We start from the raw sequence: 115343 nt of genomic DNA, 5'->3' as shown, positions 1-115343 counted from the left end.
TAAAGGCGCACAGCAGAGATCAAGCAGATGCGGACTGAAGCTCCGCTTCCTTTTCTTCACGGAGGGCCTTGCTGAGCTTCTCGCCCTCGATGTCGACGTTCGGCAGAATCTTGTCCAGCCACTTCGGCAACCACCACGCCTTGTCGCCGAGCAGTGCCATGACGGACGGGATGATCACCATGCGCACGATGAAGGCGTCGAAGAACACCGCCGCGGCAAGCGCGAAGCCGATCGACTTGATGAACGAGTTCGGTTCCGCGATGAAGGCACCGAACACGGAGATCATGATGACCGCGGCCGCACTGACGACCCGGGCGCCATGGTTGAAGCCGATGGTCACGGCCTCCTTCGCGCTCGCGCCGTGGACGTACTCCTCACGCATACGCGTCACGAGGAACACCTGGTAGTCCATCGCGAGTCCGAACACCACACCGATCAGGAAGATCGGCATGAAACTCACGAGTGGTTGCGGGTTCGAGATGATGCCCAACCAACCGTGCTGGAAGATCGCCACCGTCGCACCGAATGTCGCGAGCACGCTGAGCAGGAAGCCGAGCGTCGCCGTCAGCGGAACCAGGATCGAACGGAACACCAAGAGCAACAAGATGAATGCAAGGCCGACGACGACGGCCAGGTAGGGCACCAATGCATCCTTCAGCGTGTCCGAGACGTCGCCTTCGAGTGCGGTCTGACCGGTGATGCCGTAGCTGACGCCGATCGAATCGTTGAGTCCGCCTTCGGCTCCACGAAGGCTGGACACCAGATCCATCGTGGCGGGGTCGGTCGGACCACTCTTCGGAGTGATCAGTACCTGCGCGGTGTCGCCGGCCTCGTTGACCCCGACGACCTGTGCGTTCTGGACGTCATCGAAGCCCGAGATGGTCGAGACGACCTCCGCAAAGGCCTCCCCGGCGGGAACGCTGGCATCCTTGGCGTCGACAACGGCGATGAGCGGTCCGTTGCGACCGTCACCGAAGCCCTCGTCGATCAGGTCGTATGCCTGACGCGCACTGGTCGCCGGGTCACCGGTGGCCTCCGACGGCAGTGCCAGGCTCAATCCCGTTGCGGGCAGAGCCAATGCGCCCAGAAGCACTACTCCACCGATCAGCGGCACGAGCGGACGACGGACGACGGCACTGATGAAGCGCAGAGCCAACTTCGGCTTGCCCGAATCTTCGTCTTCGGACTCCTCAGCGCGCTTGCTGAGGAAGGGAATCTTGCCGGCAAAAGCCTTGCGTCCGAACATACCCAGGATCGCAGGCAGCAAGGTCAAGGCGATCAGAACCGCGATCAGCACGGTAAAGGCCGCTGCCGCACCCATATCGGAGAGGAACGGGATGCCGACGACTCGCAAGGCAACCAGCGCGATGATGACCGTCAAACCAGCGAATACCACTGCGGAACCGGCAGTTCCGACGGCGCGACCTGCTGCTTCGGCACGGTTGTCAGTGAGGGTGAGCTCATGCCTGAACCTGGACATGATGAACAGCGAGTAGTCGATCGCCACGGCCAGACCGATCATGATCGCCAGCGTCGGAGTCATCGAACTGAGATCCATGAATCCGGTGGCAACCGTGATTCCGAGGCTGCCGATAGCGATACCGATGATCGCGGTGAGGAGCGGAAGCCCCGCGGCCACAAGCGAACCGAACGTGATGGCCAGAACGACTGCGGCAACGGCGATACCGATCAGCTCGGTGACACCACCGGGCATCTCCGCTTCCTGAGCAGCAGAACCACTGACCTGGACGTTGAGTCCCTCGGCCCGACCGACATCGGCTGCGGAGTTGATCGAATCACGCAACGCCTGATCGAGATCGGCGAAGTCACCGCTGAACGGAACCTCGACGTACCCGACTGTGCCGTCGGCACTGAGCGGCGACAACGCACGCGCGTCGTCCACGGCCTGTGTCTCGGAAGTTCCAGCCGCAGCAGCCTTTTCCTTGAACATCGCAACCATGGAGTCGTTGCCGGTAACCGGATTGACCAACGCCTTCGCGGCCTGTTCCGGAGTGGCAGTCGCCGGGTCCACCTTGGCAGAGTCGGCGACCTTGTCGATGCCACGAATACTCGCGAGCATGTCGTCCATGGCCTTGACGTTCGCCGGATCGGCCAGCGTCGTGTCTGCCGGAGCTTGCACTACGTATCGCGCGCTCAGCGAATCCATAGGATTGGGCGCGTCGGGAAAACGCTCCGCCATCAGGTCTTGCGCCTGCTGCGCCGGGGTTCCCGGAATGGAGAACGAGTCCTTGGTGGGGCCGGACAGAGTCGCTGCCCCGACGCCCATCAGGACCAGGATTATCAGCCAAACGCTGAGGACCGCGCCTTTTCGCCGGTAGGCGAACTTGCCGATCCGATAAAGATAGGTGGCCACGACGGGCTCCTTGCTGTTTCGGTGCGTGTACGTGGACAGGTATTACGTGTGGGGCTCAGAGACGAGACATCTCAGGGACGCGACATCTCAGGGGCAGGCGGCGGCGCGGGCAACCCGGCACGAATCTGCCTAAAAGCGTCGTGAACCAACTCTTCCGGACTGGAAGCCTCCGACTTTCCGCCAGTCCAGACGTCGATCACCGATTTAGCGGCTCCGCCCACCGCTCCCAGGAGGAGCGTCGGGTACAGGTCCTTCTCGGCGTCGGTACCGGTGCGTTCCGCCAATGCCTGAACTACTGCACGGTTGATCCGCTGATGCATGTCTGCGGCATCCCGGTAGAGCGCGGGACTCGAATCCGACAGCAGCCAGATACTTGCCTTCTCACTCCCACTCGGACCTGAGTCGTTCACGATTTCGACCACAAGTTCTTCGAGGACGTCGAGAATAGGTTCGTCCGCGGGCCGCGACGCAAGCGCCTCGATCCACAGGTTCACCGATTCCTCGAAACTGGCGAGCACTGCCTCCTCCTTGCTGGAGAAGTAGTTGTGGAACGTCCTCGTCGACACTCCGGCCTCGGAGGCGATTGCGTCAGCGGTGACGCATTCGATCCCCAGCGCACGAGCGAGCCGTGCTGCCGCGCCGCTGAGTGCGGCACGGGTTGCTGCCTTCTTGCGGTCACGAAGGCCTTGTTCGATGATCACCCCAACACGGTACCGAACTTGCAGAGCTCTGCAACTTTGCAGAGGTCTGCAATATTGTGCGATCGAACACAGGGCACGGAAACTCGAGGCGTACCTCACACTCACGCACGGCAAATGCCTGAACAGCGCGACAGAGAGAGTTGCGAGCAACTCCACCGCCTGACGCCCCCTGCCAAGTTGACGCGTGAATCAACATGGCCTGACATACTTTGCGGTGAATTAACCGTAATTTGCTCGGCGAAGGAATCTGATGGACCCGCTCCTGCACACCTGGCCGGTTTCGTCCACGGTGATGCTGTGGGGATCGAAGTCCGGACGAGGCTCCGTACTACGTCTCGTCCGTCTCACCATCGGGTTCTGCTCACTCAATTTCTCGATCGTGGCGTTCCTGTTTCTCCTCAGCGGAGAGGGCCCGGACGGACCGTTTGCGCGCAGTTGGCTCGTCGGCATTGCGACCGTCAACCTGATCCCTACGATTCTCTGGTTTGTCGGCCGAATCAGAGGTTCACGCATGCTCAAGCTCTACGGACTGTGGGCAGATCTCGGAACTGCCTCGATTCTCATCACCTTCACCAGCCATAACGCCGCCCTCTTCGGCGCGGCACTCTTTGTCGCCACCGGCGCCTACTTCACCTATTTTCTCGATTACCGCTGGTTGGCCTTCCATCTCGCCTTTGCCACGACATTTGTCATCGCCCTGACGGTGCTCGGCCTGACGAACGGCGACTACTCGACAACCAGCGTGATCGCACGCACGGACGTCGTCCTGTGTGCCGTGATCTTCATTCCGGCCACGATTCAGTTCACCTGGCGGCAATTACTCGCGCGCGCAACGGGATCCAAAGTGGATGCGCTTACCGGCCTGTTGAACCGACGAGGACTGTGGGACATGTCGGAGCGCATCTGGTCGGTCGCGTCGGCAAATCGTGCCGACATTGCTGTTGCCGTCGTCGACATCGACAAGTTCAAGGCGGTGAACGACACGTTCGGCCACGAAGTCGGTGACGCCGTCATCATCCGGACCGGAACGCGCCTGCAGGCGCATGTGAACGGTTTCGGTTACGCCGCGCGCACCGGCGGCGAGGAGTTCACCGTTGTGATGATCGGTACTCCGTACGGACTTCGCAAACGAATCGCGACGCTCCCCAAAGCCGTGGTGAACGCCTCCGACGACCCCCTGGCCACGGTCAGCGTCGGCGCAGCGACGCTACCTTTCATCCCACATCAGGAAGAGTTCGACTACAACGAGTTCTCCCGAGCAATCGTTGCGGCCGATCATCTGATGTACGACGCAAAATCCGCGGGAGGCAACACCGCGAACACTGCTCCTATGGCAGTTCCGCGTCGACGGGCACACTGAAACCGGGCTGTATCAGCGCCGATTCCACGCCTCGGGATCTGCCGTCAGTTCGTGAATGAACTCGGGCAACTCTCCACCTGCAACATCGGTGAGTGTGACATTTTCGAGCACAGCACGGAGGTTGACTCGCACTGCAATCCACACCTCCTTGAGGGGCGTTGCCGGTCCCCCGTAGTCGACGTCTTCCGGTCGCTGACCCCGAATCGAAGCCAGCGGTCCCTCGACAGCTCGTATGACGTCGGCAATCGTGATCTCGTCCGCGGACCGAGCGAGCCAGTATCCCCCGTCCGGGCCTCGACGGCTGTTGACCAAGCCGCCGCGCCGCAGGTCCGAGAGCACCGCTTCCAGGAACTTGTGGGGTATTACCTGGGATTTGGCGAGAAACTCGGCCTTGGCCGGGTCAGGACCAACTGCCGCGAGCTCGACCAGAGTCCGCACGGCGTAGTCCACCTTCGCGGTGATATGCACCGGCAATTCCTACCATCGTTCTATGAATAGTCGCAACAAACCTGCGAGTTCTTCGCCGCAAAGGGTTCCCTGACGTTACATTTTGATGCATGATGTAACGATCAGAGCTAGAGAACAGGACAAATCGCGTGTGGGAAACCCTTCTCGAATCATGGAAGTCACTGCTCGAACCGCTCCATGATCCCGTTACGCTCGCAATCCCCGCGTTTGTCATCTTCCTCGCAATCGAATGGTTCGCGGCCCGTGCGCTCGAAGATCATCCCGACGACGCCGACGGACGCGCACGGCCGGCACAGGGCGGCTACCGAAGCGTCGACGCCAGAACCAGCGTTCTACTCGGACTCGTGTCGATCGCAACGAGCACCTTCTGGAAAGTGCTGGCGCTGATCGGCTATTCCGCAATCTGGGTGTATCTCGCTCCGTGGCACCTCTCGCCGACTGCCTGGTACACCTGGGTGATCCTGCTGCTCGGAATCGACGTCCTCTATTACGCGTATCACCGCATCGCACACCGAGTTCGAGTCATCTGGGCCACACACCAGGCTCACCATTCGAGCGAGTACTTCAATTTCAGCACCGCACTGCGGCAGAAGTGGAACAACAGCGGTGAGATCATCATGTGGTTGCCGTTGCCGTTCCTCGGGATCCCGCCGTGGATGGTGTTCGTCGGCTTCTCCGTCAGCCTCGTCTACCAGTTCTTCGTCCACACCGAACGTGTCGGAAAACTCTGGCGGCCCATCGAATTCATCTTCAACACGCCGTCACACCATCGCGTCCACCACGGCTCCGACGCCGAGTACCTCGACCGCAACTACGCCGGAATCCTCATCATCTGGGACCGGATGTTCGGAACCTTCGCAGCCGAAACCCACCGCCCCACCTACGGACTCACGACGCCGGTCGGAACGTACAACATCTGGAAGCTCCAAACGCGCGAATATGCTGCCATTGCTCGCGATTGGAAGGCGTCGACATCGTGGCGGCAGCGAGCCGGCTACGTGTTCGGCCCGCCCGGCTGGGCGCCGAAAGCCGAGGTCACTTCAGCAGAATCCACAGCCCCGTCGCACTGAGCAGGAGCAGAGCGACCGCGAGAGTTGCTCCCATACCCAAAGCGGGCGTTGCCTTTTCGGCCGAAAACTGGGCCAACCGCCTGGGCCGCGACCGACGTTCGTAGACCGTCACCGCGACGACGAGCACGGCAGCGACGGACGGGCCGATCAGGGCCGCCGACCCGAACGGCGGCAACCATCTCAGACAGGCGGCAGACAAGCCGAGGATCGACAGACTCGTACGTACGAACGAGAGCGATGTGCGCTCGGACTGCAAGCCCTTGTCCGGAGGCTTGACACCTTCCGACGGTTCCAGCGCGGTCAATCAGTTCACGACCTCGACCACCAGGACGGTCGCGCAGATCACCAGCACGATGCCGACGACCGGCGCCATGAGCGGCACCGGCAACGAGCGCTCAGTTCGCAGTGCACGCTCGGCGCTGATCCAGTGGACAAAGGAAGTGATGGCGATCAGAGCACCGCCGACGAGCAACAACGCGGCCAAGCCGGATCGAACCGTCGGATTGAGAATGTCGCCGCCGAACGCTTCGAGTCCGACGCCCGACGCGACGAAGGCCGTTGCAGTGCGGATCCAAGCCAGATATGTCCGCTCATTGGCGAGCGTGAACCGTGGATCGGGGTCTTCGCCCGTCCGGAACGGTCTCCACCGGGGCATCACCTGTTCATTCCGTCCGGGCAGAGATCGCACACTGCCTTCGGAGCGGACAAGAAGAAAGGAAGGTCATGTCCTTAATCTTCCCTGCCCGCCCCGAAGCAGTGCGAATCGGGTGGACGTAATTCAGCTCGCGGCGAGTGAGACCAGGAAGTCCACCGAGCCGCTGCCGTCGACGGTGACGAAACCGAGGGACGGAGGCTCGACTCCGAAATCGGTCCAGGAGACCGGAATCGAGCCCGATGCGATCAGCGAATCACCCGAATGCAGCACGGTCATGTCGACCGACACCGGCTTGGACTGACCCTTGAGCGACAGCGTTCCTGACACCGTGACCGTCGCCGTTGTTCCGTCCGTCGGTACAGCAGACAAGTCCACCGGCGAGTCGATCGTGAACGTCGCCGTCGGATACGTGCTGGTATCCATCACATTGCCCGTGAACTGGCCGTCGCGCCGATCCGAGTCGGTCTTGATGCTTGCCACCTGCACCGTTACCTCGCCGGAAGTGAGCTTTTCACCCTCGACAACCGCGTTTCCGCTCACCTCGCCAGTGGTTCCGACGACGGTCACACTCGATCCGTTGAGAATCTCGTGCACGGTGTACCCAGCTGCCGTCTGGTTGTCCCCCTGCCCGGCGACGACGGTCCATTGCCCGTCGATCGATCCGGACGCCGCCTCCGCGCCCTCAGTGGACACCACGGCCGCCGGTGCATCGTCTTCAGCGATGAACTTCCCGTACGCCCACGGCCCCACGAGCAGGGCGAGTACGACCACAACTACTGCTCCGCCGATCCACCAGATCTTTTTCATGGGCTCGACGATAGTTGCAGCTTCAACAGTTGTCAGGACTTACGACCTGGGAGAACCCTGTGAAAGTGCTCCACGAACACCGAAGGGTGAGCCGCGTCTACAGCCATTAGTAATCATTTGGTAAAATCGACTGTGCATTCCGGCCCCCAGCCTGGAATGCCTGGGCCGTGCGCATCGAATCATGCATCGATCCCGATGCGCACGGTCTGCCCGAAACACGAATCACACCGATCGAGGGAGCTCGCGATGGCGGACCTGACGCTCCTGACCGACGACGAGTTACGCGAGCGTCGGATCGCCCTCAGTCGATCCCTCACTACCGCAGCAGATTTGATCCCCACCCCGCCACCTTCGTTCTTCGAGAAGCTGAAGCAGGACATCGATGCCGCCGCTGCAGAGTGGATCGCTCGCCGCTCCTGAACGTTCGAATTGCGTACACAGAACCGGTTTTCGATTTCCTCACCGGTTCACCCCGCAAGGGTGATGATGCAGCGGACGGTCACCGGCACCATGACTTCATGGACTCCCCGACCGACTCAATCGCACAAGGTTTCACGCCGGCACACGCTCAACTGGCGAGATCGGCCGGAGTTCCAGCAACGCTCGCCGCTGAGAGTTACGTGGAAGCCCTCGCCCGGATCGTCTATTACTGGGGCTATCCAGCTGTGGACACCTTCGGCCGTACAAACATGTGGGAGATCATGGATGGCAAGACCGGACTCCAACTCGGCCTTCTGCCAGGCGCCGCCAAAAATTACACAGGTGCCCTCACCGACTACATGAGCCCGGCGCAGCGGTGGGTCGTCTCACCCAACAACGACACGATCTACGGCGCAGGATTCGCCGATCTCACCGACGAAACCGCAGTTATACAGACCCCGACCGAGGTACCCGACGGCCATTACTGGACTATCCAGATCGTCGACGTGCTGACAAATGTGACTCACCAACTTGGTTCGGCGACAGGCACTCCCGGCGGAAAGTTCCTTCTGGTCGGACCTGATTGGGATGGCGAGTTGCCGGAAGACTTCCTCGATGTGCTTCGAGCACCGACGAACGTGGCTGGTGTCTTCCCTCGCAGTTTCGCAGCACGTTCCGAGGCGTCCAAGCAGCAGGCGCGGTCGGTGCTCGACCAGATCGGCATGTACCCGTTCAGCGAGGATCGACCCGGCCCGCGGTCCTTCGGCTACGAGGCCCACGCCGCGAACTCGATCTACCCTCAGGGCGTCACCGCCGAAATGTTGGCGGTCGATCCCGACGCCAGTCGACCTCAATGGGTGAAGCCGGAATCTTTCTGGACCGATCTTGCAGCAATGCTCGATTTCAACCCGACCATGGGCGCAGCAGACACCCCGATGGCTGATCAAGCCAAGACGCTTGTCGCACTGTATCGTTCGGACAAGTCGTACCGAGCGCTGCTCGACCGCGCCGCGCTCCGCGCCGACGTCGCCCTCCATCAATCGGCGAGCTACGTCCAAACCGGGGTCGACGCAGGCAACGGATGGCAACGGCAACGCAACAGTGGCCTGTGGGGCACCGACTGGTTCGGACGGGCGCTCGCGGCCGTCATCTACATTTACGTCAACGACTTTCACGAGGCTGTCTACCTCATCCGGGGTACCGACCACGACGGAGCGTTGCTCCACGGCCGCGAGCGGTACACCATGACCTTCACAGAAGACGCACTCCCACCCGTCGACCGCAGTCGCGGCGGCTTCTGGTCTCTGACCATGTACGACAAGGACGCATTTATGCTCGCCGACGCACCGGGTAACCGCGTCAACCTCGGCACCGTCAATCTCGACGCGGGCGATCTCGTCTTTCGTGACGGGAAGCTCACCTTGCACCTGTCTCACGACGAGCCGACCGATCCGGATGCTCGTGCCAACTGGCTACCCGCTCCGCACGACGAATTTCGACTGATCATTCGCAGCTATGTCCCCGACAAATCAGTCCTCGATGAAACCTACCGATTCCCTGACGTCGTCCGAGCAACGGGACTATAGGCGCCACCAAGCACAAAAAAGCTCCCCACCTGCGTGAACAGGTGGGGAGCTTTGGCGGTGGCGGAGGGATTTGAACCCTCGGACGGGGGTTACCCGTCACACGCTTTCGAGGCGTGCTCCTTAGGCCGCTCGGACACGCCACCGTTGGTGACTTTACCGGATGGAGTGCCCGTGGCTGAAATCGCCAGGTGGAGCGGTATTACGTGAGCTTGTCCTTGATGCTGGAAGCGGCGTCCTTGACCTTCTCGCCTGCATCCTTGACGGCCGATTTCACCTGGTCGCCCTTGCCTTCGTTTTCGAGGTCCCGGTCACCGGTAGCGCTGCCAGCAGCTTCCTTGGCCTTGCCCCCGAGGTCTTCGGCCTTGTTCTGAGCCTTGTCTGCGATTCCCATGAGTACTCCTCTGTGAACGCGAACGAATCGCCTTCCGACGATCCGCCGATGCCCTGACGGCATCTGCCTCCACCATGCCCTCGATTGATGGATCCGGCTACCCGAGTGTGCGATCACTCTCGATGGGGAATACCGAATTCAGGCCCGCTGCTCGCGGAAGAAATCTTCCAAAAGCCCAGCGCATTCGTCCTCGAGGACGCCGCCGCGCACCTGCGGCCGATAGGTCAATCTTTTATCTCGAACTACGTCCCATAATGATCCGACGGCTCCGGTTTTCGGCTCCCACGCCCCGAAAACGACCCGAGAAACCCGGGCGAGGACCAGAGCGCCCGCACACATCGTGCATGGCTCGAGGGTCACGGCAAGCGTCGCACCTTCCAGGCGCCAGCCGTCACCGTAGGTTTTCGCGGCAGCACGCAACGCGAGGATTTCGGCGTGCGCGGTCGGATCGGACGACGCTTCCCTGGCATTGGAGGCCCGAGCAACTTCGACGCCGTCTGCGTCGAACACCACTGCCCCGACCGGGACGTCTGCGTCGGAGGCGGAACGTGCGGCCACGATGGCCGCACGGATCATGCGCTGATCGTCAGCGAGAGTCATCTAGCGCGGGAGCTTGTCGAGCGCTGCGCCGAACTCGGATGCGAACCCGAGTCGCTGCGCGATCATCCCCAACTGCTCGTCCGGATAGAGATCGGTCTCGGCCGCGATGACGGCGAGCACGGGTTCCGGCAGGCCCAGATCGGCCAGCACGGACAGATCGCCCTCTTCCCAGGGTTCGACATCGTCGAGGTCGTCCGGGTCGATGTCGGGGATCTCGATGTGCAAAGCGTCGAGGACGTCGGCTGCGATGTCGTAGTCGATGGCGGCGGTCGCGTCGGAAATCAGCAACTGCGTGCCCGACGGCGCCGGACGCAACACGATGAAGAACTCGTCGTCGACGTCGAGAAGACCGAAGACGGCACCCGAACTTCGCAGCTCACGCAGCTGCGTTTCGGCGGCCGAGAGCGAGGTCAACGCGTCGGGCGTCAGTGCCTTGACCGTCCAACGCCCCTCTTCACGGACCACCGCGACACCGAAGCCTTCAAGCTCCTCCGACTGGTTCGAAGAGGCGCTCTTGTTACCCGCGCGCTGTGCACCCATGGCGCAACGGTAGCCCGCCTGGTGCCAGTGAGTGAAGTCCGAGCATCGATGTGCCAACCTGAACTCGTGTCTGCGATCGATTCCGCCCCACCAGTCTGCGTTCTCGGCCTCGGATTGATCGGCGGTTCGCTACTTCGCGCCGCCGTCCGATCCGGCCGCCGGGCGTGGGGTTACAACCGTTCCAGCGAGTCCGCCGACGCGGCCCGAGCCGACGGTTTCGACGCCGACACCGATCTGGTTTCAGTGCTGCAGAGAGCAAACGAAAGCGGCGCGATCATCGTGGTCGCCGTGCCGATGCCTGCCGTCGACGCCACCTTGGAGGCAATCGCCGCGCATGCGCCCGACAATCCGATCACGGACGTCGTCAGCGTCAAGGGTGAAGTGAAGGCCGCGGTCGAACGAGCGGGCTTGAGCGCCAAGTTCGTGGGCGGTCATCCGATGGCGGGGACGTCAGCTTCGGGTTGGGCGGTCGGGGATGCCGATCTGTTCGTCGACGCGGTGTGGGTCGTTGCCACCGACGAGGGCGTCGACGCAGACGTGTGGTCGCAGGTCGCCGACCTTGCACTCGACTGCGGCTCGGTCGTCGTGCCGGCCGAATCTCTCGAGCACGATCGAGCAGTCGCGCGAATCTCGCATCTGCCTCACCTGCTCGCGGAAACGCTTGCGATCACCGGAGCTGCCGGAGGCGAACTGGCTCTCGGGCTGGCTGCCGGATCATTTCGCGACGGCACTCGCGTGGCCGGGAGCGCTCCTGGCCTGGTGCGGGCGATGTGCGAGGGCAACCGCGACGCCCTGCTGGTCGCGCTGGACGAGGCGCTCGACCTTTTGCAGGGCGCACGTACCGATCTGCTCGACAACGGCTCGACGGCACGATTGGTGGACGCAGGGTTCGCGGCGCGCGGCGCCTACGAGTCGCACGAGCGGTGGGACATCGAAGACGTTCAGGCCGGAGAACCCGACTGGATCAACCGGATGCGAGACGCCGGTCGACGCGGCGGCGTCATCCGGCGATCCGCAACCTAGAACTACGCAACCTAGAGATACGAAACCTAGATACGAGTTGCCAGACCCGGGTAGTCGAGGACAAAACCTTCGGTGTCGACGGACAGCGTCGAGCTGGACACCGGGGACAGCACACTGATTCCGTCGGCGCCGGAGCTGTAGGTGATGGTCGCACCCTCGACGCGCAGGTCGAGGAGATTGACGTAGACGACCGGGACCTCGGCGTCTTCGATGTCGTTCTGCAAGCCGACGCGGCGGATGGGCAGCGTGTTGAAGAACGGGCTGAGGATCACGTCGACATCGAGTGCGCCATCGAACGCAGAGCGCTGGTGACTGGCGCCGTTCTCGACCATCCAGGTGCCTTCTTCGTCCCGGCTGATCGACATCTGACGCTCACCGGCGGCCAGGGCGGTCCGCACGGACAACCGGCGGGTGATGCCGGCCTCGTCGGTGACCAGGTCGTACGACGCGCTGAATGCCGGGTGCTCACTGCAGGCTCCACCGATGATCCGGCCGGAAGCCTTGATGCGATTTCCGTTCAGCTGCACACGAACAGACTCCATACGAGGAGCGTTGTGGGCCTGCCAGGTCAATACCGCGGGCCAGGACGCGTCACCGGAAGGTTGGATGCTCACCCGACCACGGTAATGGACGAACGGGCACGGAGCACCGCTGGTTCGGGTTATTGCTTCGATCAGGGACCTTTTAGGGACTTCGATCGGCCCCGAAGATCTCGATGTAAGGCGTTTCACAACGGTTCTTCCGTAAGGAGCACGCCGCGGACTGAATAGTTGGCAAACGGTGTCGGAGTTCTCGAGTACCGTGCTTCTAGGTCGGTTCGTGAGGAAGGGTGCTGTGACGTCGTCGCGGAGCATGGTGGGTTTGTTTGCCGGTATCGGTGGTCTCGAGTTGGGGCTCTCGGAACATGGGTGGAACACCGAACTGCTGTGTGAAATCGATCCGGGCGCGCAGGCAGTTCTCCGTTCGCGTTTCGCCGACGTGCCGTTGCACGGTGACGTCACCAAACTTCGCGCGCTGCCCAGTGACATCGAATTGGTGGCCGCCGGTTTCCCCTGCCAGGACCTCTCTCAGGCCGGCAAAACGGCAGGCATCACCGGCGCACGCTCAGGACTGGTGGACGAGGTGTTCCGTCTGGTCAAGCGTAAGAAGGGCCCGCGCTGGCTGTTGATCGAGAACGTTCCGTTCATGCTTCAGCTCGGCAAGGGCGCCGCCATGCGGCACATCACCGACGCCCTCGAAGACCTCGGATACACCTGGGCGTACCGGGTGGTCGACGCCCGCGCCTTCGGACTCCCCCAGCGTCGCCAGCGGGTCATCATGCTTGCCTCGCGCACAGACGATCCTCGCGAAATCCTGTTCGGCCAGGACGCCGGCGAGCGCCTGGGTGGCGATCCCGCGGACTACCCGTGCGGCTTCTACTGGACCGAAGGCACTCGCGGTCTCGGATGGGCCGTCAATGCCGTGCCGACGCTCAAGGGCGGCTCGTCCGTCGGCATCCCCAGTCAGCCGGCAGTCCGGTTGCCGTCAGGTGAGATCGTCACTCCCGGTCTAGTCGATGCCGAGCGACTGCAGGGTTTCGATCCCGACTGGACGCTGCCGTCCGTCGAGGTTCCCGGCCTACGCCACAGCCATCGCTGGAAGCTCGTCGGCAATGCCGTGAGCGTGCGGATGGCGTCGTGGGTCGGTGGCCGGTTGAGCGATCCCATCGAATACGACGCGGCTGGCGAGACGCCACTCGAACCGGGCGACGCCTGGCCGAGTGCGGCCTGGGGCCGTAATCGTCAGGCCTTCCGCGTACACACGTCGACGTGGCCGGTGCAGTACGAGTATGAAGATCTGAGCGGCTTCCTCGAAGACACGCGGTTGCTGTCGGCTCGGGCGACGGCCGGCTTCCTCAAGCGCGCACGCATGGGTAATCTTCGGTTCATCCCCGGTTTCATCGAGGACGTCGAAAGCCATCTCGAGCGGATGGGCGGATATCCCGAGGCCGCGGCATGACGGACTCACTGTTTCCCGAACCCCTGTTTCCGGAGACACTGTTTTCCGAGCCGGAACACGAACCACTCTGGAGCGCACTGCAACTCGCGGGCGACAAGCCCCCGGCCGACGCCGATCGCGGCGAGAAGAAGAACTACGCCCAGCGACTGTCCAATCAACTGGCACAGACGGTGGCCGACGCTCTGCGTCCGCTGTATCCCAACATCACCCCGACGGCGTCCGGAGAAGGCCAGGAGGCAACAGTCGATGTCGCCAAGGGCCGAAAGCGCTTGGACGTCAAGGCACTCGACCCCACTCTCGGCCTGATCCTCTGCGTCTCCATCAAGACGTACAACTTCCAGGACTACAGTCCCCGCAGCGGCAAGCTGGGACGGTGGACCAAGAACATCGTCCGCAACGACCACGAATTGCGTGGCGAGGCAATGGTTCTGCATCAGCGTCAGCCGTACAGCGTGTTGGTCGCCGTCATGTTCGAGCCGTACGCCACGTGCGACGACGGCGACCCGACCAAGACCAGCGACACCGGCAAATCCTCTTTTGCACACCACGTCACGACGCTCTCGAAGCGCTCGGGCCGGGGCAAGCGCGCGGTGGTCGGCGTTCCGGGAAAGGCCTGGGTGGATCTCGGCGCCGAGGACACCCGCTACGACCTCTTCGAAAAGGTCTACATCGGACTCTACGAACCCGATGGCGCAGTTCGGTTCTTCGACGTCGACGAACCGCCGCCGCGCAACGGCCGCCCCACCGAAGCTCAGACGCTCTCGTTCACCGACTTCGTGACCGTCGTGCACGGTGAAGTGGAGCGTCGCAACAGGTTTGCGCCTACCTGGTCCGATCCCGAAGACAGCGACGATTCCGACGGCTGAGAGAACCACGGTGCCTGCGACGGATCCTGCCACCAGCGCTCGGATGAGCGCTCAGCGTCGGCGCGACACCAAACCCGAAATCGCACTTCGACGCGAGCTGCATCGACGCGGACTCCGGTACTTCGTGGATCGGGCGCCTGTCAAAGGTGTTCGCCGACGGGCCGATCTGGTATTCCCACGCCGCAAAGTCGCGGTGTTCGTGGACGGATGCTTCTGGCACAGCTGCCCGCAGCATGCGACGTTTCCCAAGAACAACGCGCAGTGGTGGACGGACAAGTTGGCCGCCAACGTGGTTCGAGACCGCGACACCGATGCACGTCTGGCAGAGCAGGGTTGGACCGTCATCCGCGTCTGGGAGCACGAAGATCCGCTGGTAGCGGCCGAACGCGTCCAGAAAGCCCTGCTCGGTCCGTAAGCTCGATTTCGTGAAAGAACGCAACGTTGCGCGGTGGGGTTTGGTGGCTGCGCTGGCTCTGGGCGGAATCGTCTACTCGTCGTGGATTCTCGAATTCTTCCTGGACACCGGCCTCGACCCGGTGACATCGTTCCTCAGCGAACTCGATGCCGAGAACCAGAAATACCGCGATGTCTTCGGTAACGCCGATGTCCTGTCCGCAATCTTGATGTTGATCTCCGGAGCGCTGGGTCTGCTGATCACGCCCCGGCGAAGGCTCTACGTCACGGGCTGGATTGCGCTGGCGGTGTTCGGCATCGCGACCATCGCCGACGCGTCGTTCCCCCTCGAATGCTCGGGCGAGGGTTGCCCGTCGAGCGCACCCGACGGTCTACTTCCGCAGCTCCACCATGTTCACGCGTTGACGAGCAGCGTGGCGGTCTTCGCGATCTTCACCGCGATGATCGCATTCACCGTGGGAGCGTTCAGGTATCGCGAGCACCCTTCTTTGCGGACGACGGGTCTGACCATTCTGATCCTGACTTCCCTTGCGACGGTGTGGATGTTGACGACCAACAGCATCGAAGTCTCCGGCGGCGGTAATCTCGGACTGGGTATCGCTCAACGTGCGCAGGTGCTGGGAATGTCGTTGTGGTTGTGCACCCTGGCATTTGCGATGTCGAGGCCGCCATCCACCGGGCTCCCGGCGTCGCCGCGCTGACAGGTTTTCCGGCAAGCGATTCGGGCGATCCTGGAACTACAACTGAAAATGGCTGCCCCGAACTAGCGAAGGTGTGCCCATGTCTCTCGCGTCGTCGTTCTTCGCCCATCCGCACCAGGCGTTCACTGCTGGTTTCTATCGCAACGAGTCCTTCGACTTCGAGCTACGAGTCGTTCTCGGGCAAGCCACCTTCGGCGCGGCAGATACCGGCGAAGTGCTCTCGGCCATCGCTCACGTCGGCGAGAAGGACCTCGAAGGCTGGTACGAGGCCTGGTTCGACCTCGGCACACGGGTATTCGGGCAGGCAGTAGAGGCAGCCGAGGCCGGGCATTCGCGAAGCGCGTCCAACGCGTACCTGCGGGCGGCGTCGTACTTCGGTGTGGCGATCAACGCAGTCGACGGTCTCAGCGACGATTCGGTTCTGGTCCCCACTTTCAAACGTCACCGACAGGCGTGGGACCGCTTCGTCGACACCACCTCCCAGCCCGTCGAACGCGTCCGGATCCCTTACGAGGACACCTACCTGCCCGGGTACTTCTTCCGGCCGCCCGGGGACGTGCGACGGCCGACTTTGATCATGGTGAACGGTAGCGACGGCCCGATCAGCGGGCTGTGGGGCAGCGGCGGTGCCGGGGCGCTCGAGCGGGGCTACAACGTGTTGATGTTCGACGGTCCCGGTCAGCAGTCGATGCTCTTCGAGCGCAACATCCCGTTCCGTCACGACTGGGAAGCCGTCATCACGCCCGTCGTCGACTATCTCGTGGACCGGCCGGACGTCGATGCGTCGAAGCTGGCGATGTACGGGATCAGTCAGGGCGGGTACTGGGTGCCCCAGTCGTTGGCGTTCGAGCATCGGATCGCGGCAGCGATCGCCGATCCGGGGGTCGTGGACGTGGCCGCGTCGTGGCTCGCCCACATCCCCAAGAACATGCAGAAGCTACTCGACGAGGGGAAGTCGGAGGCCTTCGACCGCGACATGGCGATAGGGCTGGGAATGAAATTCTCCAAGGACAGCGCCCGAATCTGGCGTTTCCGAGCGCGTCCGTACCTCGCCGACGGTTACTACAACACTCTCGCCGAGGTTCGGAAGTACCACCTCGAACACGTCGCCGGCTCGATCTCCACTCCCCTGCTCATCACCGATCCGGAAGGCGAGCAATTCTGGCCCGGTCAATCCAAGCGGCTTGCCGCCCTCGCCGGCGGACCGACGACGGTGGTTCCCTTCACCGCTGCCGAGGGCGCGAACTTCCACTGCCAGCCCATGGCGAGGCGTCTGACTGATCAGCGGATGTTCGACTGGCTCGACGAGCAGTTGGATCTCTGAATCAGGACACTTTCTCCTTTTTCGTCAAGAGAGTGGCGAGCATCGGCAGCAATAGAACCGTGATCGCCCCGGCCGCGACAAGAATCGACGCGTTGTCCGAGGACATCTGATGCGCGTCGACGGCAGCGCCAGTGACCGCCACGATCATGGGCAGGCCGGTAGCCCCGTACAACGCGACTTGCGCACTTTCGCGCGTGGTGAAGGGTGGTTCGACCTTCTCGAACTTGGTCACGAAGAACACCGGCGCGCCGCGGACGACAACGATCAGGATCAAAAAAGCAATCAGTATGCCGGGACTGGCGGCGACCGCCGAGACGTCGATCGCCATGCCTGAAGTGATGAAGAAAATCGGGATGAGGAACCCGAAGGCGATCCCGTCGAGCTTGATCTCGAGGCGCTCGTCGCCCTCTGGCATCAGTCGCCGCAGGATGAAGCCGGCGGCAAATGCACCGAGAATGACGTCGAGTGAGAACACGGCCGACAGCACTCCGAGGCTGACCAACAACAGAACGGTGAGGCGGACCGTCGTCTGCGCCGTCGTGTCCGCCCCTGCCCGCACCAGGCGATGTGTCCACGAGCCTTCGTGAATCAGCTTGCCGGGCAGCACCGCAACGATGACAGCGATCAAGGCGAAGACGGCAAGAACGATCAGCGACAGTACGGCACCACGGGCACTCAGCAGCACCGCCATCGCGACGACCGGCCCGAGCTCGCCGACGGCCCCGTGGTTGAGGACGGTCTTACCCAAGCGTGTGTCGAGGAGTTTGTTGTCCTTGAGGATCGGCAGCAGCGTGCCCAGAGCGGTCGACGTCATCGCGATGGCAACAGCGGCTTCGGCGGAGATCACGTTCCTCATGCCAAGCAGCGCGACCACCGTGAACGCCAGCGCGAGGCAGAACAGCCACGTGTAGAGCGCTCGACGTCCGCCGCGCCCACTGAGTTCCTGTCGGTCGATCTCGTAGCCGGCGAGCAGGAACAGCATGCCGAGGCCGAGTTCGCGCAGGATGCCGATCGCTTCGCTGTCAGCTGCGATGTTGAGGGCGAACGGCCCGACCACTGCGCCCGCGACCAGTAGCAACACCACTTCGGGAACCAGTCGACGCGGGATCAGGCCCGCGACTATCGGCGCGATGGCCGCGATCAGCGCGATCCAGAACAGCGATGAGGCAATTGAAGGCACGGATCATTATCGGACATAGGTGACGGATCTGCGCTCAGTACAGGTACTTGCGGTACGCCTCTTGTCTGGCGGGTTCGAGGTCCTCGACGCGCAGGCTGTGTTGCTCCGCCATCATGTCGCGCAGACTCGGCACCTCATCGGATGCGGGCCACGTCGACGGATCCCACAGCTTCGCCCGCAGAATTGCTCTCGCGCAATGCAGATACGCCTCGTCGATCTGCACGATCACCGCAAGCTGTGCAGGCTTGCCATTCATCGCCATCGAATCCAACAGATCAGGATCGGTGGACAGAGTCGCCGTGCCGTTGACGCGCACGATCTCGTCGTGCCCGGGCGCGAGAAAGAGGATCCCCACGTGAGGATTCTCGATCATGTTCCGGTACGAGTCAGCGCGCCGGTTGCCCGGACGATCCGGGAGCACCAGTGTCTTCTCGTCGGGGAAGAGAACCTGACTGACCAAGTCTCCGCGCGGCGAGCAATCGCAATTTCCGGCCGCATCGGATGTCGCGAGCACAAAAAACCGTGCCTGCTCGATGAATTCACGGATCAACGGAGTCGTGTGAGCGGTCTGCTTCTCCATGATCGTCGGATGGGGCTGTCCGAGAATCGCATTGAGTTGTTCCACGGATTCGATCCACCCGCCCGGGGCGTTCGACGCCGTCACGTCGACACGTCGTCGAGCACGTGGTGGCGCCCGAGCGGCAACACCAACGGCTTACCCGACATGGGGTCGGGGATGATTCGGCTCTCGAGACCGAACACGGTGCGGACGTTGTCGCTCGTGAGCACCTCGGCAGGATCACCCGCCGCGTAGACCCGGCGATCGGCCATGGCGACGAGGTAGTCGGCGTAGCGGGCGGCGAGATTGAGATCGTGCAGAACCATGACAATCGTTGTACCCCGAGTCCGGTTCAGGTCGGTGAGCAGGTCCAAGACCTCAACCTGGTGGCTCACGTCCAAGAAGGTGGTCGGCTCGTCGAGTAGAAGCAGATCGGTTTGTTGGGCGAGCGCCATCGCAATCCACACACGTTGGCGCTGACCACCGGAAAGCTCGTCCACCGATCGTTCGGCCAATCCGGTTGTGTCCGTGGCCGCAAGCGCCTCGGCGACAGCTGCGTCATCCTCGCGGCTCCACCTCGACAGCACCCGCTGATGTGGATGACGACCACGGCCGACGAGATCGGCGACAACTATCCCTTCCGGTGCGATCGGTGACTGCGGCAGCAGACCGAGCGTGCGAGCGAGCTTCTTCGCAGGCAGGCGATGAACATCCTTGCCGTCCAACAGAACATGACCGCTTCGGGGACTGAGTAGCCGCGACATCGACCGCAGCAGTGTCGATTTGCCACACGCGTTGGCGCCCACGATGGTCGTGATCTTTCCCGGCGGCACCGCGAGGTCGAGCGATTCGACGACGGTCCGTCCTCCGTAACCGAGTTCGAGGTTTTCGGCAGTCAGAGTATGGGATTCGGTCACAGCGAACCTCCCGTTCGGTTGGAGCGAATGATGAGGTAGACGAGATACGGCGCTCCCAGCGCGCCAGTCACCACGCCAACGGGGTAGCGGGTGCCGAAGGCGAACTGTCCGCAGAAATCGGCAACTAGCACCAGCAGCGCTCCGACCAGCGCCGACGGAATCAAAAGTGATGTTCCCGGACCGACGATGCGGGCGGCGATGGGCCCTGACAGAAATGCGACGAAGGCGATGGGCCCCGCAGCGGCAGTGGCAAAGGCGATGAGTCCGACGGCCGCAATGATCGTCAGAATGCGCGTTCGTTCCACTCTGACGCCGAGCGCTTGTGCTGCGTCGTCACCGAGCTGGATGGTCGAAAGGTTGCGCGATTGGCTCAGCAGCACCGGCCCGAGCAAGACCAGCGCCAGGAGTACGGGAACCGTCGAACCCCAGTTGGCACCGTTGAGACTGCCGGTGAGCCAACGCATCGTCTCCTGCAGATCCCACGCGGCGGCGGTACTGAGCAGGTAGGCGGTGACGCTGTCGAGCATCGCGGCGATGCCGATACCGATCAGTATGAGCCGAGTGCCCGCCACACCGTCCCGGAAAGACAGAACGTAGATCAAGACTGCGACGCCCAGACCGACAGCGATAGCAAAAACCGATACCTGTGAACCGCCGAGTGAAAGCGAGATGATCGCGAAAGCCGCTGCAGCGCTTGCGCCGGAGCTGATTCCGATGATGTCGGGGCTCGCGAGCGGGTTGCGCAGCATCGTCTGGAACGTGATGCCACCCAAGCCGAAACAGATTCCGGCGACCACAGCGAGGACAGCGCGAGGCAGCCGGAGGCGGCCGACGGTGAACGAGGCACCAGGCACGTTCTCCCCCAGCACGACCCGAAGCACATCTGACGGCGAGTAGAAGGTTTTTCCCACCATCAGAGTGACCGCGAAGGAGGCGACGACGAGGACCATCAGCACGGCAATCACGATGCGGCGGCGTCTACCTCGTCGGATACGGCTTGCTCCGACTGCGTCGACCTCGACTTCGGGAGTAACGAATGTAGTGGTCACAGCTCACGTATTTTCTGACGGCGGACTATGTAAATGAAGAAGGGCGCTCCGATGAGCGCGGTGATGATGCCGACGTCGATTTCGCTCGGCCGGGCGACAATTCGTCCGAGAATGTCGGCGGCGACGAGAAGGCCGGCACCTGTCAGCGCAGAAAACGGTAGTAGCCAACGGTTGTCAATCCCGATCAGCAACCGGCACAGATGCGGGACAACCAAACCGACGAAGCCGATCGGTCCCGCGATGGCAGTGGCTGCACCGCAGAGCAGCACTGCACCGAGCGCTGCCACTGCACGAACCACCGCGACGCGTTCGCCGAGACCTGATGCAACCTCGTCGCCGAGCGCAAGAGAGTTGAGACTGCGCGCTGACAGCAGACAGATCACGAAGCCGACAATGAGGAAAGGCAGACCCTGCCGGATCACCTCGAAACTCGCGCCACCGACGCCGCCGATCTGCCACGAACGAATGTTGCCCGCAATATCGTTTCGCGGCAGCATGATCGCAGTGATGAACGAAGCAAACGCAGCCGATGTTGCGGCCCCGGCGAGAGCCAACTTGAGTGGGGTGGCTCCACCTCGCCCGAGTGACCCGACCACGTAGACGAACAACGCCGCCCCGGCTGCACCGAGTACGGCCACCCAGATCATGCTGGTCTGGGTCCACAGTCCGAACCACGCCATTCCGATCACCACGGCGAGCGAAGCGCCCATGTTGACGCCCAGGATTCCGGGATCCGCCAAAGGGTTTCGGGTAATCCCCTGCATCACAGCGCCGGCAAGACCGAGCGCAGCTCCCACGATTATCGCGAGCACCGTCCGCGGAATGCGCTTGGCAATCGCACCCTGACCGATGTTGTCCGTTGAACCGCCTAGTGCGGCAACGATATCGGACCAGTCGACCTCACGAGAGCCGATGACGATCGAAGCGCACATGAGCACCGCGAGGACAACGAGAAGGGCGATCAACCACAGCGAATTGCCGAACGTCGGGCGCCGCGTATCGCGAGCGCCCGACGTCGAATCCTGCGAGGTTACAGTCACTCCGACTTTCCAGCGGCCCCGGCGAGCAGATCGACGTAGTCGCCGAGTACCCACGAAATCGCGAGTGGAGTCGGGTTGGCCGCCGTTCCCATCGGCCCGGTTCCATTGAGGAACACGATCGCGTTGTTGGCGACGGCAGGCATCTGCGAGAGCAGCGGGTCAGCCTTGAGTGCGTCGACAAGTGCCTGGTCACCGTAAGTGACGATCAGTTCGACGTCGTCGAAGACGTCCACACGCTCGGCACTGACCTTCTTCGAGAACTCACCACCCGTCGAGGCGTCGGCAACGCTCTTCGGCGTCGAAAGTCCGAGGTCCTCGAAGAACGCGGCGCGCGTGTCGTTCGCCGTGTAGAAGCTGACCTGGCTCAGATCAGCGGTGTCGACGTGCGTCAGGAACATGGTTGCCTTGCCGGCAAGCTGCGGATGCGAGGCAACCTCGTCGGCGATCTCCTTTTCGATGGTGGAGATCAGTTCCTGCCCTTCGGATTCCATACCCAAGCCCATGCTGTTGAACTTGATGACGTCGCGCCACGACGTCGCCCACGGCCCCTCGGGGTATGCCACGACCGGAGCAATCTCGCTGAGGGTGTCGTAATCCTCCTGCGTCAACCCGGAGTACGCGGCAAGAATGACGTCAGGGTTCGTATCGGAGACGGCTTCGAAGTCGATGCCGTCGGTCTCGTCGAAGAGCACCGGCGGCTTCGCGCCGAGTTCGTCGAGCTTTTCCTCGACCCACGGCAGCATTCCGTTGCCGTTGTCGTCACCGAAAGTCGCCGCTGCCATTCCGACGGGAACCACGCCGAGAGCAAGGGGCACTTCGTGATTGGCCCAGGCAACGGTGGCAACTCGCTCCGGCTTGGCGTCGATCGTCGTAGTTCCGAAAGCGTGCTCGATCGTGACAGGGAAGGAGCTGGATCCGCTTCCGGCGCTGCCGCCGTCGGCGGTCTCCGAGGAGTCGGAACTGCAAGCTGTCATGCCGAGGGCGACTGCGACCGCTGCTGCGGCCACCGCCAAGAAGCGTTTTGAACGCATGAAAACAGAACTCTCTCGAGAAGGGGTACGGCCCTCAACCCGGCTCAATCAGGCACTTAGGTGAGGTTTGCCTAAACCGTATACGGGAGGGCAATGTGGCGCAATCGCGTGTTTGGGACACCCCGTGTAGCGATCGAGACAAGGTGTGATGGCCGATCAGCTAGCCCGGAACATCCCTGGTGTAGCGCCGGTAGTGCGCCGGAATGCCGCCCCGAATGCGCTGGTCGAGTGGTAGCCCACACGCTCGGCAACCTCTTGTAGATCCAAGCCGTGGGCTAGAAGGGTCACCGCTCGTTGGGCGCGCACAGCCGAGACCCACTGCCCGAAACTCATCCCGGTCTCCGACCGAAATACCCGGGTGATGGTTCGCGGGCTGACACCGAGGAGCCTTGCCCAGTCGGACAGCGTTCGCATGTCACTCGGATCGTCACCGATCGCATCGACGATGGGTTGCAGAAGTGGCGAGTCCGGCACCAGCACCAGCAACTCGTTCGGCGACGGTGCCAGCACGTCGATCACCATCTGCTCCGTGAGCGAGCGTGAAGAGGTTCCGAGTGAATCGTCTGCCAGTCGCTCGAGGAGGTTCCGCAGCAGCGGAGTGACCTCGATCGCCACCGGCACGTCGGACAGAGAAGGAACTGACGCGATGTCGAGCTGAGCGGCCCGATACCAGGTGCCGGCCGGCGCGATCGCCGAGTGCAGGACGCCGGCGGGCATCCACAGACCGACGGTCGGCGTAATGGTCCACGTGCGCGATCCCACCGTGGCGCTCGACGCTCCCCGCTCGTTCCACAACAATTCGTGAGTCGGGTGCGAGTGCGCATCCCACCGGGTCTCGCGGGAGACAAGTTCGTCCATGCCCGCAATGACAAAGGGCACCTCGACCGCCCCCGCCGAGTAGACCGGGAGCGTCCGACTGTCGACGGTCTCCAACGGGTTCTCCTCGGTTCGCGTGGCTGCTCCGCAGAAAGCATAGGTCGCGGGGATCGGTTGTCGGTTCCCACGATCGCGAGGATCACCGCCCGAAATCGCCGAGGTGACCTCACACACATTCAAGAATTGCGTATGCACCACAACAAAAAGAAGGTCACAGACCTGAAGTCTGTGACCTTCTTTCTTGTGCGCCCGAAGGGATTCGAACCCCTAACCTCTTGATCCGTAGTCAAGTGCTCTATCCGTTGAGCTACGGGCGCATGTTCTGTTGTCTTGCTGGTCTTGCGTGTCTTACCGTCGTAATTTCTATCATTTCTAACCCGCCGGTCAAAATCACCGGCTTGGCGGAGGCGAGAGGATTTGAACCTCCGGTCCCTCGTAAAAGGGACAACTCATTAGCAGTGAGTCCCATTCGGCCGCTCTGGCACGCCTCCCTGGGGGTTCCGATCCTTTCGGACCGCCGGATCGAAAGATTACACACCCTTCGCCACCAAAGGCAAAACGTGTGGTCAGCGGGCTGTTTTGTGGACTTACCGCAGGTGGCTGTCGAACCAGTCGAAGATCCGGGTCTGAGCTTCGATGATCGAGGCCGAATCAGGGTCGTCGAGGTCAGCGTCCTCGGACAGCTGTGGCGGCTCGTCCGCCCGGTGAGCCAGTCCGGCGTAGCTGACCACCAGTGTCGCGACGTCGGCCTTCGCGGTCGCTTCCCGGAGCAGAGTCACGTGTTCGCGAGGCGTGCTGGGATCGTCCTCGCCGTACAGCGCCAGCCACGGCGCCTGCAGGGAAGTGGCCGCGTCGACAAGCGCCTGAGCATCCACCGACAAGGCTTCGACGATTCCCCGGGCGGCGACGCTCACCGCGGCGCCGACGGGACGGCTGGTGGCCACGAGCATCGCGGCGGTACCGGCGTCGTCGAATCCGAGCACCCCGATGGTGTCTGCGAGAACTTCGCGTCCGACGAGCCAATCGAGGGTCGCGTCGAAGTCGGCGAAGAGGTTGTCACCGAACACCTCACCCTGCATGTGTTCGGGTTCGCGGTGAAACAGGTGAGGTGCGACGCTCACCCACCCTTCGCCGGCAAGCGCGCACATCAGATTCAGCAGAGCCGGGCTGAACTTCCGGGCTTCATGCAGGACGACGATCCCGCCCCGCGTCGGGCCGTCCGGCTCCACCACGGTCAGCGGAACAGCCGTGGCGACCTCCCCTTCGGCTCCGCGCAGATACGCGGTGGCTCGGAAGATTTCCGACATCTTCTAACTCTGACACGCAGACGGCCGCTACGCACCAAATCGGTGCGCGCATAATCGACTCGTGACCGCACACATTCGCCCTGACCTCGCCTCCATCCCCGCCTACGTTCCCGGACGCAATTTTCCGGGTGCGATCAAGCTGGCGAGCAACGAAACGACAGTAGGGCCGTTGCCCGGTGTGCGTGACGCCGTCGCCGACGCGGTCGCCAATGCCAACCGCTACCCGGACAATGCCGCGGTCGCACTCATCGAGGCGCTGGCCAGCTTCCTGAAAGTCGAGCCGGCCAACGTCGCCGCTGGTTGTGGCTCCGTGACGCTGTGCCAGGAACTCGTGCAGATCACCTGCGATCAGGGTGACGAGGTCATCTACGCGTGGCGTTCGTTCGAGGCGTACCCCGTGGTCACCCAGGTCGGCCATGCCGTCTCGGTCAAGGTTCCGCTGACCGAGGACTTCGGCCACGACCTCGACGCGATGCTGGCCGCGATCACGGATCGCACGCGGTTGATCTTCGTATGCAACCCCAACAACCCGACCGGCAATGCACTGTCGAAGGCAGAGCTCGAGAGCTTTCTCGACGCGGTCCCGGCGCACGTCGTCGTCGCACTCGACGAGGCGTACTTCGAATACTCACGCTCGGACGCCGACGGCATCGAGCTGTTCCGCAGCCGCCCCAACGTGGTTGTTCTGCGCACCTTCTCGAAGGCGTACGGCCTCGCGGGAATCCGCGTGGGTTACGCGGTCGCGGATCCGGAGATCATCGTGGCCCTCGGCAAGGTGCACACCCCGTTCACCGTGAGCGCTGTCGCGCAGGCCGCCGCAATCGCTTCCCTGGCTGCAGCAGACGAACTGCTTGCCCGCACCGAAGGTGTCATCGCCGAGCGGACGCGAGTTCGAACCGCTCTGATCGAAGCCGGGTACACCGTCCCCGAGTCGTCGGCGAACTTCGTCTATCTCCCCCTCGGAGAGCTCTCTCCCGCTTTTGCCGAGGCGAGTACCGAAGCGGGCATTCTGATCCGCCAGTACGGCGTCGAGGGCGTCCGGATGACCATCGGCGATCCACACGAGAACGACGCATTCCTCGCTTTCGCGAACACCGACGTCGCGAAGCAGGCCGCGGGCATCGGCGTCACCGCGTGACACTCGATACATAACTGTTACGCCGGGGACTGGAATTCGTTTCGGCAGACGGGCACACTCAGGGAGGTTCGAGGCCGGTCCGAGTGAGGGAGCACGACGCATGACGCGACGCATGACACGAACGTGTGCCGTGCTCGCAACGACCCTTCTCGCCACCACCGCGACCTCCCTGAGTGGCGTCGCCAACGCAGAGTCCCAGGACACGGTGTCGGTTCGTCTGTTGGCGTTCAACGATCTGCACGGCAGTCTCCGCCCGCCGGAAGGTGTTCGCAGCGAGATCAGGCAGGCCGACGGCTCGCTCACTCCCGCAGGTGGCGCGGCGTATCTCGCTGCTTACGTGACGCAACTTCGCAGCCAAGCCACCAACTCGCTGCTGTATTCGGTCGGTGACAACTGGGGATCGTCGGCGCTCGAGTCGGCGATGTTCAACGACGAACCGACGGTCGAACTCCTGAACCGGATGAAGATCGACGCTTCCGCGATCGGCAACCACGAACTGGACAAGGGACTCGCCGAGTTCCGTCGCATGCAGTCCGGCGGTTGCTCCGCCGTCGATGCGTGCACGTTCAGTCCGTCCTTCGGCGGCGCCAACTTCCCGCTGATGGCCGCGAACATGACGTACACCAACGGCACCCCGGCCACGCTGCCCTTCACCGTGAACATGGTCGACGGCATTCCGCTCGGAGTCATCGCGATATCCCCCGCCAACACGTCGCAGATCGTGACACCAGGCGGAATCGCCGATCTGCAGTTCGGCGACGAGGTCGAAGCGATCAACCGCACCGCCGACGTCCTCGACTTCTTCGGCGTCAAAGCCATCACCGTCCTCCTGCACCGTGGGGACGAACCGGCCGTCGAAGGTGGGCCCAACGACTGCAACGTCGAGTCCGGGCCGGCCCGCGACATCGCCCTCCGTGCGTCACCGAAGGTGGACGTCATCTTCACCGCCGACAGCCACCAGCAGTACAACTGCGAATTCCCTGATCCCGCAGGCAATCCCAGAGTCGTGATGCAGGGCGCTTCGCACGGCCGGATCGTGTCCGTCGCAGACGTCACCATCGATCGCAACACACGCGAGGTCGTTCGCGATCAGACGTCCGCGTTCAATCAGATAGTGACACACGATATTTCGCCGGATCCCGATATTCAGGCTCTCGCCGACCGGGCCTGGTCGGAGGCGTCGGACAGCGCTCAGCGGCCGGTGGGGACCATTACCGCCGATCTGACACGCGACCGCGTCCCCAGCGGCGAATCGACACTCGGCAACCTGGTCGCCGACGCTCAACTCGCCGCCGGATCGACACGAGGCGCCCAACTAGCGTTGACGAACCCCGGCGGCATGCGCGAGGACTTGGACTTCGGCACTTCCGGCCAGGTCACCTACCGCCAGGCCTACGGTGTTCAGCCATTCGGTAACAGCCTCGAGGTGCTCTCCGTCACAGGAGCGGTGTTGAAGGACGCTCTCGAACAGCAATTCCAGATCGACCTCGACGGCACCGCTACCGAGCGCATCCTCTCCCCGTCCGCGGGCTTCACCTACGCCATGGACCGGCGAGCAGCGCCGGGTAAGCGGATCTCGGAAATGCGCCTGAACGGGCAGGACATCGCGCCCGACGCCGTCTACAGCGTCGTGGTGAACAAGTTCCTCGCCGAGGGCGGGGACGGTTTCACCGCACTGAAGAACTCCACCCAGATGACCGGTGCGGGCAACGACCTCGACGCCTTGACCGCCCTGTTCGCAGCCGGGTCGCCGGTCTCGCCACCTGCCACCGACCGCATCCGCACCATCGGCTGACTAGGCATCCCCGCGCTCGATTGCCTAGTCTCGACGGGTGATCATCGCGACCCATAACGGCAAGTTCCATGCAGACGACGTCTTCGGCGTATCGCTGCTCAAGCAGCTGTACCCCGACGCCACCGTCGTTCGCAGCCGTGACGAGTCCGTCCTCGACAGCGCGGACATCGTGCTCGACGTCGGCGGTCGCTACAACCCGGCTGAGGGGCGCTTCGACCATCACCAGCGTGATGCCGGCGAGCGCAGCAACGGCATCCTGTACTCCGCCTTCGGTCTGCTCTGGCAGGAATACGGCCTGCAGTTCTGTGAAGGCGACGCCTCCGTGTTCCGCCGTATCGACAGCCGACTGGTCGAGGGCATCGACGCCGTCGACAACGGCCAAGAGATCTACACCCTCAACGACTACGGCACCAAGCCTTTTGATCTGTCGTCCGTGCTGGACCTTTTCAATCCGATCTCGTCCACCGACGAGGAGTTCGACACCCAGTTCGAGCTGGCCGTCGTTCTCGCAACCCAGGTCTTGATTCGCCTGCGCGCCAAGTACGCCGGCGACGCGGCCGCCGAGCGCGAGTTCACCGAGACCTACGAAAAAGCAACGGATCCGCGCTTCGTCGTCCTGGAACGCTTCGTTCCCCACGGCCGCGCCGCGTCGGCCCAGCCGGAGCTGCTGTTCACCATCTTCCCGAACACCAACGGCGGCTGGTCGATTCAGACGGTCAAGCCTGCTGACTCCAAGTTCGGTTCACGAAAGCTGTTGCCGGAGCCGTGGCGCGGCCTGAACGGCTCGGATCTTGCCGCCCAGACGGGCGTCGACAGTTCGGTCTTCTGCCACAAGGCCGGGTTCATCGCGGCTGCGCAGACCCGTGACGGCGCCCTCCAATTGCTCGAACTGGCACTGGCCGAGTAGTTCTCAGCTCACATTCCCAGCGCCGTCTTCACCGTCGGCCAGGAATCGTGAAGCGCGTCTTGCCAGTACGGCCACGAATGGGTGCCGTCGTTCCGATACGCGAATACTGCGGGAATCGACAACTCGCCCAACCTCGCTTCGAACAGTTGTGTGCACGTATTAGCGAGCGCCTCGAGCGGTCCGCCTTCGATGGCAGTCTGCAGTCCACTCGGGGTGAAGACGTTGTCGTATTCTCCGGGCGCACCTGTACCGGAGGACACGTAGATCGTCTTCCCTCGCAGCGTTTCCGCGTTGGTGGACGGGTCGTGCTTTTGCCAGTCGGGGTCCGACGCCGGACCCCACATGTTGGTGGCGTCGCCCGCCTTGCTGGCCACGGTGAGCCGCACGGAATCCTGCGAGGACGATTCGGAGTTGTCGAGACAGCCACTGTACGAGGCCAATCCGGTGTAGAGCTTCGGGTGATGTGTGATGAGGTTGGCCGCGCCGAGCGCACCCATGGACACCCCGCCGACCACGTTCGTCCCATTTCCGGAAAACGCAGAATCGATCAACGTCGGAAGTTCTTCTGCGAGAAACGATTCCCACTTGTTCACACCGAGGTTCGGATCGTCGTTCTTCCAGTTGGTGTAGAAACTGCCGGTGCCGCCCACGGGGAGAACGACGTTGACGTTCTTGTCAGCGAAAAACGTTTCGATGTCGGTCTTCTGGGTCCAGGTGCTCTCGGAGTATCCGGATTCCGAACCGGCACTGACTCCGTCGAGTAGGTAGAAGGACGGACGTGAACCGGCGCTCGACGCTGGATGCAGAACCTGCACTTGTACCTCGCGTCGCATGGCCGGCGACTCGACGAACACGGCACTGCGTGTGGGCGACAACTGCTCTATGCGATTGATGTGAGCCCCGGCCTGACCGGCCGAATCTCCTGGTGGGTTTTCAGGTGCCGGTTCGGCATACGCCACTCCGCCCACGACAAGCGCGAGCACGACCAACACAATCCCGACAAACCCAAATCTCCGCATCCGTCAAGCGCCCCCTGAGCATCGCACGACTACCGCTGACCCTCGATTGGACAGGACGAACGTCCCGGGGTCAACCCACTGGTTGGGATTTATTACTCGCGGGTATCCAATGGAGTTGGACAGTTCTCCACCGATGCACACACAGGTGTGGATAACTTCATTCACATCCACTTCCCAGTTGTGCATAACCTGTGGACAAAAGGATGAATTACAACAGAGTTATTCCTCCTACCTGCAACGATTCGTTTCCCCACAGTGTGCATAACTTTGTCGAACAGGGCTCGCGAGACGCCGGTTTCCGGGCGTGTCCATGCAGTTCACACCGCCGCGCCACTCTTTGTTCACAGGCCCGACACCACCGGCCGACAATGCTCCCACCCCGACTTCATACTTGTTGCATGCTGACCGCTCTGCTCGCCGCCACAGCTGTGCTCGCCCTACTGACTCTGGTCCCCGGGCCCGACATGGCCGTCGTGACGCAGGCTGCTCTCGGCGCGGGCAGATCCGCCGGTTTCCGGGTAGCGGCCGGCATCGTCTCGGGCCTTCTGGTGTGGGGTCTGTTGACCGTCCTCGGGCTTTCGGCGATCCTCGCCGCGTCGGCCGAGGCGTACACGGTGGTCAAGCTCGCCGGCGCGGCTTACCTGATCTATCTCGGTGTGCGAGCACTGTGGGAGAGCCGGACGTCGCGGATGCAACACAATGCCGACGCTCCACGATCGCAGAAGGCCGGGACATGGAAGACGGGCTTCACCACCAACCTGCTCAACCCCAAGATCGCCGTCTTCTACACCGGACTGTTGCCGCAGTTGGTTCCGGCCGGGTGGCCGACGGGACCGTCGCTTGCATTGCTGGTGCTCATCCACGCAGCCATCACCATCGTGTGGCTCAGTGGCTACGTGGTCCTTCTCTCGCGAGCGCGTAGCACCTTCGAAAAGCCCCGAGTGCGACAGGCACTCGAGCGCATAACCGGAACAGTTCTTCTAGGATTCGGAGCGAAGATCGCGCTCGAAGCGCGCTGAGACGGCAATCGGAAAAGAGTAGACAGTGGGCGCGTGGGGATCGGGACCGTTCGATAACGACGGTGCAGGGGATTTGATCGCGTCCATCGGACACGGTGACTTCACCTTCGAATCGGTGGAGTGGGCATTCGAGGACGACTACCTCGAGGTGGACGGCGGCCAAATCGCCGTCGCCTTGCTCGAATTGGTGTTGATCGTGCGCGCCGATCGCAAACGCGACCCCGCCGCCCAGGACCTCGATCTCGATTCCTTCACCTCGGCCCTGACCAGCGAACGGCTCACCTGGCTGATCGAGATGGTGGAGCGCACCATCTCCTCGACCGATTCGGAACTGTTCGAACTGTGGGACGAGCAGGGACCGGAAGAGCTTGCCTCGTGGCGCGTTCCCGTCGTGGACGGTCTCGAGGATCTGCGCGTTCTGTCGGTTCAGTAACCTGCCGACGGATCGATTACCGCAGCGAGGTCCTCACCCGCAGCGAATCGAGCGACGTTGGCGGCCACGTGATCTGCCAGCACACGCGTGAGCGTCGTAGCCGGGTTGGCGACGTGCGGCGTGATGATCGCATTGGGCAGCTTCCACAACCGGTGCCCGTCCGGCAGCGGCTCGGGATCCGTGACGTCCAGTGCCGCACCGCCGATCGAACCAGCTTCGAGGGCATCGACCAGCGCGTCCGTGTCGACCAGGTTGCCGCGTGCGATGTTCACGATCCAGCTCGACTCCGACATCTGGTCCAATTCAGCCTTGCCGACCAGATGCCGCGTCGCGGACGTCGACGGTGCTGCGATCACGAAGTGATCCGCCCGGGACCAGATTTCACCGGTTCGATCGGCCGAGAGCGTTTCGGAAGCACCTTCGACGGGGGTTCCCGAGCGGGTGACGGCGATGACTCTGACCTTGGACGCGGCGAGGTACGGGATCAGCGCACGGCCGATTCCGCCGCAACCGATGATCGCCACTGTCGAGCCTTGCAAGGTGCCAACCCGTGGATCGAACTCTTCTTTTCGCCACGACTGCGCCGCCAATTGTTCGGGGAGAGAACGCACTCCGGCGAGCAGGAGCATCATCGTATGTTCGGCAACATTGCCCGCGTACGCCCCGGCAGCGGACGTCCAGACCCGCTTGTCGTCGATCACGTCGGCATCGAACCATGGCTCGATCCCGGCGAAGGGCAACTGCACCCAGCGAACCGAGTCAGGTAGCGACGACGGGAACGTGTCCGGACCATGTACCCAGACCACGCCTTCTGCCTCGGCGAGTGGAACGAGAACCCCACCGACTCCGCGAATTCCGTCGGCAATGTTCGGATCCTCGACGGGGCCGAGATGGATGCGAGGGGCGCTGGAGTCTGTCATGTAGGTGCGTTCCTTCGAGAGTGGCGGGGCGATCGGATCAACTCATCGGTGTGCCCAAGCGTACGGGCGCCTCGCCAATTCGGCCCGTCTAGCCGTTCGCCTTTGCGATCGAATCCTTGCCCTCGGCCGCTCCACCCTCGATGGTGTCGTGCTGGATGGGAACGAACTTCTTCTTCGGCAGCAGGAACAGCCACGTCGCGAAGACGAACGGGCCCGTTCCGGCCGGCAGGCTGATCGGAGCAAAGGCAGACACCAGCGTGCCGTGGATGACAACAGTCACCAGTACTCCGAAGACGGTGTAGACGAACACACGCCACGACGGGTTGTAGAACACCGATCCGAGAGCAATTGCCGTCAGCACCGAACTGAGCCCGTAGAGACCATTGCCGATGTCGACGGTGTTTGCGCCCAGCGCCAGTACCGAACCCATCGCTATCGCGGAACCGATGAGCGCGAACAACGCCGCCCAACGCGACGCGACCAGCAGCGCGATCACGAAGATAATGCCGGTGACGGTGTTGTTGATCAGAAAGATCTGGGAGACGTTGCGGAACAGCGTGTCCCACAGGAAGCTGAAAGTAATTTCGGCATGAACTGACGCGTCCCCGATGTGCTGGGGAAACTGGCCCGCGCTGAGGTCTGACGTTTCGATCCGCAGGAACTGGAACGCCGCGAGGAGGAAGAACCAGTTGACGAGGTTGAACGGAAAGGTCAGCGCCGGTACGCCCCACGTCTTGAAGACATTGGCAACGGCCAGGAACGCGATCGTCGACGCGGCAGCTCCCACCACGAGGTAGATCCACAGCATCACACCGCCGGCAAGGAACGTCGGAAAGGCAGCTCCCACAAGAACTCCGTTGTATCCGTACAGGCCGATACGCATCGAATCGTCGTCGGAGTGCAGCATCATGCCGGTGACGGTGGATACCACCAGACCCACCACGGCACCAATTGCGACGGTGATCGTGTCCGCGGCTATCGCTCCCCAGAAGATACCGACCAGAAACAGCAGGCCCGTCAGCGCATTGCCCTGGAACATCACCTGCCCGGAGCCTTTGAGATTGGTGTCGATGAATCTGAGCACGACGTTCTTGTCCGCGACGTCGTCCCAGGGTTTGGTGATGGTGGTCATCGCACGTCCCTCGATCCTTCTCCGACGATCCGCGTCATCCCCACAGCGGGACGGGCGGAATGGTGGTGTCCAGAACTGCCTTTCGCACCAGAGCCCAGAAATCACGAACCTTCGCCTTGACGGGTTCGCTCTCCGGACCGAGGACTTTGAAGATGAGACCGGCGTCGTTCGGTAGCCGACTCGCTCCGGAAACGACCTTGCCGTCACGGCCCGGAACTACCTCTTCGAGAATCGCGTCGGCGTGCTCCTTCGGTGTCAGCAGGATGACATTGCCGAACACGTCGTGGTCGCCCATGATTCCGCCGTATCGCACGGGGAAGCGTGCCGGTTCGATCACCAATTTCTCGGTGAAGAGGTTCTTCCCGTCCGGACGCTCCGCCTTGATCATTGTGGAGTACAGGTCGTAGACGAACATCTCTCCGCCGTCGTGGTACTTGCGACCCGACATCACGATCTCCGAGAACAACAGCGTTGCAGTCGGATCCACCGTGATGTCGGTGCGCGCGTAGTACCTCGCGTTGCGGTGTGGGATCGTCACCCCGGGCATCAGTTCGAGATACGAATTCTCCGCGAGCACCACTTTCTGGAGTTGCGACGCGTGATTGGCATCCATCCGGTGGACTTTGGTAGCCGACTGGGTGGTCACGTGTGCAAGGGAACCTGGCTCCATTTCGATGGTCAGGAACAGTCGATCGCCTTGCAACACACTGCCGGACGTCGAGATCATGTAGACGCACGGCATGGTCGGCAACGCTTCGTCCCAGTACAGCGCCTGCTGAACGAGCAGCGGTGTTTTGCGGTACATGTCCCGCAGAATCGTCTTGTCGCCACGGTCGACAAATCGCATCTCGAGAACGCCGGTCTTCCCGACCTTGCCGGCCGGGGCCTGCTTCGGCTGGTCCTGGTACTGGTCGAGTTCCGGGATGGTCGGGATCGGCCCCGGGAGCGACCGCGATGCTCCCGGGACGGACGTTGCGCTCACGGTGCGCTCGCTCCCACTTCCTCTTCGTCGAAGAGGACTCCGTGCACGATGAGGTCCACCACTTCCTTGATGCCTTCCCCGGTCATGCAATTGGTGAAGACGAACGGCTTGTCGCCGCGCATCCCCTTGGAGTCGCGATCCATGACTCCGAGATCGGCGTTGACGTACGGTGCGAGATCGGTCTTGTTGATGACCAGGATGTCGGACTGCGAGATTCCCGGACCGTTCTTGCGCGGAATCTTGTCGCCTGCGGCTACGTCGATGACGTAGATGAAGAAGTCGACCAGAGCTGGACTGAACGTCAGTGTGAGGTTGTCGCCACCACTTTCGATGAACACCACGTCGGTGTCCGGGAACGTCTTCTCCATGTCCTCGACCGCCGCGAGATTCATACTCGGGTCTTCGCGGACGGCGGTGTGTGGGCAGGCTCCCGTCTCCACGCCGACGATACGTTCCTCCACGAGAACACCTTTGAGAGCCTTGCGCACATGCTTGGCATCTTCGGTGGTGACCACGTCATTGGTGATGATCAGAACGCTGGTGCCCCGCTTGATGAACTCCGGCGTGATCGCCTCGATGAGTGCGGTCTTACCCGAACCCACGGGTCCGCCGATTCCGATGCGCGTTGTCTTCTTCATCGTTCTCCTTCTAGTTCATGAACATTCGGACGTGCGCCTTGACGTGAACCGCAGCCAGAATGTCGATCATCGGGGCGAAATTGGACATGTCGTCGAGTCCGTAGTCACGCACTGCGGCGTACTCACGGCCGGCGCTCTGATTGACCTCGAACAGAATCTCTTGCGTCGTGAGGTGATCGACTCGGACGATACGAAGGGCAGCGCCGAGCAACGTCATCGCGACACCGTACTGATTGACCGTGAAAGCGTCCTCTTCCGGAGAACCCATCTCCGCGAAAGCAATTCCGAGGCCGACGGGGTAGGTACCCGGCGTCTCCCCCGATGCGATCGCGGCCAACCACTTGTTGAACAGGGTCTCACCGGCCAAGCGCCCGCCGAGTTCGGCCAACTTCTTACCCATGCGGGTACTCATCGTGCGTGCTTCTTCGTTGAGTTTGCGTTCGATCACTGCATGATCAGCGGCGAGGATCGCCGAGAAATCACCGGCTGCCGCACCCCGGTGCGCCGCGAGTACGGCGATACCGTCGCACGTCGCGCCCTGATGGGCGGCCGAGAGCACAAACTCCCGCAGCGACGGACCACCCGTGACAATTCCCTGCGCCACGGCCGATTCCAAACCGTTGGAGAACGAGAAGGAACCGACCGGGAACATGGAATCGGAAAACTGCATCATCCGCATCGCGCGGTTGATGCTGAGCCCGGATCCCTCAGACGAGAGGGTCATGGGTATGCCCCTCGCCCTCACGCGCGGCCGCACCGAACAAACGGCGTGCCTCGTGTGGAGCGATGTAGGGAATTACCTCGGCGCCCGGGATGAAGGTGTACTCGATGCCCTCGAAAGCATGTGTCCGCATCACCGAGCCCATGACCGCCTTGTCGACCGTCAACGGAACGTAGACCTTCATTCCCTTCACCACCGCAGGCCAGTGCTGGTTACCCACGGCATGTCCCAACTCCAAGCACGTCTGAATCATCTTCTCGGGCGTCACCTCGACCAGTGCGCTCAGGTCGATCTCCAACACGTCCTTGAGGTTGATCCTCGCCACGACGACGGTGTTCGCCTGCTCGTCCCACAGCAGAATGTCGCCGTCCTGCAACTGAATACCCCGATCGAGCGAGACGGCCAATTCACGGCCACCGATCGTGGTGCGTCGTAACCGACTCTTCTGCGCTTCCCACTGATCGAGCGACAAGACGTCGACTACCGCATTGTCGAGTCGACCGGCCCACTCCTCGTCGGTCTCCTTCCCGAGCAGCGCGTCGACTCGCGTCGGCTTTCCGCTCGGCGCGGTCATCTCGCCGTGCGTGTGTGGCGTCGCATCGGCGCCGTGCGTGTGTGTGATTGTTCCCGACACTGGAGACCCCTAACTGAAGAAGTAAAGTTGGTTCAAGCGAATGGATTCGGCAGGTTCGACGTATGCGTGGACGCCGTCCGCAGTCACCGCGAAGGTCTCCGGGTCCACCTTGATTTCCGGAGTGGCCGAGTTGCGAACCAGATCACGCTTGGTGACTGTTCTGGTCCCCTCGACAGCAACAACCTGACGTTCGAGACCGAGCCGGTCCTTGATGCCGTCGTCGAGTGCCGCTCGCGAGACGAACGAGACCGAACTCTGCGGCAACGCCTTGCCGAATCCACCGAACATCGGCCGGTAGATCACCGGTTGTGGTGTCGGGAGTGAAGCATTCGGATCTCCCATGGCATGCCAACTGATCAGACCGTTCTTGATGATCGTCTTCGGCTTCGCACCGAAAAATGCGGGCTCCCAGAGAACAAGATCCGCCATCTTCCCGACACCGATCGACCCGACCACATGCGAAAGACCAAACGTCAACGCGGGATTGATCGTGACCTTCGCGACGTAGCGCAACACGCGGAAGTTGTCGTGCGTCGGTGAATCCTCGGGCAGCTTTCCGCGGGACCGCTTCATGCAGTCCGCTGTTTGGATCGCGCGTAGCCAGTTTTCTCCAACCCGGCCCATCGCCTGTGAGTCACTCGAGAACATCGAGATGACGCCCATGTCCTGCAGTACGTTCTCGGCACCGATCGTCTCGGCGCGAACGCGGGACTCGGCAAACGAAACATCCGAGGGCACTTTGGGATTGAGGTTGTGACAGACCATGATCATGTCGAAGAGCTCGGCCTGAGTGTTGATGCCGTACGGCAACGTCGGATTGGTCGACGCCGGAAGTACGTTGTCCTCGCCCGTCACTCGCAGGATGTCGGGTGCGTGACCGCCGCCCGCACCCTCGCTGTGATAGGTGTGAATCGTACGGCCTTCGAAGGCCGCGATGGTGTCCTCGACGTATCCGGCCTCGTTGAGGGTATCCGTGTGAATGGCGACCTGAACGTCCATTTCGTCTGCCACCCGCAGAGACTCACGAATTGTGGCCGGTGTCGCGCCCCAGTCCTCGTGGACCTTCAGACCGGCCGCACCGGCCTTGATCTGTTCGACCAGCGACTGATGCCCGGACGAGTTCCCCTTGCCCAACATGCAGACGTTGACCGGCAAACCCTCGTTGGCCTTGAGCATCATCTCCATGTTCCAGATACCGGAAGTGATGGTGGTGCCGTTGGTTCCGTCGGTCGGGCCGATACCACCACCGATCAGCGTCGTCACTCCCCCACTGAGTGCGTGGTACGCCTGCTGTGGTGACACGAGGTGAACGTGTGGATCGATGCCGGCGGCAGTGAGGATCATCTGCTCACCGGAAATCGCGTCGGTCGCCGGACCGGTGGTCAGCCCCGGGGTGACGCCTTCCATCGTGCTGGAGTTTCCCGCCTTGCCCCAGCCAACGATCTTGCCGTCCTTGATTCCCACGTCTGCCTTGACGACGCCGATGGTTGCATCGACGATGACCACGTTGGTGATCACGAGGTCGAGGGCACCGTCGATGCTGCATGACTCCGGATCCTGGCCCATGCCGTCGCGCAGCGTCTTGCCGCCGCCGTAGATCGACTCGTCGCCGATCGTTCGAAGATCTTCCTCGACCTCGATGTACAGGTCGGTATTGCCCAGTCTGATCTGGTCACCCGTGGTGACCCCGAACAGACCCGAATACTCTTGTCTCGAAATGCTTGTCATGGGTGTTGCTCTCCTTCGTCCGCCGTGAACGAGAATCAGTCGGTTTGAGGTTCGGACAGAAAGCCGAGTTCTTCGGCACGCTGGACGGCTCCGGGAAGCCGAGGCCGGTAGGCGGCGTGGGTCGGCGCCCAACCGTCGACAAGTCCGTTGAAGCCTTGCACTCGTTGCTTGCCGCCGAACGGCACCAACGTCACTTCCTTCTCGTCGCCCGGCTCGAACCTGACCGCCGTGCCCGCGGGAATGTCGAGGCGCCAGCCGAAGGACTGTTCACGATCGAAGGACAACGCGCGATTGACTTCCATGAAGTGGTAGTGCGAACCCACCTGGATGGGACGGTCACCGGTGTTTCGGACTCGCAACTTCAAACGTGGACGGCCCTCGTTGAGTTCGATCGGCTCGTCCCGCAACACGTATCCGCCGACCGGCACTTTCTTCTCGCCGCCGGAATCCTTCTTCGTCGATTTGCTTGCCATCTTGGAGTGCTCCTGACATCTCGGTCGGGCTACTGGATCGGAGAGTGCACGGTGACGAGCCGGCTACCGTCGAGGAACACCGCCTCGACCTGCACACGTGGAATCATCTCCGCGACACCGTCCATCACGTCGTCGACCGTCAAGGCGTGCGATGCGTCGGCCATGACCTCCTCGAGAGTCTTGCCCTCCCGAGCTCCCTCCAGGGCGGCTGCAGTGATAACTGCGACGGACTCCGGGTGATTGAGTTTGAGCCCCTTTGCCTTTCGCCTCAGTGCGACATCCGCCAACATGAGGATTGTCAGCTTGTCGAGTTCTCGCGGTGTCAGATGCATTCTGAACGCTCCTTGTCGATCATGCGGTAACTCCCTGTCGTCGAATACATGTCAGCTCCCCTGTTCCGTCGCTTCGGTGAGAGGTTCGGCCGCTTGCTGGACGAAACCGCTCCTCCTGCCGCCCGAGTACTCGTTGATCGCGTCCAGAACCGCCTGTGCATGTTCCGAGGCGACCAGCACCTCGACACGCAACCGCTCGGTGAACACGACGTCGTTGCGTTGTCCGCGGAACTTGAGCGAGGCCGAGTCACTCGCGGAGACATGCGCTTCCGATACGACTATCGACTCCGCTCCGGCGGCCAGCAGCGCCTCCCGTAGCTTCTCGGACTCGATGGTCTGCAATACCGCGGTGATGAGTTCGTGCTTCGGGGCGCCGAGGTTCGGAACAAGTTTTGCCCCCTCGACCAGGACCCCCGAGTCGAACCCGCTGGTCTGCGGCGCACCACCTGCGTCGACGAATGCGGCGTTGTAGCGGTATGCGTCCATGCCTTGCTGACGACGGTCGATGTCCACCTGGTCTTTTGGGGCCAGCTTGAGACCGATGGTCTTCTCGATGCCCGTGGCGATCAGCCAGGTCACCACGAACGAGAAAGCGATGACGACGATCAACGCCAGCGCCTGCTCGCCGAGTAGTCCTGCCCCGCCGCCGAAGAAGAGTCCGTCGCGGCCGATCGAATTGATGGCTTTTTCGCCGAACAAACCGAGAAGGAGTGAACCGAGGATGCCGCCGATGAAGTGGACCGCGATGACGTCGAGCGCGTCGTCGAACTTGAAGATCGACTTGAGCGCGAGCGCGAAGTGGCAGACCAGTCCGGCAAGCGCGCCGATCGCCAACGCGGAGAAGGTGCTGACGAAGCCGGCGCAAGGGGTGACGGTCGCGAGACCGGCTACCGCGCCGGTGATTCCGCCGATCGCCGTGGCCTTGCCCTCGGTGTACCTTTCGATGACGAGCCAGACGACCATACCGCCCGCTGCGGCGATGTGAGTGTTCATCAAGGCCTGTGCCGCAACACCATCGGCAGCCAATCCGTCGCCCGCGTTGAATCCGAACCAGCCGAACCACAGGATGCCTGCGCCGATCAACGCCAGAGGCACCGAGTGCGGGACTGCCTCGGCGTTGGGCCATCCCGGACGTTTACCTACCACCAGCAAGATTGCCAGGGCGGCGGCGCCGGCGGATGCGTGGACGACAATTCCGCCGGCCCAGTCCTGAGCTCCGCGGAGCGCCAACCAGCCTTCGGGATTGAAGAGCCAGTGCGCAATCGGGGGGTAGACGATGATCGACCACAGCACGAGCAGAACGGCCCAGCCCAAGGGCTTGAGCCGGTTTGCGGTCGCACCGGTGATCAGCGCAGGCGTGATGATCGCGAACATCATCTGATAGACCACGAACGCCAGAGTCGGTACCGCGACTGCACCTTCGATCAGGTGGAAGCCCGGGGCGGCGGCAGTGTGTATGTCCTGCAAGCCGAACAATTTGAGGTCACCGAGGAAGCCGGAACCCCAGTCTCCACTGAACGCGAAGCTGTATCCGAACACGACCCAGGTAATCGAGACGAGTCCGAGTGGGACGAGGTTCTGCTGCAACATGACGAGCGCACTGCTACCACGCACCAGACCGGCGTAGAAGAAGGCGAGTCCGGGAACCATGAAGAGAACCAGACCCGCGGAGATCAGCACCCACGCCGTGTCCCCACTGTCTATCACTGCTTCGGCTAACACCATTTCCATCGACATCGACGACCTCCGAGCATTATTCGGACCTGAACAAAGTCATTGGTTAGAGCAGCAATTCGCGATGTTCCGGTTCGCTGCGACAGTTACGCTACGTCCCATAGTTGCACCTTCTCAGCAAAATCGGGGGAACATCCGGTTTTCACGTTTAGTAGAGCATTGTTCTGGGAAAAGATGGGACTTTGCCTAAACATTGCGGACGCTCCACAACCTACAATTGCGGGACTAATTCTCGCCGAAAGTGGTTTAAATCTTGCAAAATGGGGAACGTAGCCGCAGGTGAGCGCCACTTTCGGAGCAGAAATGCCGTTTCCAGCTCGGGACTTAGCTCCCTAACCAAGACAGCTGCGAGCGCCTTATTTGATTACCAACGTCGGTGACCCGCCTATCCAATCGGGTAGGTAATTTCACCGAACATCTTCTCACCTGTTCAGATGATTAACCTTCACCGCACTGAGGGCAATCCTGTCGTTAATATGTTATTCATCCGTACTGGATATTTCGACCGGAAAGTCGAAGATCACCTTTCGATAACCTTTAAAGGTGAAATAATTTTCGCTGTAACTATTTTGTTATGCAGAACCTAGAGGGGAGGATTGATCCCACCAGGCGAGCACTCGGATGCCGGACAAAGTCAGCCACTTCGACGGCTCCCCCGCCTTTGTGTCGACCTCGAACCACACCCGCCCCGGTTGGCGACCGGCCTGGAGCCACGTCCCATCCGAGGCTCGAGCGGCCCGGATCATCTCGATCGCGTCCGCCATTCGCGGATCAGGCTCATTTCCATACGACAACGACGCTTCACGGAAGTAGTCGGCCGCATTGAGCACGTTGTAACGCCACCGGAATGGATACGCGAACCGTCCGACCCAGGGCCCCAGCGGTTCGCCGGTCGAGAGTCGCCGGAACAGACCGCGCCACAGTAAGAATTCCTCACCGGATCGCCGAGCCGCGCGCGTCTCATCTGTTCCCCCGGTCGCGATCTCGTACGCGAGAAGCCCTTTGAGTGAATTGAGCGTCGAATGGAACGACGATCGGGTCGAACCTTCGATCCACTCACAGTTCCACCCACCATCCGGAAGTTGATGCCGCACAAACCAATCAGCCAGTTCATCAACGGGCATGCCGAGCCAAACACCGTTTGCCACCGTCCAGGCGTTGATGCAGCAATCGACCTCACCGTCCCAGTACGGCCGGCCCTCGTACTCCCAGCGACAGTTCTCCGCGAGCAGTTCTGCAGTACGACGCTCCCGCAGAACACTGGCGTCGAGGCCCCACTCACGCAAGGAGTTGAGCGTCCAAGTAGTTGCCGTCCAGGGTTGCGAACCTTCTTCTGCTGCTTCGGGTCCCACGAAGTCGAATTCTGCCGGGAAGAACGCCCCACCCGCCCATTGGCCGTCTCGATCCTGCAATGAAAGCAGGCGTGCACCAAATCCTTTGGTAGCGATCGACGCGCGCGTCGCCGCCCACAAAGTGGGCGCTTCGTTCACCAGGTCGCGCTCCACCTGCCACCGAATCGCTGGATCCGAATCGAGGAGCCACGCGAGCAAGTCGATTCGGGATGCCATCTGGCAATACTATCGAAAGGCGAAGCAGGCCATCCGGTTAACACATTTCTCGCCGTCTGATGCAATGGTGAATTCCAGACCCGTTGCGGGGCCTACACCGGGTAACCCAACGCCGCCCGCACCGCCACGATGTCGGCGGCAGCGACCTCCATTGGCTTGTCCCCCAACCGAACCAACGTGCCAATGGGCAGTTCCTCCACCACCGCAGATTGGGGGAGTTTGCTGCGATCGAACGTAACTCCTGAATGGAAGTATGTTTCCCATCCCACCTCCACCTCACCTTTCGACCGATTCTGAAGGTGCCGGTAGTCGCCGATGCTCCACCGAGCCCGATCCGGATCCCAATGCTTGACGATCACTCTCACGATCGCGTCTCCGATATCCGGGTCGAGCAACCGCCGGGTACTGTCGGTGAGCTGCTTCTCCGTCGGCAACGACACCCGGACACTGTTGGGGGCGCTGGTTTCTAAGCCGCCGACCCCGGCGATAATCCGCCGCGCGGTCCCGTCCTCGGGCGACAAACCGATGCTGTACCCCGGTCCCGGGGTGTCCGAATACCCCATCTCCTTCGAGCGGGAATGCTCGAAGATTCGCACCAACCCGTCCACACTGAGATCTGCTGGCACCTTGTCGAACTCGGCAGTCGAGACCCACGGCAACGCCAACCCCGGGTCGACCGCTTCCAGATCCTCGAGGAAAGCCCGCATCGTCTGCGCCACTTCCTGACTCGACTGCACCCGCGTGCCCCAATATCCGATCACGGTCGGCCATCGCCCGACTATGCTCATCGCCCCGTCCTTTCCAACCACTGCGTAATAGTCTCCGTCCGACTACGTGTCGCGACATGAGCAAGGGTCGGCGGTCACGCGGCGTCTTAGACCGGGTAACCCAGTGCTTCCCGCACGGCCAGGATGTCGTCGAAGTTGACGTCTAACGGTTTCTCGCCCAACCGAATCAGCGTTCCGTTGGGGAGTTCCTCCAGTACGGCGACGACGGGCAGTTTGCTGTGATCGAGATCGATCCCGGACTGGATGTATGTCTCCCAACCGACTTCGATTTCGCTGACCTCATTTCCCTGCGCATTGCGGTACTCCCGCGTCCCCCACCGCGCAGACTCCGGCGACCAATGCTCGATGATCGCTTTCATGATCGCGTCCCCGACGCGTGCAGTCAGCAACTGCGACGCCTCCCCGATTGCTTGTTTCTCCGGGGGGAGGGTGACGTTGACGAGATTCGGAACCCTCGGAACATTCCGGCCGAGAGAGAATTGGATTCTCAAGAACTGATATCTGTCCGGGTGCAACAAACTCACGATGTAGCCAAGGTCGAAGGCAGCAACGGATTGCCCTTCGACATCCTTCGCTGCCCGGAAGATTTTCGCTAGGCCTTCCACGCTTAGATCGGTCGACTCGGAGGCAGTCTCGGGCGAAAACACCCAAGCTTGTCCAAGTGCTGGATCAATGTTCCTCAGACTATGAAGAAACGAGAACACCTCCGCTGCAATGTCTTCTACCGGTTGCGTCCGAGGGCCCCAATACCCGATCACTGTCGCGCCACGATCCGAATTCATCGACCTTTCCTTTCCAGCCACTCTGCGATCGTCATAGTCGTTCTCGGCAAATCATTGTCATTGAACAGTTGTGGTCCGGGTTGCTGCGGAGCGCCGGGAGCATCCGGATTCACCGGCACCTGACCGACATCAGGCAGAGTCGGCACACTCGGTTCCTCGGCACGACCTGGCGAGGGAGCCTCCGGGGTGGAGTTCTCGGGTCTCGGGTTCGACCCCGGATCGCCAATCCCACCGGGCGAGAATGATTCCCACTCGCCACGATCGGGAACGCCGGGAAAGTGGGTTGCGAGGGTTCCGGAATCGCGGGATCCGGGCGTGCAGGTTTCATTCACGGACGGAACAGAGGGTTGATCATGCTCGGCAGGTTGAACTGTGCCGTCGATGGCGGGTATGCCGCGCGGTGGCACTCCACCCGGAGCGTCGATCAGCTGGTGCGTAGCCGGATCGGGATCGCGGCGCGGTAATTGCGGGCAGGCTGGTCGGTCCGCGCCATCCCTACCTGCAGGCAGCCCCGAGTGCGCCCAACGTAGGGCTCACAGCCGTCTGAAACCTTTGGGTAGAGGAATCTCCGGTCGTTCGGTCGGCAGTCCTGCTGCTGCGCGGATGCTTCGGATGTCCTCGACGGTTAACGGCGTGGACAGATTCTTCTGGATGACGATTGTGCCGTCCTGGTAGGGAAACGCCTCCACGCTGGGCGGGAGCTGCGTTTCCTTGATCGGCAACTCAGGACCGAAGTAGGTGCAACTGCCCACGATCGCGTCACCCGGTACGTTGAACTGAGGCGATGATTCGGTTCGGCGGTAGAGCACGGTGACACGCGAGTCCCAGATGTCGGCTAGTCCCTGTACGAGCTTCAATGCCAGCGAAATCAGTGATTCGTCGGCAAAGGCACATGCGAATGCGCCGGACCCTGAGGTGCCCCCGAAACTGACAACGACTTTGACGTCTCCAGCGGGTGAATACAGGGTCATATGTCGTCCCAATGAGAGGGGATACATACCGCCGGTGGCATCGGGGGATCGTCTGCGCTCGATCAATGCGGCTTCGATCGATTTTTCCGTCGGAGGTACAAGGATCTGACGGAGATTCGACGCCAAGGCCTGCTCGACTCCGGCGCCGTCGGGGAGTGCATCGCCTACTGTTTGGTACAAGTCGACGTCGAAGACAGGATCGATGTCGCGAAGCAATCGTAGCGAACGTGCAACGAGCGCGGCCGTGACGGCCTCGCTTTCAGGCGAACCCTTTCGTGGAATGACCTTCACTGTCAAGCCCGCCGTAGGATTGCGGCGCAGTGATGACGTAGGCACTTTCACTCCCCTCCAAATACGATGATGTTGATGTTCTCCATCCCGATGACCTCGTCGAACGCATCCTCCATTATCTGAGCAGCTTGTTCTTAAGAACACCATCACCTGCGGACGTGAGCTTGGCCGTAACTTCTGGTGTCACAGCCGGCGCGAGCCTTTCGGTAGGCGAACCTCCGGTCGTTCGGTCAGCAGGCCGACTGCTGCACGGATGCTTCGGCTTCCGTCGGCAACCAACGGGGCGCGTGGATCACGCTGGATGACGATCGTTCCTTTCTTGTACGGAAAAGCTTCGACAGTGGGTGGGATCTGCGTTTCGTTGATCGGCATCTCAGGGCCGAAGTAGGTGCAACGTGCCCACCGTTGCGTCGCCGGGCACGTTGTACTGAGGTGTGAGCTCCGCATCCCGGTAGAGCACGGCCGTGGGAGCGTCCCAGATATCGGCCATGCCCTGGACGAGTTTCAATGACAGTGAGATCAGAGATTCATCGGCGAAGCCCCCTGGGTACGGCCAGATGAAGGTGCAAAGTAAGGAACCTGCTCCTGCCGTACCCCCGAATCCGATGAGAATTTCGATGTTTCCGTTGTCGGTGAACAACCTGAGTTGATGCCCGAATGAGAGTGGGTAAATCCCGCCTGCGGCATCAGGAGACTTTCTGCTCTCGATCATTGCGGCCTCGAGGGAGTCCTCTGCCTGAAGCGTGAGGATCCGTCCACCATTCGATGCCAGAGCCTGCTCGACCGTAACGCCGTCGGGAAGGTCATTCCTCACGGCGCGGTACATGTCGACGTCAAAGACTGGGTCAAGCTCTCGAAGGAACTGCAGTGACCGCGCTGCCAGCGCCGCGGTGACCGATTCGGCTTCCGGCGGTCCCTTTCGCGCCATGACTTTCAAGGTCAACCCGGAGGTCGGATCACGACGTAAAGATAAGGCAGACAACGTCACTCCTGTTCGAAGACGATCGACCAATTGGAACAGGCTCTGGCGCTACACCGGGTAACCCAACGCCGCCCGCACCGCCACGATGTCGGCGGCAGCGACCTCCATTGGCTTGTCCCCCAACCGAACCAACGTGCCAATGGGCAGTTCCTCCACCACCGCAGATTGGGGGAGTTTGCTGCGATCGAACGTAACTCCTGAATGGAAGTATGTTTCCCATCCCACCTCCACCTCACCTTTCGACCGATTCTGAAGGTGCCGGTAGTCGCCGATGCTCCACCGAGCCCGAACTGCCCACGATCGCGTCGCCGGGTACGTTGCGCTGAGGCGATGATTCGGTCCGGTGGTAGAGCACGGTGACACGAGAGGCCCAGATATCGGCCTGCCCCCGTACGACCCTTAACGCCAGCGCAATCAGCGATTCGTCGGCAATGGTGCAGGAAAACGAGTCGATGCGTGAGGTACCCCCGAAACCGATCATGACCTCGAGATCCCTTTTGGTCAGACAAATTGATCATCTGCTCTTTGGAGACTGGATCCGAGGCACGTGGGGCAAGACCGCACACAAATTGCTTAGACTGTCTCCAGTCTGGCTATCCAAGGCGCAGGCTCTAGGCACCGAGTCCGACGTTGGTCCAGATATCAAGGTAAGTGGAGTAATCGACCAGTTCAGGGGGTTCCGTCAATGACCACACAACACCCCTTGTCGATTCCTCACCAAAGTACAAGCAAAGATAACCGCCGCCGCCCGATCTGAATGTCGCGATGCAACGAGCCGGATCTGGGTACTCTTCAGGGGACAGCCCGTCCAGAATAGACCATTCAAAGCTGTCAATTCGAAACATATCTTCAAGAGGCAGTGGCCCGACAGTCTTACCGGCAATATAGTACCAACCGTTGTGCAAATTTGAATAGAAATTCTTTAGACTGGAGGGGAATTTATTCCAATACCCTGAAAGTTCATCACCATCCACTACCGGTGGCGTACCCAAATAGTAGAGATCGGTCCCGTCTGCCATTTTAATTTTATATAGAAGAAAGAACCTATTTTCAGACCTGAGCAACCGCACATCAGATAGATTATCTTTAATGTTTCTGTAAGTGTCGCCCAATATCGGTCGCCCAAATACGTCCCATTGGTCCAATATCCCAGAAATTCGAGCTGCAACGTCACCATTTAGTGCATCCAACCAATAATTCGGAAGCGCCATACGTTCAAGTGGTGTCAAGTCGTCAATCTCCGCAAGCACGGGCGAGTCGACACACCGCGAAATCTTGACCAGATCCACTACTGAACTCCATTCAATATATTAGATATCATTAACTATCCAGACGAGGCGGATGCTCGAAAAATGGGATGAGCTGCAGGGACTAGGGGAAGAGGACTACCGCTCGCGATGGCGCTGACAGCTACTGAATTGGGCTGCGCGAAGAGCAGCTTCGAGCCATCGATCATCCTGGTTACTGTACAGCTTGCGCAAACCGGGCAGGTGTACGCCGCCATGTGGAAAGTACTGTTTCCCACGGCATCTCACTACAAGCTGTTCGGGTACGCGCGAGGGTGGTATCAAGGACAAAGCGCTCTACGCGCCGGCTCAGGTGTTGACCTGATTTCCGTCAGAATCGGTATCTCGTGCTTGGCGGTCAGTGTCTTTGTAGTGCAATTTGTCGTACCTGTTTACCGGAGGTGCATCCTTCTGCTCGCGGTAGAGCGCCCGTGTCAGCCAAGCACCGAAAACATCGTTGAATCCGGTGGGATGCCTTCGCGTGAGGAAGGGGGTCCACCACCACGCCACGAACACAGCAGCGAAACCGCACAAGAGGACAGGTCCGAGAATCGACCGCTGTGGAGCGGTGAGCCAAGCGAAAACGATGGTAAGGATCGACGAACTCCAGTAGATCGTTCTCGCATGACTGCGGTACATCACGTAGGGCGTAGATACGATCAACGCCACAGCCCCTGCAGCAATCGCACAAATCGCATAAAAGGTGGTCATGGTGCCGGTTCCGCTTGAGGAACGGTGTGTCGTCGGTATATGGAACTCTTCGGGAGAAAACGCAAAACGAGGACCGCCGCAGTGCCCGCGACAGCGCCGATCCGGGTGGTCGAATTGTCAGTCACGAGGAACACCATCCCACTCGCAGCCGTCAACGAAACGGCCAAGGTTATCGCGCCCCGCATCGGATTGCCTGCTGCGGCATCAAGCGCCGACAGCACCCCCGAGGCTAGGCAGAATGCAATGGCAGCGATCAGCAGGTAATGCACGGTCTCAGTCCCTTCTCTTGGAGCGATCGATCATTGTCTAAGGCTTCAATCAAATGATCGGCCTGCCCGGGTACCCAAGTATGCCCCGAGTAGCGATCCTCCGATTGCACCGATTCCGCCCCCGACTGCGGCACCTATCGGGCCGCCGAGAAACCCGCCGAGTGCGGCGCCACCTTTGCCGCCTGCCCATCCCAATGCGATTGCGCCACCGGAATTTCCCACAGTTTCGCCACGTGGCGCGCCTTCGCGCCACTTGATGACACCCGAGGCAACCTCAACTGCCACCGATAATCTGCTTAAAACAGTACCCACTGCCGCCGACCGAGCGGCCTGCGCAGCGCTCGGGAGCGAACCAGCATGATGCACACCGGTGTTCGCAAGGGCGCCCGCAGATTGCAAGCCCGAGGCGGGGCCACCGAGCGCGGTGCTGCCTTTACTCAAGACAGTTGCGATCTCGGAATCTGTATAGCCGCGGTCTCGCATCTGATCCACCTGCCATTGCAGGTCGTCAAGTTGTTGCTGTGCGGTCAGAGGGACGTTGCCAGTGAAGTCAGCAGGTACGTCGCCATGGGCGAGCGCCCGTTGGTTCGCGGCCCTCTGCGCGGGGCCGATCAAACCGTTGTTGGGATCAGAGTCAAAGATCCCGAATGGTAATTCCATTGGAGGATCTGGCTGCGTCTGCGTTTCCATGTCGAGGTTGTCGAGTGGGTTCCACGGAGGGTCGCTCGCTGTACCCCCGGGTGTATCGGTGCCCGAGTCGGTCGGCGATCCGATATCGAACGGCAGTGGTGTTGTCGGTGCCGGCTGCGTCGGGGCGTCCATGTCGAGGTTGTCGAGTGGGTTCCACGGAGGCTCGCTCGTATCGGTGCCCGAGTCGGTCGGCGATCCGATATCGAACGGCAGAGGCGTTGTCGGTGCCGGCTGCGTCGGCGGATCCATGTCGAGATTGCCCAGTGGGTCGATCCCGCCGACGTCGTTGTAGGGGGAGTCTGTCGGGACGTTGACCATGACCGGTCCGCCGGACTGGTTGACGACCTCACCGCCGCCTTGAAGGGGTGTAGCGGTGACGTCTCGTCCGGTGACCGGGTCGCTGCCGCCGTAGGGGCCGTCAGCAGTGACCGGGTAGATGACGCCCGGGGTCGGGATAACGACTTGGTAGAGCTTGCCGTCACGGATCTCGTAGTAGGTGGGAACCGGATCGCCGTTGACGTCGTACGCCCACGCAGCGGCAACGGTGCCCTGCAAGTCTCCGTTCGCGTCGTAGACACCGACGGACCCGTCGTCGTTGATGCTCATGTGTCCGCCGGGTGGTAGGTCGACCACCATTTCAGCTTCATGCGAGGAGGTTTCGTCGTGAATGAGGAAGATGGTGCGTTGTCCGCCACCTGGGTCGGGGATGACCACGACGTCCTGACCGCCGACGAAATACGGCATGAACGGTTTCGCGACCGTACCGACTACCTGGGAGAGAACCGACTCCCACGGACGCGCGCTCACACGCGCACTGAACGGTCCCGGCCGCCCCCTCACTCTCATACCCGCAGCGGTGAACGCCGCGGCCCCGACGAGGACCAGTTCGAGATACCGGTCACGGCCCGAGTCCTCCCCGGCGGTGGAAACATCTGCTGCCGGGCCCGGAACCGTTTGGGCCGGTGCGATATTCGAATCCGAATCCGCGGGGATCGGTCCGGGACCACGATCGGTGGTGGTTCCCTCACCCGGGGTGGGTGTGGGTGAGGGAACCGCTGATGCCGATGCATTGGGGAATGCACCGACACCAGTTTCCGAGGCCGGGGACTCGGAAGTAATGGGCGGAACCTCGATCGTCGGCACAGGGACGATGGGGGTGCCGTTGTAGGTGGGAAAGTTCGTCGGAGCATTCGCGCCGACATTCGGGCCACCGCCTGGAGCCTGCGCACCGGGGAGCCCGACCGTGGTCGTCGGCGCAACTGTCGCCGTCGTGGACGGCGCACTCAGGCACGGGTTGATGATCTCTGGCGGGATGGGTGCACCAGGTGGCAGCGACGCAATGAGATTCAGGTAGATCTGATGATCACGTGCCCGCACCGCCGCGCAGTCTTCTTCCGGCGTCGCGTTCGCCGGAGCGGCGGAGAGTGCGATTCCCGCACCGATCACTCCGGCCGCTCCGGTCAACAGCGCCCCGGCGGCAAGCACTCCCGCGAGAGTCCGGCGAAGTCGTCTACCGGACTTCACCGGTGCGCACCACGATTGTCACTCTTCTTCGTTCGGAGTAGCGCGATGAGTTTGTCTGCGCCCCACCAGAACAACCGTCCGGAGATCGACATCCACAAGAAGAATGCCAGGTAAACCAGGATCGTCCCGTAGTCGTTCGCCCAGCCGGCGAGCTTCCCGATCACCGCGAATGCCGCGATCAGCAACCCCAGTCCGACTGCGGTGGCGATCACAGCCTTGGAAAGTGGACTGAGTTCGCTGTCCGGATCCCAGTCATCAACGTCTGCAACGTCTTTACTATCGACGGCAGTGGATTCCGACTGGACACTGCGGCGTTCGGCGTTGTTGACGGTCATGGCTGGAACTCCAAATAGGAAGGGAGAGCGGGGACAACGGGTCGCCGACGTTCGGCCTGGTATCAGTTCCAGTACTGCTCCGTCAGCACTATGTGCCCCTCACTGGCGGGGTGATTCGGGTCGGAGACAAAGACATTGGCATGCCCACCACGCGCGGCTGCTTCACCGAGCACAGCTCCTTCGAGGGCGTCGACCTTGCCATCGGTAACAGTTATCGCGGAACCAGGCGCCAACCAGACCCCCCTCAGCGAACCTGGAACGATGTTCGCAATCGCATCAGGAATCGGGCTCGCCGCCAATGCCGCGGTTTCCGCATTCGAGAGCGACAGACCGATCCGGCCATGTTCCGGTTCGACGATCGGAGTTGCGGCAGATGCCACGCCGGCGCCGAGAACACCGATCAGGGCGATACCTGCGGTGAGAGTTCCGGCAGTGGCCAAGGTACGAATCTTCATGATTTCTCCTTTGTGGGCGTGATGAGTAACCACCCCTGGACGGGACGGATCGGGAATAGTCGCCAGCAGCGCTGACGACGGCTGCGTGGGTTAGAGCCAGGTGGGATCGGAGTACACGAACAACGTGTTGTCGGACGTCGCCGTCGACACCGAGAGTTGTGCGTACGAGCGGATCGTCACCGGCCCCATGCACGCATCAACCTTCACGTGCACGTTCTCTGCCGTGATCGACGCCTTCGACGACTCGAGATCCTTCTTCCCCAACGGAATCGTCGTGATCGTGCCCGGCGCAATCGTCGACTGAATACTCGGATTCACCGACGCATTCACACCCACGTTCGCCGACGGGACACCCGAAATACTCACACCGACAGACGGACCGAGCGAAAAACCAAGCCCCAAGCCAAGTCCGGAGGAAACATCGATCTGGCAGCCAATCTGCAACCCCTGCTCGACATAACCGGTCTTCACCGCCGAATCACCCGCACCACCGATCGTGCCGGTCACCTTCGCCGACACGAACCCCTCACGAGTGAACGCCGTCGTCGCCAGATTCGGCACCGGGTTCGCCGACAGTTTCGTGGCGGCAAGATCCAACGACCAACCGTCATCGGTGACAGTGCTCGCGAACTTGTCCGCCAACGCCGTCGGCGTTGCCGATGCGCTCCCTGCGAAGACCACACCCGACGACAGCGCGGCAACCGCACACGCCGCGAGCCCTACCGCGGCCCTCGATCGACGGTGGGATACGCCGTTTTGCGATTCGATCGACATGAACTGCTCCTCCACGTGACACAGCAACCAGAGCGGTAGCCGACAACTAACTGAATTAGTTACCGGACGGTACCAATCGTCCTGTTTGCCCGCCAGCGCGCCATCTCCCCCATCCTGGATTTAGGGTGAACTTTCGGTAACAGATATATATCGACAGGCTTATCAGCAGCGAAAAGGACCTAGGTCCCACTATGAGCAAGGTCACCGTTTACGGACGAGAAGATCCCTCAGAAACAGTGCGGCAAATCGAATTGAATCCGCATTTCGCGGGCCTCAGAGCAGTTGAAGACCGAAAGTGCGGGCATCAAGCCAGCGCGCGTACTTGAAGATGAAACTAACAGGCATTACTTGGCAATCAATCGTGAAGTACGGCGCCCGAGCGGGGCCTGGGAGCGCAACTCTGCACAGCTCACGCGGAGATACTCACTTCGTGGTCGGCGCGAACTCGTCGGACCCACCGGAATCGCATCGTTAGCTTGTCAATCACTGATTCGCGCAGGCGACGCACACAAGTAGTACGCAAGTACGAGAAAAGGCTCTGACCAAGACCGGAGTCCTTGATCAGAGCCTTACCAACTCGGGGTCGAAAGTTATGCCGGTTCTCTCATGATGCCGAGATGCCGTGCAGTCCCGGACACCCCAGGAACCTCTTGCACAGGAGACCAGGTGTTCAGCCCGTCCGTGCTGTCGGAGTAGAGATACTTTCCTTCGGTATAGGCGTCGAGATAGATCCGCCAGTCGCCGCTCGGCAACTGAACCACGGCCGGACCTTCGACAAGCGAACCCCAATTCCCGGGCGGGACAAACGAATAAGGTCCCGCCACCGAAGGAGCCACCGCATGCTCGACGACCTTCCTCGTCTCGTTCTTGGTGAACGCATGATAGGTCGATCCGACTTTGACCACGGTGGTGTCGATGTGGTCCGCACCGATCCCGGCGAGCGGAACAGGCGGGCTCCACAACCGGAGCGACGGTTCCAACGCCGTCATCAGATACGGCACAAATCCTCCACCGGTCGACATCGACAGGATGACGTTGACGCGATCGCCGTCCACAAACCATTCAGGCGCCCAGGCCTTGGTGACGAATGGTGACAGCGACGGTCCGTCGCTGAAACCAGCCGAACCCGAGAAGCCCGGGGGGCTCGCAGAACCGGTGCCATCTCCCGTACCAGGCATCAAGGCGCAGCAAAACGGAACCGGATAGTTCCCTAGCGGCGTCCAGTTGATGCGGTCGCTGCTGCGTGCAAACCCGATGTTCGCCCCACCACCCGTCGTGTAGGTGAGGTAGTACAACCCGTCCGTGTTCCGGAAGATGCTCGGATCACGCACGAGCCCAGATGGCGGCCTGTACGCCGACTGCTGGACGAGTTGAAAGCCGGTGCCGTCAGCCGACTCGTAGACATCCATGTCACGGTCGCTGGCATTGCTGAACGCCACCATTGTGTATTTCCAGTCAGGCGGCGGCGCGGCGCTGCTGGCAGGGGCTGCGACCAGCAACCCCGCGACGACGAGGATCACCAGCGATATAACAGAAAGGCCGGTCCGTTTTGTCGGAATCACCGATGAAGTATGTATGACAGCAGGCCCTCCATGGGTAACTTCGGTCGGAGGCAGAGCAGGATCGTTACCTAAGTCGATTCGTCTTGTAGTGACGGCGGGACGGCGGCAAGGTCGGCCGTTAGCATCACGCCATGGAACTTGGAGTGCATTTCGCGCTGTCAGACAGCGTGGCAGCGGAACTTCTGGACGCGCGCGGCGACGACGACAAACTCGGCGCTGTGGTCGAGGACATCGAGGAGACGGGCCGATCCGAGTTCTCGTGCGACACGGACAAGGCGTGGGATCCGATCCTGTGCGCCCTCTCCAGCACGGGGTACGAGCGCGTGTCCGAGAACTGGCCGGCCTACGGCGTGATCTTGGGGGACGAAGACCTCAACACCGACACCGACGACCAACTCGTCACCTACCTGGCACCCGATCGGGTCGCCGAAGTCTCCTCGTACCTGGCGGAAGTCACCGAATCCGAGTTCGGCGTGCGCTACGACGCAATGCCACTCGACGACCGCAACCCGGAGTACGGCTCCGACGAGCGCGGGTACGCCTGGGGCTGGCTTCAGGAAGTGGCGGACTTTTTCCAGCGCGCGGCCCGAGAGAATCACCACGTGGTGTTCACCGTGCGGTTCTGACGCCCACTACCCAAGCAGTGTGACTCCGAAAACAGTAAAGGCTCTGACCTGGACCGAAGTCCGAGGTCAGAGCCTTTGCTTTGGCGGAAGCGGAGGGATTTGAACCCCCGGTGGGTTTAACGCCACGCTCGCTTTCAAGGCGAGTGCATTCGGCCGCTCTGCCACGCTTCCGTGGGCGATCCTATCGGGTGTTCCCACGGACCGCGAAAACGGCTCCAGAAGTCAGCGCTCGCCGATGGCTTTGTCGACCTTCTCGAAGACGTCTGCCAGCACGTCCAGTTCCTGGGGAGTCAGCAGATCGACCAGATTGTTCCGCACTCCGGCCACGTGAGTAGGTGCCGCCTCGGCGAGGCGACGCCTACCCTCTTCCGTGATCCGCGCGAGCACGCCGCGACCATCTTCGACGCAAGTGTCTCGCACGACGATGCCCTGAGATTCCATCCGCCTGATCTGGTGTGTGAGGCGACTCCGCGAAGACAGCACGCCGTCTGCCAGGTCACTCATCCGCAACGACCCGTCAGCTGACTCCGAGAGCATGACCAAAATGCGGTAATCGGCCAACGACAGGTCGTGTGAATCCTGCAGTTCGCGGTTGAGAACCTCCATGAGGCGCTGATTACCGTCCATGTAGCCGCGCCATGCACGCATCTCGCACGGCGTCAGCCACGGTGTCTCACCGTGCGCCACCTGCGATGTCTCCTCGGTTGTCGCTTCAGCTGTCACAGGTTCCAAGTTTAGACCTGTGTCCGCCCGTCACAGTAAGACTCACCCTAAAGTCACGAATTGGACATCAGGATCGAACGGTCGATTTCGGCGACAGATGCCAGCCCCGCCAGTCCCATCGTGAGATCCAGGTCGGCCAGGAGACTGCGCAATGCATGACGCACTCCGTCCGCTCCGGCCAATCCCAACCCGTACACCCACGGCCGCCCGTACAGCACTGCATCGGCACCCAAGGCCAGAGCCTTGATTACGTCTGCGCCACAACGAATTCCGGAGTCCATCAGGATGTCCACCTCATGCCCCACCGCATCAGCGACGGGACCGAGAGCATCTAGTGCCGAAATCGACCCGTCGACCTGACGCCCACCATGGTTGCTCACGACGATGCCGTTGGCGCCGGCCGCGACGGCCTCACGTGCGTCGTCGGGATGGACAATTCCCTTCACCGCGATCGGAAGTGTCGTCCACTGGCGAAGTTTCGCGATATCCGCGATCCGCACCGCGTGATTGCCGAACAACGACACCCACGTCAGAACCGCGATCTGCAGGGCTTCTGCACTCTCCTCGGGAGGCGTGGCCAGTTTTGCGCGGAACACCGGATCCGACAGATAGTTGGCAATACCCTTCGCCTGCAGGAACGGAAGGTGGCCGAGCTCGAGATCCCTTGGACGCCAGCCCATACCGGGAGTGTCGGCAGTCAGGACGATAGCCTTCGCGCCCGCCGTCTCCGCTCGGCGGACAAACGACTCCGCAAGTTCGTCGTCGGCCGGCCAGTACAGCTGGTACCACCAGTTCTCGCCGGAGGCCGCCGCTACGTCTTCGATGGTCGAGGATGCCGCCGTCGAGAGAATCGATCCGATCCCCAACTCGGCAGTGACCGAACCGACCGCAACCTCGGCGTCGTCGTGGACCAAGCCGAGCACGCCCACCGGAGCCGTCAGGATCGGTGCAGCCAACCGCGTCCCCAACACCTCGACGCTCAGATCACGCGCGTCGGGCGCCGCAGTCCCCCGCAACATCCGCGGCACGATCGCATGCTTGTCGAACGCCCGCAGATTCGACACCGCGGTTCGTTCGGTCGACGCGCTACCGGCGATGTACCCGAAGGCCTCCGGTGAGAGTTGCTCGCGCGCGGCATCTTCCAAGCCTGCCGCAGTCATCGGCAAAGCCGGCTTCGCGCCGCTCAGTCCCGTCAGATAGATCTCGTTCTGCATGTTCCCGAAGTAAGTCACGTCCGCGACGGTAGCGGCAAAACACCCGTCAGCGGGGAGATTCGCTAGCGTCGTATCCATGTACGCCATAACGATCGATCAGCCCGGCGGTCCCGAGGTCATGAAATGGGCGCAGCAGCCCGATCCTGAACTACCTCGCGGGCACGTACTCGTCGAGGTCGCCGCGACCGCAGTCAACCGCGCCGACCTGCTCCAACGTCAAGGCTTCTACCCGCCGCCGCCCGGCGCGAGTGACATTCTCGGCCTCGAATGCTCGGGTGTGATCACCGAACTCGGCGAAGACGTCACCGGTTGGTCCGACGGCGACGAAGTCTGCGCATTGCTGGCCGGCGGTGGCTATGCCGAGAAGGTTGCGGTCCCGGCAACACAACTTCTCCCCGTTCCCGCGGGCGTCGATCTCCGTGTCGCAGCGTCACTGCCGGAAGTTGCGTGCACGGTGTGGTCGAACGTCGTGATGCGCGGCGGTCTCCGACGCGGACAAGTCCTCCTCGTCCATGGCGGTGGCGGCGGAATCGGCACCCACGCCATCCAGGTCGGCAAAGCCCTCGGCGCCCGCGTCGCAGTTACCGCGGGTTCGGAGGACAAATTAAACCGCTGCCGCGAATTGGGCGCGGATATTCTCATCAACTATCGCGACAGCGACTTCGTAGCATCACTCGCCGAAGCCACCGACAACCACGGCGCCGATGTGGTTCTGGACAACATGGGAGCGTCGTACCTCGGGCGCAACGTCGACGCACTCGCCATGGACGGCCACGTCGTGATCATCGGAATGCAGGGTGGCCGCAAGGGCGAAGTCGACATCGCCAAGCTGATGGGAAAGCGCGGAAACATCACGTCGACGGGCCTGCGCGGGCGTCCGCTCACCGGCCCAGGCGGTAAAGCGGACATCGTCGCCGACGTCCGCGCGAAGTTGTGGCCGTTGATCGCAGACGGATCGGTTCAACCGATCGTGTCGACCGAACTTCCGATCACCGAGGCGCCATTAGCCCATCAGTTGCTGGATTCGCCGGAAACCGTAGGCAAGGTCATCCTCACCGTGAAGTGAGCCGAGCGGGATCGATCAGCCCAGGGCGCCGAGTTCGGCGACCAGCTGATTGATCTCGTACCGCGTCGTGTACGGCGCAAGGCCGACGGTGACCGCGCCGCCTTCGTCGTTGACACCGAGGGCGTCGAGCAGCCTGGAACCACCATGCGTACCGCTGACCGTCGCGATGCGCTTGTCGGCCAGGTGCGCCGCGACCTTGTCTGCCGCCATCCCCTCGAGTGTGAAACTGAGCGTCGGCACCCGCGTGGGTGCGCCGCCGATCACCATCACGTTGGGCAGGGCTGCGAGAGAACGCATGAGGTGATCGAACAGACCGTCCTGATAGTCCTGTAGCGAGCTGATCGAGGTTTCGAGGCGCTCACGCCTGGTTCCCGTTGCCGATTCGTCCAACCCGGCCAGGAAATCGATCGACGACGTGAGACCGGACAGCAGCGCGAACTGATGACCGCCCACCTCGAGTCGCTCGGCGCCACGCGCGTACGGGTTGAGCGACACGGCCGGAATTCGGTCGAGCAGTCCGGGATCGCGGAAGACGAGTGCGCCCACCTGTGGACCGCCCCACGACGGCGCGCTGACGGCAACGATGTCCGCCCCGAGATCAGCCATGTCCACATGCGCATATGGCGCTGCACCGACGGCGTCGACCACCATCAGTCCGCCGAATTCGTGCAGACGATCAGCTGCGGCGCGGACGTTCGGAGCCGAACCGACGACCGGTGATGCGGCCGTCAAGGCCACCAATCGAGTGGTCGAGGTGATGAGATCGTTGAACTGCCAACTCGGGAGCTCACACGTTTCGATTTCGACCTCTGCCCATCGCACCTGGGCGCCGTAGCGACTGGCCACACGAAGCCAGGGCGCGACGTTCGCCTCTTCGTCGAGGCGCGAGAGCACGAGACCGGTTCCGAGGCCCAACCGCGAACTCAGCGACTCGGCGAGCCAAGCCAACAACACCGCTCGGTCTGATCCGAGAACGACTCCCGCAGGATCTCCGCCGACCAGATCGGCGACCGCGGTGCGCGCACTGTCGAGAATGGCAGCACTACGACGGTTCGAGACGTGGCGACCGGAGGAAGAAGATGCAGAGGCACGGAACGCGGTGGAGACCGTCCGCGAGACGGCGTCCGGGATCTGCATTCCGGCCTGCGGATCGAGGTGGATCCAGCCGTCACCGAGTGAGGGAATCAACCCCCGTACGCGGGCAACGTCGTAAGCCATGCTCGACACTCTAGGTGCAGACGCCCGCTTAGTCGAAGGCAGTCACCTAATTACCCGTCAGTACAGTTATTCGATAGCTAACTTTTTGGGGGTTACGCGGCGTTTGTCGCCCACACACGACAAGATGGAAGCATGACGAACCCCGACAAAGAGCAGGTACTCGTTATCGGACCCGACGGTCGACCCGTCGCGATGCCGGCGGCCGAGGCAGAGGCCTCCACATCCGGCACCACCGAAGGCGCGGAATCCGAAGCCGAGTCCGTCGCCGAGATGGTCGAGCAGCCGGCGAAGGTCATGCGAATCGGCACGATGATCAAACAACTCTTGGAAGAAGTGCGCGCCGCGCCGCTCGACGACGCCAGCCGCAAGCGCCTCAAGGACATCCACACCTCGTCCATCCGAGAACTGGAACAGGGCCTGGCACCCGAACTCCGTGAAGAACTCGAGCGACTGAGCCTCCCGTTCACCGACGACTCCATTCCCTCGGACGCCGAACTGCGCATCGCACAGGCCCAACTCGTCGGCTGGCTCGAAGGACTGTTCCACGGAATTCAAACCGCACTGTTCGCGCAGCAGATGGCAGCGCGCGCTCAGCTCGAACAAATGCGTCAGGGCGCACTGCCTCCCGGCATGAGCATCGGGGCTCCGCATTCGCCTGCACATCCAGACCAACAGAGCCCAGGAACCGGCCAGTATCTGTAACTCGGACCACCGCTAGGTCCGAGGGAAATCCGGCGCCGACGCCAGGCCGGTAGGCTCGACCTCCGTGTCAGCATCCGCAATCGAATCCGAGACGCCGGACGCACCTGCGCCCGTGTCCGACTCCCAGACGTTCCGTCGTGCGTTCAAAGACCTTCGCGACGGTCTGAATCAGCGTGAGTTGTGGCTCAGCCTCGGCTGGCAGGACATCAAACAGCGCTACCGCCGGTCGGTGATCGGTCCGTTCTGGATCACGATCGCCACCGGCGTTCAGGCCGCCGCGATGGGTCTTCTGTACTCCGCGTTGCTGAACATTCCGCTCAAGGAGTTCCTGCCGTACGTCACGGTCGGGCTGATCGTGTGGAACCTGATCAGTGCAAGCATCCTCGAAGGCTCCGAGGTCTTCATCGCCAACGAGGGCCTGATCAAGCAGTTGCCGTCGGCATTGAGCGTGCATGTGTATCGCCTGGTTTGGCGTCAGGTGCTGTTCTTCGCGCACAACTTCGCGATCTACATAGTTCTTCTGTTCGCGTTCAGTATCTGGCAGAACATGAGCTGGACGGCGCTCGCGGCAATACCGGCATTCGTGCTGATCGTCGCGAACACGCTGTGGGTCTCGATCGTCTTCGGTATCTTCTCCACCCGGTACCGCGACATCGCCCCCATCCTCGGCAGCCTCACCCTGCTGCTGTTCGTGCTGACGCCGATCATGTGGACAACTCAGGCCCTCAAGGACCAGGGTGGGCAAGCCATGGAACGGGTCCGGCTCGCCGAACTCAATCCGCTGTACCACTACCTCGAGATCATCCGAGCACCACTCATCGGGGCCGACCAGCAGGCATACCACTGGTACATCGTCATCGCCTTCACCGTCGTCGGCTGGGCCGTCGCGATTCTGGCACTCCGCAAGTACCGGGCACGCGTGCCCTACTGGGTCTAGAGGAAACACATGAGTCAGCCAGTCAGCATCCACACGCAGAACGCGTGCGTCGACTTCCCGATCTTCGACGCGAAATCCCGCTCGCTCAAGAAGGCCTTCCTCGGCAAGGCCGGAGGATCCATCGGCCGCAACGACTCCGATGTCGTCGTCGTCGAAGCGCTCCGCGACATCACGATGACGCTCAAGGAAGGCGACCGCATCGGGCTCGTCGGCCACAACGGCGCCGGCAAATCCACCCTGCTGCGCCTGCTCTCCGGAATCTACGAACCGACCCGGGGATCCGCCAGCATTCGCGGACGCGTCGCACCCGTCTTCGACCTCGGTGTCGGCATGGACCCGGAAATCTCCGGGTACGAGAACATCATCATCCGCGGCCTGTTCCTTGGTCAGACCCGCAAGCAGATGCTCGCGAAGATGGACGAGATCGCCGAATTCACCGAACTCGGTGAATACCTCTCCATGCCACTGCGTACCTACTCCACCGGTATGCGCGTTCGCGTTGCCATGGGCGTCGTGACCAGTATCGATCCCGAGATCTTGCTTCTCGACGAGGGCATCGGTGCCGTCGACGCGGAATTCATGAAGAAGGCCCGCATCCGGCTGCAGAAGCTGGTGGAACGCTCCGGCATCCTGGTATTCGCCAGCCACTCCAACGAATTCCTCGCTCAGCTGTGCAACAGTGCGATGTGGATCGACCACGGCCAGATCCGCATGCAAGGCGACATCGAAGACGTCGTACGCGCCTACGAAGGTGACGACGCCGCCGAACATGTGCGCCACGTGATCAAGGAAATGGAACGGGAGAACACCCCGTGAGCGCACCCGAGAAAATCATCGGGGTCGTCGTCACTCACAAGCGTCGTGAACTGCTGGCCGAATCCTTGAAGGTTCTCAGCACCCAGTCGCGTCCGCTCGATCATCTGGTTGTCGTCGACAATGCCGACGAAGCCGATGTGAAAGAGCTCGTCGACAACGCTCCACTGCCGACCAGTTACATCGGTTCTCAGCACAACCTCGGCGGTGCCGGAGGATTTGCTCTTGGCATTCTCTACGCGCTTTCACTCGGCGCCGACCGCGTCTGGCTCGCCGACGACGACGGCCGCCCGGAGGGGCCTGAGGTCCTGGAAACACTGCTCGACTGTGCAATTCGGAACGACCTGGCCGAGGTCTCCCCCGTCGTCTGCGACATCGACGACCCCGACCGCCTTGCCTTCCCACTTCGCCGCGGCACGTCGTGGCGCCGGTTGCGTTCCGAGCTCGGCGACGAGGATCTCCTGCCCGGCATCGCGTCCCTCTTCAACGGCGCACTGTTCACCGCCGACGCGATCGATGCCGTCGGAGTTCCGGATCTACGCCTGTTCGTCCGCGGCGACGAGGTCGAGGTACACCGTCGCCTCGTGCGCTCCGGCCTGAAGTTCGGTACCTGCCTGCAAACTGCCTACGTCCACCCCAACGGCGCGGACGAGTTCAAGCCGATCCTCGGCGGACGCATGCACACGCAGTACCCCGACAACGACACGAAGCGCTACTTCACGTACCGCAACCGTGGATACATCCTCTCCCAACCGGGAATGCGGAAACTGCTTCCGCAGGAATGGGTTCGGTTCGGCTGGTACTTCCTGATCACCCGCCGCGATCCGGCCGGACTGCGCGAGTGGATGCGACTGCGCAAGCTCGGCCGGGAAGAGAAGTTCGCACGCCCGAGTTGAGTCAGTCGGCCTGAGTTGAATCAGTTGGCCGATCTCTTTTAAATCAGTTGCACAGTCGCGACCGCGGCTGAGACGATTCTGATCCGACGCATGGTGCGTCCTGAGATTTTCGAGGAGTGAGTATTGATGACTGTCGTGTTCCGCAGTTTCAGCACCGTCAACATTCACACTTCTTCGTACTCGAGGACACACTCACCATGCCGGAAAACAGCGCGCCCCTGACCGAATACGGTTGGAACGCAACACTCTCGAACACATTCACTGCCCTGGCCCCACCGGACTCCGCACCCGGGCGCGTTCTTCGCGCCGACCGGGGGCGGTGTGACGTGGCCGTCGCCGAAGGCACAGTTCGCGCACTCAGCGGCAGCGATCCACTCTGTACGGGTGACTGGGTCGCCGTGGCCGAGTTACGGGACTCACGCGAACCCGAGATGCACACGGTCACTTCGATACTCCCTCGATCAAGCAGCATCGTTCGATCCTCGGCATCCGGAAAATCGGAAGGCCAGATTCTGGCGGCCAATGTCGACACCGTCGTCATCGCCACGGCTTCGGACGGCGACGTCGATCTCGGGCGCATCGAGCGACTACTCGCACTCGCCTGGGAAAGTGGTGCAACCCCTGTCGTCGCACTCACCAAATCGGATGCAGCTCACTATATCTCCGACACTCTCGCCGAGGTCACTGCCATTGCGCCCGGCGCAACAGTGCTGGCCGTCAGTGCCGAGACCAACGAAGGAATGGATGTACTCGATGCAGTTCTGGACGGCACCGTGGCGATACTCGGTCCATCAGGCGCCGGTAAGTCGACGCTCGCGAACGCCCTCCTCGCGGACACCACAGACGCCGATCGACTCGAGACCGGTCGCGTTCGGACCGGTGACGGAAAGGGACGCCACACCACCGTCACCAGAGAGTTGATCTCATTCTCCGGCGGCCGGACACTGATCGACACACCCGGCCTGCGAGGGGTCGGCATGTGGAACGCAGCGGAGGGGATCGACAAGACGTTCCCCGAGATCGAGGAGCTGATTGCAGAGTGCCGGTTCTCCGATTGCGCACACAACTCCGAGCCGGGATGCGCAGTCCTGAGCGCACTCGGGCGTGGCGATATCGACGAACGGAGACTTGCGAGCTACCGGAAACTACAGCGAGAGAATGCATGGAACGCCGCGCGAAGCGATGCTCGTCTGCAGGCAGAGAGGACGCGGGAGATCAAGGTGATCTCCCGACAACTCAAGAGTCACTACCGCGGTCGGGACCGGTAGCGAACAAAGCCTGGCAGCATGGGAGTGATCCCGACGAGAGGTTGCCATGTTCGAGCAGTTCCGTTCCAGCGCCAGAACCAAGCTTCAGCGTGCGGTATCCGAGGTGGTCGAGGCCGCCGACCGGCGCAACGCAGATCGCACGCAACAGATCCTCGATGCGCTGACGCTCTCACGTGACGAACTGGCCGGGGCCCGCGGTGACATCGCGGGCCTCCGGTCCAGGATCGACGAACTGGAATTTCGTCAGCGACGGGATCTGGCCTACGCCGTGGACCTGCAAGCGACGGCATCGACCGCAGAGTTCATCCTCGAACACCTTCGCGTCGCCGAGACGTTCGGCCACCCACACGACACGCTTCGCCATGCACTGGGATTGATCGAAATACCCGGCATGGCACTCGAATTCGGCGTTGCCAGCGGAACCACACTCAGGATCATCGCGGAGGCATTCACCGAACGCGAGGGAACCGTCGCGGGTTTCGACGTGTTCTCCGGCCTTCCGGAAACCTGGCGGACCGGGTTCCCGGTTGGTGAGTTCGCTCAGGAATCAGTCCCCGAAGTACCTGGAGCGCAACTTGTTCCGGGCCTCTTCGAGGACACCCTGCCCTCGTTCCTGAACGACGAACCCGGCCCCGTTGCGTTCCTGCACCTCGACGCCGATCTCTACTCGTCCACCAAGACGGTGCTCGATCTCCTCGGCGACCGCCTGGTCCCCGGGTCGATCGTCGTCTTCGACGAATTCTTCAACTATCCCGGGTGGCAGCAGCACGAGTACCGGGCGTGGACGGAGTTCGTCACACGCACCGGCATCTCGTTCGAATACCTCGGGTACACCGTCGACAACGAGCAGGTCATCGCCAAGATAGTGCGCTGAGGCTCACTTTTCGTACAGACGGGCCCAGTTCTCGCGGCTGGTGAGCTGCGGGAACTCGCGAGCGAATGCTTCAGCCACACTTGGCGCTTCGGCGAGGAACCGCTTCATGACGCCGGCGAGGCGGCCGCTCATCTCGGCGGCCTTCTCGCTGTCGAAGCGGCGTTCACGCACGCCTCCCTGCGAAGCATCGGTGACGAAGACGTGATCGAAACGTCCGACGTGCCACCACTGCGCGTCCTCGTACGAAATCGCCACCGGACCTCGCTCGAGGTGATTGCGAGCCTGCATCACAGCGCGTTTCGCCAGAACGAGGTCCGTCCACAAACCGGGTTTCGGGCTGGGCGCAACGCGGCGGATCGGCAGCCTGCCCGGCAACTCCGACGCCGGGCGAGTTACCGTCTCGGGGAAGCGCTTACGTTCCTGGTTGATCGCGGCAAGCGCCTCCTGCCCACCGTCCGCCAAACCTTCCGGCCCCTCGAGGAATCCCTCGATTGCCCGGAGTTGCGTGTGTGCAAGGCCGTACTGCAAACCCACGATCGAATGCGAAATGTCGCGGGAGAGCTGCTTCGCGAGGGTTTTGGGTGCAAACCCTGGGTCAAGCGCAGCGGTGATCAGTCCGTTGCGCGTACTGAAGTAGTGCGCAAAACCGTCGACGTCCTTCCAATAGAAGTCCGCATGCCAGACAGCAGCCGACGGCAACGTGATGGTGGGAATCCCGGCCCGCCCAGCCCGCAAGCTGTACTCGACGTCGTCCCACTGGAAGAAGACCGGCAGTGGCAAGCCGATCCGCTCGATGGCTTCGGCAGGGATCAGGCAAGACCACCAGCCGTTGTATTCGGCATCCACGCGGCGTTCCGGCAGCTTCTCGAGCACACTCCGGTTGCGAACACCGTGCTCATCGGTCGGTACACCACGCTGCAGGGTGCCCAGATCGACGCGTTCACCCGAAGCCAACAGGAAGTCGGGGTTGAACAGAAAGAGCATCTGGGCGCCGATCAAAGCCGGCTCCGTCGTCATGTTCGCGAACGCACTCAGTCGAAGAACCGATTCGGGCTCGCACAGAATGTCATCGTCCATCAAGATCACGTCGGCGTGCGGTCCGGCCGCCGAAGCTTCGTACAAGCCCCGCGTGAACCCGCCCGCACCACCTAGGTTCGCCTGCCGCAGATACTGCAACCGCGAACCGAACTTCTTCGACACTTCCTGGAACAGCTCACGGCTCTCTACCGGATCCGTTCCCTGATCGACGACGTACAGAGCGTCGAGCAACGCGAGTACACGCTCGTCGGACGCGAGGGCCTCGACCGTGCGCGCACAGTCGTCCGCACGATTGAACGTGCAGATCGCCACGGCTACCGGGCGAATCGACTCCGGCGAGACGACGGTCCATTCCACATCGTCGACCACTGCGCCGCCACCCTGCGCTTCGAACTGCAGCCACAGTGCCCCGCCGTCGACGAAAGTATCGAGCGGGGCGGTCATGGACACTCGCTCGTCGCCGGTCACGACGACGTTCGTCACGATCCGGCGGTGACCACCGATGTCCGAGGCCTGGATCTGGATGCGGCAAGCGGTATCGGCCACGACATGCGCGGTGACAGTGACCTCGGTGACGTTGGTCCAGCGCTGCCAGTAGCTGGCCGGAAAACGACCGAAGAAGGTGTTGGTGTGTGCGACGGCCCCGGGCTGAAGCCGCAACTCGAATCGCGATCGCGTCGACATTCCGACCTTGGTCACCGCATACAGTTCGTCACTGGCGACGGGCGAAGTTCCGGTGAACAACGTCCGCTGCGCCAGCAGTCGATCCGACGTCGCGCTGCGTTCGATCAACTCGACTCCGGAATCGGACTGGTCATCGGTCGTGTTCACGGTATCCACGCCCCGCAGGGTATCGCGAATCCGCACCTCGGCGCCCCGGGCACCGAGTCACACCAGGTCTACCCGTGATTACTCACTGCAGCGGCGGAGCGCAGCTCGGTCTTTCGCCGACGAAGCGACAACAGACCCTTCGCCATCTGGACCACGTCCTTGGGCGAGATACGGCTCGCGTGCGCCAGATGATCGTCGCTGAGTCGGATCGGGACCTCGACCGGGCGCACCCCAGCCAATTCGAGCGCGTAGTCCAATTCGGTGGTGAAAAGGAAGCCACGCTCGGTCAACGAGGGTGCGATTCGACGCAGCAAGACACCGTCGACGATGAAAGTTCCCTGGGGATCGCCCGTGCGGGTACCCAGCACCACCCGTCGCAGCGTCGCGAATCCACCCGTCATCACCGAACGCAGCAAGCCACGTTCCACCTCTGAGTCCGAATGAGCCTTTGAACCGATGACCACCGGCGGGACGGACCCTAGATCCGCCATCACGCGGTCGGCGCCTTCGATGTCACCGAAACCGAACGGAAGGTCGTCCGCGGTGAGCAACACGCGTCGTCCACGAGAAGCAAGCGTCCCGGCGCGAAGCGCTGCGCCCATCCCTTTGTCGCTGCTCATCGGCAGGAAGGTCACTCCAGGCCAAGACCAGGAAGCTGCCAGAGCAGCACACACGTCGGCAGTGTTGTCCGTCGAACCGTTCTCCACGACGATGATCTCGACCTGACCGGCGCTCTCGGCCGGGCGGCTGGTGAAGTACTCGGCGAATTGACGCACCGTCGACTCCAGCACCTCGCCTGAGTTGTATGCGGGGATGATCACCGAGAGTTCCGGCGTAGCTGGTTCCCCACGAACGGGTTCCGTTCGCGATGTCGCCACGTCCCGATCTCCTTACTTCCCCGACTGCAGTTCGAACTCGTCGGAATACTACGCTCCGAGAAACAAGGCGCAGCCCAGGCTCCGAGAAAAAGAGCACGACCCAGGCTCCGAACAACAGCCATCGACTCGAAGACGAAAGCACATCGTGAAATCTGACTTACCGCTCGCACAACGCGTGGTGCCGCCAATTCTTCTCGCCGCTCTGGTGTCGATCGTCGCCGCCATCCCACTGATCTCCAATCGGTGGTTCTACTACTGGGACGACAGCGCAGCAGCTTTCACGCCTGGTTGGCACACGATCGGCCAGCGAATCCTGTCCGGGTCATGGCCGACGCTCATTCCCGAATTGTGGGCCGGCGGCAATGTCACAGCCGAAGCCCTTTACGGGACATACAATCCCGTGATCCTTCTGGATTCGGTTGCCATTGCACTCATTCCGAACCTGGGAATCGGAATCACCCTGGTCAAGATGCAATTCATGGCGATTCTCGCGGTAGGCGTTTATCTGGTGGCCCGCCAGTACGGCGCCAATCGGTCGATGGCTTTCATCGCCGGATTTGCCATGCCGTTCGCCGGATACACGCTCTATTTCGACGCCTCCAGTTGGGCGTCCGGGCTGATCGCCTTCGCCTGGATCCCCCACGTCTGGTGGTCTACCCGCGCCAGCGCCCTCGGCCGAGTGAACCCCCTGGTACCGATCGTTTTCGGCTATCTCGCGATGACCACCGGAAACCCGTACGGCGCTGTCGGTGTCGCGGTCGTCTACCTCGCTGTCATAGCGGAATGCATCGCAATCAAACGCGCAGGCAGCATCAAATCACTGATGATCAGCGCGGCAGCGATCATCATGATGTCGCTGATCGTGTATCTACCGTTGCTCTTCACCACCGGCGTGTCGGTGCGTACTCAGTCCGGAATCGCGAACGACGGTTCGCTTCGACCCGATCTCGGTGACCTGCTCAACCTCTCCGGCCCGTCGAACCAACCGTACGTCACCGCTTTCGCTTCGCCTGCCATGACGATTCCGCTGGTGTACCTGGCTTGGTTCCTCATACCGCTCGCACCGTGGATTCAGTGGAAGTCACTGAAGAAGTTGGGCCGCCACAGCGTCTCGCTGTTCGTCTTCGGCGGAATTTACGTCGTACTACTTCTCGGACCGTCGAATCTGTGGCTTTTCCGTTGGCCCGCGCGACTGCTCGAGTACGGTCAACTGCCCGCCATCGTGGTCACGGCGGTCGCCCTCTCTGCCGGACTGCATCGTGATCGAATCCGGACAAGATCAATCATCACCGCGGGATTGTTGGCACTTCAGTTCTATCTTGCCTGGTCGAATGTCCCGGAAGACATCGGTATTCACTCGGCATCACTGATAATCACCGTGGTTCTCACCGTCTTCGCGTTGGTCGTGGCCTACCGAAAGCCCCGCTACCTCGCCGGTGCACTCGCTGTCGGCATCGTCGTCGTGCTCAGTGCTCAGACCAATTTCTGGTTCACCGGAAACTACAACGTGACACCGTGGAAGTTCCCCCGGCAGGTGGCATTCCTGGAGTCCAAGTTCGAGGACCGTTACCAGGGAACCACTTTCGCGATTGCCGACCCCGTCAACATCCCGCCGGACAACGAAACCGGGCAGTGGGGTGACCTCCTGTTCGGCAACGCCTGGCAGCCTGCCGGAGTCAATGCCGTCAACAGCTACGCCGGAATCAGCTACAACGATTTCGTTCAAGCACTGTGCTTGAACTACTACGGCGGCGTCCAGTGTCCGGACGGCGTCGACCGACTGCTCGCTGAGTCGCCGGGAACGGGTGTGTCCTGGCTCGACGCGATGCGAGTCGACACGGTCGTCGTTCAGAATTCCGGACCGTACGGCGGAAAACGCGCCCTCGACGCCCTACCGGAGGGCGAGTGGACCGTATCGCCGGATCGGGTGGTCACGGTCGGCCATCGCACCACCGAGCATCAGTGGCCCGACGGTCGCGTATCGGCAACGACGCCTGGTCTCGACGTGCGTGGCGATGCCGCCGCTACGGACACCAGGGAAACCGTCGAATACACCGGATCAGGCACGGTCACATTCGCCCTGCTGGCCTGGCCGGGTTGGAGCGCGACCGTAGATGGTCAGACGGTCGAGACGAAGGCCAGCCCCGGCGGGTTGTTGCAGGTCGATCTACCGCCGAGTGCCACGTCCGGATCCGCCCTCACCATCGAATTCAGTCCACCCGGAAGCACTTTCGGCTGGACTGTCGCCGGCGTCGGATTGCTCCTGGCACTGTCTCAAGGAGCGTGGGCCTTCCGACGCCGACGCAGCGGTCAGGACGACAACGCTGCAGCCAACGCAGATTCCGTCACCTCGTGAACCGCGCGGTGAGCGGGCAGAATCGACGCTCGCTCACCGTCTGCGTCACCGGTGCCCTGCACCAATCCGAGGAAATGCGTCAGCTGCGCGGCAAGCGGTTCCTCGCTGTAGCGGATCGTCGGAATTTCGATGACCGTCTGCTGCTGGTAGCCGTCCCGATCGGTGGGCATGTTGTCGTCGATGTGCCGGTAGATCGTGATGTCGCGACGCAGGAGATCGATCTCGATGAGTCGATCGGCCTCGAGCAACGACAGCTGGCGAATCTTGCGCTGACTGATCCGGCTCGCGGAAATCGTTGCAACAGCACCTGATCCGAAGCGCAATACGGCGTCGGCGCAATCTTCCGACCGGTTCTGCACGGACGTCGGGTGGAAGTAGCCGAACTCCCCTTTTGCCAAACTGGGTTCCGAGCCGGCAAATCCGATGGCAAGGTCGATATCGTGAATCAGCAGGTCCGTCGCGACACCCGTCGGAATGCGGGAAACGAACGGCGAGTGGCGGATACCGTTCACCTGCCACACATCGCCGGAGAACTCACGGGCGGTGCGGACAGCGGGATTGAACCGTTCGAGCAGCCCACACATCAGGGGAACACCGGACGCGCGTGAACGATCGACCAGGTCGACGCTCTGCTCGTACGTCGCTGCCAACGGCTTCTCCACCAGGACGGGCTTCCCCAGATCGAGAACCCGCCCGGCCAACTCGTAGTGCGCCGGCGTAGCAGCAGCGATCACGACAGCATCGATCTCGTCGAGGGAGTCGAAATCGGCGGCCCAACGCGTATCGAACCGCGCAGCAACAGCTTTGCCCTGCTCCTCGCGCGGCTCGATCAGCAGATCCAACTCGCACAGCGCCGACTGCGCGATGACCCGCGCATGCAGCGAGCCCATCTGACCGGATCCGACAAGAGCGATACGTGGCTTGCTAGCAGTCATTTTTCAGGCCTCCATGGCGCCGCGTACCGCGGCAACGATCTGATCGACGTCGCCGGCGGACAACGCAGCGTGGACGGGGATGCTCAGGCACCGCGACGCGACCGAAGTGGCCACCGGCGTCTCGTCGATGACGACGCGCGGATGTTCGCGGTAGCACTCGTAGTCGTAGACGGCCTTCGGGTAGTAGATGCCGCTACCGATGTCCTTCGCGGCCAGACGCTCACTCAACTGGTCGCGAGTGATCGGTGCGTCTTCGGCCAGCAGCAAGGTGAACTGATGCCAGACATGTCCACGACCGGACAGTTCGCTCGGCAGGATCAGTCCTTCGACGTCCTTCAGGCCGACACGCAAGGCCTCCGCATTCCGGCGGCGCGCCTCGACCTGCTGCATGTACGTCGCCATCTGGGGCAGAGCCAAGCTCGCCTGGAGGTCAGTCATCCGGTAGTTCTGGCCGACCATCTCGTACTGGTAGCGCGCCCGCATGCCCTGGTTGCGCAGGACCCGAAGTCGATCGGCGATCGCGTCGTCGTCGGTCGTGATCATTCCGCCCTCGGCGGTCGTGAGGTTCTTCGTTGCATAGAACGAGAAGCAACCCACACCGAAACTGCCGGCGCCTCGCCCGTCGTACGTCGCTCCGTGGGCCTGAGCGGCGTCCTCGACGACAGTCAGACCGTTTTTCGATGCCAGCGGCATCAAGGCACCCATGTCAGCCGACTGTCCGTACAGATGAACCGGCATCAGAACCTTCGTGCGGTCACCGATTCGATCGGCAGCGACTGCCGGGTCGATGTTGAAATCGGACTCGGAGATATCGGCGAACCGCGCCGTCGCGCCTGCCTCGAGAATCGCATTGAGGGTGGCCACGAACGTGAACGGCGTGGTCAGAACCTCGTCACCTGGCTGAAGATCCTGGACCTGGAGAGCCGCGATCAATGCGGTCGTGCCGTTGTTCACCGCCACCGCGTGTCGCGTTCCGACCAGCGCCGCGAACTCGTCCTCGAGCCGCTTCACCTTGGGTCCCTGCGCGACGATTCCCGATCGCAGAGTGTCCAGCACCTCGCGCTCGACTTCTTCCCCGAACGAGATACTGGATATCGCGATCACTGAGTTACCTCCGATAGATTCATCCGACCGTCGTCGGAACGAAATACCCCGACAACCCAGGAAGCGTATCGAAACACGATTCGATACTTCGAGAGGATTCCGGAACCTGCATGTCTGAACGAACCGACTGCCACATCCATCCGACCGCCGTGATCGGCGCCGACGTACTGATCGGGGCGGGAGTCACGATCGGACCGAACGCGGTACTCACTGGCCCGCTCGAGATCGGCGACGACTGCTGGATCGGCTCGGGAGCGGTCTTGGGAGCTCCCCCCGAGATCCTCGGCGCTCTACATCCGACGTCCTGGTCCGTCAGCGCCGGTCTGGGAATTCGAATCGGTGCTCGAACGACGATTCGCGAATTGAGCACAGTCCATCAGGGAAGCGAACGCCGCACCGAAATCGGCGAAGACTGCTTCGTGATGAACAGAGTGGGAATCGAGCACGACGTGCAGATCGGTGACCGATGCGTCGTGTCATCCGGCACGACGCTTGCCGGGCACGTCAGCGTCGGAAACAGCGTCAACCTAGGCATGCACACTGTCGCGCACCAACGCCGCATCATCGGCTCCGGATCCATGATCGGGATGGGAACCGTCGTGGTCAAGGACGTTCCACCCTTCTCGAAGGCATTCGGCAACCCGGTGTCGTTGAACGGTGTCAACCGGATCGGAATGAGCCGATCGGGTATCTCGGACGCGGACATTTCCGCAATCGAAGACCTCTACGCCGCCGGCAGCTTCGGCACGTCACCGGCCATTCCGGACTCGCTGTCGAACGCCTTCACCTGGTGGCGGGAACGCGCCGACAAACCGCTCGTGGTTTAGCGAGACAAATCCTGGTTGGTATCGTCTGCGAAATGACGAACGGGCGGGATGCAGGCGCGTGAGTACCTCTCCCGAATCTGAACAACCGGTCGAAGACGTCGAACCGGCCGCAGAGCCGAACGCTCTACGCAGCCTTCTCGTCAACGCATTCAAGGTCCTCGTCACCCTCGCGATCGTCGTCGCGATCATCTTCGCGGTGAAGTCCCAATGGTCCGAGGTCAAGAACACGATCACCGAGCTGAACTGGTGGACGCTTGCCGCCTCGTCGGTGTTCATCTTCCTCGGTATGGGTGCCGCAGTGCGGGCCTGGCAGCACGCACTCGGCGCCCTCGAACAACCGATCCCGGCCTTCGACGCCGCTCGCGCTTATCTGGTCGGCCAACTCGGCAAGTACCTTCCCGGCAGTGTCTGGGCCTTCGTTCTGCAAACGGAACTCGTGAGGCGCGCCGGTGTGTCCCGTGCCGCAGGCTTTGTCGCAGTGCTGGTCACGGTGGGGTTGAGCACAACTTCGGCGCTGGTCGTCGGCCTCTTCGGTCTACCTGCCCTGTTCGAGGTCAGCACGGCGGCAGCGGTCGGCGTGATCATCCTCGTACCGATCGCATTGGTCTGCGCCTACCCGCCGGTGCTCACACGCCTGGTGAACCTTGCGCTGAAACTGCTCCGCCGCACGCCGCTGCACAAGCCGCTCACGATGCACAAGATTGCGCTCGCATTGGGCTGGTGCGCAGCAAGCTGGGTGCTCTACGGCATCCAGTTGTGGTTGCTCGCGTCCAGTTCGGCGGGCTTCGAAATCCGTGGGCTCGTCCAGTGCATCGGCGCTCTCGCCCTCGGTATGTGCGCGGGCGTCCTCGTGTTCGTCGTCCCGTCCGGAATCGGTGTCCGCGAAGCCGTCATCGTCGCAGCGCTTTCACCGTTCATGGATGCCGGCGTCGCGCTCGGCCTCGCACTGGCGTCGAGGCTGCTGTTCACCCTCTGTGAGGTCTTTGCCGGAGTCGTGGCTGCACTGTCGGGATCACGAGGCCTGCGCAATGCACTCGTGCACGAGCGCTCGCGGGTGCCGGACCCCACCAAAGCCTGACGTTCGGTCAGATCACTTTCTCGGCCGCGGAATACTGCGTCTCGACGCCGGCCTTCTGCGGACGCCACCACTGCTCGTTGTCGCGATACCACTCGACGGTGGCTTCCAGTCCGCTTCGAAAATCGCGGTACTGCGGCTTCCACCCGAGCTCCTGCTGCAGTCGCGTCGAATCGATCGCATACCGCAGATCGTGACCAGGGCGGTCGGTGACGAAGTCGAAATCGTCCGGCTTGCGTCCGAAAATTTCGAGCAGAGCCGCAATCACCGTCCGGTTGTCGGTTTCACCGTCGGCGCCGATCAGATAAGTCTCGCCGGACTTTCCGCGGTCCAGAATGTCCCAGACGGCGCGGTTGTGGTCCTCGACGTGAATCCAGTCGCGGACGTTGCGGCCTTCCCCGTACAACCGTGGACGCACTCCGTCGAGCAGATTGGTGATCTGGCGTGGGATGAACTTCTCCACATGCTGGTACGGGCCGTAATTGTTGGAGCAGTTCGAGATGGTCGCCGCGATCCCGAACGAGCGCACCCAGGCGCGCACGAACAGATCACTCGACGCCTTGGACGCGGAGTACGGGCTCGACGGGTTGTACGGTGTCGTCTCCGTGAACTTCGCCGGATCATCCAGTTCGAGGTCGCCGTACACCTCGTCGGTCGAAATGTGGTGATAACGGACCCCGTGCGAACGCACAGCCTGCAGGAGCGAGAAGGTTCCCATGACGTTGGTGCGCAGAAACGGTTCGGGGTCGGCGAGGGAATTGTCGTTGTGGCTTTCGGCCGCGAAGTGCACGACTGCGTCGGAGCGCGAGACAAGATCGTCGACCAGCGGCTCGTCGGCCACGTCGCCGTGGACAAACGTGATCCGGTCCTCGACGGACGCCAGGGACTGGCGATTTCCGGCGTAGGTCAGAGCGTCGAGAACCGTGACTTCCACGTCGGGACGCGTCGCCACCGTCTGATGAACGAAATTGGCACCGATGAAGCCGGCACCCCCGGTGACCAGTAGTCGCACGTCATCTCCTCAGGCTCATCGGACGAACCCCACTTTAGCGGCCGGGCGTGTCATGTCCGTTTGCGTCGGCAGGCAGGAGTGCAGGACACTGCACGCATGCGCGGAATCATTCTGGCCGGTGGCACCGGGTCGCGGTTGCACCCGATCACCCTCGGAGTGAGCAAGCAACTCTTGCCTGTCTACGACAAGCCGATGATCTACTACCCGCTCTCCACTCTCATGCTCGCCGACATTCGCGACATCTTGATCATCACGACCCCACACGACGCCGAACAATTCCGCCGGGTTCTCGGCGACGGCTCACAATTCGGCGTCAACCTCACCTATGCAGTGCAACACGAACCGAACGGCCTCGCAACGGCATTCACCCTCGGCGCAGAGCACATCGGATCCGACTCCGTGGCGCTCGTCCTCGGCGACAACATCTTCTACGGCCCCGGCCTCGGAACCCAACTCAGGCGTTTCTCCGACATCGACGGCGGAGCCGTATTCGCTTACTGGGTCTCGAATCCGACCGCCTACGGCGTCGTCGAATTCGACGACTCGGGTCGCGCCGTGTCCATCGAGGAAAAGCCGACGTCACCGAAATCCAATTACGCAGTCCCCGGCCTCTATTTCTACGACAGCGACGTCGTGGACATCGCACGCACTCTGAAGCCCTCTGCGCGTGGCGAATACGAAATCAGCGACATCAATCAGCACTATCTCGAAGCTGGCAAACTTTCTGTCGATGTCCTCCCCCGCGGAACCGCGTGGCTCGACACCGGCACACCCGATTCCCTGCTCGAGGCAGCGAACTACGTGCGGACCATCGAACACCGCCAAGGCCTCAAGATCGGTTCCCCTGAAGAGGTTGCGTGGCGTCAAGGATTCATCAGCTCCAACCAATTACGCACTCAGGCAGAAGCATTGGGCAAATCCGGGTACGGCAACTACCTACTCGAGCTGCTCGAGCACGGCAAGGAATGGTGACGTGGAAATCCGTCCACTGAAGATCGCCGGAGCTTGGGAAATTACACCGAAGCAGTTCGGCGACAACCGCGGTGTCTTTCTCGAATGGTTCAAAAGCTCCGCCTTCACCGCCGCGACGGGCCGCACTCTCGACCTCGCGCAGGCCAACTGCTCGGTCTCCGAAGCCGGTAGCCTCCGCGGGATCCACTTCACCGACAATCCGCCCGGACAGGCGAAGTACATCACCTGCGTGAAAGGTGCCTTCCTCGACGTTGTCGTAGACCTGCGCGTCGGATCACCGACCTTCGGCGAGTGGGATGCAGTGGTGATCGACGACGTCGATCGACGAGCGGTGTTCCTGGCGGAAGGCCTCGGCCACGCGATCCTTTCACTCGAAGACGGATCGACAGTGATGTACCTGTGCAGCATCGAATACTCCCCCCACCTGGACCGCGACCTCGATCCCTTCGATCCGGAACTCGCGATCGAATGGCCGAGAACAGACCGTAAGGGCAACCCTCTGACCTACGAGCTCTCCGCAAAGGACGCTGCCGCGCCGTCCCTGGCGACGCTCCGCGCGGACGGCATGTTGCCCGGTTTTGTGGCCGAAGATTCGCCGAATCGGTAATCTTCACCTTTCACGACTCGATGGCATGACACCGGCGGGACGGACGGCTGGATGACCAAACGTGCGAGCAGACGCGGCCTGTGGACGGCCGTCGTTCTCGCAGCCGGCCTCGGTGGTCTCGCGCTGGTCGCACCGCCCCTGACTCCGGGAACGATCGAGTCCGCACCGGTCACCGTCATCACGACTACCCCACCATCGCCGGTTGTTCCGCTCACCCCGGAGGAGCTCTCGGCCCGAGTGGTCCCCACCATCGTCACCATCACGGCGCCGGCCGGATTCACCACCACTGCTGGGACCGGGATCGTGCTCTCCCCTGACGGAGTGGTGCTCACGAATCACCACGTCATCAGCGGAGCTTCGGACGTCACTGCCGTCAGCATGTCCAACGGACTGATCTACGACGCCGAGATCCTCGGGTACGACAGCGTCAGCGACCTTGCCGTCCTTCGACTCGCGGGCGCTGACGATCTGCCGGTGGCTGTGGTCGGCAAATCAGCAGAAGCCGCTCGCGGGGACTCCGTCACCGCAATCGGAAATGCGGAAGGCGGCGGAGTACCCGTCCCTGCTCCCGGCGTCATCACCAACCTCGGTGTCACCGTCAACACCCGCAACGTGTCCGACGGATCGCGAAACCAGTTGAAGGGCCTCATCGAGGTGGACGCGGACATCCGGCCTGGCGATTCCGGTGGCCCCCTGGTCAACGCCATTGGCGAGCTGATCGGCGTCAGCAGCGCGGGCAACGCCGTCACCGACCGCACCGAAACCTCACCGGCGCCTCAGTCCTACGCGATACCGATCGACACCGCACTACCGATCGTCGAGCAGGTACTCGGTGGCCGCTCCTCCGAGACCGTGCGTGTGGGACCGACACCCGTACTCGGTGTCGCGGTGAAGGATCACGCGGACATGCCGGCCGGCGCCGAAGTTGTTGCCGTGAGCTTCGATTCGCCGGCCGAGCGGGTGGGGCTGACCAAAGGTGCGGTCATCACCGAGTTCGGTGGCAGCCGGATCGCGTCGTCCGCTGATCTCAACGCGGCGATGAGCTCGCGCCGCCCCGGCGACACCGTCGCGGTGACGTGGGTGGACGCAACCGGGCAACCCGGGACCGGTTCGCTGGTCCTCGACGAGGGGCCACCTCGCTAGTCGTACAGGGCGCCAGCCGTGAAAGCATCGTGGCATGACCACGGTTCTCCTGCTCACCTGTGACGGCGCCGCCCGCGAGGCGGATGTCGAAAGCAAACTCGTCATGGAAGCTCTCACCTCCTACGGCATCGCGTCGACGATGGCGCCGTGGTCGCGCCCGTCCCTCCTCGATATCGACGCCGACCTGGTTCTGATCCGGTCGACCTGGGACTACACCCAGCGCCTCGACGAATTTCTTGCCGTTCTCGATCAGCTGACCGCTCCGATCGCCAATCCACTCTCGATCGTGAAGTGGAACGCACACAAGGGATACCTGACCGAACTTGCCGCGGCCGGCGTCCCCATCGTCCCCACCGCTGTGATCGCTGCCGGAAAGCGCGAAACACTCACCCTCCCTTCGTTCGAGGGTGCCGACGTCATCGTCAAGCCTGCGGTGTCCGCCGGCGCTGTCGGAGTGGGAAAGTTTGCCGCCGGGTCCGCGCAGGCCCACGCTCACCTCAGCTCGATCCTCGAGAGTGGCAACGACGCGTTGGTCCAGCCATTCGTCTCGGACGTCGTCGACGGTGAGCGCTCGATCATCCACATCGGCGGACGCTACTCGCACGCTGTCCGGAAGATCCCGGCCGCCCACGACTTCCGCGTGCAGGAATTTCACGGCGGAACCAACCACCTCCACCAACCGTCCGCCCCCGAACTCGCGGTGGCCGACGCAGCACTGGCCGCGACCCCATGCGGCCCCGGCGAATTGCTTTATGCGCGTGTGGACGTCGTGGGCCCGGTGGGTCAACCACTGCTCATGGAAGTGGAATTGATCGAGCCAGAACTCTTTCTGCCATTCGCCCCTGGATCTGCCGACGCCCTCGCACGGGCAGTTGTCGCGTCACTGCGCACGTGACGCCTGGGGCGGGACCGCATCCAGCCTGGTGCGAATGAACCTGGCAACGTCACGTAGCGCTGCCCGGCTCTCCGGCAGGCCAGGCCAGACGGCGGGAAACGCGTGAACCTGGCCGTTCCAGATCTGCAGCGAGCACGGCACCCCCGCGGCGGCGAGCCGTTGCGCCATCACCTCCGAATCGACTCTGAGCACCTCGGATTCGGCGGCGATCAGCAACGACGGCGGCAGAGCGGCCAGATCGCCGTCGACGGGTGAGTTCGTCTGTCCGCCAAGCTTTCCGATCGCCATCAATGCCGACACCGGGGCGATCACGTCGCGTCGAGCGTTGGCGTGGACCGATTTGGTGGTGCAATCGAGATCGAGGAGAGGTGAGAGCCCGACAAGACCGGCCGGAACCTCGAGCCCCGCGGAAACAGCTGCAAGTGCCGTCGCGAAGACCAGAAAGCCTCCGGCCGAATCGCCAACGAAGACAACCTTTTCCGGCAAGGCTCCCTGTTCGAGGAGCCACCGGTATGCATCGAGACAGTCGTCGACCGACCCGCTGATGCTCGTGCTCGGCAACTGTCGATATGCGATGTGCAGGACCGGAAGGCCGGTTCGCTTGGCGATGCTTGCAACGACCGGCCGATGCGTGTTGAGCCCGCAGCACATGAACCCGCCGCCGTGCAGGTAGAGAACAACCCCGTCGCGCAGATCAGCCGTCGAGCCTGCCGTGCGCACGAGTTCACCGTCGAAACCTGGAAAGCGAATCGCTTCCCGATCGATCCCGGACGGAATGCGTACACCCGCGGCCGAGTCCAGCACTGCGGCGCGGCGCATGGCGCCAGGCGTCAGCGGCGCGATCCCGACCACGGGCCGAAGCATCCATCGACACGCGTTGTAGAGGACCTGCGATTCGATACTCGGCCTGCCGTATCGAGTTCCGGTCCTTCGACTGACTGTCGGCAACAGAGACATCTGTCCAGATTAGAAGCGATCAGGCACCGAAGAGGTCGACTTCGTCGAGATCGTCGACGATCGTGACCTTTCGTTTCCGCCCGCCGATGACCTTGCCCAGACCGCGCAGTCCACCGGACTGAGCTTTCGGGGCGGGTTCGATGCGCTGCGGCGCAACTCTCGTCCGCGCTGCGCGCTGAACAGGCTTGGGGGCGGGGGCTGCTGCAGGTGCCGCGGGTTCGGGAACCTCGGCTGGAACCACCGCTTCCGGCTCCACGAAGCCCTGAGCAACCGGGGCCTCGGGCGCGACCTCAGCGGCTTCCTCGACCTCCGCCACCTGCTCCACCTGCACCGGTCCGTCGATCACCGGGATGTCCGACGCCCAGCGGACCCGATACTCCAGACCGCGCGACGCCAGCTCACGCGCGAGATCGCCATGCCAGACCCCGTCCTCGCCGTCGCCGTATGCCCGTGCGTCCGAACTGACCCAGATCACGTCGACGCCCGGGTTGCGGTCGGCGAGATCGAGCACGGTCAGCCAGTTCAGCGTCGCCGGATATCCATCTCGCTTCTTCTTGTCGGTATAGGGCCGACGCAGCGAGATCGCCCTCTCGGCCACCTCGACATGCGACACGTCGACTGGATCGACCACTTCGACGCCGATCGCCACGAGGTCTTCGATCACGTCGTCGACGTAGCCGTCGGCCTTGTCGTGAGCAGCGTCGACGAACCTCGTAAGGTCGCGCCGCAACCCCAGTCGGTCGTACATGCGCGCCTGGACGCTCAGGGCCGCGATCATCTCCGCCGATTCCTCGCGGTAGCGACTCGCAACCTCGAGGACAACCAATCGCGGCACGACGACGCGGTGTCCGAGTGCGCGAGCGTCGGCGATGGCAGTGTCGAACCGTGCGCCCCTGGTCAGGGCCGAAGAATCGAGAACGATGATCATGGGCTCGATTCTCTCTCGAGAAACCGGACGAATGCGCTAATCCACCCCGAACCGTTACTTGATCTTGAAGATCACTGCCCGCTGAACGATGAAGTTGATGACCGTCGCGGTGCCCTGGGCGATGACGAAGGCCAGCGGTGTCCGCCACCAATGCTCGTCGAAGACATGGACCATCAGTTCGTTGAGTCCGACCTGAACCGCAAAAGTGACCGCGTACAGCGCGACTACAGCGATGAAGCGGGCGCGAGAAGGCTCGGCCTTGAACGTCCACCGACGATTGATGAGGTACGCCGTCGTGGTGCCCGCAACGAAGCTCAGCGATTTTGCGGCGACGCGCGGCAACCCCAACGCGAGGAGCAGCACATACAGCCCGTAGTCCACGACAGCCGACAGCCCACCCGTCGCGACGAACCGGACGATCTGCGTTTTCAGGTCCAACGCGTCGTCGGCGATGTCCGTCGTGACAGGAATCTCGACGGGCAGCGGGACGTGGGGTTCGTGCTGGTGACTTGCAGGTGTTTCGGGCACGACGACGAGAGTAACCACTCGAGTCGGAGCCGTCGGCACTACTCCCAGGTAACCTCTACCTTGATGTCCACGACAGCAGAAGAGACGCCGCAGCCGGCTCTCCACACCCAAGCCCGCACCCTCACCGGTTGGGGACGCACCGCCGCCACCACTGCACAGGTGCTGTCCACCCCCGACGTGGAAGTGATCGCGAACGCGGTCGCCCAGGTTGCGGAACAGAACGATTCCAAGCCCTCGCATCTGCGACGCGGCGTCATCGCGCGCGGCCTCGGCCGCTCGTACGGTGACCCAGCGCAGAACGCCGGCGGCCTGGTCATCGACATGAATGCACTCAGCCGCATTCACCGCATCGATCGCGACACCGCTCTGGTGGACGTCGACGCCGGCGTGAATCTGGATCAGCTGATGAAGGCTGCTCTGCCGTTCGGCCTGTGGGTTCCGGTCCTGCCGGGTACTCGTCAGGTCACGATCGGCGGCGCCATCGGCTCGGATATCCACGGCAAGAACCACCACAGCGCGGGCAGCTTCGGCAACCACGTCGTGTCGTTGGATCTGCTGACGGCCGACGGCAAGGTTCGCACGCTCACCCCCAAGGGCGGGCGCAACGACCCGAAGGCCGCACTGTTCTGGGCCACGATCGGCGGCATGGGCCTGACGGGCATCATCTTGCGGGCAACCATCAAGATGACACCGACGGAGACGGCGTACTTCATCGCCGACGGCGACGTCACCAACAGCCTCGACGAGACCATCGCGCTGCACAGCGACGGCAGTGAGGCCAACTACGAGTATTCGAGCGCGTGGTTCGACGCGATTTCCGCGCCCCCGAAGCTCGGCCGGGCGGCAGTCTCGCGCGGGTCATTGGCGAAGCTCGACCAGCTTCCGGCCAAGCTGCAGAAGAACCCGCTCGCCTTCGACGCACCGCAGTTGCTGACGTTCCCCGACGTCTTCCCGAACGGGCTGGCCAACAAGTTCAACTTCACCGCGATCGGTGAGGTCTGGTTCCGCAAGTCCGGCAAGTATCGCGGCAAGGTCCAGAATCTGACGCAGTTCTACCACCCGCTCGACATGTTCGGTGAGTGGAACCGCGCGTACGGATCCAACGGATTCCTGCAGTACCAGTTCGTGGTTCCGCCGGAGGCCGTCGACGAGTTCAAGAAGATCATCGTCGACATCCAGCGCAGCGGGCACTACTCGTTCCTCAACGTGTTCAAGCTCTTCGGCGAAGGCAATCAGGCGCCGCTGAGCTTCCCGATCCCGGGCTGGAACATCTGCGTCGACTTCCGCATCAAGCCGGGCCTGAACGAGTTCGTCACCGAACTCGACAAGCGTGTCCTCGAATTCGGCGGACGCCTGTACACGGCCAAGGACTCGCGGACGTCCGCGGAAACCTTCCACGCCATGTACCCGCGCATCGACGAGTGGATCGCGACGCGCCGCAAGTACGACCCCACAGGCGTTTTCGCCTCCGATATGTCCAGAAGGCTGGAACTGTGATCAACGCTGTAGGTAACCCGCAAACCGTTTTGCTTCTCGGTGGAACCTCCGAGATCGGCCTCGCCATCTGTGAGGAGTACCTGAAGAAGGCGCCGCTCCGCGTCGTTCTGGCGGCACTCCCTGGCGATCCGGGACGCGAAGCTGCGGTCAAGCAGCTCGAAGCGAAGGGTGCCACCTCGGTGGAGCTCATCGACTTCGACGCCGTTGATTTCGAATCGCACCCGAAGGTGATCGACCAGGCGTTCTCGAACGGTGACGTCGACGTCGCCATCGTCGCCTTCGCACTGGACGGTGACTCCGAAGAGCTGTGGCAGAACCAGCGCAAGGCCGTTCTGGTGGCAAACGTCAACTACACCGCTTCCGTCTCGGTCGGTGTTCTTCTCGGCGAGAAGATGAAGGCTCAGGGCTTCGGCAAGATCATCGCGATGTCGTCGGTTGCCGGCGAGCGCGTCAAGCGTGCCAACTTCGTCTACGGATCCACCAAGGCGGGCCTCGACGGTTTCTACCTCGGACTCGGCGAGGCTCTCGCGGAATTCGGACCGCAGGTCACCGTCGTTCGCCCCGGCATGGTGCGCACGCAGTTCAGTGCCCACGTCAAGGAAGCTCCGCTGACGGTCAACAAGGACATCGTCGCGAAGCTCGCTGTTGCCGCCTCGGACAAGGGCAAGGAAATCGTCTGGACTCCCGGCCCGTGGCGCTTCGTCATGATGGGTCTTCGCCACGTGCCGCGCCCGATCTTCCGGAAGTTGCCGGTTTAAGCTCCTCCCGTGCCAGAAACAACAACTGCTCCGAGTACAGACCTTTCGACCCCGTCGCCGTGGCGTAATGCCGCGGCGACGGTGGTGGAAATGGCCCTCGGAGCGCTGGTCGCCGCTGTTGTAGCCGCTGTCGGGCTCTTTGCTTTCGGCCGAGTGCAGTGGCCGGCGTTCACCTCTTCCAATGTCACGCAGGCAGTCACGACGGTGCTGCAGGTGCTCTGCATCGCAGTGGTCGGTGTTGCGGTTCTGATGTTCCGCGCCCGCAAGGCCGAGCGGGTCGCAAAACTCCTCTCGTGGGCCGGGCTCTCCGGCTTCGTCACCACGACGCTCGGACTTCCCCTGGCCGCGACGAGTCTGTATCTGCACGGCGTCTCGGTCGATCAGCAGTTCCGGACCGAGTACCTGACCCGGCTGACGGATTCTGCTGCGCTGCAGGACATGACGTACGTGGATCTGCCGCCGTTCTACCCGGCCGGCTGGTTCTGGATCGGTGGACGCGTCGCGAACCTGCTGGGAATGGACGGCTGGGAAGCCTTCAAGCCTTATGCGATCGGCTCGTTGGCTGTCGTCGCCGTCGTTGCACTCGTGTTGTGGACCAAGCTGATTCGACGCGATTGGGCCGTCGTCGCGGCATTGGCCGTCACTGCCGTCGTGTTGGCGTACAACTCCCCCGAGGCGTACGGCGCCGTCATCAACCTCCTGATCCCGCCGGTGCTGATCCTCGCGTGGGGTGCATTGGACCGGCCGGGGGCATCTCGATTTGCCGGAGCCGGCGCAATACTCGGGACGGGCCTGTTCCTCGGTTTCGCCGCAACGGTCTACACGCTCTATCTCGGATTCGCCGCGTTCGCAGTGACTCTGATGGCAGTGGTGGCCGCAGTACTTGCCGCACGCGCCCAGAACACGTGGAAAGCCGCACTGGGCCCCCTCGTCAGGCTCGCCGTGATCGCGGTGATCTCCGGCCTGGTGGCTCTGACCGTCTGGACGCCCTACCTGCTGAAGGCACTCTCCGGTGCCACCGCAGAGTCCGGCACCGCAATGCACTACCTCCCCGATTCCGGTGCGGTACTGCCCTTCCCGATGCTGAGCTTCACCCTCGTCGGTGGACTGTGCCTACTCGGCACGATCTGGCTGATTTCGCGGTTCCTGTTCTCCCGCCGCGCCCGAGCACTCGGTATCGGTGTCATTGCCGTGTACCTGTGGGCATTGCTGTCCATGACGTTCACCGTCGCCGGCAGTACGCTCCTCGGTTTCCGACTGGAGCCGGTCCTGATCGGACTCCTTGCAGCCGCCGGTGTGTTCGGTTTCTTCGAGTTCGCCGGTTGGATCGTGCTGGCCACCAGCGAAAATCCTCGCGTCAAAGCGGTACTGGTTGCACTCGGTGTCATCGGAGCCATCGCCTTCGCGCAGAACATCCCGCAGGTGCTGGCGCCGGATATCGCTGTGGCATACAGCGATACCGACGGCAACGGCGAGCGCGGGGACAAGCGACCCCCGGGTGCCGAAGCCAATTACGCCGACATCGACCGGATCATTCGCGAGCAGTTGGGACGCGAACCCCATGACACGGTGGTCCTCACTGCCGACATCGGCTTCCTGAGCTTCTACCCGTACTTCGGCTTTCAAGGACTGACGTCGCACTACGCGAACCCGCTCGCCGATTTCCGTGCGCGCGCTGCGCTGATCGAGCAGTGGTCGGAGCTGAAGACGCCTGACGAACTGATAGCTGCGCTGGACTCGGCGCCGTGGCGCAGCCCCGACGCCTTCGTCTTCCGCCAGGGCGCCGACGGGTACACGCTGCGGTTGGCAGAGGACGTCTACCCCAACGACCCGAACGTCCGCCGCTACACGGTCACGTTCCCCAAGGAACTGTTCGACGATCCTCGTTTCACCGTGACCGAGCAGGGGCCGTTTGTGGTCGTTACCCGCTCTGACGCAATCTAACCAGGAGATACGTCACAAAAGGCTTACCGTCGGGGTCGTTGACGCGACCCCGACGCACCCCTAACTTCATACCGTGCCCCGAACCGATGCCCGAGCGGCGATGATCGATGCAGCCGAGCGTCTGGTTGCCGAGCGAGGTCTGGCCGCTCTGACTCTTCGTGATGTTCAGACCGAAGCCGGGCAGGCCAACAAATCGGCTGCGCAGTATCACTTCGGGTCACGTGAAGGTTTGCTGGCGGCCGTCGTCGAGTCCAGAATGCGACCTGCCGGTGAGCGTCGTCGTGAGTTGCTCGACACGATCGATCTCGACGCGAATCCACCGACGATGCGTGCCCTCGTCGAGGCTCTCGTCCTGCCGTTGGCGGAACAGACCATCTACCGCGAGGGCACGTTGTACGCGCGGTTCCTGGTGCAGTCGATCTTCGACCCGGCGATGTCGTCGACTATCCGTGACCACATGCAGGCCGAGAGTTTCCGCGAAGTTCAGCGGCGGATAGTCGCTGCGTCCTCGTTACCGGCAGAGATCGCCGAACTTCGGGCGGGAACTCTGACCGTGCTCACCGTCGTCACTTTTGCCACGTGGGAAGGCCGCGTCGACAGCCGCGAACGTGCTCACGTGATTGTTGCCGACCTGATCGAAAGTTGCCTCGGAGCACTCTCGGCCCCGGCTGCGCAAATCTGACACGCTGTCCGGCGAGTTTGTTTCCGAAACTGCCGGGGTACTCAGCCCCTCCAAGCGCAGTCGAGCAAACGGCCGCATCAACCACCGGCGGGGTAGGTGATGACAGTGAGCGAACTCGTTGCGCAAAGCCGCGAGCTTGTACCGCATCGTGCAGTTCTCGATTCCGCAGAGCATGTTCTGGTCATTGCGCGCGGCAAACCGTTCGGGCGCGAACAGGCTTTCCATGAAGTGTTGAGCGTCGCGATTCGCAATCGCATCGAAGTACTCACTCTGGCAAGGGCTCTCATCGACGTGTCCGAGTCCCGCGACTACCGCGCGATCCCGACCGACACCGCGCACACTGTTGCGGTGCTCGAATGGGGCGAGCTACTCGAGATCCCCACCGAACACCACGAGAAATCCAGGGCCGAGTCATCCGAGGACGTCGATGAATCGAGTGAACCCGACGATCCGATCGAACCCGAGTATCTGGTCGAGACCGACGTGGGCGGACGGGTCGTCTTCGTCGCCCTCGCGTTCACGATCGGCGGGATAGTCGGATTCTTCGCGCACGACTGGGCACTTCTGCTTCTGATCACCGCCGTGTACCTCGTGTGGATCGCGGCACGGTTGGTCGCGAAACTCGTCAGTGTTTCCCGTAGTGCCCACTGGGCAGACGCTTCGCCGATTCGTGGCGCCGATTCGACCACAAGGAACGCGGAAAACTCCCACCATCACGCTGTTGCAGCGTGACGGCGGGAGCATCCGCTTTCGCTAAAGCCTCTGCGGTACACCGTAAGTGACGACGGTATCGCCATTCGACGTGACAGCCTTCGCGTACGGCCTGATGGTCACCGGACCGATGGCTCCCTGTACGTAACCGTGAATGCCGGACAGACGGACAGCGGCCTCGGGACCGTCGAATGTCTGATCCTCGAGCAGCGCGACGTCGGTGATTCCGCCGGGCGCCAGATCGACGTCAAGTTCCTGCGAAGGAATGATGTCCCCGCCGAGAATGACGTGATTCGTGAAGTCCACGCCCAGTGCCGGGTCTGGGATGAGTCCGATGCCGATGTCGGTGCCACTGTCGATCGCCCAGTCGAGACCGGGACTGTTGAGAACGACCGTCGCGCCGGTCAGCGCGATCGGGTAACCGATCTGATAGCCGATCGTCAGCTTCGTTCCGGTGAAACTTGCTGCATCCGGGCCGTCGATCTTCACGCCGGCAACCCCGTCGTGGAAGAACTCGACACTCAGCGGTGAGCTGTCGAGAGGTGGAAAGACGTGGATAGCGGTATCAGCCTGATAGACCTCTATCCGATTTCCTTTGACGTCGGTTATCGAACTGGTGTTGTCGACGCCTGCCGACGCCGTCCCACCCCCCAGGACAACGGCCAACAGGGCCACTGCCCCCACTGCGCTACTGCGAACTGCTGTCTTCGACATGCACAAGCACCATCCCATCCGGTATAGGCCCCGGACGTAGGTTCCAACTCTTCGTCGAGGATGGGATTCGTCGGGGCTGCCTGAACAAACGCGAGCAAGATCCTTGTTGCGATACCCCGGTCACGAACCCGTCAAACGGTGCACGAAAACATTACTTTCCGGACAAGTCGGGCGGACCGGTTTGTCCCGCTGACTGCGCCCGCTCGCGGACGCGAACCGTTTTGTTCGTTACTCTGACAGTGGAAGTTATCGAATCGAGACCTAAGTAGGCCACCCCGAACTTCTGAGATCGCCACTTCAGGGATGGGCGCCAGAACCGAAAGGCACCGACTGCATGACCGAGACCTTGCCCGACGTCCAACTGCTCGAAGAAGCACGTCCAGGGCGAGTCCGTTCAGCAGTGCGGCGCTCGGTCGTCCAGCGCGGTCGTCTGGTCGACCTCGCGATCATGGCGACGTTCACCGTCGCGGCGATCTACGTGATGTCCAACCTGTGGAGCGATCTGCAGTCCGGCTATCTGTTCAACGCGGGCCGCGACCAGGCCATGTGGGAATGGTTCTTCGCCGATACCGCTCACGCCCTCGCCCAGTTCCGCAGCCCACTGTTCAGTGACCTGCAGAATTACCCACTCGGCGTGAACCTGATGGCCAATACCGCGATGTTCGGCATCAGCATCCCGTTGGCCCCGATCACGCTGATCTTCGGACCGACCGCCACGTATGCGATCGGGCTGACCGCCGGCCTCGGCGGCACCGCCATCGCTTGGTACTGGGCATTCTCGCGGCACGTACTGACCGGAGTCTCCGTCCGCTCCAAGGTCGCCGCCGCCGTCGGAGCGGGGTTCTGCGGATTCGCGCCCGCCATGATCTCGCATGCCAACGGCCACCCGAACTTCGTCGCGTTCTTCGTACTTCCGTTCATATTCTTGCAGGTAGTGCGCATTTCGAACGGCAAGCGTCCGGTTCGCGACGGTGTCGTCCTCGGCCTACTCGTCGCCTGGCAGATCTTCCTCGGCGAAGAACCGCTCCTCATCTTCACGATGTCAGCCATGGTGTTCGGCGCCGCCTATGCACTGCCCGGCCTGGCCAAGTCGCGCCAGGCGATCAAGCGCGCGATGCCCGGCCTCGTGATCGGCGGCGCGGTCACACTCCTGATCACTGCGGTGCCGCTGTGGTCGCAGTTCTTCGGCCCAGCGAGCTACGACGGCGTCTCACACGGTCAGGCAGGCAACGACACCGCTGCACTCACCACGTTCCCGACCGAATCGGTTGCGGGCGACCCCGAGGGCGCGGAGTTCCGAATGAACCCGACCGAGGAGAACGCGTACTTCGGATGGCCGCTGGTGCTCCTGCTTCTCGGTGCAACGGTGTGGCTGTGGCGCATCCGCCTGACCCGCGCGGCTGCCGCCGTGATCGTGGTCATGGGTGTGCTCTCACTCGGTTCCGAACTGACCATCGACGGTGACAAGACCGGCATCACTCTGCCGTGGAAACTCCTCGCCGACCTGCCGTTGTTCGAATCGGTGCTCGAATCCCGATTCGCGATGGGCGCGATTCCGGCGATCGGGCTGCTGCTCACCCTCGGCACCTACCGCGCTTTTGTCGAACTTCGTGGACCGCGCCGCACGGCAGCCGGTGTCTGGCTGGTGGCTCTCGCCGTCGCGATGATTCCCCTGATCCCGACCCCCATCGACGCCGATCAGCGATCTGCGACGCCCGAATTCATCACCAGCGGCTCGTGGGAGAACTACGTCAGCGACGGCACCCTGGTGACGGTTCCCGTCGCGAGCGCCGAAGACGCCCGCGCACTGAGCTGGCAGGTCGACGCCGACTTCGGCTTCCCCATCGCCGGCGGGTACTTCGTCGGCCCGGATTCGAAGACCCGCGCCGGAATCTACGGCGCCGAGTCCCGGCCCACCTCGACCCTGCTGGTCAATGCCAAACAAACCGGCAAGGTCCCGTTGATCGACGTGGGCACCAGAGCGAACGCACTGACCGACCTGCGGTACTGGCACGCCGACGTACTGGTGCTTCCCCCATTCTCCGGCGACGACGCCCTGCGCCACACGGTCGACGAGCTGGTCGGCTTCGACGCCAAGCGCGTCGACGACGTGTGGGTGTGGGACGTACGAGACCTCGTGAGCGGCAAGACCTCCAACCAGAGCTGAGCGGGTTGATCAGCGGGTCATGATCACCGGACCGTCTTCGGTGATCGCGACCGTGTGCTCACTGTGCGCAGCCCGGGCGCCCGAAACGGTGCGAAGGGTCCACCCGTCGGCGTCGTGCCGGTAGTCGTCGGTTCCGTCGGCGATGAGCATCGGTTCGATGGCGATGACCAGGCCGGGACGCAGCCGGAAGCCTTTGCCTGCTCGACCTTCGTTGGGCACGTCCGGGCCTTCGTGCATCTCGCGGCCGATGCCGTGCCCACCGTGATCGGCCAGCATGCCGTACCCGCGGCCACGCGCGTACTGTCCGATCGCGGCACCGATGTCGCCCAATCGGTTTCCGGGCTGGGCAGCGGCAATGCCACGGGCAAGTGCCTCATCGGTCGCGTCGATCAGTGCCTGATCCTCACTACTCCCCCGCCCGACAGTGAAGCTGATGGCGGAGTCGCCGCACCAGCCGTCGAGTCTCGCGCCGCAGTCGATGCTGACCAGGTCACCGTCGCGAAGCCGGTACTCATTCGGGATACCGTGCACCACAGCATCGTTCACACTCGCACAGATGGCGCCTGGGAACGGCGTCGATGCCGTTGCCGGCCGGTAGTTCAAGAACAGCGCCGAGGCGCCGGCCGCCGAAATAACCTCCGCGGCAACGGCGTCCAATTCGAGCAACGTCACCCCGACGCTGGCCGCCTCACGCGCCGCAGCCAGAGCCTGCGCCGTGATTCTCCCAGCCGCCGCCATCGCGTCGATTTCCCCTGCGGTCTTGATTTCGACCATTTCGAACACCTTCCTTGTCGAATAACTATACCGGTATTACTATAAGCACATGGTGCGCGTGCCGCTGACGGCGGAAGAACTCGAACGAGGACTACGACTGGGTGAACTCCTGCGATCGGCGCGGGGGGACCGAAGCATGGTTCAGGTAGCGCTCGACGCCGGCATCTCCGTCGAAACGCTGCGCAAGATCGAAACCGGCCGCATCGCGACACCCGCCTTCTTCACCATCAGCGCGGTCGCGGAAGTGTTGGGTATTTCACTCGACACCATCGCCCGAACACTTGAAACACCACAATCCGAACAGGAAGTTGCATCCTGAGTAGTTCTCTCAGGATGTGCGGGCCCGCACTCGCCTAACATCGTTCCTTGTGCCGTCTGAAGTAGTAGTGCCCCCGAAACCCGTGCCCACTGGCCCCGAAGCTCCCCGAGAATCGGATTCCCAGAGAGTCCGGACGGCACGACTCATCGCGATAGTCACCGGCCTTCTTGGCCTGCTTCTTGCACTCGCTACGCCCTTCCTGCCCGTCAAGCAGGAAGCCGCGAGCATCGACTGGCCGCAGGGTGGGACCGTCAACAGCGTTTCGTCGCCGCTGATCTCCTACTCGCCCACATCGCTCGACATCACCATCCCGTGTTCCACCCTCGGCCAGTTGGGCGGCAGCGGCGGCACACTGCTCTCGACCATGCCGAACGGGGCGCCGGACCGAAACGCCCGCGGCCTCACCGTCCGCACCACTGCCGACCGCCTCGAAGCACTCATCCGCGATTCGGTATTGATCTCGACCCCGCTCGATCAACTGAGCGGGTGCACGGCGATCACCATCACGACCAACTCCGAGCAGACCGTCGCGGCGGTCACCGGTATCGACGGCGTCGGCACCACCCTGACCGGTGACTACCGCCCACAGGTTGTCGGCATCTTCACCGACTTGCAGGGCGCAGCGCCCGCCGGACTGTCCGCCCACATGGACGTCGACTCCCGGTTCTCGTCCAGCCCCACACTTCTCAAACTGTTCGCGATGATCGTCGCGGCACTCTCGACCATCGTCTCGCTGTACGCACTGCACCGGATCGACGGCGTCGACGGCCGTCGTGCACGGCGGTTCCTGCCGGCGCGATGGTGGAAGTTCACCGGCATCGACGCCCTGGTTATCGGCACGCTGGCGCTGTGGCATGTCTTCGGCGCCAACACTTCCGACGACGGTTACCTGCTCGGCATGGCCCGAGTCTCGGAGCACTCCGGGTACATGGCCAACTACTTCCGCTGGTTCGGCGTCCCCGAAGCGCCGTTCGGTTGGTACTACGACGTGCTGGCGCTGTTCGCGAAGGTCAGCACCGCGAGCATGTGGATGCGCCTGCCCGCGCTGATCGCCGGCATTCTGTGCTGGATGGTGATCAGCCGCGAGGTGATACCGCGACTCGGTGTTGCGGTGCGCCGCAACAAGGTTGCCATCTGGACCGGCGGGCTCGTGTTCCTCGCCTTCTGGTTGCCGTACAACAACGGCCTGCGTCCCGAGCCCATCATCGCCCTCGGCGCCCTGCTCACGTGGTGCTCCATCGAACGCGCCATCGCCACCGGACGTCTGTTGCCCGCCGCGATGGCCGTGCTGATCGCCGCATTCTCGCTGGCCGCCGGGCCTTCCGGGCTGATCGCCATCGGCGCGCTGATCGCCGGAGCCAGGCCGATCCTGCAGATCCTGATCGCCCGCGGCAAGCGCGTCGGCTTCCTGTCCCAGATCATGCCGATTCTCGCCGCCGGAACCGTGGTGCTCGTCGCGGTCTTCGCAGATCAAACCCTCGCGACAGTTCTCGAATCGACCAGAGTGCGAACGGCCGTCGGGCCGAACGTTCCGTGGTTCGAGGAACGGTTGCGTTGGGACGCACTGATGACCATCTCCCCCGACGGCTCACTCGCACGCCGCTTCGGCATGTTCGTCATGATCGTCGGACTCGTCTTCTGCGTCATGATGATCCTGCGCAAGGGCCGGATCCCCGGCACCGCTATCGGGCCCTCGCGCCGAATCCTCGGCATCGTGTTCGCGTCGCTGCTCCTGATGCAGTTCACCCCCACCAAGTGGACTCACCACTTCGGTGTGTACGCCGGTCTGGCCGCCACGGTGGCCGTCCTCGCTGCCGTCGGTGTGAGTGCGTCGAGCATGCGTTCCAAACGAAACCGCGCGCTGTTCGCCGCGGGCATCCTGTTCATCCTCGCTGTGGCGTTCACGAGCTCCAACGGCTGGTGGTACGTCTCGAGTTACGGCGTCCCGTGGTGGGACAAGCCGCCGTCAATCGCCGGCAAGGGATTCTCGACGGCCTTCCTCGGCCTCACGATTCTCGCGCTGCTGCTGGCCGCGTGGTACCACGTCATGGAGCCGCGCCGGCGAAACGGCACAGAGGACAGCGTCAAGAAGACCAGGCGACTCCGCCTTCTCGCCCCGTCACCGTTGACCATCGCGGCCGGAGCGGTCGTGCTGTTCGAGGTGCTGTCCCTGCTCAAGGGCGCGGTCGCGCAGTACCCCGCGTATTCGATCGGCAAGTCCAACATCGAATCCGTCTTCGGCGGAAGCTGCGGTCTCGCGGGTGAGGTACTCGTCGAGTCCGATCCGAACGCCGGCGTTCTGCAATTGACGGATCGGCCCACCGATCTCGCCGGCGCAGGTGCATTCGGTGCGAGCGAATCAACCGGGTTCTCGCCGGACGGGGTTGCAGGCGACCTCACGGCCGACGCAGAAGACTCGACGGCAGGCAGTGCAAACAGCCTCGACACCTCGACCTCGCAGTCCGGCACCACCACGCCGGGAACCGGATCCGGCACCGCCGGTGGCTCGCAGTCGACGGCCGGCGTCAACGGCAGCAACGTCGCGCTCCCGTTCGGGCTCGACCCCGCAAAAACCCCGGTGCTCGGTAGTTACGGAGCACCTCAGAACGCGTCACTGACCACCGGTTGGTATTCACTCCCCGAGCGCAACGACGCCGCACCGCTCCTGACCGTCGCGGCCGCCGGACGCATCCGCTACGTCAACTCCGACGGCATCGTCACCCCCGGCGCAGTGCTGCAGGTCGAGTACGGCAAGAAGCAGGCCGACGGAAGCGTCGACGCGCTGGGACGAGTCGATCCGATCGACATCGGCCCGTCGCCGTCGTGGCGCAACCTGCGCGTTCCGATGGATCAGCTGCCCGCCGACGCCGACACCGTGCGTCTGGTGGCCAGTGACACCGACATCAGCGCCGACCAGTGGCTGGCGGTCACACCGCCACGAGTGCCGACCATGCGCACGCTGCAGGACGTCGTCGGATCCACCGATCCCGTGCTGATGGACTGGGCTGTCGGTCTGGCCTTCCCGTGCCAACGTCCGGTGGATCACCTGTACGGCGTCGCCGAGATCCCCGACTGGCGCATCCTGCCCGACCGCATCGGCGCGGAGTCCACCAACGCCTGGCAGGACCACTACGGCGGCGGACCGCTCGGCTGGACTACCGAACTGCTCTCGGCCAGGGCATTGCCGACCTATCTGGACAACGACTGGGATCGTGACTGGGGATCGCTCGAGCAGTACACACCGCTCGATTCGGACGCGGTTCCCGCGCAAATGAACGTCACCACCGAGACCCGATCGGGCACCTGGACACCGGGCCCGATTCGTTACCAGTCGTAACTGTTACGCGTGGACCTACCAACCACCCAGGCACGGTAGGTCCACGCTCAGCCCTGACATACCATCGGTAGCCGTGCCCGACGCCGTGACAGCTTCACCTCAGACTTCGAGTTCGCCGCCTCCTGCTGGTCAGGATGCCCGCGAGCGTTTCCATCGCACGCGATGGGTCGCGATCATCGCCGGCTTGCTCGGCTTCGTGCTCGCACTGGCAACTCCGCTGCTTCCCGTCGTGCAGACGACGGCTTCGGTCAACTGGCCGCAGAACGGCGTGATCGGCGACGTCGAGGCACCGCTGATGGCGCAGGTTCCCATCGACGTCAACGCGTCGATCCCCTGCACCGCGGTCAGCTCGCTGCCCGAGGGCGGCGGCATCTTGCTGTCGACGGCACCTGCACAGGGCGACGGCGCCGCGCTCTCGTCGATGTTCGTCCGCGTGTCCGCTACCAGCGTCGACGTGCTCGATCGCAACGTCGTCGTCGCTTCGGCGGCACGCGAGGACGTCGAGTCCAGTCGCTGTGGCGCCATCGCGTTCAGCTCTGACGTCAACCGAACCACGGCAGAGTTCGTCGGACTGACCTATCCCGACGGCAACCCGATTCGTGGCCAACTCGACGGTGACTTCCGCCCGCAGGTGGTCGGCGTCTTCAGCGACCTGCCCGACGGCGCTGCCCCCGAGGGCCTCGGCTTCTCGATGACGATCGACTCACGTTTCTCGTCGAGCCCGAGCGTCTTGAAGCTGGTCGCGATGATCGTGGCCGTCCTCTCGACCATCGTCGCGCTGGTCGCCCTGGCTCGCCTCGACGGCACCGACGGCCGCAAGCACCGACGCTTCCTGCCCGCACGCTGGTGGAAGTTCTCCGGTATCGACGGAGTGGTGGTCGGCACGCTCGTCGTGTGGCACTTCATCGGTGCGAACACCGCCGACGACGGCTACCTCCTCACCATGGCTCGAGTCTCACCGGACGCGGGATACATGGCCAACTACTTCCGTTGGTTCGGCGTTCCCGAGGCCCCGTTCGGTTGGTATTACGAAGTGCTGGCCGTGATGGCGAAGATCTCGACCGCGAGCCCGTTCATGCGTCTGCCCGCTCTGCTCGCCGGAATCCTGTGCTGGATGGTCATCAGCCGCGAGGTCGTCCCGCGTCTCGGCCGGGCGGTTCGCCGGAGCAACGTCGCCCTCTGGACCGGAGGTCTGGTATTCCTGTCCTTCTGGCTGGCGTACAACAACGGTCTTCGCCCCGAGCCCATCGTGGCTCTCGGCGCACTGCTCACCTGGTGCTCCATCGAGCGCGCCATCGCCACCGGACGTCTGCTGCCCGCGGCCACGGCAATCTTGATCGGCGCCTTCACTCTTGCCGCCGCACCCACCGGATTGATGTGTATCGCAGCCCTTCTCGCCGGTGTGCGCCCGTTGGTGCGCATCGTCGTCAAGCGTCACCGACTGGTCGGCACCCTGCCGCTTCTCGCTCCGATCGCCGCTGCCGGAACCATCGTGCTGGTCGTCATCTTCGCCGACCAGACCTTTGCCGGTGTCATGGAAGCCACGCGCGTCCGAACGATCATCGGCCCCAATCTCGAGTGGTACCAGGACTTCCTGCGCTACTACTACCTCTTCGTCCAGACGGTCGACGGCTCGGTTGCCCGACGCTTCGCGTTCTTGACGATGATCCTGTGCCTCTTCACGACGCTCTTCGTGTTGTTGCGCCGCGGCCGCGTCCCCGGCGCGGCAACCGGTCCGTCGTGGCGCCTGGTCGGCGTCGTCTTCGGCACGATGTTCCTGATGATGTTCAACCCCACCAAGTGGACTCACCACTTCGGTGCGTACGCGGGCATCGCCGGTTCTCTCGCCGCGCTGACCGCCGTGGCCGTGTCCGCGTCCGCCCTGCGCTCGCGTCGTAACCGATCGGTGTTCGTGGCCGGACTGCTCCTGATGCTCGCGTTGACGTTCGCCGGCATCAACGGCTACTGGTACGTCTCGAGTTACGGCGTGCCGTGGTTCGACAAGACCATCTCCTACGACGGCCGTGAATCCAACACCCTGTTCCTCGCACTCTTTGCTCTCGCCTTGGCCTTTGCCGCCTGGCAGTACCTGCGTGAGGGATTTGCCGCCCCGCCCGAGAAGCCGAACACGGCCAAGGGCAGACGAATTCGCAAGTTCGCGGCCGCTCCCCTCACCGTGATTGCCGGTCTGATGGTCCTGTTCGAGGTGCTCTCGCTACTCAAGGGTGCAGTGTCGCAGTACCCGGCGTACTCGCTGGGCCGAAGCAACATCGAGGCACTCGCGGGCAAGACCTGCGGCATGGCCGAGGACGTTCTGGTCGAGACCGACGTCAATTCCGGGAATCTGCGGCCTCTGACCGCTCCCGGATTCAACGCCGAGGATCCGTTGTCGGGAGTTGATTCGAAGGGCTTCTCCCCCAATGGGGTTCCCAGCGATCTGACTGCGGATTACATCGAAGTCAAGCAGGGCATGGGCAATACCGACAGCCAGAGTGTCGGTCCCACCTTCGCCACCGGTTCCGGTGCCGGAACCAGCGGCGGCACCGGCAACGTCGGCGTCAACGGCAGCACGGCCAAGCTCCCCTTCGGCCTCGATCCGTCGAAGACACCGGTCATGGGCAGCTACCAGCCCGGCGTGCAGGAACCTGCTTCCCTCATCTCGAGTTGGTACGGATTGCCCACTCGCAGTGAAGAATCACCGCTGGTGGTCATGTCCGTCGCCGGGCGTGTGTGGTCCGTCGACAACACCGGTGCGATCACGTACGGCCAGTCACTGCTGGTCGAGTACGGCAGGACTCAGCCCGACGGAACCGTGCAGGTTCAGGGTTCGTACATGCCGCGAGACATCGGACCCGCGCCGTCGTGGCGCAACGTCCGCATCCCGATCGACGAACTCGCGCCGGACGCCGACGCCGTTCGGGTGGTCGCGTTCGATCCCAATCTCACGGGCGATCAGTGGATGGCATTCACGCCGCCGCGCGTGCCCAAGCTCGAGTCCCTGAACTCGTACATCGGCAACGAGCAGCCGGTGCTTCTGGACTGGGCTGTCGGCCTTCAGTTCCCGTGCCAACGTCCGTTCACACATCAGAACGGCGTGGCCGAGATGCCGAACTTCCGCATCCTCCCGGACCGTCCTCTTGCGGTCAGTTCTACCGACACCTGGCAGTCCGCGGACAACGGTGGCCCGCTCGGATTCACCGAGGTTCTTGCCGGTGCGACGACGGTTCCGACGTACCTGAAGGACGACTGGGCGCGGGACTGGGGATCACTCGAGCGCTACGACCGGTACTTCCCCAATGCGGTTCCGGCAGAGGTGGAGACGGGCACCGCAACCCGCTCGGGCATGTGGATGCCCGGCGAGATGCGGGTGCATTAGCCTGCGCTACCTACTCGGGTGACTGCTCGGGTGCGACGTACGGAGACGGCCGAGACCGCTCCGACAACGACGACGCACCCGAGTAGTTGCCCAACGCCTGGCCGTTCGCCGAGCAGCACAACTGCCAGCAGTACGGCGAGTACCGGTTGCATGAGCAGGAGCGTCGCGCCCACCTCGGCGGGAAGCCGAGGGAGCGAGTGCCCCATCAGCATCCAGCCGAACACCTGGCCGACCAGTGCCAGTGCCGCGAGCCAGCCGAACGCTTCCCAGCCCGGGACGAAATCGATCCGGCCCCACAGTGATCCGATGACGGACCCGGCGATGCCCGCGGACGTCGTCGAGATCAGCACCTGGCTCGCTGCCCGATCCGCCTCGCCCGTCCGGCCGACCACGAAGATGTAGCCGCCGTAGGCGATTCCGGAGACGAGCGCGAGCGCCGTTCCCCACAGCAAGTCGTCGCCGGTTCCCCCGCCCCCGAACACGCCGCCCGCCAAGGCGATTCCCGTGAACATGAACGGTAGGGCGAAGACGAAGCGCATCGGCACCCGATTGCCGAATACCAACCAGGACAGTGCGGGCACCACGACCACCTGCACGTTCACGACGACGCTCGCCATCCCCGCGCCGATCATCAGAATCGACTGCGACCACAACGCGAAATCCAGTCCGAGCAGCAGACCGCCGAGCACCTGCAGAACAACTGCCCGCCGGCTCGGCTTGCCCACCCGGCGGTACTCCCGCCATGCCAACCACAACAGCGGCGGCAGGGCCAGGAAGCAACGGAAGAAGACGGCCGTCGAGGGCCCGACATCGGCCAGCTTGATGAGGAGCGAACTGATCGAGATCGCGGCTGCGCCTCCGACGACGAGCAGTCGAGGGTCGATGCGCCCCCGAGGAGTTCGGCTGGGTGTCGGTGTCTGCGCGGTCGCGGAGGTCAGAGTGGTCACTCGACAATGTTCCTGCCGCTAACTATTCAGCACAAGCAAATGTTCAGACCGTATATTCGGTAGCATTGCTACTGTGTTGAATCTCGAAAGACTCCGCGCCCTGCACGCCGTCGCCGAGAACGGATCTGTAGCGGCGGCCGCCCGCACCTTGCATGTCACACCGTCCGGGATTTCGCAGCAGTTGAACAAACTCGAGCGCGAGGTCGGTGTTCCGCTCCTCGAACCGCAGGGCCGCGGTGTGAGACTCACCGAAGCGGGCCGAATCCTCGCGCGCCGAACCGCAGAGGTTCTCTCGACGCTCGCTCAGGCCGAGGCGGAAATCGCGTCGCTGCAGAGCGAGGTGACGGGCCGCGTACGTATCGGCGCCCTGGTCTCCCCCAGCAGGACGGTGCTGCCGCGAGCCATCGCCGAAATCAGGCATGCGCACCCGCAGCTCGAAATCACCTTCAACGAAGGCGAATCCGAAGAACTGCTCCCAGCACTGATTCGCCGCGACCTCGACGTCGTGGTGGTCGACAGTTGGAGCACTCTGCCCGTCGAACTTCCCGACGGACTCTCCTTCACGCCCGTGTACGACGACGTGGCGCTGCTCGCTCTCCCGGCGTCACATCCGCTGGCGGGGAACAAGGTCGTCGCGCTCAGCGAGCTGTCCGAGCATGCCTGGGCGACGTGGACCCGGGGAACGGACTTTCACACCTTCACCGTCCGGACCCTGCGCGCGCAGGGGTTCGACCCACGAATCGAGTACGAGGTCGCCGAGTTTCCCACCCAGGTCGAATTCGTCGCTCAGGGCCTCGCCGTCGCATTGATTCCACGTCTGGCGAGAGTTGTACCGCCGGAAGGTGTTCGAATGCTCGACACGGTTCCGCCGCTCGGCCGAGACATTTACCTCGCCTGGCGGACAGACAGCGAAAGGCCGGCCGTCCTGGCGGCGATAGAAGCGCTACGCCGCCAGTTCGACGCCCTCGGTGACAAAAAGAACTAGAGCGGCATCAAGTTGTGCTTGCGCGGGTTCTTGAAGATCGTCTTGTCCTTGAGCAACTTCAGAGCCTTACGGATCTCGAGACGCGTCTGCGAAGGCTCGATCACCGCATCGATGTATCCGCGCTCGGCCGCGATGTACGGCGTCGCGACGAACTCGTTGTAGAAGTTGATCAGCTGAGCACGCACCGCGGGTGCATTCTCGCCGGCCTCGGCGAGCTGACGCCGCCCCATGATGTTGACGGCACCCTCGGCGCCCATCACGGCGATACGAGCGGTCGGCCACGCGAGGTTGATGTCGGCACCGAGCTGCTTGCAGCCCATGACGGCATAACCGCCGCCGTACGCCTTACGAACCACCACAGTCACCTTCGGCACAGTGGCTTCGATGTACGAGAACAGGAAACGCCCGCCGCGCTTGATGACGCCGACCTTTTCCTGATCGACGCCGGGAAGGAAGCCCGGTGTGTCGACGACGAAGACGAGCGGGATGTTGAAAGCGTCGCACAGACGCACGAAGTGAGCGGCCTTGTCGGAGCTGTCCGCGTCGAGGGCGCCACTGAGGTACGTGGGCTGGTTGGCCACGACACCGACGGGCAGGCCGTCGACGCGGGAGAATCCGGTGATCACGTTGTGCGCGACCTGGGCTCCGATTTCGTGGAAAGTGCCGTCGTCGAAGATCCGCAGAATGATGTCGTGCATGTCGTAGCCGGCGTTGTCGGCATCCGGCATGAACGCATTGAGTTCGAGATCCGACTCGGTGATCTCGGGTTCGAGGCCCGGGTTGATCAGCGGCGCCTTCTCCTGGCACGACGACGGCATGAAGCTCAGGTACTCACGCACCCAGTCGAAGGCAGCCTTCTCGTCGGGAGCGACGTGATGGATGTTTCCGTACTCCGCCTGCTTGCGGGCTCCACCCAAGTCCTCGAGGCTGACCTCTTCGCCGGTGACCGACTTGATGACGTCGGGTCCGGTGACGAACATGTACGACTCTTCGGTCGCGACCACGACGTCCGTGTTGATCGGGGCGTACACGGCACCGCCGGCGCATTTACCGAGGATGACCGAGATCTGCGGGCACAGGCCGGACAACGGCTCCTGACGTGAACCCATGTTGGCGTACCAGGCCAACGAGGAAACGGCGTCCTGGATGCGAGCTCCACCGGAATCGTTGATACCGACGACCGGGCAGCCCACCTTCAGCGCAAAATCGTTGACAGCTGCGACCTTACGGCCGAACATCTCTCCGGCGGCACCGCCGAACACCGTCTGATCGTGCGCGAACACGGCTACCGGACGCCCGTCGACGGTTCCGTGACCGGTCATGACGCCGTCGCTGTACGGGTTGCCCTCGCCCGCCATCTTCACCAGGGCACCGATCTCGATGAAGCTACCGGGGTCGAGCAACATGTCGATGCGCTGGCGCGGCGTGCTGTGCCCTGCTGCATCGCGCTTGGCAATGGCCCGAGCCGAGCCGGGTTCCTTTGCCTTCTCCAACTTTTCGCGGAGTTCAGCGAGCTTCTCCGCGGTGGTTGTCGTCACTTCTGAACTCCGGTTTCCGCTGCTTTGGTCTGAGCTGTCTCGATCTGGGCCAGCTTGGTGGTGAGGTCTGCCGCAACCTTCGCGATGTACGGCTCGTCGACGATCTGCAGGTGGTCCCCGCCGATGTAGACGACCTCGAGGTTCTTCACGTAGTCACCCCAGCCACCATCCGCCTTGCGGGTCTTGAATGCAGGCTCGAGCGTCATCAGCTCGTCGTGGTACTTGTCAGCCATGTAGAGCACGACGTCGCCGTCGTAACTGCTGAACTCGGCCGTCTGGATGGCGCGATTGTCCAACCACGACGTCCGCTGATGCTCGATGATGCCGCCGGGAATCTTGGCGCCGCTCATCTTGATCATGTCCATCAAGATCTGGATCTGATCCTCGTCGGCTTCGGTGGAAGCCAGAACGTCAAGCGGCAGCGGCACATCCAGGTTGTAGGTGCGCTTGGCGAACTTGCCGTAGCGCTCCCAGCGCTTGCGTCGTTCCGCCTCGGTGTCCGGCACGACCTCGCCGGCCATGACGGTGTCGAGCAGCCCGACCACACGCACGTCGGCGCCCTGCTCGCGCAGCAACTTCGCGACCGCATACGACATCACGCCACCGAACGACCAGCCACACAGCACGTACGGCCCGTCGCCCTGGATCTCACGCAGCAGCGGAACGTAAGCAGCAGCGCGGGTTTCGATCGAGCCCTCGACCCGCTCGAATCCGTACATCGGCGTGCCGGCGGGCAGGCGCTTGAGCAGAGGCTCGTACGTCACCGTCGAACCACCGGCAGCATGGAAGACGAATACCGGTACGGCAGTGGAACCTTCGGGACGGGCACGCAGAGTACGTACGAGTCCGTCGATCTTGCCGTCGTCCTCGAGGTACTGGCGAACGACGTCCGCAAGCTCTTCGATGGTGGTGGAGTCGAGAACGTCGTCGAGAGTGATCTCGCCACCGGCACGCTCGGAAAGCCGAGCAGCAAGCTTCTCGGCGACCTCGTCACCGACGATCGGCAGATCGTTGAAGATGCCCTTGGCCGACTTCCCGGTGACAACCGCCCACGTCGCAAACGTCAAGCGCTCGGCCGCATCTCGCGGCGGAACGTCCGAGCCTGCGTCGTCGGCAGTTCCGGCACGCGAAGGATCAGCGGGCGCGGCAGCCGCCGCAACGGGAGCAGTCGCCGGCAGTTCCACTGCCACCTCGGCGGGAGCAGCGTCCTCGTCAGCAGCGTCGGCCGCCAACTTCTCCGCGGCCTGCTTGTCGGCCATCGCCTGAACCTCTTCGCGATTGTCGATCGCGTAGCGCAGGTACTTGTTGACCTCGTTGAGGCTCGCGTCCTTGACTGCCTGGAGCTGGAGCTGCGGAATGTCGAACTCGTACTCGACGCGGTTCTTGATACGCATCGCCATGAGCGAGTCGAGACCCAGTTCGATGAGCGGAACCTCGGCCGGCAGATCCTCCGGCGAGTACCCCATCGACTCGGCAACCACGATCTTGAGGCGGTCGTCGAGGCTCTGCGAACCGTTCGGATCCCACTTGTCTCCGGCGTCTTCGACGACCTCGGCCAAGGATTCCATCGGCGCACTGGTCTTGACCGGCGCGCTGACGACCAGCTCGGGCAGCGGCTCACCCGACGTGACGACGGCGTCGAAGAGCAGACGGAACGTAGCGCCCTCACGAGCGTGCACCTGCACCGACGCTCCACCCGGATGCGGGTTGAGTGTCGTGGTCAGGGTCGAAGCACCGGCCAGTTCACCGTGCGGAACAGCAGCGGTCAGAGAGACATCCGAAAGCACCTGTCCGGCAGCGGCGCTCACCAGCACCGCCAGGTCGGTGACGGCGGATGCGTCGACCTCCCACACGTGGCGGCCGTCGGGCAGAGCGACGTGCGAACCGGGTACGCGAGCCGAACCGCCGGCACTGACGCGAATGTCGAGCCAATACGGCTTACGCAGGAATGCGGTACGCGGAACCGAAGCGAAATCGCCTGCGGGAAGCAGAGACTCGAGGTTCACGGCATGGCCGTGCACGTACAGCTGCGCGAGAGCGGCAAGAACACCCGCGGACTCGTCTTCCTTACGCTTGAGCGTCTGGATGAGCTCCATGTCGTGCAGGCCCGAATCGAAAGCGGTAGCCGCCACCGACATCAACGTCACCGGGTTGGGTGCAAGCTCGACAAAAGTGGTGTGGCCGTGGGCAACTGCACCGCGTACCGCGTTGGTGAAGTACACGCTGTGGCGAAGACCCTTGACCCAGTACGCCTCTTGATGGATCGGCTCGTGACCGGGACGGTAGAAAGTGTCCTTGTCGACGGACGAGTAGACGCCGAGCTTCAACGTGGTCGGCTCGATACCGGCCAACTCCGCGGCAAGCTCGCCGAGCAACGGATCGACCTGTGAGGTGTGGCTGGCACCCTTGGTCTGCAGGACACGCGCCATCTTGCCGTCGGCCTCGGCGGCCGCGACGATCGCCTCGATGTCCGGCTGTGGTCCACCGATCACCGTGTGCGTCGGAGCTGCGTAAACACAGACCTCGAGCTTGGGGTACGTGGGCAGTAGCGCCTCGATCTCGGATGCGCTGTACTCGAGCAGAGCCATCAGACGGATGTCGTCACCGACAAGTGCGCCCTCGGCCTCACCCATCAGCCGTGAACGTGAACAGATCACGCGGACAGCGTCTTCCAGGTTCAGGCCGCCGGAAACGTACGCGGCAGCGGCCTCACCCATCGAGTGCGGAACCACGGCTTCGGCCTCGGCGCCGTGGTGACGCAGCAACGCGGCCAGACCGACCTGGATGGTGAAGATTCCCACCTGCGCGGTCTCGACGTTGTACTCGATCGAATCGTCGAGGAACATCTCGACCATCGAGTAACCGGCCTCGTCCTGGATCAGCGCGTCGACCTCGTCGACGGCCGCCTTGAAGGCCGAGTTCTCCGTGTAGAGCTGCTTGGCCATCTTGCGGTGCTGCGAGCCGAAGCCCGAGAACACCCACACCGCGCCCTTGGGCGACGGCGAGTCGGCGGAGAAGACTCCTTGAGCAGGCTTGCCCGCGGCGACGGCACGCAGCGAGCTGATGGCCTCGGAGCGCGTCTTCGCCAGAACAGCGGCGCGCGAGCGTCCGTGGTTGCGACGCGCGAGTGTGCGGGCGACGTCGGCGAGGGGCGTCTTGCTTCCCTCTTCGGTTTCGAGCCAGTCGGCCAGGTCAGCGGCTGCGCGGCGACGACGCGACGGCAGCGCACCGGAAACGGCCAGCACAACGGTGCTCTCGTTCTCTGCTGCCGGTTCGTCGACCACCGGGGCATCCACAACCGGTTCATCGACTACTGCGTCGGCGGGCACGTATTCCTTGACCACGACGTGCGCGTTGGTTCCACCGAAACCGAAACCGGAGACACCGGCGACAGCCTTGCCGGTGTAACGCGGCCAGTCGGTGGCCTCGGGCGTCACCTGCAGGTGCGACTTCTCGAAGTCGATGTGCGGGTTCGGGCCCAGGTAGTTGATCGTCGCGGGAATCTTGTTTTCCTGCATCGCCAGAACGACCTTGATCAGGCCGGCGGCACCTGCAGCTGCTTCCAGGTGCCCGAAGTTGGTCTTCGCGCTACCGAGCAGTGCCGGCTTGTCTTCGTCACGACCACGACCGACGACACGACTGAGCGCGTCGGCCTCGATGGGATCACCGAGATCGGTACCCGTTCCGTGCGCCTCGATGTAGTCGACGGTGGTCGGCAAGATTCCGGCGTCGCGGTACGCGAAACGCAACACGTCGGCCTGGGCATCGGGATTGGGGGCGAGCAGACCGTTGGAACGGCCGTCCTGGTTGACCGCGGATCCGGCGATCACCGCGAGGATGGAATCTCCGTCACGCTCGGCGTCTTCGAGGCGCTTGAGCACGACGAGTCCGCCGCCCTCACTGCGAACGATTCCCTGAGCCTGAGCGGAGAAGGCACGCAGTTTTCCGTCGGGAGCGAGCATCCCGGTCTGATCGAAACCGAGGGTTCCGGGAGGGGCCAGCAGCATGTTGACGCCACCGGCCAGCGCGATGTTGGAGTCACCGCTGCGCAGCGAGCGCACAGCCTCGTGAACGGCAACCAGCGAAGACGAACATGCGGTGTCCAGAGCGATGGACGGTCCACGGAAGTCGAAGAAGTACGAGACCCGGTTCGCGACGATGGCCGTCGACGTTCCGGTCAGCGCGTACGGATGCGCCGTCGTCGGATCACTGACCGCGAGCAGCTGGTAGTCGTTGGCGGAACTGCCGATGAAAACACCGACCTGCTTGCCCTTGAGCCCACTGGCCGGAATGCGAGCGTGCTCGAGTGCTTCCCACGCGAGTTCGAGTGCGAGGCGCTGCTGCGGATCGACGTTGACGACCTCGAGCGGAGACATCGCGAAGAACTCGGCGTCGAAACCCTTGACGTCGTCGAGGTACCCGCCCTTGGTGTTCGCGTTCTCGACCGCGGCCTTGATGGCGGGATCCGACATGAACTCGGCCCAGCGGTCCTCGGGGAGGTCGCTGATGCCGTCGCGTCCGTCCGCCAGCATTTCCCACATGTCCGAAGGCGTGTGCCCGGCACCGGGGAATCGTGTGGACAGTCCGACGATGGCGATGTCGTGAGCGTCCGTCGCGCCGCCTGAGACGTAGTACGAGGCGTCGACGGTCTCCTCCGGCGCCTCGGGCTCACCTTCGATGATCCGAGTAGCCAGCGAAGCGATGGTGGGGTGTTGATAGGCAACCGTGGCGGTCAGCGTGACGCCGAGCAGATCCTCGATGTCTCCGCTCAGAGCAACTGCGTCCCGCGAGGCGAGCCCGAACTCTTCCATCGGGCGATCGTCCGTGATCGAACCCGCCGGCTGACCGGTCGCGTTGGCGATCCAATTGCGAAGCCACTCACGCAGCTGCGCGACACTCATCTCGCTCACAACGTCTTTGCTCTGCGCACCATCTTGTTCAACCATCAACTCACCAAGCCACCGATCATGAAGGGACTGCTCCTCAAACGCTATCGGGGAATGCGGTCTGCTGATAGCCGCCTCGCAACGTTCCCTCGATATAGCTCGCCTTACACGCGCGGCGAGCGATCTTGCCGCTGGACGTACGCGGAATCGAACCCGCGGGGACGAGCAGGATGTCTCGGGCCGTAACACCGTGACGGGAAGAAATCGCCGCACGCACGGTGTCCGCGATCGGCTGCGGATCGGCCTTGCCTGCGCCGGGAGCACGCTCGGCCACGATGACCAACTGCTCCGAGGAATCGTCGTCGTCGAACTTCAGACCCGAGTGCGTGTTGGAGAACACGACGGACGGCAGCTGGTTGGCCGGTACGGCAAACGCAGCGATGAAGCCGGGGCGCAGAGCCGGGCTGGCTTCCTGAGCCGAAGCCTCGAGGTCCTGCGGGTAATGATTGCGACCGTCGACGATCACGAGGTCCTTGACGCGACCGGTGATGTACAGCTCGCCGTCGACGTAGACGCCGAAGTCGCCGGTACGCATCCAGTTGGCATCCGCCGGCGTGCCCTCGGTGTGGCTGTCTTCGCTCAACCGATTGTCCAGCTTGTTGTGAAAGGTCTCCGCCGTCTCGTCGGGGCGACCCCAGTAGCCGATACCGATGTTCTCGCCGTGCAACCAGATCTCGCCGACGTGATTGTCGGGGACCTCGGTCAGCGTCTCGGGATCGACGATCGCCGCCCACTGACTGCGCGAGACGTACCCACAGGAGACCTGCGCGATTGCGTTCTCGGAGTACTGGTCGACGATGACCATGCGTCCCTTGTTGAGTTCCGTGCGGTCGACGTAGATGACCTTGGCCTCGTCGGAATGCTTGGTCGAGGAGACGAAGAGCGTCGCCTCGGCCATGCCGTACGACGGCTTGATCGCAGTCTTGGGCAGACCGTACTGAGCAAAAGCGTCGTTGAACTTGCGCATCGACGACGTCGTGACCGGCTCACTGCCGTTGATCAGACCGATGACGTTGCTCAGGTCCAGGGTCTCGCCGTCCTTCGGCAGGCCACGCGCGGCAGCGTGCTCGAAAGCGAAGTTGGGAGCGGCGGCAAAGGTGCCGGCGCCGTCGGAAACCGCAGCAAGTTCCTTGATCCACCGGTACGGCCGCTGCACGAAAGCGCGCGGGCTCATGATGGTGATGTACTTGCCGCCCAGAGCAGGCAGGATGACCGTCAGCAGGCCCATGTCGTGGAACAGCGGCAGCCACGTGACGCCCCGAGAGTCCTCGTTGAGTTCGATGGAGTCGACCATCTGGAGCGCGTTCGTTCCGACAGCACGATGGGTGATCTCCACGCCGGCGGGAACTCGGGTCGAACCCGAGGTGTACTGCAGGTACGCGATGTCGTCGAGTTCGATGTCGGGGCGAACCCACGTTTCACCGACGGTGTCGGGAATCGCGTCGACGGCGATGATGCGCGGACGCTCGGCAGCGGGAAGCGAGCGGAACAACTGTCGAACACCGGCCGCCGACGATGCGGCAGTCAGAATCGCAGTCGGCTTGCAGTCACCGAGAACAGCGTGAAGACGGTCGGTGTGACCGGGCTCGTCCGGATCGAAGAGCGGCACCGCGATGGAACCGGCCTGAATGGCCGCGAAGAACGAAATGACGTAGTCGAGTCCCTGCGGAGCAAGAATCGCGACACGGTCGCCACGCTTGGTGACCTGCTGCAGACGGGCTGCAACAGCGCGCAGACGCACACCGAACTGCTCCCAGGTCAGCTCCAGGGCTTCACCGTCACGCTCGCGTGAGTAGTCGATGTACCGATACGCGAGCTCGTCCGCGTTGACACGCGAGTGTTGCTCGACGTAGTCGACCAGCGTGAAGCCTGGTTGCAGGCGGATCTGGCCCTTCTCGTCGAGAAAGCCATCGAACAGCGCGTTCATTCCATCTCCTCCGAAGCGATCACACAAGCACTGTCTTTCATGCCTGCGCCCCAGACTTCCTTCGCTCTCTCGGGTCCATCTTCGATCAATCGAATCGCACTTTGTGCGCAACTCACCTGAATCACTTCATCGATCCCAAACCATCGATATGTTACAGATTCGCATCGTCCGTATTCTCCGGCCTACTCGCCCGCCAGTAACGGGATGATCGGGGCGAACGCTTCCATCTGCGTCGGGAAGACCCCGACGTACGACATCGACGTCTTCTCGCGGACCAGTCGAATCTGGTCTGCGATTTCCTCGAAAGTGCCCACAGCCAGGTATGGAGAGTTCAACAGCTCCTCCACGCTCAGCTTACGATCCACTTCGATGTTCGGCGGAAAACCTTGGTCCAGAGCGGCGATTGCCATTTCGGCAGCCTGCTCTCGATCGTCGGTGATCATGATCATGGTGATGGTCCAGTTGAGTTCGATCTCATCGAAACGCTCGCCGGCAGCTTCGCGGATCCGCTCGACACGTTCGATGGTCTTTTCCATCGTGATTCCGGAGAGCAGAAGCCGCCCGTCACGGTTCGTCGGTGTGGCGACCGAGATGATGTCCGCGTACTTCGCCGCGAGAGCAAGCATCTTCGGGCCTCCGCCGCCCACGATGATCGGTGGCCGCGGGCCCTGCCGCGGTCGCGGGCTGCCCTTGAGGCCGCGCACCTGATAGTGCTTGCCTTCGAAAGTGCATTCCTGCCCGCGCAGAAGAACGTCGAGAATCTGCAGAGACTCCTCGAGCTTCTCGATGCGAACGCCCGGACTTTCGTAGGCGATGCCGCCCTTGTCGAACTCTTCCTTCATCCAGCCCGCACCGATACCGAGTTCGAGTCGACCACCGGACAGCACGTCGATAGTCGCCGCGTCCTTCGCGAGCACAGCAGGATGACGGAAGCCGTTGGCCAACACGGCGGTGCCGAGACGAATCTTGTCGGTGGCCACCGCGAGCGCTCCGAGAGCGGCGATCGGGCCGACCTGATTACCCAGGTGATCCGGAATCATGAACGAGTCGTAGCCGAGTTCCTCGGCCGTCTGCGCGAGCTTGACGAAGCGTCGCGCACCACCCTCTTCGGCGTTGCCCTCGCCACCGGCCGCAAACCGAAATTTGCGTAGGGCATCGCTGCCGTGGGTGGAACTCATATATCGATCTCCTGTGATGGACACGTACGTCGTACTCGAACTACAAACTCGGACAAATCGAACCTACTCGCCAGTCACTTACGTGACAGCACTGTAGAGGAAGCCCCCGGACCGTGCAGCACTCTACCGGGACCAAACGAGCAGATTACCCGCGAGCGAACTCCCGAGACGCCCGATTGTGACGAATCAACAGTGCGGCGGTGACTCAACTGTGGGGCGGCGTCGGTGCAGCGTCGATCTTCTCCGCAGCCCACTGTGCCATCCATTGGGTGGCCGTCGTGCCGTTCGGATCGACTTGGAAGGAGTTGTACATCGCGTGCACAGGGTTGTTGTAGTACTCGAGCAGTCGCGGCGCCGAACTCAGCCAGTTGGTCGGGTTGAGAGCGGCTGCCGGCGCGTCGCAGATACCGTCGCTCGGCGCGCAGATCTGATAGGTCCGATCGTTGAGGTCACCGAACCCGCCGGGCCTCGGGCCGGTCATCGTGAGACCGGGCAGCTTCAGCCCGTTCAGCGACAGCTCGGCGCCGACACCGGCAACGCTCGGGCCAACGGTGTTCCCGAACGCCGGATCGCGCCGACCGTCGGCGATCAAGCCGACGCCCAGAACCAGATCGGCAGGCACCGCGCCGGTACCGTCGCCGATACTCGCGGCGACGTCACCCGCGATCACCGCGCCCTGGGAAAATCCGGTCAGGACGTAACTCGTGAGCGGGCACTCGGCGTGCCGCTTCATCAGAAAGTCGTTAGTGGCAGCAGTTCCCGCGGCCCGACTGTTGTTGTAGGACTGCTGTCCGTCCGGCGGGATCGCCACCGGATTCGAAAACTGTGCGACATACGGAACGGTGTAGACGTCGGCCCGTGAAGTATCGAACTTCTCCTGCAGAGGACGGGTCACGTTCAGCATCAACGACGCCGGATTGGCCGTCGGGTTGTACGGGTCGTCGGTAGCGCTCGACTCCCACGTACCCGGTATGGCTACTACCTGGACATCGGGGCAACTGGCCGGCTGAGACACCGGAGGCTCCGGGCTCGGCGGGATCGGAGTCGGCGAAGGCACCCGCCCGGCCAGGATGTACCAACCGCCGATCACGACCGCTGCGACCACAAGAATGATCAGCAGCGGGATCAGGCACCCACGACGCTTTCCAGACCTCGCCATGACCCGCGCCTACTTGCAGTAGGTGGCGTTGGCGACGTCGATGTAGATCTGAGCGTTCGCACCTGCCTGCTCGGGAGTGATCTGCTTGCCTTCCGCCGACGCTTCCTGGCCGACGAAGGCGGTCACGAAGGTCAGGACCTCGTCGTCGGTCTGAGGACCGGCAGCGCAGATGTAATTGGCCGTGTTGACGGCGATGCTTCCGTCACCGGCTGGGGTGATGCCCTTCGCCTTCAGTCCGTCGAGGAACTTCTGTGCCTCGGGACTGACCTCGACGACTGTGGGACCCGGGAAGCCCTCGATGCTCTGCGGCTGCTCCGGCGGCGCGGTGGCCGCGGCTCCCGGACTGGTGGGCGCAGCCGACGCCGTCGTGGTCGCAGAGGCGGACGCAGATGCCGAACCGCTCGAGGACGAAGCCGCCGCGGACGTCGTGGTGACCGGATTGGAGGTTGCAGTGGAGTCGTCACTACCGCACGCGACAAGCGCGCCACCGGTGGCGAGCGCCAGGGCGCCGACCGCGATCGCGCGTGCACAAGTGTTTCGGTTACCCGAGAAAAGCGACATCAATGTCCGTCCTTGCCTTCAGTCGAAAGTCCATCAACAGGTTACGCAACGCACGCGGGCGGGCACCGATCCGTGATCGGGCCCGCCCGTCGTGCACCACTGTGAGTTAGTGAACTTCTGTCTTGTCACCGATCACCGTGATGTAGCCGAACTGGAAGTTCTGCTGGACACCACCGGGAATGTCGAACTTGTCACTGATCGGGAATCCGAGTCGTCCACCTTCGTATCCGACGCTCTTCCAACCGTCGAACAGCGGACCGTTCTCGACGGACCATGCACCGGTGCCGGGGCTCCAGTAGATGTTGCCGCCCTCGAACTCGGTGAAGCGTCCGTTGTCCTTGATCGGAACCTCGTTCGACTTCGGGAATCCGAGCCAGCCGTTTTCCCAGCCGAGTTCGCCGTACTTGCCCATGATCATTCCGAGAACCGCGTGAGTTCCGTTGGCGCTGCTGTACATTGCGCCGATCTCGAATCCCTGGACCTTGCCCGGCTTGCCGGGGGTCGCGATCTCGTCGGCAGTCGGGTAGCCGAGCGGGCCACCTTCCCAACCCTGTGCGGACCACTCGGCGAGGATGTCACCGCTGACGGGGTGAGCGCCGGTCTGCGGGGTCCAGTAGATGGAGCCGTTCTGGAAGTGGTTGAAGCGTCCGCGTCCGTCGGGGGTACCGAGTTCGGGGGTACGCGGGAAGCCGAGCGGGCCGGCTGCTGCTCCGGTGTTCATGTACGCGCCGGCGATACGACCGGCGACGGGCTGGGCGCCCGTTCCACTGGTGAAGTAGATGCGACCGTTGCGGAAGTCCTGTGCCAGGCCACCCGCGACGCTGTACTCGGGGGTGATGCAGTCACCGATCCAGCCGTTGGCTGCGGCCGTCGCACCGATCTCACCCGAAGTGCCGCAAGCCGGCTTCTCGACCTCGACGCCGATGGCGTTGGCCAACTGCGGCCACAGCTGATGAAGCTCGAACTGCCAGTACGGCCACGAGTGGGTTCCGGACGGGCGGTAGTTGACCTGCGCGGGGATTCCGAGCTGGTTGAGCTTGGTCGCGAAGGTCTGCGAGGTCAGGCGAGCGAGGATCTCGAGGCCCATGCCTGCGTAGTTGGTGCTCACGCCGGGAATTCCCGACGGCTGGTCGTACGGGCCGGTCGTACCGCTACCACTCGAGACGTACAGGCTGACGCCCTTGAGCTTCTCGGCGAGCGCGTACGGATCGTGTGCAGCCCACTGCGGGTTGGACGGCGGTCCCCACATCGCGGCGGAGTTGTATCCACCGGCGTCGGTCATCGCGAACTGGATTGCCTGAGGCATGCCGAGCGAGGTGGTGGTGAGGATGCCGGAGAGCGAAGCGGCGAACTTGAAGAAGCCGGGGTTGCGCGCCGTGAGGAACATGGCGGACGTGCCGCCCATCGACAGTCCGACGACACCGCGTGTCTGCGTGGTCCGCCAGTCCTTTTCGAGGATGGGGGGCAGTTCCTTGGTCAGGAACGTCTCCCACTGGTAGTTCTTGCCGTTGTCGGGCTGGAGCCAGTCGGAGTAGAAGCTGGACTGACCGCCGACCGGGAGGATGACGTTGACGTTCTTGTCCGCGTAGAAGGACTCGGCGTCGGTCTCGTAGGTCCAGGCGTTCTCGTTGTCGGTCGCGCGAAGACCGTCGAGCATCCAGACCGAGGGGAAGCTGGCCGACGGATTGACGTTCCAATCGCGGGCCAAGAGGATCTGCACCTGAATCGGGGTGCCCATCGCGGGAGAGTTCACCCACAGCGCGACGCGACGCTCGCTGAGCCAGTCGACCTTCGTGACCGCTGCTCCGGTGGGGTTCTGGGTGGCGGCCGGTGCGGCCTGAGCAGGTGCCGGCGCGGCTGCCGCGGTTCCGGCCGTCGTCAAGCCCGCGGCGATCGGCAGAACCAGCATCGCTGCCAGTGCGCCGACGACCTTTGTCCGGAAGGTTGCCCGGGACCGGCGACGGTCCTCCGTGGCAAGGCCTACTCGCATGAGCTCACTCTCTTTCCTTACGTTCGGTCCGCGCGTCGATCGTGTGGCCGCCTGAGCAGCCAGACCCCCGTTGAAACTATTTCTACACGCAAACGATCCCCGCTTGGGGTAGCCGCGCTGTTACTGGTGGTGCAATTGTTACTGACATCGGGCGCTTGTGCAGCACCTGAATACACAAGTGCCGTCCCGGTTCTCCTTCGAGGAGTCCGGAACGGCACTGGTGAAGTGACTAGGTCACGGGATCGCGCACGATCACCAAGCGTTCATGGTGTCGAGGATCTGGCCGCGAGCCTTCCACAGCTCTGCCGACCAGTACGGCCACGAGTGCGTGCCGTTGGACGGGAAGCTGTAGGTGGCCGGGATACCCAGCGAGTTCATGCGGATCTGGAATGCACGGGTGTTGACCAGGGCGAGAGCCTCGAGGCCCATGCCGTTAGCCGTGTTGTAGTAGTCGATCGGTGCGCGCGGGTGGTCGTATTCACCGGGCAGGCCGCTTGCCGACGAGATGTACATCGACAGGCCCTGCAGACGCGGTGCGAAGACGAACGGGTCGTTGCGCAGCCAGGACGGGCTCCACGGCGGTCCCCACATGGAGTCGACGTTGAAGCGACCGGCATCGAGCATTGCGACGCGGATTGCCTCGCGCATGCCCGGAGCCGAGATGTTCAGGTAGCCCGACAGCGAGCCGGCGAACTTGAACTGGTCACGGTGGTAAGCAGCCAGCGTCAGAGCAGCGCTGCCACCCATCGAGAGGCCGAGGACCGCGTTGTTGGTGGGCGAGACGCCGTAGTTCGCGAGGAAGTTGGGCAGTTCTTCGGTGAGGAAGGTTTCCCACTTGTACGTGATCTGCTGGCCGTTGAAGTTCGACGGTGCATACCAGTCGCTGTAGAAGCTGGACTCGCCGCCGACGGGCATCACGAGAGTGATGTTGTCGTTGCGGTACTGGTCCATCGCATTGGTCTCGAAGCTCCACGCGTTGGCGTCGTTACGCGCACGCAGGCCGTCGAGGAGGTAAAGGGCAGCGTTTCCGCCGCGAGCGGCCCACTGGACCTGGACCTTGATGTTGCCCATCGAGGAGGGCACCCACAGCTCGTCGTATCCGCCGGAGGGGGCGGTGTGGCTGGGAGCAGTGTGCGCAGGCGCAGCAGAGGCGACAGCACTACCGGCAACTCCTGCAGCAAGGGGGAGCACAAGTGCTGCGGCACCGATGGCCAACGCTCGGTGCTTGAGGCGCTGGGTCAGCCTCTTTCTGGCAAAACGCATGGATACTGCTCTCTCTCTTCGTCTGCGGAACCCACTCGGTGGAGTGGTTCCGGCGGATTCCGTCGGGGAACAGGCTTTTCTGCCAGCCCGAACGAGTTCGGGTCGGCAGCGGACCTCTTCCAAGTCACACTGCGCTCGCTGGACTTTATGTCACAGGTTCAGCTGTGACAAATAGGTGGACCGTTACGTCCCAATCCGCGAGCAACACCGTCATCACCCCTCGGGGGTGATTCAGGTTAGGTGAATCGTCTTCGAGTACATCGTGGCCAATCAATTCGGTGTTACTGAATCGAAATATTCAAACCCTCAACAGTCGGTGATGCTGATCACATCACCTGGGTGACTCCGGTGGAACGAGACCGCAGCGTTCCAATTCGTAGGCCGGAACCCGGTCGAATCGGTACTTCGCGAAGTCGAATGCCTGCTGGAAGTTCTGTTTGAATCTGGCCCAGGTCAGCTCGGAGCGGTACGACGTGAGCAACTCCTGCGTTTCCGGGCAGGTGATGGCCAGCTTTGCGTCCGCAACCCAGTCTTCGTCGAGGAAGAACGGCAGCCACGGTCGAACGTCGATCATTCCCGTGTCCGCGACCACCCAGTCCGGATAGAGATTCTTGTCGTGCCCGATCCGGCCGTCCTCGAGTCGCTCGGTGTGAGCTGCCAGGGGATACGCCAGCCCCATCTGATCGAGCACCCGAACGTCGAGGCCGACGTTCATGCTCGTCATTCCGAGGTTGAGGAAGAAGACGACGTGCTCGGCCGGCTCGTCGATCGGTCCGGGTGGTGGGACGACGAACCAGGAGTCGTAGCTCGCGGACGGCAGCAGCAGCCCACCCTCCGGAGTCCGCGCGATGGTCTCGACCATGGCACGCATTCGCGGATAGTCGAGGTAGTCCTCGGCCAGGATCGGATGCTTGTGACCGGTGTTGAGTGCGTAGAACGCTCGCTCGTCGACGATTCCCGAGCGACCCACCACGGATCCTTCGGGCATACCCGTCGTGTTCGCGGCGAAGAAGGCCCAGATGATCGTGCCGATCCACAGCACCGCCGAGACTCCGAAGATCGCGGTGTCGCGATTACTTCCGAACGCTGCCCGCGCCGGCACCCGCAACGGAATGACCGCCACCGGGATGAGCAGGCAGAACAGCACCGGCAACAGGACGCGGCCGTGCATGAAGTCGCCGCCGACGCGCAGAGAGTAGATCCCGAGGATCAGCCCACTGCCGAGAATGAAGGTGACAATCGCCCGCGGCGTGCGCAGAAACTGCTGAAAGCGCTGCCACAGCGGGCGTGCGGGTTGATCTGCGGTAGCGGTAGGTGTGTCCGCTCGGCTTCGCCACACGAGCAGCAGCGCACCGATGAGCAGGAACAGCAACGGCAACCAGAGCAGGTACGGCCCGACCAGGTTCCACAGGTAAGCAAAACCCTGCGCCCACTTCGCGCCACCGGCGTCCTTCGACACCGCGGTGTTCGGGTACGGCAAGGCGTAATAGCCCATTCGCCAGATCTGATAGGCCACCGGGACAAGTCCGGCGACGACGACGATCAGTGTGCGAATCTTCCAGGTCAAGCCTGCGGAGAGAACGATCATCATCAACGCGGCAGCACCGGGAATCGCCATCTCGGGTCGAACCAGTGGTCCGAGTCCGGCCACGAACGAGAGAGTCAGGATCGACGCCGTGGACGGCGTCGACGCCTGCGCCCACCGAACGAGCAGTACCCACAGGAGCGCGATCCAGAAGATCACCAAGCATGTCTCGAGCCCGGAAGTGGCGAAATCTCGCGCAGGCGGAACCGCGATGTAGACGAGAACACCCGCCGGTACCAGCAGGATCGTTCCGCCCGCCGACGGCCGAACGCCGCGGTACAGACGACCGGTGCCGAGCATCGCCAACACGACGGCAGCAGTCGAGAGTACGAGCGCGATCGTCAGAACAACGTATTCGAGACGGATCTGCGTGAGCCAACTGAACGCGTAGACGATGTACGTCCACGCGGTACTCGTGTTCGCCTCGACACGCTCACCCGCGTTGAAGACCGGGCCGTTCCCCGCGAGCAGGTTGCGGACGGTTCGCAAGACGATGAGTCCGTCGTCGGCGATCCAGCGACGCTCCCACGCACCCCAGAACATGAGGGCAGCAGCAAGCACCACCCCGCCGAGAAAAACTCCTCGACTGAGGGTGGTGCGATTCGCCGCAGTGTCGACGTGCGGGTCGGCCTCGGTGCGTGGCTCAGACGAGGTAGACAGCGACACCCACTACTCCGATCCACGCAATCGCGAGGAGTTGCAGCACCCGGTC

At 62.8% G+C, this 115343-nt stretch carries 105 protein-coding genes, 4 tRNA genes and 1 pseudogene; 40 read left to right on the top strand and 70 right to left on the bottom strand.

Going from position 1 to position 115343, the window contains the following annotated elements; genetic code table 11:
• Nucleotides 1-19: 19 nt before the first annotated feature.
• Both ABH939_RS27345 and ABH939_RS27340 read right to left on the bottom strand, forming a co-directional pair.
• Entirely contained in the window at nucleotides 20-2374 is a 2355-nt protein-coding gene (locus ABH939_RS27345; protein WP_404650424.1) for an MMPL family transporter, read from the bottom strand.
• Between the two features lie 71 nt (nucleotides 2375-2445).
• Nucleotides 2446-3075 (bottom strand): TetR/AcrR family transcriptional regulator, encoded by a 630-nt coding sequence (locus ABH939_RS27340; RefSeq protein ID WP_007731646.1) that lies wholly within the window; start codon nucleotides 3073-3075, stop codon nucleotides 2446-2448.
• 250 nt (nucleotides 3076-3325) lie between these two features.
• Here ABH939_RS27340 and ABH939_RS27335 point away from each other — a divergent pair, with 250 nt between their 5' ends.
• Nucleotides 3326-4435, top strand: a complete 1110-nt coding sequence (locus tag ABH939_RS27335) for a GGDEF domain-containing protein (protein WP_003943790.1) — start codon at nucleotides 3326-3328, stop codon at nucleotides 4433-4435.
• Nucleotides 4436-4447: 12 nt separating this feature from the next.
• Here ABH939_RS27335 and ABH939_RS27330 read toward each other — a convergent pair whose 3' ends face one another.
• Nucleotides 4448-4903 carry an Rrf2 family transcriptional regulator gene (locus ABH939_RS27330; protein ID WP_003943908.1) on the bottom strand — a complete coding sequence of 152 codons (456 nt, stop codon included), beginning with the start codon at nucleotides 4901-4903 and terminating at the stop codon, nucleotides 4448-4450.
• Between the two features lie 128 nt (nucleotides 4904-5031).
• On the opposite strand from ABH939_RS27330, the gene ABH939_RS27325 reads away from it, so the two are divergent.
• Complete coding sequence (locus tag ABH939_RS27325) at nucleotides 5032-5973, top strand: sterol desaturase family protein (RefSeq protein WP_003943902.1); 942 nt, start codon at nucleotides 5032-5034, stop codon at nucleotides 5971-5973.
• On the opposite strand, the gene ABH939_RS27320 is transcribed toward ABH939_RS27325, so the two are convergent.
• The 3 genes from ABH939_RS27320 to ABH939_RS27310 all read right to left on the bottom strand — a co-directional run bounded on the left by ABH939_RS27320 (nucleotide 5939) and on the right by ABH939_RS27310 (nucleotide 7435).
• Nucleotides 5939-6277, bottom strand: a complete 339-nt coding sequence (locus ABH939_RS27320) for a DUF202 domain-containing protein (RefSeq protein WP_404650421.1) — start codon at nucleotides 6275-6277, stop codon at nucleotides 5939-5941. The genes ABH939_RS27325 and ABH939_RS27320 overlap by 35 nt on opposite strands.
• A complete protein-coding gene (locus tag ABH939_RS27315; RefSeq protein ID WP_003943804.1) occupies nucleotides 6278-6628 on the bottom strand; it encodes a YidH family protein in 351 nt (116 codons plus the stop codon).
• A 123-nt stretch (nucleotides 6629-6751) separates the two neighbouring features.
• On the bottom strand, nucleotides 6752-7435 hold the full coding sequence (locus ABH939_RS27310; RefSeq protein WP_404650419.1) for a YceI family protein: 684 nt from the start codon (nucleotides 7433-7435) through the stop codon (nucleotides 6752-6754).
• 246 nt (nucleotides 7436-7681) lie between these two features.
• Here ABH939_RS27310 and ABH939_RS27305 point away from each other — a divergent pair, with 246 nt between their 5' ends.
• Both ABH939_RS27305 and ABH939_RS27300 read left to right on the top strand, forming a co-directional pair.
• Nucleotides 7682-7855 carry a hypothetical protein gene (locus ABH939_RS27305; protein ID WP_003943953.1) on the top strand — a complete coding sequence of 58 codons (174 nt, stop codon included), beginning with the start codon at nucleotides 7682-7684 and terminating at the stop codon, nucleotides 7853-7855.
• A 98-nt stretch (nucleotides 7856-7953) separates the two neighbouring features.
• Entirely contained in the window at nucleotides 7954-9441 is a 1488-nt protein-coding gene (locus ABH939_RS27300) for a DUF1254 domain-containing protein (RefSeq protein ID WP_387386972.1), read from the top strand.
• 52 nt (nucleotides 9442-9493) lie between these two features.
• Here ABH939_RS27300 and ABH939_RS27295 read toward each other — a convergent pair.
• From ABH939_RS27295 to ABH939_RS27280, 4 genes are all read right to left on the bottom strand, one after another.
• Nucleotides 9494-9584: transfer RNA gene (locus ABH939_RS27295), tRNA-Ser, on the bottom strand.
• Nucleotides 9585-9640: 56 nt separating this feature from the next.
• Nucleotides 9641-9832 (bottom strand): CsbD family protein, encoded by a 192-nt coding sequence (locus ABH939_RS27290; RefSeq protein WP_003943869.1) that lies wholly within the window; start codon nucleotides 9830-9832, stop codon nucleotides 9641-9643.
• Between the two features lie 138 nt (nucleotides 9833-9970).
• A complete protein-coding gene (locus ABH939_RS27285; RefSeq protein ID WP_003943976.1) occupies nucleotides 9971-10432 on the bottom strand; it encodes a nucleoside deaminase in 462 nt (153 codons plus the stop codon).
• Nucleotides 10433-10972 carry a tRNA adenosine deaminase-associated protein gene (locus tag ABH939_RS27280; RefSeq protein WP_003943823.1) on the bottom strand — a complete coding sequence of 180 codons (540 nt, stop codon included), beginning with the start codon at nucleotides 10970-10972 and terminating at the stop codon, nucleotides 10433-10435. It abuts the gene before it with no gap.
• Between the two features lie 48 nt (nucleotides 10973-11020).
• Here ABH939_RS27280 and ABH939_RS27275 point away from each other — a divergent pair, with 48 nt between their 5' ends.
• On the top strand, nucleotides 11021-11995 hold the full coding sequence (locus ABH939_RS27275; protein WP_054827397.1) for a prephenate dehydrogenase: 975 nt from the start codon (nucleotides 11021-11023) through the stop codon (nucleotides 11993-11995).
• A 26-nt stretch (nucleotides 11996-12021) separates the two neighbouring features.
• On the opposite strand, the gene ABH939_RS27270 is transcribed toward ABH939_RS27275, so the two are convergent.
• On the bottom strand, nucleotides 12022-12609 hold the full coding sequence (locus ABH939_RS27270; protein ID WP_073512852.1) for a putative glycolipid-binding domain-containing protein: 588 nt from the start codon (nucleotides 12607-12609) through the stop codon (nucleotides 12022-12024).
• Nucleotides 12610-12847: 238 nt separating this feature from the next.
• Here ABH939_RS27270 and ABH939_RS27265 point away from each other — a divergent pair, with 238 nt between their 5' ends.
• The 5 genes from ABH939_RS27265 (at nucleotide 12848) to ABH939_RS27245 (ending at nucleotide 17298) form a co-directional block, all read left to right on the top strand.
• Nucleotides 12848-13993 carry a DNA (cytosine-5-)-methyltransferase gene (locus tag ABH939_RS27265; protein ID WP_312637598.1) on the top strand — a complete coding sequence of 382 codons (1146 nt, stop codon included), beginning with the start codon at nucleotides 12848-12850 and terminating at the stop codon, nucleotides 13991-13993.
• Nucleotides 13990-14859 (top strand): hypothetical protein, encoded by an 870-nt coding sequence (locus ABH939_RS27260; RefSeq protein ID WP_165638732.1) that lies wholly within the window; start codon nucleotides 13990-13992, stop codon nucleotides 14857-14859. The genes ABH939_RS27265 and ABH939_RS27260 overlap by 4 nt, the downstream gene beginning before the upstream one ends.
• Nucleotides 14860-14869: 10 nt before the next feature.
• Nucleotides 14870-15274, top strand: coding sequence for a very short patch repair endonuclease (locus tag ABH939_RS27255; protein ID WP_042921136.1), 405 nt, complete (start codon nucleotides 14870-14872; stop codon nucleotides 15272-15274).
• Between the two features lie 10 nt (nucleotides 15275-15284).
• Nucleotides 15285-15974 carry a DUF998 domain-containing protein gene (locus ABH939_RS27250; protein ID WP_007731663.1) on the top strand — a complete coding sequence of 230 codons (690 nt, stop codon included), beginning with the start codon at nucleotides 15285-15287 and terminating at the stop codon, nucleotides 15972-15974.
• A 79-nt stretch (nucleotides 15975-16053) separates the two neighbouring features.
• Entirely contained in the window at nucleotides 16054-17298 is a 1245-nt protein-coding gene (locus ABH939_RS27245; protein WP_151097623.1) for a S9 family peptidase, read from the top strand.
• Between the two features lies 1 nt (nucleotide 17299).
• On the opposite strand, the gene ABH939_RS27240 is transcribed toward ABH939_RS27245, so the two are convergent.
• The 10 genes from ABH939_RS27240 to ABH939_RS27195 form a co-directional block, all read right to left on the bottom strand.
• Nucleotides 17300-18478, bottom strand: a complete 1179-nt coding sequence (locus ABH939_RS27240) for a cation:proton antiporter (protein WP_404650416.1) — start codon at nucleotides 18476-18478, stop codon at nucleotides 17300-17302.
• A gap of 34 nt (nucleotides 18479-18512) precedes the next feature.
• Nucleotides 18513-19142 carry a pyridoxamine 5'-phosphate oxidase family protein gene (locus ABH939_RS27235; protein ID WP_404650415.1) on the bottom strand — a complete coding sequence of 210 codons (630 nt, stop codon included), beginning with the start codon at nucleotides 19140-19142 and terminating at the stop codon, nucleotides 18513-18515.
• On the bottom strand, nucleotides 19139-19954 hold the full coding sequence (locus ABH939_RS27230) for an ABC transporter ATP-binding protein (RefSeq protein ID WP_050655593.1): 816 nt from the start codon (nucleotides 19952-19954) through the stop codon (nucleotides 19139-19141). The genes ABH939_RS27235 and ABH939_RS27230 overlap by 4 nt, the downstream gene beginning before the upstream one ends.
• Nucleotides 19951-21003 carry a FecCD family ABC transporter permease gene (locus ABH939_RS27225; protein WP_404650413.1) on the bottom strand — a complete coding sequence of 351 codons (1053 nt, stop codon included), beginning with the start codon at nucleotides 21001-21003 and terminating at the stop codon, nucleotides 19951-19953. The genes ABH939_RS27230 and ABH939_RS27225 overlap by 4 nt, the downstream gene beginning before the upstream one ends.
• Entirely contained in the window at nucleotides 21000-22043 is a 1044-nt protein-coding gene (locus ABH939_RS27220) for an iron ABC transporter permease (RefSeq protein WP_054827389.1), read from the bottom strand. The genes ABH939_RS27225 and ABH939_RS27220 overlap by 4 nt, the downstream gene beginning before the upstream one ends.
• Nucleotides 22040-23074 carry an iron-siderophore ABC transporter substrate-binding protein gene (locus ABH939_RS27215; RefSeq protein ID WP_064442985.1) on the bottom strand — a complete coding sequence of 345 codons (1035 nt, stop codon included), beginning with the start codon at nucleotides 23072-23074 and terminating at the stop codon, nucleotides 22040-22042. The genes ABH939_RS27220 and ABH939_RS27215 overlap by 4 nt, the downstream gene beginning before the upstream one ends.
• Nucleotides 23075-23230: 156 nt before the next feature.
• The gene (locus ABH939_RS27210; RefSeq protein WP_080712703.1) at nucleotides 23231-24148 is read right to left on the bottom strand and encodes an AraC family transcriptional regulator; all 918 of its coding nucleotides are present in this window, start codon (nucleotides 24146-24148) and stop codon (nucleotides 23231-23233) included.
• 46 nt (nucleotides 24149-24194) lie between these two features.
• Nucleotides 24195-24267 (bottom strand) — tRNA-Arg (locus ABH939_RS27205).
• An 82-nt stretch (nucleotides 24268-24349) separates the two neighbouring features.
• A tRNA-Ser gene (locus ABH939_RS27200) sits at nucleotides 24350-24441 on the bottom strand.
• 96 nt (nucleotides 24442-24537) lie between these two features.
• Nucleotides 24538-25257 (bottom strand): dienelactone hydrolase family protein, encoded by a 720-nt coding sequence (locus ABH939_RS27195; protein ID WP_003943860.1) that lies wholly within the window; start codon nucleotides 25255-25257, stop codon nucleotides 24538-24540.
• 61 nt (nucleotides 25258-25318) lie between these two features.
• On the opposite strand from ABH939_RS27195, the gene hisC reads away from it, so the two are divergent.
• From hisC to ABH939_RS27180, 3 genes are all read left to right on the top strand, one after another.
• Nucleotides 25319-26395, top strand: coding sequence for a histidinol-phosphate transaminase (gene hisC / locus ABH939_RS27190; protein WP_007731684.1), 1077 nt, complete (start codon nucleotides 25319-25321; stop codon nucleotides 26393-26395).
• A 100-nt stretch (nucleotides 26396-26495) separates the two neighbouring features.
• Entirely contained in the window at nucleotides 26496-28190 is a 1695-nt protein-coding gene (locus tag ABH939_RS27185; protein WP_054188635.1) for a bifunctional UDP-sugar hydrolase/5'-nucleotidase, read from the top strand.
• Between the two features lie 37 nt (nucleotides 28191-28227).
• Nucleotides 28228-29097, top strand: coding sequence for an MYG1 family protein (locus ABH939_RS27180; protein ID WP_003943978.1), 870 nt, complete (start codon nucleotides 28228-28230; stop codon nucleotides 29095-29097).
• An 8-nt stretch (nucleotides 29098-29105) separates the two neighbouring features.
• On the opposite strand, the gene ABH939_RS27175 is transcribed toward ABH939_RS27180, so the two are convergent.
• Complete coding sequence (locus ABH939_RS27175) at nucleotides 29106-30116, bottom strand: alpha/beta hydrolase family protein (protein WP_065351788.1); 1011 nt, start codon at nucleotides 30114-30116, stop codon at nucleotides 29106-29108.
• A gap of 398 nt (nucleotides 30117-30514) precedes the next feature.
• On the opposite strand from ABH939_RS27175, the gene ABH939_RS27170 reads away from it, so the two are divergent.
• Together ABH939_RS27170 and ABH939_RS27165 are read left to right on the top strand one after the other, a co-directional pair.
• Entirely contained in the window at nucleotides 30515-31135 is a 621-nt protein-coding gene (locus ABH939_RS27170) for a LysE family translocator (protein ID WP_007731691.1), read from the top strand.
• A gap of 25 nt (nucleotides 31136-31160) precedes the next feature.
• Nucleotides 31161-31568, top strand: coding sequence for a DUF4259 domain-containing protein (locus tag ABH939_RS27165; RefSeq protein WP_020968164.1), 408 nt, complete (start codon nucleotides 31161-31163; stop codon nucleotides 31566-31568).
• On the opposite strand, the gene ABH939_RS27160 is transcribed toward ABH939_RS27165, so the two are convergent.
• From ABH939_RS27160 to ABH939_RS27045, 24 genes and pseudogenes are all read right to left on the bottom strand, one after another.
• The gene (locus ABH939_RS27160; protein ID WP_404650408.1) at nucleotides 31562-32488 is read right to left on the bottom strand and encodes a D-isomer specific 2-hydroxyacid dehydrogenase family protein; all 927 of its coding nucleotides are present in this window, start codon (nucleotides 32486-32488) and stop codon (nucleotides 31562-31564) included. The two genes, ABH939_RS27165 and ABH939_RS27160, sit on opposite strands and share 7 nt — an antisense overlap.
• Before the next feature lie 88 nt (nucleotides 32489-32576).
• Nucleotides 32577-33620: an urea transporter gene (gene yut, locus ABH939_RS27155; RefSeq protein ID WP_030535783.1), complete on the bottom strand. Its 1044-nt coding sequence runs from the start codon at nucleotides 33618-33620 to the stop codon at nucleotides 32577-32579.
• A 34-nt stretch (nucleotides 33621-33654) separates the two neighbouring features.
• Nucleotides 33655-34602 carry an urease accessory protein UreD gene (locus ABH939_RS27150; protein WP_007731712.1) on the bottom strand — a complete coding sequence of 316 codons (948 nt, stop codon included), beginning with the start codon at nucleotides 34600-34602 and terminating at the stop codon, nucleotides 33655-33657.
• Nucleotides 34599-35240, bottom strand: a complete 642-nt coding sequence (gene ureG, locus ABH939_RS27145) for an urease accessory protein UreG (protein WP_007731713.1) — start codon at nucleotides 35238-35240, stop codon at nucleotides 34599-34601. Before ureG ends, ABH939_RS27150 begins: the two co-directional genes overlap by 4 nt.
• Nucleotides 35241-35250: 10 nt before the next feature.
• Entirely contained in the window at nucleotides 35251-35964 is a 714-nt protein-coding gene (locus tag ABH939_RS27140; protein ID WP_047271507.1) for an urease accessory protein UreF, read from the bottom strand.
• Nucleotides 35948-36595 (bottom strand): urease accessory protein UreE, encoded by a 648-nt coding sequence (ureE, locus tag ABH939_RS27135; protein WP_050655600.1) that lies wholly within the window; start codon nucleotides 36593-36595, stop codon nucleotides 35948-35950. Before ureE ends, ABH939_RS27140 begins: the two co-directional genes overlap by 17 nt.
• A gap of 9 nt (nucleotides 36596-36604) precedes the next feature.
• Nucleotides 36605-38323, bottom strand: coding sequence for an urease subunit alpha (locus ABH939_RS27130; protein WP_003943847.1), 1719 nt, complete (start codon nucleotides 38321-38323; stop codon nucleotides 36605-36607).
• Nucleotides 38324-38358: 35 nt separating this feature from the next.
• Entirely contained in the window at nucleotides 38359-38796 is a 438-nt protein-coding gene (locus ABH939_RS27125; RefSeq protein WP_003943812.1) for an urease subunit beta, read from the bottom strand.
• A 29-nt stretch (nucleotides 38797-38825) separates the two neighbouring features.
• Nucleotides 38826-39128, bottom strand: coding sequence for an urease subunit gamma (locus ABH939_RS27120; protein ID WP_007731718.1), 303 nt, complete (start codon nucleotides 39126-39128; stop codon nucleotides 38826-38828).
• A gap of 51 nt (nucleotides 39129-39179) precedes the next feature.
• Nucleotides 39180-40859, bottom strand: a complete 1680-nt coding sequence (amt, locus tag ABH939_RS27115; protein ID WP_228117877.1) for an ammonium transporter — start codon at nucleotides 40857-40859, stop codon at nucleotides 39180-39182.
• Nucleotides 40860-41434: 575 nt separating this feature from the next.
• Entirely contained in the window at nucleotides 41435-42430 is a 996-nt protein-coding gene (locus ABH939_RS27110; protein ID WP_404650406.1) for a squalene cyclase, read from the bottom strand.
• Nucleotides 42431-42522: 92 nt separating this feature from the next.
• Complete coding sequence (locus tag ABH939_RS27105; protein WP_404650405.1) at nucleotides 42523-43218, bottom strand: Imm52 family immunity protein; 696 nt, start codon at nucleotides 43216-43218, stop codon at nucleotides 42523-42525.
• 86 nt (nucleotides 43219-43304) lie between these two features.
• The gene (locus tag ABH939_RS27100; protein ID WP_397517603.1) at nucleotides 43305-44000 is read right to left on the bottom strand and encodes an Imm52 family immunity protein; all 696 of its coding nucleotides are present in this window, start codon (nucleotides 43998-44000) and stop codon (nucleotides 43305-43307) included.
• Nucleotides 44001-44533: 533 nt separating this feature from the next.
• Nucleotides 44534-45307 (bottom strand): hypothetical protein, encoded by a 774-nt coding sequence (locus tag ABH939_RS27095; RefSeq protein ID WP_223304698.1) that lies wholly within the window; start codon nucleotides 45305-45307, stop codon nucleotides 44534-44536.
• Between the two features lie 138 nt (nucleotides 45308-45445).
• Nucleotides 45446-45634, bottom strand: a complete 189-nt coding sequence (locus ABH939_RS27090; RefSeq protein WP_007731733.1) for a hypothetical protein — start codon at nucleotides 45632-45634, stop codon at nucleotides 45446-45448.
• Between the two features lies 1 nt (nucleotide 45635).
• The gene (locus ABH939_RS27085) at nucleotides 45636-46190 is read right to left on the bottom strand and encodes a hypothetical protein (protein ID WP_007731734.1); all 555 of its coding nucleotides are present in this window, start codon (nucleotides 46188-46190) and stop codon (nucleotides 45636-45638) included.
• Nucleotides 46191-46292: 102 nt separating this feature from the next.
• Nucleotides 46293-46532, bottom strand: a pseudogene (locus ABH939_RS27080) (hypothetical protein); the annotation flags it as partial.
• 323 nt (nucleotides 46533-46855) lie between these two features.
• Complete coding sequence (locus ABH939_RS27075; protein WP_054781775.1) at nucleotides 46856-47533, bottom strand: SMI1/KNR4 family protein; 678 nt, start codon at nucleotides 47531-47533, stop codon at nucleotides 46856-46858.
• A 306-nt stretch (nucleotides 47534-47839) separates the two neighbouring features.
• Entirely contained in the window at nucleotides 47840-48241 is a 402-nt protein-coding gene (locus ABH939_RS27070) for a hypothetical protein (RefSeq protein WP_007731740.1), read from the bottom strand.
• A 314-nt stretch (nucleotides 48242-48555) separates the two neighbouring features.
• Nucleotides 48556-50724 carry a hypothetical protein gene (locus ABH939_RS27065; RefSeq protein WP_190287624.1) on the bottom strand — a complete coding sequence of 723 codons (2169 nt, stop codon included), beginning with the start codon at nucleotides 50722-50724 and terminating at the stop codon, nucleotides 48556-48558.
• A complete protein-coding gene (locus tag ABH939_RS27060; protein WP_029254242.1) occupies nucleotides 50721-51059 on the bottom strand; it encodes a hypothetical protein in 339 nt (112 codons plus the stop codon). The genes ABH939_RS27065 and ABH939_RS27060 overlap by 4 nt, the downstream gene beginning before the upstream one ends.
• A gap of 62 nt (nucleotides 51060-51121) precedes the next feature.
• A complete protein-coding gene (locus tag ABH939_RS27055; RefSeq protein WP_020968150.1) occupies nucleotides 51122-51514 on the bottom strand; it encodes a hypothetical protein in 393 nt (130 codons plus the stop codon).
• Nucleotides 51515-51604: 90 nt separating this feature from the next.
• Complete coding sequence (locus ABH939_RS27050; RefSeq protein ID WP_020968149.1) at nucleotides 51605-52288, bottom strand: MspA family porin; 684 nt, start codon at nucleotides 52286-52288, stop codon at nucleotides 51605-51607.
• 590 nt (nucleotides 52289-52878) lie between these two features.
• Entirely contained in the window at nucleotides 52879-53730 is an 852-nt protein-coding gene (locus tag ABH939_RS27045) for an arabinofuranosidase (RefSeq protein WP_228232609.1), read from the bottom strand.
• Between the two features lie 251 nt (nucleotides 53731-53981).
• Here ABH939_RS27045 and ABH939_RS27040 point away from each other — a divergent pair, with 251 nt between their 5' ends.
• Complete coding sequence (locus ABH939_RS27040; RefSeq protein WP_404650404.1) at nucleotides 53982-54476, top strand: YfbM family protein; 495 nt, start codon at nucleotides 53982-53984, stop codon at nucleotides 54474-54476.
• 81 nt (nucleotides 54477-54557) lie between these two features.
• Here the strand turns inward: ABH939_RS27040 and ABH939_RS27035 are convergent.
• The 3 genes from ABH939_RS27035 to ABH939_RS27025 all read right to left on the bottom strand — a co-directional run bounded on the left by ABH939_RS27035 (nucleotide 54558) and on the right by ABH939_RS27025 (nucleotide 56491).
• Nucleotides 54558-54647 (bottom strand) — tRNA-Ser (locus tag ABH939_RS27035).
• Between the two features lie 51 nt (nucleotides 54648-54698).
• A complete protein-coding gene (locus tag ABH939_RS27030; RefSeq protein ID WP_020968140.1) occupies nucleotides 54699-55124 on the bottom strand; it encodes a MarR family winged helix-turn-helix transcriptional regulator in 426 nt (141 codons plus the stop codon).
• 128 nt (nucleotides 55125-55252) lie between these two features.
• Complete coding sequence (locus ABH939_RS27025) at nucleotides 55253-56491, bottom strand: lactate 2-monooxygenase (protein ID WP_044480920.1); 1239 nt, start codon at nucleotides 56489-56491, stop codon at nucleotides 55253-55255.
• Between ABH939_RS27025 and ABH939_RS27020 the strand changes: the two genes are divergently transcribed.
• The gene (locus ABH939_RS27020; RefSeq protein ID WP_404650403.1) at nucleotides 56490-57479 is read left to right on the top strand and encodes an NAD(P)H-quinone oxidoreductase; all 990 of its coding nucleotides are present in this window, start codon (nucleotides 56490-56492) and stop codon (nucleotides 57477-57479) included. The two genes, ABH939_RS27025 and ABH939_RS27020, sit on opposite strands and share 2 nt — an antisense overlap.
• Nucleotides 57480-57494: 15 nt before the next feature.
• Here the strand turns inward: ABH939_RS27020 and ABH939_RS27015 are convergent, their stop codons facing one another.
• Entirely contained in the window at nucleotides 57495-58697 is a 1203-nt protein-coding gene (locus ABH939_RS27015) for a cysteine desulfurase-like protein (RefSeq protein ID WP_378540727.1), read from the bottom strand.
• A gap of 132 nt (nucleotides 58698-58829) precedes the next feature.
• On the opposite strand from ABH939_RS27015, the gene ABH939_RS27010 reads away from it, so the two are divergent.
• The 6 genes from ABH939_RS27010 (at nucleotide 58830) to ABH939_RS26985 (ending at nucleotide 64187) form a co-directional block, all read left to right on the top strand.
• A complete protein-coding gene (locus ABH939_RS27010) occupies nucleotides 58830-59399 on the top strand; it encodes a bacterial proteasome activator family protein (protein ID WP_003943894.1) in 570 nt (189 codons plus the stop codon).
• A gap of 64 nt (nucleotides 59400-59463) precedes the next feature.
• Nucleotides 59464-60336: an ABC transporter permease gene (locus ABH939_RS27005; protein WP_064442976.1), complete on the top strand. Its 873-nt coding sequence runs from the start codon at nucleotides 59464-59466 to the stop codon at nucleotides 60334-60336.
• Nucleotides 60337-60345: 9 nt separating this feature from the next.
• The gene (locus tag ABH939_RS27000; RefSeq protein WP_007731776.1) at nucleotides 60346-61152 is read left to right on the top strand and encodes an ABC transporter ATP-binding protein; all 807 of its coding nucleotides are present in this window, start codon (nucleotides 60346-60348) and stop codon (nucleotides 61150-61152) included.
• Complete coding sequence (locus ABH939_RS26995) at nucleotides 61149-62045, top strand: glycosyltransferase (RefSeq protein WP_404650402.1); 897 nt, start codon at nucleotides 61149-61151, stop codon at nucleotides 62043-62045. Before ABH939_RS27000 ends, ABH939_RS26995 begins: the two co-directional genes overlap by 4 nt.
• Nucleotides 62046-62242: 197 nt before the next feature.
• Nucleotides 62243-63313 (top strand): ribosome small subunit-dependent GTPase A, encoded by a 1071-nt coding sequence (rsgA, locus tag ABH939_RS26990; protein ID WP_277377849.1) that lies wholly within the window; start codon nucleotides 62243-62245, stop codon nucleotides 63311-63313.
• A 46-nt stretch (nucleotides 63314-63359) separates the two neighbouring features.
• On the top strand, nucleotides 63360-64187 hold the full coding sequence (locus ABH939_RS26985; RefSeq protein WP_007731781.1) for a TylF/MycF/NovP-related O-methyltransferase: 828 nt from the start codon (nucleotides 63360-63362) through the stop codon (nucleotides 64185-64187).
• Between the two features lie 3 nt (nucleotides 64188-64190).
• On the opposite strand, the gene ABH939_RS26980 is transcribed toward ABH939_RS26985, so the two are convergent.
• Together ABH939_RS26980 and ABH939_RS26975 are read right to left on the bottom strand one after the other, a co-directional pair.
• Complete coding sequence (locus ABH939_RS26980; protein ID WP_158170273.1) at nucleotides 64191-66056, bottom strand: glycosyltransferase; 1866 nt, start codon at nucleotides 66054-66056, stop codon at nucleotides 64191-64193.
• A gap of 68 nt (nucleotides 66057-66124) precedes the next feature.
• Nucleotides 66125-66934: a glycosyltransferase gene (locus tag ABH939_RS26975; protein WP_054827093.1), complete on the bottom strand. Its 810-nt coding sequence runs from the start codon at nucleotides 66932-66934 to the stop codon at nucleotides 66125-66127.
• 145 nt (nucleotides 66935-67079) lie between these two features.
• Here ABH939_RS26975 and ABH939_RS26970 point away from each other — a divergent pair, with 145 nt between their 5' ends.
• Nucleotides 67080-69290: a hypothetical protein gene (locus ABH939_RS26970; RefSeq protein WP_064442974.1), complete on the top strand. Its 2211-nt coding sequence runs from the start codon at nucleotides 67080-67082 to the stop codon at nucleotides 69288-69290.
• Here the strand turns inward: ABH939_RS26970 and ABH939_RS26965 are convergent.
• Together ABH939_RS26965 and ABH939_RS26960 are read right to left on the bottom strand one after the other, a co-directional pair.
• A complete protein-coding gene (locus ABH939_RS26965) occupies nucleotides 69245-70225 on the bottom strand; it encodes a Gfo/Idh/MocA family protein (protein WP_063315249.1) in 981 nt (326 codons plus the stop codon). The two genes, ABH939_RS26970 and ABH939_RS26965, sit on opposite strands and share 46 nt — an antisense overlap.
• Nucleotides 70226-70228: 3 nt before the next feature.
• Nucleotides 70229-71329: a DegT/DnrJ/EryC1/StrS aminotransferase family protein gene (locus ABH939_RS26960; protein ID WP_042950324.1), complete on the bottom strand. Its 1101-nt coding sequence runs from the start codon at nucleotides 71327-71329 to the stop codon at nucleotides 70229-70231.
• Between the two features lie 110 nt (nucleotides 71330-71439).
• On the opposite strand from ABH939_RS26960, the gene ABH939_RS26955 reads away from it, so the two are divergent.
• Together ABH939_RS26955 and ABH939_RS26950 are read left to right on the top strand one after the other, a co-directional pair.
• A complete protein-coding gene (locus ABH939_RS26955; RefSeq protein ID WP_151097596.1) occupies nucleotides 71440-72156 on the top strand; it encodes a DapH/DapD/GlmU-related protein in 717 nt (238 codons plus the stop codon).
• Between the two features lie 58 nt (nucleotides 72157-72214).
• A complete protein-coding gene (locus tag ABH939_RS26950) occupies nucleotides 72215-73234 on the top strand; it encodes a lysylphosphatidylglycerol synthase transmembrane domain-containing protein (RefSeq protein WP_151097593.1) in 1020 nt (339 codons plus the stop codon).
• Between the two features lie 7 nt (nucleotides 73235-73241).
• Here ABH939_RS26950 and rfbB read toward each other — a convergent pair whose 3' ends face one another.
• A complete protein-coding gene (gene rfbB, locus ABH939_RS26945; RefSeq protein ID WP_064687979.1) occupies nucleotides 73242-74243 on the bottom strand; it encodes a dTDP-glucose 4,6-dehydratase in 1002 nt (333 codons plus the stop codon).
• Between the two features lie 96 nt (nucleotides 74244-74339).
• Here rfbB and rfbA point away from each other — a divergent pair, with 96 nt between their 5' ends.
• The 4 genes from rfbA to ABH939_RS26925 are packed head-to-tail and all read left to right on the top strand — an operon-like array spanning nucleotide 74340 to nucleotide 77860.
• A complete protein-coding gene (gene rfbA / locus ABH939_RS26940) occupies nucleotides 74340-75215 on the top strand; it encodes a glucose-1-phosphate thymidylyltransferase RfbA (protein ID WP_042447804.1) in 876 nt (291 codons plus the stop codon).
• A gap of 1 nt (nucleotide 75216) precedes the next feature.
• Nucleotides 75217-75822, top strand: a complete 606-nt coding sequence (locus ABH939_RS26935; RefSeq protein WP_042447635.1) for a dTDP-4-dehydrorhamnose 3,5-epimerase family protein — start codon at nucleotides 75217-75219, stop codon at nucleotides 75820-75822.
• A gap of 51 nt (nucleotides 75823-75873) precedes the next feature.
• Nucleotides 75874-76965, top strand: a complete 1092-nt coding sequence (locus ABH939_RS26930) for a S1C family serine protease (RefSeq protein WP_209448253.1) — start codon at nucleotides 75874-75876, stop codon at nucleotides 76963-76965.
• A 34-nt stretch (nucleotides 76966-76999) separates the two neighbouring features.
• Complete coding sequence (locus ABH939_RS26925; RefSeq protein WP_209448252.1) at nucleotides 77000-77860, top strand: RimK family alpha-L-glutamate ligase; 861 nt, start codon at nucleotides 77000-77002, stop codon at nucleotides 77858-77860.
• Here ABH939_RS26925 and ABH939_RS26920 read toward each other — a convergent pair.
• From ABH939_RS26920 to ABH939_RS26910, 3 genes are read right to left on the bottom strand one after another with little or no spacing between them, the layout of a single operon-like run.
• Nucleotides 77846-78817, bottom strand: a complete 972-nt coding sequence (locus ABH939_RS26920; RefSeq protein WP_050655618.1) for an alpha/beta hydrolase — start codon at nucleotides 78815-78817, stop codon at nucleotides 77846-77848. The two genes, ABH939_RS26925 and ABH939_RS26920, sit on opposite strands and share 15 nt — an antisense overlap.
• Before the next feature lie 19 nt (nucleotides 78818-78836).
• Nucleotides 78837-79745: a PIN domain-containing protein gene (locus ABH939_RS26915; protein ID WP_007731798.1), complete on the bottom strand. Its 909-nt coding sequence runs from the start codon at nucleotides 79743-79745 to the stop codon at nucleotides 78837-78839.
• 54 nt (nucleotides 79746-79799) lie between these two features.
• Nucleotides 79800-80273, bottom strand: coding sequence for a GtrA family protein (locus ABH939_RS26910; protein WP_074447111.1), 474 nt, complete (start codon nucleotides 80271-80273; stop codon nucleotides 79800-79802).
• A gap of 63 nt (nucleotides 80274-80336) precedes the next feature.
• Here ABH939_RS26910 and ABH939_RS26905 point away from each other — a divergent pair, with 63 nt between their 5' ends.
• The 5 genes from ABH939_RS26905 (at nucleotide 80337) to ABH939_RS26885 (ending at nucleotide 85886) form a co-directional block, all read left to right on the top strand.
• Nucleotides 80337-81770: an FAD-binding oxidoreductase gene (locus ABH939_RS26905; protein ID WP_003943934.1), complete on the top strand. Its 1434-nt coding sequence runs from the start codon at nucleotides 80337-80339 to the stop codon at nucleotides 81768-81770.
• Nucleotides 81767-82528, top strand: coding sequence for a decaprenylphospho-beta-D-erythro-pentofuranosid-2-ulose 2-reductase (locus tag ABH939_RS26900; RefSeq protein WP_007731800.1), 762 nt, complete (start codon nucleotides 81767-81769; stop codon nucleotides 82526-82528). The genes ABH939_RS26905 and ABH939_RS26900 overlap by 4 nt, the downstream gene beginning before the upstream one ends.
• A gap of 90 nt (nucleotides 82529-82618) precedes the next feature.
• A complete protein-coding gene (locus ABH939_RS26895; RefSeq protein ID WP_075835100.1) occupies nucleotides 82619-84472 on the top strand; it encodes a galactan 5-O-arabinofuranosyltransferase in 1854 nt (617 codons plus the stop codon).
• A gap of 73 nt (nucleotides 84473-84545) precedes the next feature.
• Nucleotides 84546-85154, top strand: a complete 609-nt coding sequence (locus tag ABH939_RS26890) for a TetR/AcrR family transcriptional regulator (protein ID WP_003943927.1) — start codon at nucleotides 84546-84548, stop codon at nucleotides 85152-85154.
• 99 nt (nucleotides 85155-85253) lie between these two features.
• Nucleotides 85254-85886, top strand: coding sequence for a hypothetical protein (locus ABH939_RS26885; protein WP_202022615.1), 633 nt, complete (start codon nucleotides 85254-85256; stop codon nucleotides 85884-85886).
• A 21-nt stretch (nucleotides 85887-85907) separates the two neighbouring features.
• Here the strand turns inward: ABH939_RS26885 and ABH939_RS26880 are convergent, their stop codons facing one another.
• Nucleotides 85908-86579 (bottom strand): MspA family porin, encoded by a 672-nt coding sequence (locus ABH939_RS26880; RefSeq protein ID WP_404650401.1) that lies wholly within the window; start codon nucleotides 86577-86579, stop codon nucleotides 85908-85910.
• Nucleotides 86580-86913: 334 nt separating this feature from the next.
• Here ABH939_RS26880 and ABH939_RS26875 point away from each other — a divergent pair, with 334 nt between their 5' ends.
• Nucleotides 86914-88746, top strand: a complete 1833-nt coding sequence (locus ABH939_RS26875; RefSeq protein WP_404650400.1) for a glycosyl transferase — start codon at nucleotides 86914-86916, stop codon at nucleotides 88744-88746.
• 9 nt (nucleotides 88747-88755) lie between these two features.
• On the opposite strand, the gene map is transcribed toward ABH939_RS26875, so the two are convergent.
• A complete protein-coding gene (gene map, locus ABH939_RS26870; protein WP_030535815.1) occupies nucleotides 88756-89520 on the bottom strand; it encodes a type I methionyl aminopeptidase in 765 nt (254 codons plus the stop codon).
• A 49-nt stretch (nucleotides 89521-89569) separates the two neighbouring features.
• Here map and ABH939_RS26865 point away from each other — a divergent pair, with 49 nt between their 5' ends.
• From ABH939_RS26865 to ABH939_RS26855, 3 genes are all read left to right on the top strand, one after another.
• Nucleotides 89570-89839: a helix-turn-helix domain-containing protein gene (locus ABH939_RS26865; RefSeq protein WP_003943854.1), complete on the top strand. Its 270-nt coding sequence runs from the start codon at nucleotides 89570-89572 to the stop codon at nucleotides 89837-89839.
• 49 nt (nucleotides 89840-89888) lie between these two features.
• A complete protein-coding gene (locus ABH939_RS26860) occupies nucleotides 89889-93176 on the top strand; it encodes an arabinosyltransferase domain-containing protein (protein ID WP_372509971.1) in 3288 nt (1095 codons plus the stop codon).
• A gap of 73 nt (nucleotides 93177-93249) precedes the next feature.
• Nucleotides 93250-96552, top strand: a complete 3303-nt coding sequence (locus ABH939_RS26855) for an arabinosyltransferase domain-containing protein (RefSeq protein ID WP_058038047.1) — start codon at nucleotides 93250-93252, stop codon at nucleotides 96550-96552.
• Here the strand turns inward: ABH939_RS26855 and ABH939_RS26850 are convergent.
• Complete coding sequence (locus ABH939_RS26850; RefSeq protein WP_054827102.1) at nucleotides 96549-97499, bottom strand: DMT family transporter; 951 nt, start codon at nucleotides 97497-97499, stop codon at nucleotides 96549-96551. The genes ABH939_RS26855 and ABH939_RS26850 overlap by 4 nt on opposite strands.
• A 73-nt stretch (nucleotides 97500-97572) precedes the next feature.
• Between ABH939_RS26850 and ABH939_RS26845 the strand changes: the two genes are divergently transcribed.
• A complete protein-coding gene (locus ABH939_RS26845; RefSeq protein ID WP_099696816.1) occupies nucleotides 97573-98484 on the top strand; it encodes a LysR family transcriptional regulator in 912 nt (303 codons plus the stop codon).
• Here ABH939_RS26845 and ABH939_RS26840 read toward each other — a convergent pair.
• The 9 genes from ABH939_RS26840 to zomB all read right to left on the bottom strand — a co-directional run bounded on the left by ABH939_RS26840 (nucleotide 98481) and on the right by zomB (nucleotide 115297).
• Nucleotides 98481-100022, bottom strand: a complete 1542-nt coding sequence (locus ABH939_RS26840; protein ID WP_099696817.1) for an acyl-CoA carboxylase subunit beta — start codon at nucleotides 100020-100022, stop codon at nucleotides 98481-98483. The two genes, ABH939_RS26845 and ABH939_RS26840, sit on opposite strands and share 4 nt — an antisense overlap.
• Nucleotides 100019-104968, bottom strand: coding sequence for a polyketide synthase Pks13 (gene pks13 / locus ABH939_RS26835; RefSeq protein ID WP_404650399.1), 4950 nt, complete (start codon nucleotides 104966-104968; stop codon nucleotides 100019-100021). Before pks13 ends, ABH939_RS26840 begins: the two co-directional genes overlap by 4 nt.
• 37 nt (nucleotides 104969-105005) lie before the next feature.
• On the bottom strand, nucleotides 105006-106895 hold the full coding sequence (fadD32, locus tag ABH939_RS26830) for a long-chain-fatty-acid--AMP ligase FadD32 (RefSeq protein ID WP_003943899.1): 1890 nt from the start codon (nucleotides 106893-106895) through the stop codon (nucleotides 105006-105008).
• Nucleotides 106896-107077: 182 nt separating this feature from the next.
• Nucleotides 107078-108073 (bottom strand): LLM class F420-dependent oxidoreductase, encoded by a 996-nt coding sequence (locus ABH939_RS26825; protein WP_404650398.1) that lies wholly within the window; start codon nucleotides 108071-108073, stop codon nucleotides 107078-107080.
• A 205-nt stretch (nucleotides 108074-108278) separates the two neighbouring features.
• Entirely contained in the window at nucleotides 108279-109232 is a 954-nt protein-coding gene (locus ABH939_RS26820; protein ID WP_003943848.1) for a cutinase family protein, read from the bottom strand.
• A gap of 9 nt (nucleotides 109233-109241) precedes the next feature.
• On the bottom strand, nucleotides 109242-109793 hold the full coding sequence (locus ABH939_RS26815) for a DUF732 domain-containing protein (RefSeq protein WP_003943980.1): 552 nt from the start codon (nucleotides 109791-109793) through the stop codon (nucleotides 109242-109244).
• Nucleotides 109794-109899: 106 nt separating this feature from the next.
• Nucleotides 109900-111783, bottom strand: coding sequence for an alpha/beta hydrolase-fold protein (locus ABH939_RS26810; protein WP_003943922.1), 1884 nt, complete (start codon nucleotides 111781-111783; stop codon nucleotides 109900-109902).
• A 252-nt stretch (nucleotides 111784-112035) separates the two neighbouring features.
• Complete coding sequence (locus ABH939_RS26805; RefSeq protein ID WP_007731818.1) at nucleotides 112036-113046, bottom strand: alpha/beta hydrolase family protein; 1011 nt, start codon at nucleotides 113044-113046, stop codon at nucleotides 112036-112038.
• 331 nt (nucleotides 113047-113377) lie between these two features.
• Nucleotides 113378-115297, bottom strand: a complete 1920-nt coding sequence (gene zomB, locus ABH939_RS26800) for a flagellar motor control protein ZomB (protein WP_270008840.1) — start codon at nucleotides 115295-115297, stop codon at nucleotides 113378-113380.
• Nucleotides 115298-115343 lie beyond the last annotated feature (46 nt).

Origin of the sequence: Rhodococcus sp. 27YEA6 (assembly GCF_044908235.1) — a bacterium.
In the GTDB taxonomy this organism is placed as follows: domain Bacteria; phylum Actinomycetota; class Actinomycetes; order Mycobacteriales; family Mycobacteriaceae; genus Rhodococcus_F; species Rhodococcus_F qingshengii.
The sequence above is the reverse complement of the archived record's forward strand: the minus strand, read 5'-3'. Positions and strand labels throughout refer to the sequence as shown.

Coding starts and splice junctions, on each gene's coding strand:
- ABH939_RS26865 (WP_003943854.1), top strand. CDS start 89,570: ATGGTGCGCGTGCCGCTGACGGCGGAAGAACTCGAACGAGGACTACGA.
- ABH939_RS27090 (WP_007731733.1), bottom strand. CDS start 45,634: ATGCCGATCAACGAAACGCAGATCCCACCCACTGTCGAAGCTTTTCCG.
- ABH939_RS27010 (WP_003943894.1), top strand. CDS start 58,830: ATGACGAACCCCGACAAAGAGCAGGTACTCGTTATCGGACCCGACGGT.
- ABH939_RS26810 (WP_003943922.1), bottom strand. CDS start 111,783: ATGCGAGTAGGCCTTGCCACGGAGGACCGTCGCCGGTCCCGGGCAACC.
- ABH939_RS27085 (WP_007731734.1), bottom strand. CDS start 46,190: ATGGCGCGAAAGGGACCGCCGGAAGCCGAATCGGTCACCGCGGCGCTG.
- ABH939_RS27040 (WP_404650404.1), top strand. CDS start 53,982: ATGGAACTTGGAGTGCATTTCGCGCTGTCAGACAGCGTGGCAGCGGAA.
- ABH939_RS26925 (WP_209448252.1), top strand. CDS start 77,000: ATGACCACGGTTCTCCTGCTCACCTGTGACGGCGCCGCCCGCGAGGCG.
- ABH939_RS27310 (WP_404650419.1), bottom strand. CDS start 7,435: ATGAAAAAGATCTGGTGGATCGGCGGAGCAGTAGTTGTGGTCGTACTC.
- ABH939_RS27260 (WP_165638732.1), top strand. CDS start 13,990: ATGACGGACTCACTGTTTCCCGAACCCCTGTTTCCGGAGACACTGTTT.
- pks13 (WP_404650399.1), bottom strand. CDS start 104,968: ATGGTTGAACAAGATGGTGCGCAGAGCAAAGACGTTGTGAGCGAGATG.
- ABH939_RS27160 (WP_404650408.1), bottom strand. CDS start 32,488: ATGACAGACTCCAGCGCCCCTCGCATCCATCTCGGCCCCGTCGAGGAT.
- ABH939_RS27305 (WP_003943953.1), top strand. CDS start 7,682: ATGGCGGACCTGACGCTCCTGACCGACGACGAGTTACGCGAGCGTCGG.
- ABH939_RS26825 (WP_404650398.1), bottom strand. CDS start 108,073: ATGAGTTCCACCCACGGCAGCGATGCCCTACGCAAATTTCGGTTTGCG.
- ABH939_RS27140 (WP_047271507.1), bottom strand. CDS start 35,964: ATGACCCTCTCGTCTGAGGGATCCGGGCTCAGCATCAACCGCGCGATG.
- ABH939_RS26930 (WP_209448253.1), top strand. CDS start 75,874: ATGACCAAACGTGCGAGCAGACGCGGCCTGTGGACGGCCGTCGTTCTC.
- ABH939_RS26965 (WP_063315249.1), bottom strand. CDS start 70,225: ATGACTGCTAGCAAGCCACGTATCGCTCTTGTCGGATCCGGTCAGATG.
- ABH939_RS27265 (WP_312637598.1), top strand. CDS start 12,848: ATGGTGGGTTTGTTTGCCGGTATCGGTGGTCTCGAGTTGGGGCTCTCG.
- ABH939_RS26905 (WP_003943934.1), top strand. CDS start 80,337: ATGTCCACGACAGCAGAAGAGACGCCGCAGCCGGCTCTCCACACCCAA.
- ABH939_RS27290 (WP_003943869.1), bottom strand. CDS start 9,832: ATGGGAATCGCAGACAAGGCTCAGAACAAGGCCGAAGACCTCGGGGGC.
- ABH939_RS27315 (WP_003943804.1), bottom strand. CDS start 6,628: ATGCCCCGGTGGAGACCGTTCCGGACGGGCGAAGACCCCGATCCACGG.
- yut (WP_030535783.1), bottom strand. CDS start 33,620: ATGACCACCATCACCAAACCCTGGGACGACGTCGCGGACAAGAACGTC.
- amt (WP_228117877.1), bottom strand. CDS start 40,859: ATGGAAATGGTGTTAGCCGAAGCAGTGATAGACAGTGGGGACACGGCG.
- rsgA (WP_277377849.1), top strand. CDS start 62,243: ATGCCGGAAAACAGCGCGCCCCTGACCGAATACGGTTGGAACGCAACA.
- ABH939_RS27015 (WP_378540727.1), bottom strand. CDS start 58,697: ATGGCTTACGACGTTGCCCGCGTACGGGGGTTGATTCCCTCACTCGGT.
- ABH939_RS27285 (WP_003943976.1), bottom strand. CDS start 10,432: ATGACTCTCGCTGACGATCAGCGCATGATCCGTGCGGCCATCGTGGCC.
- ABH939_RS27175 (WP_065351788.1), bottom strand. CDS start 30,116: ATGCGGAGATTTGGGTTTGTCGGGATTGTGTTGGTCGTGCTCGCGCTT.
- ABH939_RS27335 (WP_003943790.1), top strand. CDS start 3,326: ATGGACCCGCTCCTGCACACCTGGCCGGTTTCGTCCACGGTGATGCTG.
- fadD32 (WP_003943899.1), bottom strand. CDS start 106,895: ATGAACGCGCTGTTCGATGGCTTTCTCGACGAGAAGGGCCAGATCCGC.
- ABH939_RS27245 (WP_151097623.1), top strand. CDS start 16,054: ATGTCTCTCGCGTCGTCGTTCTTCGCCCATCCGCACCAGGCGTTCACT.
- ABH939_RS27060 (WP_029254242.1), bottom strand. CDS start 51,059: ATGACCGTCAACAACGCCGAACGCCGCAGTGTCCAGTCGGAATCCACT.
- ABH939_RS27070 (WP_007731740.1), bottom strand. CDS start 48,241: ATGACCACCTTTTATGCGATTTGTGCGATTGCTGCAGGGGCTGTGGCG.
- ABH939_RS26880 (WP_404650401.1), bottom strand. CDS start 86,579: ATGTCGAAGACAGCAGTTCGCAGTAGCGCAGTGGGGGCAGTGGCCCTG.
- rfbA (WP_042447804.1), top strand. CDS start 74,340: ATGCGCGGAATCATTCTGGCCGGTGGCACCGGGTCGCGGTTGCACCCG.
- ABH939_RS27025 (WP_044480920.1), bottom strand. CDS start 56,491: ATGGATACGACGCTAGCGAATCTCCCCGCTGACGGGTGTTTTGCCGCT.
- ABH939_RS27280 (WP_003943823.1), bottom strand. CDS start 10,972: ATGGGTGCACAGCGCGCGGGTAACAAGAGCGCCTCTTCGAACCAGTCG.
- ABH939_RS27195 (WP_003943860.1), bottom strand. CDS start 25,257: ATGTCGGAAATCTTCCGAGCCACCGCGTATCTGCGCGGAGCCGAAGGG.
- ABH939_RS27120 (WP_007731718.1), bottom strand. CDS start 39,128: ATGCATCTGACACCGCGAGAACTCGACAAGCTGACAATCCTCATGTTG.
- ABH939_RS27105 (WP_404650405.1), bottom strand. CDS start 43,218: ATGAGCATAGTCGGGCGATGGCCGACCGTGATCGGATATTGGGGCACG.
- ABH939_RS26955 (WP_151097596.1), top strand. CDS start 71,440: ATGTCTGAACGAACCGACTGCCACATCCATCCGACCGCCGTGATCGGC.
- ABH939_RS26985 (WP_007731781.1), top strand. CDS start 63,360: ATGTTCGAGCAGTTCCGTTCCAGCGCCAGAACCAAGCTTCAGCGTGCG.
- map (WP_030535815.1), bottom strand. CDS start 89,520: ATGGTCGAAATCAAGACCGCAGGGGAAATCGACGCGATGGCGGCGGCT.
- ABH939_RS26875 (WP_404650400.1), top strand. CDS start 86,914: ATGACCGAGACCTTGCCCGACGTCCAACTGCTCGAAGAAGCACGTCCA.
- ABH939_RS26895 (WP_075835100.1), top strand. CDS start 82,619: ATGGCCCTCGGAGCGCTGGTCGCCGCTGTTGTAGCCGCTGTCGGGCTC.
- ABH939_RS27045 (WP_228232609.1), bottom strand. CDS start 53,730: ATGGTGGCGTTCAGCAATGCCAGCGACCGTGACATGGATGTCTACGAG.
- ABH939_RS27020 (WP_404650403.1), top strand. CDS start 56,490: ATGTACGCCATAACGATCGATCAGCCCGGCGGTCCCGAGGTCATGAAA.
- ABH939_RS27185 (WP_054188635.1), top strand. CDS start 26,496: ATGACGCGACGCATGACACGAACGTGTGCCGTGCTCGCAACGACCCTT.
- ABH939_RS27275 (WP_054827397.1), top strand. CDS start 11,021: ATGTGCCAACCTGAACTCGTGTCTGCGATCGATTCCGCCCCACCAGTC.
- ABH939_RS26815 (WP_003943980.1), bottom strand. CDS start 109,793: ATGTCGCTTTTCTCGGGTAACCGAAACACTTGTGCACGCGCGATCGCG.
- ABH939_RS27130 (WP_003943847.1), bottom strand. CDS start 38,323: ATGACAAGCATTTCGAGACAAGAGTATTCGGGTCTGTTCGGGGTCACC.
- ABH939_RS27030 (WP_020968140.1), bottom strand. CDS start 55,124: ATGCGTGCATGGCGCGGCTACATGGACGGTAATCAGCGCCTCATGGAG.
- ABH939_RS26885 (WP_202022615.1), top strand. CDS start 85,254: ATGACAGTGAGCGAACTCGTTGCGCAAAGCCGCGAGCTTGTACCGCAT.
- ABH939_RS27050 (WP_020968149.1), bottom strand. CDS start 52,288: ATGTCGATCGAATCGCAAAACGGCGTATCCCACCGTCGATCGAGGGCC.
- ABH939_RS26805 (WP_007731818.1), bottom strand. CDS start 113,046: ATGCGTTTTGCCAGAAAGAGGCTGACCCAGCGCCTCAAGCACCGAGCG.
- ABH939_RS27300 (WP_387386972.1), top strand. CDS start 7,954: ATGGACTCCCCGACCGACTCAATCGCACAAGGTTTCACGCCGGCACAC.
- ABH939_RS27125 (WP_003943812.1), bottom strand. CDS start 38,796: ATGGCAAGCAAATCGACGAAGAAGGATTCCGGCGGCGAGAAGAAAGTG.
- ABH939_RS26920 (WP_050655618.1), bottom strand. CDS start 78,817: ATGTCTCTGTTGCCGACAGTCAGTCGAAGGACCGGAACTCGATACGGC.
- ABH939_RS27000 (WP_007731776.1), top strand. CDS start 60,346: ATGAGTCAGCCAGTCAGCATCCACACGCAGAACGCGTGCGTCGACTTC.
- ABH939_RS26820 (WP_003943848.1), bottom strand. CDS start 109,232: ATGGCGAGGTCTGGAAAGCGTCGTGGGTGCCTGATCCCGCTGCTGATC.
- ABH939_RS27055 (WP_020968150.1), bottom strand. CDS start 51,514: ATGAAGATTCGTACCTTGGCCACTGCCGGAACTCTCACCGCAGGTATC.
- ABH939_RS27100 (WP_397517603.1), bottom strand. CDS start 44,000: ATGAATTCGGATCGTGGCGCGACAGTGATCGGGTATTGGGGCCCTCGG.
- ABH939_RS27170 (WP_007731691.1), top strand. CDS start 30,515: ATGCTGACCGCTCTGCTCGCCGCCACAGCTGTGCTCGCCCTACTGACT.
- ABH939_RS27110 (WP_404650406.1), bottom strand. CDS start 42,430: ATGGCATCCCGAATCGACTTGCTCGCGTGGCTCCTCGATTCGGATCCA.
- ABH939_RS27215 (WP_064442985.1), bottom strand. CDS start 23,074: ATGCGTTCAAAACGCTTCTTGGCGGTGGCCGCAGCAGCGGTCGCAGTC.
- ABH939_RS26915 (WP_007731798.1), bottom strand. CDS start 79,745: ATGATCATCGTTCTCGATTCTTCGGCCCTGACCAGGGGCGCACGGTTC.
- ureG (WP_007731713.1), bottom strand. CDS start 35,240: ATGAAGAAGACAACGCGCATCGGAATCGGCGGACCCGTGGGTTCGGGT.